The sequence below is a fragment of the Chryseobacterium elymi genome (genome assembly GCF_003385495.1).
Lineage (GTDB): Bacteria > Bacteroidota > Bacteroidia > Flavobacteriales > Weeksellaceae > Chryseobacterium > Chryseobacterium elymi.
Genome location: NZ_QNUH01000016.1, coordinates 1 through 82,054, shown reverse-complemented (window position 1 = coordinate 82,054; position 82,054 = coordinate 1). Strand labels below are relative to the sequence as shown.

Here is an 82,054-nt window from a genome sequence, read left to right as displayed (position 1 = left end):
AAAGAAATATAGGCAAATATAAAGCAAGAGCTAAGCCAATAGTCTCTAAAAATCAAAAGAATAGCTTGTGATAGTTTACTAACTTAATGACATTGGGCTAAAGCCCGCTTCTATTGATAAAAAATGCTCTAAATTCCATATAAAAACAGTGACAAAAATTGACCTATTCACCATTCACCATTCACTTTTTACCACTTCCTCCATTTATATTTCTGAAATTGAACTTTTTAATAGATATAAGCTAAATAAAACATATCTTATAAACCGACAAAAATCACTAAATTTGCAGACTTAATTAATCAACGATATTGAGATATTTACAATGAGCCAATTTAAAGAATACAAAAACCTCAACCTTATTGACGTAGCCGAGAATGTAGCGGAATTTTGGAAACAGAATAAAACGTTCAGTAAAAGTGTTGAGATTCGCGAGGGTAATGCCGAGTTTGTTTTTTATGAAGGTCCGCCTTCAGCAAACGGTATGCCCGGAATTCACCACGTTATGGCCAGAGCATTAAAGGATATTTTCTGTCGTTTCCAGACGCAGAACGGGAAACAGGTTTTCCGTAAAGCGGGCTGGGATACACACGGACTTCCTGTGGAACTGGGCGTAGAGAAAGAATTAGGAATTACGAAAGAGGATATTGGCAAAAAAATCTCTATTGAAGACTACAACAAAGCCTGCCGTGAAGCGGTAATGCGATATACAGACGTATGGAATGACCTTACGGAAAAAATCGGATACTGGGTAGACCTTGAGGATCCGTATATCACGTATAAATCCAAATATATGGAGACGGTTTGGTGGTTACTGAAGCAATTGTATGATAAAGAATTATTGTACAAAGGTTACACGATTCAGCCTTATTCTCCGAAAGCCGGAACAGGACTATCTTCCCACGAGCTGAATCAGCCGGGAACGTACCGTGATGTTTCTGACACAACGGTTGTGGCACAGTTCAAAGCGAAGAAAGAAACTTCTGAACTGTTCAGTGATGTGGATGGAGATGTACATGTTTTAGCATGGACAACTACTCCATGGACTTTACCTTCCAATACAGCACTTGCAGTAGGGAGAGATATTGAATATGTTTTGGTTAAAACATTCAACCAATATACCTTTGAACCTATCACCATTATATTGGCAAGGGTTCTTTTACCTAAAGTATTCGGTAAGAAATATACAGAAGGTACAGATGAAGATTTTGCCGGTTATACTGCAGAAAGCAAAGTGATTCCTTTCAAAGTGGTCAAAGAATTCACCGGAGAAAAACTGGCCGGAACCCAATACGAGCAGCTTATCCCTTGGTTTACACCTAATGACTCCCCTGAAAAAGCTTTCAGAGTGATCATCGGAGATTTTGTAACCACTGAGGACGGTACCGGTATCGTTCACATTGCCCCTACATTTGGTGCTGATGATGCGAGAGTAGCTAAAGAGGCAGGAATTCCTCCCATGTTGGTAAAAGACGGAAACGACAATCTGGTTCCGTTGGTTGACCTGCAGGGTAGATTCATCAAAGGAGAAAATGTACCTGAAGTATTTTCAGGAAAATATATCAAGAACGAATATTATGACGACGGAACCGCTCCTGAGAAATCATGGGATGTGGAACTGGCGATCGTTCTGAAGACAGAAAACAAAGCCTTCAAAGTAGAAAAATACGTTCACAGTTACCCACACTGCTGGAGAACTGACAAGCCGGTATTGTATTATCCGCTTGATTCATGGTTTGTGAAAATGACCGCTGTAAAAGACAGACTGGTTAATTTAAACAAGGAAATCAACTGGAAGCCGAAAGCTACCGGAGAAGGACGTTTCGCGAACTGGCTTGAAAATGTGAACGACTGGAATTTATCCCGTTCAAGATATTGGGGTATTCCGTTGCCAATCTGGAGAACGGAAGATCTTAAAGAAGAAAAGATTATAGGATCTGTAGAGGAATTATACAATGAAATAGAAAAATCTGTTGAGGCAGGATACATGAAAGAGAATCCGTTCAAAGGTTTTGTAATAGGAAATATGTCCGAGCAGAACTATGAATTGGTTGATCTTCATAAAAATGTGGTGGACAAAGTAATTTTGGTTTCGGATTCAGGAAAAGCAATGAACCGCGAGAGTGATCTTATCGACGTTTGGTTTGATTCAGGGTCTATGCCTTATGCACAACTGCATTATCCTTTTGAAAATAAGGAAATGATCGACAACAATAAAGCATTCCCTGCTGATTTCATTGCAGAAGGTGTTGACCAGACGAGAGGTTGGTTCTATACCCTTCATGCCATCGGTACTGCTGTTTTTGATTCGGTTGCTTATAAAAATGTGATGAGTAACGGTCTTGTTCTGGATAAGAACGGGCAGAAAATGTCAAAACGTTTAGGAAATGCTGTAGATCCTTTCGAAACACTTTCCGTATACGGTCCGGATGCTACCAGATGGTACATGATCTCGAATGCAAACCCTTGGGAAAACCTGAAATTCGACATCGAAGGAATTGACGAAGTGAGAAGAAAGTTCTTCGGAACCCTTTATAATACGTACTCGTTCTTTGCATTGTATGCCAATGTGGATGGCTTCAATTATGCAGAAAAAGAAGTGGAAAACCGTCCTGAAATCGACAGATGGATCCTTTCTGAGCTTAATCTTTTAATCAAAGAAGTAAAAGCATTCTACGAAGATTACGAACCTACCAGAGTAGCCAGATCCATCAGCACATTTGTGAATGATAATCTGAGTAACTGGTACGTAAGACTGTGCAGAAGACGTTTTTGGAAAGGAGATTATTCTGATGATAAGGTTTCGGCTTACCAGACTTTATATACATGTCTTGAAACAGTGGCGAAATTATCCGCGCCTATTGCTCCGTTCTTTATGGATCAATTATATCAGGATTTAAATAAGGTAACAGGAAAAGAAAACTGTGAATCTGTACACTTAACGGATTTCCCTGTAGCTAATGAAAGTCTGATCGATCAGGATCTGGTAGAAAAAACACATTTGGCTCAGAACATCACGAGCATGGTTTTCTCCCTGAGAAAGAAAGAGAACGTTAAAGTTCGCCAGCCCTTACAGAAAGTATTGGTTCCGGTTCTGGATGCGAAAACTGAGGAGCAGATTTTAGCCGTTGCGGACCTGATCAAGCAGGAAGTGAACGTGAAAGAATTACAGTTGATTAATGCAGAAGAAGCATCGCATTTAATTGTAAAGCAAATCAAGCCGAATTTCAAAGCTTTAGGTCCTAAATTAGGAAAAGATATGAAAACGGTAGGCGGAGAAATTGCGAATCTTAATACGGAACAGATTGCCAGCCTTGAAAAAGAAGGAAAAATAGATATTCAGGGGTATGAGATCACCCTTGATGATGTGGAAATCTCTACAAAAGATATCCCGGGATGGACAGTAACTTCAGACGGGAAAACAACTGTGGCATTAGATTTGACGTTAACAGAAGAATTAAAATCTGAGGGTATTGCAAGGGAGTTCATCAACAGAATTCAGAACCTGCGAAAAGAGAAGGACTTTGAACTGACGGACAGAATTAAAATCTCCATTGAAGAAAACTCACCTTTCATTGAAGATGTTAAGAAAAATGAGGAATATATTTCATCTGAGGTCTTGTCAAATAAAATAGAAATTGTATCTTCACTTTCAAATTTTAACGAAATCGAAATAGATGAGGTTAATTTTAAGATAAATGTCGAAAAAAATTAACATATAGTTATTGTATTTCAAATTCCATTTCATAATTTTATTAAAAAAGAGAAAAGAATATGTCAGACGAAAGAGTAAGATACAGCGATGCTGATTTACAGGAATTTAAAGCTATCATAAGAGAAAAAATAGAAAAAGCAGAAAGAGATCTTCAGCTGATCAGAGAAAGCTTCATCAATGACCAGAATAATGGTACAGACGATACTTCCCCTACATTCAAAGCTTTTGAAGAAGGAGCAGAAACGCTGAGCAAGGAGCAGAACTCTATATTAGCAGGACGCCAGGAAAAATTTGTGCGTGATCTTAAGAATGCTTTGATCCGAATCGAAAATAAAACCTATGGTGTATGCAGAGTGACAGGAAAGCTGATCCCTAAGGAAAGACTTTTAGCCGTTCCTCATGCTACGCTGAGCATTGAAGCGAAAAATATGCAGAAATAAACCGTTAAGGTTTGTAAAAATATTATTGGGTTTATATCGTATTCACGGATACTTTATAAACCTAATTTTTAATGTATACCCATGAGCGAAGTATTAATTTTAGCAATTATTGTTGCTGCAGTTTTACTGTTTTTCAATAGAGAATGGATCAAAAACAGATTCTTTCCTGACCGGCAGAAGAACTACACCATTGATGATCAGTTTAATTCTGATAAACGTGAAAGGGAAAAAGAAATTGACAGAATTTTGAGTAAAATGGGCAAAAACGGCGTTAATGACCTGTCTGCAAAAGACCGGAAAAGACTCGATGAGCTGTCCAAAATGTAACATTTAAAAAGAAAAGAAAATGGAATCTATCATAGTACATCCTAAAAACCCTATGGAACTGAGTGCACTGAAAAGTGTTTTAAAAGATATGAACATCAGATACGAGCGTGCTCAGACCAAAAACACGTTCCATACAGAAAAGGTAGCCAAGAAAATCTTCGACAAGAAAAATTCTGAGAAACCTTCTAAACCAAAAGGACAGTAATGAAAAAGATCTTAGCTATAACATTTTTAGTATTGTTAATTGATCAGGCTTCAAAAATTTACATCAAAACCCACTTCAATCTGGATGACAGTGTTACTGTTTTCCCAGGCTTTAAACTGACTTTCGTAGAAAACCCGGGAATGGCTTACGGGCTTCATTTCGGAGGCATTATCGGTAAATATTTTCTGGTGATCCTTAGACTTTTCTTAATTGGAGGAATGGTTTACATGTTCAAGAAATGGCTGAAACAGGGAGCTTCCAACTATCTTCTGATTCCGATGGCTATTATTTTTGCCGGCGCTATCGGAAATATCATTGACGGAATGTTTTACGGACTTATCTTCGACAGCGGAACAGTTTACGACCCAAGCATCGACCGCTGGATAGGCTACGGAGGAGTTTCAAAGTTTGTCCCTTTCGGACAGGGTTACTCTGCTTTTATGAAAGGCTGCGTAGTGGATATGCTTCACTTTCCTTTGGTCGATTGGTATGTTCCTGATAATATCCCTTTGATTGGTGGTAAACACCTTGAATTCTTCAAGTATATTTTCAATGTGGCCGATTCTGCTATTACGGTAGGAGCTGCTTTATTATTAATATTCAGAAAAAAAGCTTTTCCTAACGGGCTTGAGTTTTAAAAACAGTATTCCGGATGAAAAAAGTAATTAAAAATATTTTTAAAATTTTCCTGCTGCTTTTTGTAGCGGGAATTATTTTTATAGCCTGGGCTAACTACAGCATCAGAAAAGAAAGCAGTGCTTTTGTTTCTTATAAGATCTCTGATGTCCCTGAAACGAAAGTGGCTTTGCTACTGGGAACCGGTAAAACATTAAGCAGCGGATTGCCTAACGCCTATTTTTACAACAGGATTCAGGCTGCTATAGATCTGTATAAAAGTGGCAAAATCAAGTACATCATCGTAAGCGGAGACAACAGCACTAAAGATTATAATGAACCGGAAGATATGCAGCTTAGTCTAATGCAGTACGGTATTCCGAAGGATAGGATTATCATGGACCATGCCGGATTCAGAACCCTGGATTCTGTAGTCAGGGCTAAAGATATTTTCGGACAGCATAAACTTGTGATCATTTCACAGAAATTCCACAATGAAAGAGCTGTTTTTCTGGCTAAAAAAAACGGAATAGAAGCTTTCGGGTATAATGCTAATGATGTAAATAAATACGCCGGCTTAAAGACCAACCTCAGAGAGTATCTTGCCAAAACAAAAGTTTACTGGGATCTTCTTTTCGGGGTTCAGCCGAAATTCGGAGGAGAAAAGATCATGATTCCCTGATCTTATCATTCCCCGGCCAGATGTGCTATGATCTTCAAAATGACCTGCCAACACTGTGACCTTTTTACTGAAAGCTTTTCCGGATTTTAATTTTACACAAACATCTGTTCAAACCTATGTAATCTGCGGGAGAATTAGTTAAATTTGCAGTTCATTAATTTTTTAAACAATTTAAACAAATGTCAAGAATTCTTACCGGCATTCAAGCCACCGGAACACCCCATCTTGGAAATCTCCTTGGGGCGATTATTCCTGCTATTGAACTTTCCAAGCAGGAAGGAAATGAATCATTTTTATTCATTGCGAATCTTCATTCTCTTACCCAGATTAAAGATGCGCAGGTTTTAAAACAGAATACCTACGAGATCGCTGCGGCTTGGCTTGCTTGTGGGCTGGATACAGAAAAAACATATTTTTACAGGCAAAGTGACATCCCTGAAACCTGTGAACTTTCTTGGCATTTATCATGTTTTTTTCCTTACCAGAGATTAACGCTTGCTCATTCATTTAAGGATAAGGCAGACAGACTTCAGGATGTTAACGCCGGGCTCTTCACCTATCCTATCCTGATGGCTGCGGATATTTTACTGTATGACGCGGAGGTTGTACCCGTAGGAAAAGATCAGCTTCAGCATCTTGAAATTGCCCGTGATGTAGCATCAAGGTTCAACAATCAGATGGGTGAAGTTTTGGTTTTACCTCAAGCTGAGCTTCAGGAAGACACAAAATATGTTCCCGGAACGGATGGCCGTAAAATGTCTAAATCTATGGGAAATATCATTAATATTTTCCTTCCTGAAAAGGAGCTGAAAAAGCAGGTAATGAGCATAGAAACCGATTCTAAAGCTCTGGAAGAGCCAAAAGATCCTGCAACAGATAAGGTTTTTGCGATTTATGAACTGATCGCCACTCCTGAGCAGACGGAAGAGTTAAGAGCTAAATATCTTGCCGGAAACTTCGGTTACGGGCATGCTAAATTAGAGCTGTTGAATCTGATCTTAACCCGTTTTGCAAAAGAAAGAGAAATGTTTGCTTATTATATGGACAATCTGGATGAGCTGGAAGCTAAACTTCAGGAAGGCGCAGCAAAAACAAGAGTCATTGCAACAGAAACCATTAAAAAAGTAAGAACAAGCTTAGGAATTTAAGCATTAAGATACCAAAGCATTATTTTTAGAAAGAATAAAGCAATGCAATCCATCTTCAAACTCATAAGAGGCCGTTTTACACCTAGTGAAAACGGCCTTTTTTATGAAATTTTCCTGTACCCTTATGAAAAAGATTTTTGTCTAAATGATTCCCAATCCACATCATTGGGTTGTGATACACTTTCTACTGCCATCTTTGTCAAGGCTTAAAACATTGACAAAGGTATTTTTTGGAGACTTTGCCTTGAGGTAATCTAAGCTGGCCTTTATAAATATTCTTTGATCTGAAGAAGATGGGTAATACTTTTTAGACCTTCATTCTGCTTATTTTCTTTATAAACATCAAAGAAGATTACATCAATTCCATAATTCTGTGAACCGACAACATCCGCAATCCAGTCATCCCCGATCAGGATACTCTCCTCTTTATTGGCTTCTGCAAGACTGAGAGAATATTCAAAGATCTTTGGATTGGGTTTTCTCACTCCTACAGAATCGGCACTGGTAATGGTTTTAAAATATGTATCTATTCCGGATAAGATGCATTTCCTTTCTGTTACTTCCTGGAAGCCGTTGGAAATAACGTGCAATGTATAATGCTTGGATTTCAGATATTTCAAAATATATTCTGTCCCTTCTACCAGCTCATTATGGTTAAGAATCTTATCCAGAAAATGTTCCTCAAAGTATTGGGCAAGCTCCTCATCATCCACACCGAAATGTTTAAAGGTATCATAGAAACGGTGCTTTCTCAGGTATTCTTTACCAATGATGCCATCTCTGATCTTCTCCCAAAGTCTTTCGTTAATTTCATGATAAACAGAATGAAAGCTTTCAAAGTCAATATTATAGTGTAGAGTGATTTCCTGTTTTTCAAAAAGATCTTTGATGGTAAGGTAAGCGTTCTTACGGTGATCCCAGAGCGTGTTGTCCAGGTCAAAAAAAATGTGCTGAATGTTCATACAGCACAAAAATACTCAATTTAATTTTTAGAAATCGGAAAATTTTTGCTTTTGGACTGCACCAATTCAACGCTTTTTGAGTAACTCAATAAAAAATCAATGGTTTGTTTCTTAGGTTTCAAAGTTTTCACTTTTAAAGAATCATTTTTTTTCATAGGCGAAAAGTATGTTTTCCTTTAAACGTGAATTTTATGAAATTATTATTCTATCGTGTCAATACAATATTATTTTCGTCCATGATTTTTCTCAGGTTAATGAGCGCATAACGAACCCGGCCCAATGTTGTATTGATACTCATATTGGTATGATCTGCAATTTCTTTGAAGCTTAGCCCATCGAAAAATCTTAATTTAATGACTTCCTGCTGGTTTTGTGGCAGAAACTGAAGCATTCTTAACAAATCCTCCTGGATCTGCAGTGTTACAAGCTGATCTTCAATATTTTCCGAAGGCTCCCGGATCATATCAAAAATAGAATACTCGTCTGTTTCAAAAGTAGTCTCTGAAACTTTAACGTTTTTCGCTTTCAGCCTGAAATGATCAATAATAAGGTTGTATGCGATTCTTTTTGCCCAAAGAATAAATTTTCCTTCTTCGTTATACCGTCCTTCTTTCAGCATCAGGATGATTTTCATGAATGTATCCTGAAAAACATCATTGGCCAGGTCTTCATCATTAATTTTGTAAAAAATGAATGTAAACAGTTCTCTCTGATGACGATGAATAAGGGCTGATAGGGCTTCTTCATCTCCTTTCTGGTAAAGGGAAATTAGTAGGCTGTCCGTTTTTGATTTCATAACTCTTCTCAATAATAAAAAATTTGCAGACCAGCAATTCTCCAGATATTTTATCTGGCCCTAGCTGTAAATACAAAACAGTTTTTTAGAGTAAAGTAAGATCAATAGGCAGTACAATTATTATATGGTGTAAATATAATAATTTTTTAATAACCGTTAACCTATTATTAAATTTTTACGAGAAAATTTAAAAAAAATCACTTAAACATATCATGAATAAAGACAGTAGGAATATTTAATGTTAAATTAACATTTAAACCTTTTAGTTCTTTTCCATTCAAACGTGCATCTGCAATCGGGAAAGCATAGCCACCAGCAAGATCTAAAATCCCGAAGAGGGTAACTCCTATTTTCGGTGCAATATATTTATTGGTTCCCTCTGCTCCTATTAACAGATAGTAAGAATGGTAGAAATCTACATTTTTCTCAAAATTAAGAAGCACATCGGCCTGCAGTTTCGGCATGATCGCAAATTTAGAACCTGCAGAACCCATCAGAGCAGAGCCACCCAGTCGGTATATCACATCATCATGTTTCAGAAAGAGCAGCTTGCCTCCCAATTCCCCAAAGCTTTGATTCTGATAGGCATACCCCACGCTGACCATTTTATGCATGGTGTACTGCGCTCTTGCCATTACGCTCAGGGAAAATATAAAAAGTACAGTAACTGCTGATCTAAAATTCATCATCTCTAATTATTTAAGGTGTAAAATTAAAAAAAACTGCCTTACCCAAAGATAAAGCAGTCCTATTTATTATTTCTGAAGACCAATTAAATACCGAAAGCGGCTTTAATTTCGTCTACTTTGTCAAGTTTTTCCCAGGTAAAGAACTCAAGCCCTGTAAGGGTCAATTCATTTTTCTGCCCCTTATTGAATGTTTTGTCAGCTATATAATGTTCTTTCCCCATATGTCCGTAAGAAGCCGTTTCCTGGTAGATAGGGTTTCTTAATTTTAAGTTCTGCTCAATGGCATAAGGTCTTAAATCAAAGATTGATGTCACTTTTTTAGCAATATCACCGTCATGAAGATCTACTTTTGCAGTTCCATACGTGTTGATGTATAAACCGCAAGGCTCAGCAACACCAATTGCATAAGAAACCTGTACCAAAACTTCATCAGCCACTCCTGCAGCCACCAAGTTCTTAGCAATGTGTCTTGTAGCGTACGCAGCACTTCTGTCTACTTTTGATGGGTCTTTTCCAGAGAAAGCACCACCACCGTGAGCTCCTTTTCCTCCGTAGGTATCTACGATAATTTTTCTTCCCGTAAGACCTGTATCCCCGTGGGGACCTCCGATCACAAACTTCCCTGTTGGGTTGATGTGATATTTGATCTGATCGTTGAACAATGCCTTAATCTCTTCAGTCTGCTGAGCTACTACTCTTGGAACCAAGATGCTTTTGATGTCTTCACGGATCTTATTCAGCATTTCTTCTTCAGTTCCGAAATCGTCATGCTGTGTAGAAACCACAATAGAATCAATTCTTACCGGCTTGTGATCGTCAGAATACTCAATAGTTACCTGGCTTTTTGCATCCGGACGAAGGTAAGCGATTTCGTTTCCTTCTCTTCTCAATACAGAAAGTTCTTTAAGAATAGTGTGGGCAAGATCAAGAGCAAGCGGCATATAATTCGCCGTTTCGTTGGTTGCATAACCAAACATCATCCCCTGATCACCAGCTCCCTGTGCATTAGCTTTAGCTTCAAAAGATTCGTCGTTTACTGCTCTGTCTACTCCCTGATTAATATCCGGAGATTGTTCATGGATTGCTGAAATCACACCGCACGAATCTCCATTGAACATATATTCTCCTTTAGTATATCCAATTCCGTTAATAACATCTCTTGCAATAGTTTGAACATCAAGATATGCATCGGACTTCACTTCTCCGGCCAGCACAACCTGCCCTGTCGTTACAAGGGTTTCACATGCTACCTTAGAGCTTTTATCATAAGCTAAAAAGTGATCGATTAATGCATCGGAGATCTGATCGGCAATTTTATCCGGATGTCCTTCTGAAACTGATTCAGATGTAAATAGATAAGACATATTATTCTTTGTTTTTTAGATTAAAAATATGTGAAGAAAAATAAGAATAAATTGCCTAGAAAGAATACTGTTTTAGCATATTTTTAGAGAGGTTGCAATCAGGTCAAATTTTTCCTCGTTTATAAACGTCTGCAAATTTAAGTACTATTTTTTTAATACTAAAGGATTTTGCTTACTAATTATAATTTTCTTAGAATTAATGATTTATATCATTTTGCTGCCTTTTTAGTTCATTGCGGCTTGATGCTTACAAATTCCTTCGGGTTTACATGATAATTCAATTTAAGTTCAAGAGAATTTTTGATAAAGAGTGAAAGCTCATCAATGATTTTCTGCTTAAAGGTCGGCTTATAATAAATAATACTGATCTCTCTGTAAGGGAAAGGTTTTTTGAACCTGAAAACATTCTCCTTCTGCTCTTCTGAAAGCTGGCTTAATGCTAATTCCGGCAGAATGCTGATTCCTCCTACTTTATCCACCATATGGACTAAAGTCTGAATATTGGATGCTAAGAAATCTAAATTCTTAGGTTTCAATGTGTTTTCTTTTAAATGGCAAATATTCTCAAACTGGTTTCTCAAACAGTTTCCTTCCTCTAAAAGCCAGACTTTTTCAACATTCAGCTCCTCGGGTATGATATAAGTATTCTTTTTATTCGCTTCCGTATTGGAACTGTAGATCATCAGTTCTTCATTGAAAAGAAAGTCCTGATAAAATTCATCAGCAGAATCATAAGGTGTAGAAATAATTCCGGCATCCAGTTCACCTGCTTTTAAAGCTTTGACAATATTATCAGTGGTCATTTCTTTTACATTCATCTGGATTTTCGGGTTGTCTTCCAAAAATTTAAAGATCTCTGTCGGCAAAATGAAGGAAGAAACGGTAGGAATGATTCCTAAATTGATCGTTCCGCCCAAAATATTATTCAAAAGATTAGCTTTATTTTTCAGCTCATTGACAGATTCTATAATTACCTTTGCCTGATCAATGATTTGGAGCCCTACATCGGTAGTACGAATCGGGTGTGTTGTTCTGTCGAACACCTTCACATCCAGTTCATCCTCAAATTTTTGTATCATCGCACTTAATGTAGGCTGCGTAATAAAGCATGCCTGGGCTGCTTTACCAAAATGTTTGTACTTATCTACAGCGATAAGATACTCCAGTTGCTGAATGTTCATCTGATTAATATTATCTATTACAAAGATAAAATGTTTTTGCTATTTGTAATCAAAAATTCAAGTAAATTTGATATTTAATACGTCTGCATAAGACAGTTTACAAGGGAAATCAACCATACAAATCATAACTATATGGATTCTAAAAAATTAACGCTAAGCAACGGCGCACCTTATTTTGAACACCAGGACTCACAGACCGTAGGACCCAGAGGGCCTGTACTGCTGCAGGATTTCATTCTTCAGGAAAACCTTGCACACTTTGTAAGGGAAAGAATCCCTGAAAGAATTGTCCATGCTAAGGGAAGTGGTGCTTACGGAACATTTACTGTAACGCATGATATCAGCCAATATACAAAAGCCAAATTATTTTCAAAAATCGGAAACTCATGCAGAATGTTTGCCCGCTTTTCTACCGTAGGCGGTGAAAAAGGAAGTGCAGATACGGCAAGAGACCCCAGAGGTTTTGCTTTAAAATTTTATACGGAAGACGGAAACTGGGATCTGGTAGGAAATAATACGCCTGTATTCTTTATTAAGGATGCTAAAAAATTTCCGGACTTCATCCATACTCAGAAAAGAGTTCCGAAAACCAATTTAAAAAGTGCTACAATGATGTGGGATTTCTGGAGCCATAATCCGGAATCTCTTCACCAGGTTCTTATTTTAATGTCAGACAGAGGAACACCTTATGGCTATAGACATATGCACGGATTCGGATCACATACTTTTTCGATGATCAACGCTCAAAATGAAAGAGTTTGGGTGAAATTCCATTTTATAACAAAACAGGGAATCAAAAACTTCACTGATGCTGAAGCGGTAAAGATGGCTGGAGAAAACCCGGATTTCGCGCAGGAAGATCTTTGCAACGCTATTGAAAATGGAGATTTTCCGAAATGGACCATGTATATCCAGGTGATGACGGAAGAGCAGGCTAAGGACTTCAGATGGAATCCTTTTGATGTTACTAAAGTATGGTTTCACGATGACTTCCCGATGATCGAAGTGGGTGAAATGGAACTAAATGAGGTTCCGGTCAATTATTTCGCCCATGTGGAACAATCTGCATTTTCGCCAAGCAGTCTTATTAATGGAATCAGTTTTTCTCCGGACAAAATGCTTCAGGGAAGACTATTCTCTTATCCTGATGCCCACAGATACAGAGTGGGAGTAAATGCCCACCAGCTGGAAGTGAATCGTTGTCCTTTTGCAGTCAACAACTACCAGAGAGACGGCTTTATGGCAGATTCGAGCCAGTATCAGGACAAACCGAATTATTTCCCCAACAGCTTTGATGACATTAAGCCGGATTCCGCTTATAAAAATTATGAATATGAACTGGACAGTGCCCATGTTGCCAACTATAACAGGAATGAAAATGATGATGATCATTATACTCAACCCGGATTACTGTATACAAAATCTATGACGGCTGAAGATAGAGAACACTTAATCAGCAATATCGTAGGAAGTATGAAAGGAATTACGGGACCGAAAAAAGATGAAATTATCAACCGTCAATTATGTCACTTTTTCAGGACTAATATAGAACTTGGCATGAAAGTGGCATCTCAGCTTAACATCAATATTGATGCAAATATGATGAATCATTCGAAATAGTATTTTGAAGGATTCATCAAGTAAAAGGAAAAAAAACTAATATTTTTTCCTTTTTTTTGTAAAAAATTCATAATTTGCAAAAAATAATATTTTATAGTGGAAAAATGAGTTACGAAAATATATTATTAGAAAAGGAAGGAAAATTAGCTGTTGTAACCATAAACAGACCTCAAAGCTTAAATGCTTTAAACGCAAAAACGATTCAAGAGATAAGTTCAGCTATGGATGATCTTAATGCTGACCAGTCCTGTAGGGTAATCATCATTACAGGAAGCGGTGAAAAGTCATTTGTAGCGGGAGCAGATATAAAAGAATTCAGTGATTTTGGACAGGAAAAAGCCGAAGAACTGGCCAGAAACGGGCATAATACCCTGTTCAATAAAATTGAAAACACATCTAAACCTGTTATTGCTGCCGTGAACGGTTTTGCATTGGGAGGAGGTTTAGAGCTAGCAATGGCATGCCACATCAGATATGCATCAGAGAATGCAAGACTGGGACTTCCGGAGGTTACGCTGGGATTAATTCCGGGTTACGGAGGAACTCAAAGACTTCCGAAGCTGGTAGGAAAAGGTATCGCCAACGAAATGATCTTCTCTGCCAAAATGATTCCCGCCCAAAAAGCAAAGGAAATCGGATTGGTGAATGAAGTATACCCTATTGAAGAATTATTAACCAAAACAAAAGAATTAGCGAGTATTATAGCCAATAACTCACCAATGGCTATATCAAAGGCCATCCAAGCCGTAAACTTGTCTGATACGGATAAAGGTTTTGAATCTGAAATCAGGTATTTCGGGGAACTTTTTGAAATGAACGACAAGAAAGAAGGAGTTACCGCTTTTTTAGAGAAAAGAAAGCCTAACTTCTAAGATTTTTAATCCAAATTATTTCGAAAAAACTAATGCTGTGGTATGAATAAGTTTGATAAAGCTTATCTAAAAATGGCCCAAGAGTGGGCAAAATTATCCTACTGTAAGAGAAAACAGGTAGGAGCTCTTATCGTAAAAGATAGGATGATTATTTCAGATGGTTACAACGGAACTCCTTCGGGATTTGAAAACTGCTGTGAAGATGGAGAGGGAAAAACACACTGGTATGTACTTCATGCGGAAGCCAACGCTATATTAAAGCTGGCCGCTTCCACTCAGTCTGCAAAAGGTGCTACGTTATATTTAACGCTGTCGCCATGCAAAGAATGCAGTAAGCTGATTCTACAGGCTGGAATTACAAGACTTGTGTATATTAATGAGTATTCAGACGACGATGGAATAGCGTTCTTGAGAAATCATGGTATTGAAATAGAACAAATATCGGACTGTGAACTAAAAAAATAAAGCACAAATATGACTTGGGATGAAAAGATCAAAGATTTTGAAATATTTCTTCGTTTCGAACGAAATTTTTCAGAAAATACTCTCGATGCGTATATTCGAGACATCAAAAAATTAAAAGATTATGCCGAAGTGGATCTGGAAAACGTCGGTCCAGACTCTATCGGTTACGAAAACTTACAGGAATATATCTTCAATCTTTCCAAACAGAAGTTCAGCGAAAGATCACAAGCAAGATGGATTTCTTCGATAAAAGCTTTCTTCAAGTTTCTGCTTGAGGACGAGTCCAGAGAAGACAATCCTGCGTCACTGCTTGAAGGTCCAAAACTGGGATTGTATCTTCCTGACACCTTAAGTCTGCCTGATATCAATAAGATTATTGCAGCCATTGAGTCGCATTCTGACCTCGGAAAGAGAAATCATTGTATCATTGAAGTTCTTTACGGATGCGGATTACGCGTCTCGGAACTTATTGACCTTAAGATTTCGAACATCAATTTCAAAGAACAGTACATTAAAGTAAACGGAAAAGGCAACAAAACACGTTTCGTTCCTTTGGCCGATTACACTGCTGAACTTTTGGAAACTTACATTAAAGAAGTACGTTCGAAAAGCAAGATCAATAAAAAGTATGAGGATACGCTGTTTCTTAACAGCCGTGGAACATCTATGTCCAGAGTGATCGTTTTTCTGATCATTAAAGAACTTACAGATAAAGCTGGGGTAAGCAAAAAAATATCTCCGCACACTTTCAGACATTCTTTTGCAACACACCTTTTACAGAATGGGGCAGACCTTCGTTATATCCAGGAAATGCTGGGACATTCCAGTATTACCACTACGGAGATCTACACTCATCTGAAAACAGAAGAACTTCGGGATGTGATTTTAACTTATCACCCGAGAAATATTAATATTGCTCAATAAAAACGAAGTTCCATCTGGCTTTTGAAAAAATATTGTTAACAGATGAAATTATTGAAATACTGCCCAAGCTGTGGCAAAGAAACCCTGCATTGGGATGGCGAAAAGAAATGGAGCTGTCCCGAATGCGGTTTTACCCTCTACAATAACGTTGCCGGCGCGGTAGCTGTTGTTATCCGATGTGGTGATGAAGTCTACCTTACCAGAAGAAACAGGGACCCTAAAAAAGGAAAACTTGATCTGGCCGGAGGTTTTGTAGATCCAAGGGAAAGCGCAGAGGAAACGTGCAAAAGAGAGCTTTTTGAAGAGCTTCAGCTTGATGTGGATATTTCAAAACTAAAGTATCTTACCAGCCTCCCGAACGTCTATCAGTATAAAGAAATTGATTACAATACAATCGATCTTTTTTATGAGTACCGTGTTCAGGAAAAGTTTGAGGTGAATCTTGAGCTTTCAGAAATATCCGAAGCGATCTGGATTCCTCTGAATGCTTTGGACCTTGATGATATTGCTTTTGAGTCTCAACAGAGTTTTTTTGAGGAATATCTGAAGAATAACCGGTAAGTTATTATAAAGAAATTTACTCCCGCAGATTACCATGTGTGGGAGTTATTTTATTTGATATCAATAAGATTTTGATTTCAGCATATCTTCAAAATACTGAACAAGTAATGTTCTTTCAGCGTCTGTAAGATTAGCTTCTTTGTGGTAGACGATATATCCCGGCATAGGCATCGCTTTGCTTTGGATTGTCTGAATGGATTTGCTCAGCATGCTTTCCTTCAGCTCCTTGTTATATGTACCCCAAACAGAAAAATTGAGATGTTCCCGGCCTTCATTCACATGGCTTTTTACAGACCATGAAACAGGTGCAACATAAGCATATTTGGGATATACTGTTTCATTGGAGTGACAGTCATAACAGGCTCCTTTTATCAAGCTCCTGATCTTTTCCGGTGTCTTTTTTGCATCAACGAAGTTAGCTGCTGAATTTACAGGTTTATTTACTCTATCAATGGGAATAAACTGGATTAATGCAAAAGCAACAAGTGTCCAGAATAATACTTTCTTTACTGTACCCATACCTTTATTTTACCGGCGTCAGGACTGCATTTCCGGAATCTGACTTCACTTCTTTGGTTACTTCTTTCTGCACGGCTGCATCAGTAGTTTCTTCTGCAGGAATATCTGTAGGTTTAGGGATATTTCCTTTAGGATTATCGAGCGTTCTGGTATCTTTCAGGTCCCAGTCTTCCTTGGTCTCCCATAATGGACGTACAACAGCTTTTTTGTAGAAGACATACGAATCTTCAGCAAAAGTTTCTTTTTCAAAATCTGCTTCGTCCCAGAATTTATTTCCGTTGTTATCTACCAATATCCTTACGATATATTCATTAGGTTTCAGGATGTCGAATTTCACGCTGTTACCTTTGGTATATCTTGAATAAATGACTTTATCCGAACCATCCAGAAGCTGAATCCAGTAACTGGCCTCCGGTGCATTCTGAATGTTAAATGCAAGGCTTCCAAACTGATCTACTTTTTCTACTTCAAAGTCAAAACGTTTTGATTGTACATTTTTAGCGTAATAAGACGATACTGTTTCTTTTGGAATCGTAAGCTGATATTTTTTTCCATTCACAAAATCTGAATGAATCTGAATCTGGTAAGGATCTGTTTCAGAGATTTTGGCAGTAAATTCCTGGGTGGTTAAGCTGTCACCTTTCAGAGTCCACTTTTCAGGACTTATTTTATCTATGATATAGCCGGATCTGATATTAAAGTCAGAATTCGGAGCCAATAGAGGACCTCCGCTGTCGTTTTCAAGATCCATTGCATTTTTCTTGTTGTACTTATAGAATACGGAAACGGTATCCTGCTTGCTGCCGATATCGTAGCTGAATTTAAGATTTTCAGTAACCGTCTGCCCTACATCGCTTTTTACAGCATCAAACCAGATCTTTACCGTATCAGATTTCGGGCGGTGAGTCACTTTAATATCCTTAAGCTTTTCGTTTACAGAAGCTACTTTCACATTCTCCGGGTTTCCTTCAAATGTCATGATAGCTCCCCCAGGACTTTCTTTCATTTCAACGTATTTCAAAGGCTTCTTGGAAGGATATATTTTTAAATTCAATCCTGAAACAGACTTTTCAACATTTACAGCTTCTTTTTGGAATCCTATTTTCTCTTTTCCCGGATCATAAATAGAATTGCTATTCTCATCCTCAAAAGCTATAATCTTATATTTTCCCGGTGTAAGATAGTTGAGTTCATAATAACCGTCTTCATCCACTTTTGTAATGTAATAAGGCTTCTGCCTGTAATTCATGGTATCTTTTACCTGGTAAAGTCCCACCACAAGTTTATTTTCACCCTCTTTCTTTTTAATAGCTACCGCATCCGAAATTTCACCGCTGATATAAAGGTCATCCAGTTTATCTCCTGTAGAAAAAGCAAAATTGAAATACCTAAGAATATTAGACTCATTATTATCAGCAATTGAGTTTCCAAAGTTGAAGTTATAAGTTGTATTAGCCTGAAGGGTATCTTCCCACTGGATCATCACGAACTTATTGGCAATATTGGAAGGAAGAATCCGCTTTATATTTTTGATAGGCGGAGAAATGATCAGGTTTTTATTGATATCCTTTAAGGTAATATATTCGTCGAAATCCAGCCTGAGCTCGTGGATGTCTCTTTTTACATTGACTCTTGTCGTGTCAATATTAGAGCTTAAAAACTTTGGAGCCAGGGTATCCTTCGGTCCTCCCACTGGAGACCCTACTCTTGCACATGAGTGTACAAGAAAACAGATAACGAATAATAGAAGAAGTCTTTTCATATATGTTTAAGCAAAATTAAACATTATTCTCCAAAAACTTCATGTCCGTCATTCAAAGTATCTTTATTGTCGTTCATTATACTGTGCAGCTTATCCTTCTGAGCCGGAAAATCCTCAAATAATCCTGATAAAGCCAGTGCTGTATATACTTTACCGGAATACTTGTTTCCAATAGCCACGATCGTTACTTTTGATTTCAGCAGATGGGCAAAGACAGAATTGGTTCCGTGCCACCATCCATTATGATAGGTAAGTTTCTCGCCATTATCGAAAATCTTCATCCTGAAACCGAGTCCGTAATTATTCATTCCTGCTTTTTCGTTACTGTATGGCGTGAAAACCATCTGCATCAGATCAGGCTTTAAGAAGTCTTTTGAAAACATGGCTTTGGAGAAGTTATAAAGATCTCTTGGTGTTGTATATACATTTTTATCACCGTAAATAAGATCAAGCCTGTCCAAAGGATAGAGTCTGTTTCCGCCGTAATAAAAGGATTGTGCTGCCGTAGGAATATCCTTTTCCTGAAAAATATAAGTGTGTTCCATTTTCAAAGGCTGAAACACCATTTCTTTCATGGCCTGCGGGAATGGAGTTTTAGTGATCTTCTCTATTAATAAGGCAAGCATCGCAAAATTGGTATTACAATACATAAAACCCGTATCCGTATCTCTTGCCAGATCAGGTTTGTACCTGATGATCATATTCAGAACATCCTGATTGGTAATAAACGGTTTTGAGAGTTCTGCCGGAGCCGGCTGTATTTTGGCAATAAAATATTCGTATTTCGGAAGACCGCTTCTCTGATCCAGCAGAGTCTGTACAGTAACATCCGGATAAGGAAATCCCGGAAAATATTGGGTAAGACGATCGGTGAGCTTAATTTTTCCGGCTTCTACCAATTTCAGCATAGCCATAGCCGTCAATGTTTTTGAGACGGAAGCTACATGCAGCGGTGTGTTTTTATCAATTGGCATCTGGTTTCCTTCTCTACCGAAACCTCTGTAGTTTTCAAACAGAATATCATCTCCTTTAGCGACGAGTATCCCCCCACTCAGGTCTCCCCCTTCCCAGATCTTTTTATAATAATGGTCGATGTATCCTGTGAGTATTCCTTTATCTCCAAGCTGATTGTCTTCTTTGGTGAAAACATTCGCCAGATCTACATTTCCGTAGTTTGGAAGATTGGTCGTATTTTCAGCTGAAGTCTGTTTGGATTCAGAATTTTTTTTGCAGGAAATAAAAGATAAAAAAACAGCTACAATAAGTAAAAAATTACGCTTCGTCATGAGTATCAAAAAATGAGCAGCAATTTAATAAAACTCAAAATAAATTCTCAATTCGCAGCGTATATTATGAATTATTTAACATAAAAGATGAAACTTGCGAAAGGGATAAAGACACAGGCAATGAGTAATTTTATCTTTTGCCTTAGATTTTTCCTAACAGTAGGAAGCAATTATCTTGTCCACGATCACTTGTGCCAGCTTTTCTTTACTTTGGTAAGTCCATCCGGCGATGTGTGGTGTTACGATTGTTTTTCCAGATTCCAGGAGGTATTTCAGGTCTTCATTTTCAGTTTCCAGGTTTTCAAAGGATGCTTTTTCATATTCGAGGACATCAAGACAGGCACCTTTTACTTTGCCTGATTTTAAAGCCCCAACTAAATATTTAGTTTCTACATTTTTTCCTCTTGCCGTATTGATAAGGTAAAAGTCTTTTTTCATTTCCGAAATAAACTTTTCATCAATAAGATATTGAGTTTCAGAAGTCAGCGGAATATGTAGACTCAGGATATCCGCAGACAGCTTTAATTCGTCTAAACTGACCTGTGAAGCATATTCATCAGAAAGCCCGGAAAGGATGTCATGAAAAATAACTTTACAGCCAAATCCTGAGAATCTTTTTGCTGTCGCTTTCCCCATGTTTCCATATCCTATAAGCCCTACCGTTTTCCCTAGAAGCTCATCCCCCCTGTTTTCTTCACGAAGCCATATTCCGTTTTTAACTTCCTGGGAGGCAATAAAAAGTCGGTTCATTAAAATCAACAGCATTCCCACAACATGCTCTGCTACTGAATCTCTGTTACCTTCCGGAGAATTAATCAACTGAATTCCCAGTTTCTCTGCAACTGGAATATCAATATTTTCCATTCCGGCTCCTACTCTGGCAATGAATTTCAGGTTTCTCCCCTTTTCCAGAAAGTTTTTATCCAGAGGAATTCTGCTTCTGATGATAACTCCGTCATAGTTTTCAATTTTATGACAAACCTCATCATAGGAAGATGTGAAATCTTCTTCTAATACAAAATTCTTAGCCAAAAGCTGTTCTGTGATGAGAGGATGGTTTTTATCTAAAAGAAGAATTTTCATTTTTAACACGAATAATTTAAACACTAATTACACTAATTATTCTCACAAATGACACAAATGTGAATTTCATAGCGTACCACTGATTACTCTTTTTACCCCGTTTTTAAATTGAAGGCTATTAAAATTAATCAGCATTACAAGCTTGCAATTGCTTAAACGGAGATAAGTAAGAATTTGAGCAAGATGTATGTCATTTAAAGATTCCACAGACTTAATTTCTAAAACAAATTTACTTCGATAAGGAAATCCAGTCTATAGCCCACATTCAGCTTTACTTCATCATAAACCAAAGGCATTGGTTTTTGTTTCCCTACCAATAGATTATGCTTACTCTTTATGAACAAGATATCCTGCTTCATAAACCACTTTTGATATATCATTTTCTGAAATACCTGATGTTATCATTTTTTCCATTTACTCCGTACAAATCATTTGTGAAAATTTGTGCAGACATTTGTGTTATTTATGTTTAGGTCTTACAACGAAAGATTTTATTTCTTATCCTTCTTTGAATCCTTTGTTTCTTCCGGTTCCTGGAATAATTTCTTAAGTTCTACAGATTCCAGAGGCTTCATTCTTCCGGAAAGGATCAATGACAGCTCCTTTCTTCTGATGGCTGCTGCATGTCTTAACTTTTCTTCCTCTGTTTCGGGAATCATATCCGGGATAGGAATAGGACGATTGAATTCATCTACTGCAACAAAAGTATAAATTCCTTCATTGGTGTGAATTTTCTTCTGATTGATTGGGTCATCCAACCAAACATCCACATACACTTCCATTGAAGTAGAGAAAGCTCTTGAAACTTTAGATTCCAGAACAACCACTCCACCTTCAGGGATAGGATGATTGAAAGAAACGTGATTTACAGATGCTGTTACGACTCTTCTTTCACAGTGTCTGGCTGCAGAAATGGAGGCACAACGGTCCATTTTTGCAAGAAGCTCACCTCCGAAAAGGTTTCTTAAAGAGTTGGTTTCGTTCGGAAGAACAATATTAGTCATGATCGTCAGAGATTCTGACGCTTTTTTTACTTTTGCCATTGAGTCTTAGTGTTGTTTTGAGTTGCCGGAACTGGATTTACGCCTTTTCCTACCGGATTTGCTAATGAATCTTTTTTCAGGGAATCTGAAACAGCCGCTTCCGGACCAGGCACTATTTCTTTTACAGTGTCTTTTACAATTCTGTGTGTAGAAGTCTGGACAGAAACTTTATCAAAAGATTCTTTTCCGAAAAGAAGTTCCCTTTGCGTAAACGCCAGATACAAGATCCCTAAAACAGGAATCACAAGCAGAAAAATCCAAAGAATAGATTTTTTGAATGTATAATCTTTCTCCTTACTTTCTTTAGTACTGATCTTTTCACCGTTGTTGATATCCGATAATCTAATCTCTTCAAGCCCGTAAAAGTCCGGATGTCCCGCTTCTATTCTTTTCCCCTTGAAATGAGTCTTATCATCTTCAATATGGATAACCCCGAGGTTCTGAATTTCCAGAAACTGATCTGCCTGAAGTTTTTTCTTCCAAAAATCGGTCTGGATCTTCAGGTCGCTTTTGGATGCTTCCAGAGACATCTGTTTCTGTGCCGCAATGAAAGCCGCCAGTTCATCAGACTGTATCTCATAATCCATCGCGAAAACGATCTCACTGGCGGGCGGAAGGATGCTTCCGTTCTCAGAATTAATAATTGCCTTGGAGTTTTTAAGCGAAAACGCACCGAATCCCGGAACCGTCACAGTTCCAAATTGTTTCAGATATTCTAAAATGTAAGCTGAAATATTCATTTGGCAGCAAATTTATAATTTTTTCGTGACTTTCTGAAGAGATTTATAGGATATAAAAAAAGACTGCCGAAACAGTCTTTTGATAAATAGGTATAAAATTGAATGTATTAAACCCTGTTCAGTAAATTATCCTCCGTATTATTGAATTTTCCAACTGATCCCGAACATAAAATTAGTTCCGGCCTGTGAAAAATAGTATGGATCTCCACTGTAAACAGCTCCATTGTTAACATACTTTCTATTAAACAGATTATTGACCAGTAATTTTAAAGCAATATCATTATGAGCAATGGTAAACTGATACTGCGCATTGAAATCGGTCAGGAAATAATCTTTCAGCTGCAGGTTTTTATCTCCTGTATTATCCAGATACTGCTTTCCGACATATTGATTCATTAAAGCAAACAGGAAACTCTTGGAAGGATTGAACTTCAGTCCAAGATTGGCAATAATATTTGGAGAAAATGAAATATCCGTATCTCCCAGATTTTGAAGAGTTCCGTTGTTTTTAATCTTAAAATCAATATTTCTGTTCTGACTAAGGCTGACATTTCCCGTCAACTCCCATTGCTTGGAAAGCTTAGCCAATGCTCCGATCTCAATACCTCTTCTGTAGCTTTTCCCTGAATTGGTTCTGATAAATGCTCCTACATTATTCAGTTGTCCGTTCAACACTAATTGATTGACATAATACATATAATATAAATTAGCCGTTACAGATAAAATTCCAAACTGTTTTTCAATACCTGCTTCAAAATCATGGAGCTTTTCGGCTTTTACTTCATTATCACTCATCAGGTCATCCCTGTTCGGTTCACGGTGAGCATGTGCGTATGAAAGGAAAACTTTTCCGTTTCCGATTTTATAATTCACTCCCGCCTTTGGGTTAAAGAAAAGCCAGTTTTTATCAAGATTCCCACCTTCTCCGTCTCCTGCAGTCAGGATCTTGGTGTCATAATCAATATTTCTGATCTGTAGATCTCCGAACAATTCAAAATGATCCCCGGTTCTCCATAAAGCTTTTGCAAACCCTGCCAATTCAGTTTTTACAGAACGATTCCTGTAATATTCATACTCATTGATCTGTGGAAAATAAACTCCGGTAACATTTCCAAAATGTCTTCCATAATATTGATTCGCAACCACACCGAAGTTAAGATCTACATGATCCAGCTTTCCGTAAAGCGTGGAAACCGCCCCGTAGAAATCATTATCCAGCCACTTTTTCCGGATAAAATCTGTTATTTCCACCGGAGATCCATTTACTACCGGTATGGACAGGTTGTAATGAGAATAGTGTGTAGCCTCTACGTCTGTTTCATCAACCCTTTTATAGTTTTCATAATATCCTCTTCCTTTGGTGTAATGAAGCGTTGTTTCCAAATGCCAGTTATCATTGAATTTCTGTTCCCACAAAAGCTGATAATGGTTCTGTCTGTAATTATCCGTCTCGTTATCATAGAATTTCTCTTCTCCGGTAAACAGATCTGTATATTGTCCTGAATAATTGAACTTTGGATTGGTCTCCCAGGTTGGTCGGTCAATTCCGTTCCATGCCTGATAGGTTTTTTCTTTCCCCCCGAAAGCCATCAGCCGAAGCCTTGTTTTACCTTCTTCAAATAATGCGGTGAAATTGTAAGAATCCAGTTTTGAAGAAGCTCTGTCAATGTATCCGTCAGAGTGAATACGCGTGTACCTTCCCATCACCGAAAGTCTGTTTTTCCAGAATTTCCCGGAACCTGCCTCCGCTGAATATTTATAGGTATTAAATGAGCCATAGCTATCATCGGTCTTGAAATACATCTTCTCATCCGGCTCCTTAGAGATCACATTGATACTCGCACCAAACGCAGAAACCCCATTATTGGAAGTCCCCACCCCTCTCTGAATCACAATCTGGGAGGCAGAACTGGTAAGATCCGGAACATTGACGAAAAATGTTCCCTGGCTTTCAGAATCGTTATAGGGAACGCCGTTCATCATCACGTTTATTCCTTTTCCCTCTACTCCACGAATTCTGAATCCCGTGTATCCAACACCGTTTCCGGCATCAGAAGTTGAGATAATAGAAGTTTGATTTTTTAAAAGGATCGGAAGATCCTGCCCCAGATTCCTGCTGTCTACATCTTTCTGTACGTTGATGATTTCTTTAGCAACAGGCAGTCTTTTGGTAAAGTTGACAGCTTCAATTTCCCTGATCTTCAGGGAATCCCTATTTTGTGCCTGGATAAAGGCCACAGAGGCTACAGTAAGCCCTAAAAAAAATAATCCTTTCATTCTATAAATTTTTAAAATTTAATGAATAAAAGGGGCGGATTAAATAATGTAGCAATTGACTAATTTAACAGTCTAGCAATGATTGGTATGTTGTTATACTGCTCCATTGATACATTTTCAAAATTCCCTAAACAGCATTATCTGTTCCAGGTTCATTGGGTGTAATCTCAGCTTGTTAAAGCACCCCTTTATTTCTGCCGCGAAATTACAAAAAAAATATGAGATACGTGCTGTGAGATTCCTGTCAGGATGGAAATGTGACATTTTGACTGTGGTAAGAACAAAAGGCTCAATTAGTAAGTCTTATTTCTTACATCAATATAATAATAGTTCTTTCCGTCCTTTGTTACTTCGAACATCTTGCCGAGTTTCCAGCTGAAATTTCTTTTTATATTGGAATATTCGAAAGGAACAATCACTTTATTGTTCACATCAATTACTCCAAACCTGTCGTTGTGGGAAGCTACGATCATGGGATCTGCGGTATCATCACCTTCCATAATGTATAAATACTGATATTGAGGATAAATCTGGTAATCCCTGTAATCTGCTGCATTCACAAATCGGGACTTTTCAATGATACCGTAAAATCCGTTTAAAACATATGCTTGATAAAGCTGCTGCTTATAATCCTCCAGCTTACATTTACCCAGATCTGAATCCTTGAACTGATAGACTCTTTTTCCTGCTTTATTCACCCGGTAAGAAATCATATCCTTTTCTACGGTAGCATATTCATTTGTTCCGAATTTTCTCACTTTTGGGTTGGGAGAGTTCAAAAGATTACAATCTTCATAAAAAAAGACGGCAATATGATATTCAGGCTTGATGATAAATTTCCCGTTCTGGTTAATGTAACCAAATTTTCCATCCTCTTTTTTAGGGATCAGAACCGGAAGATCCTGGTTAATGATCACCAGATCCGGGTTCGGCTTAGCCACTACAGGCCCCTCCTTTGCTACAGTTTTCGTTACATTTTTAACCGGCAGTTTTTTAACTGATTTTGTCTGTGAAAAAACGAAAATCGAAATAAACACACACCAGAAATTCAAGATATTTTTCATGTTCATCATTTGTCTGCAAAATTACGGCCAAAAATAGAAATTATCAAATTCATATTTATAAAGAATCTAAATAATTTCATTTCGATAAAATACTAAAAAATTCGTAAATTTGGAAGCATTTTTTAAGTGTTTGATAATTTAAAACGTTTTGGAAATATAATTTTTGATAGTAATGCTATTAAAAAAGTGAATAAATCTTACCCAAAGAGAGTTTTCAACAGAACAAATCGCAGGTAATTATTGTACACTCTCTAACGTAAATTATTTTACATTTTTAAAGAAGTAGGTGATGTTGTTTTATGACTACCTGTTAACAAATGAAGAACAGTACTGACAGCTGCTTTCATCTACGTTTAAAATTTAAAAGACTTCTATTATTATGAATATGTATCAGGATTACATCCAAGAGATTGAAGAAAGAAAAAACCAGGGGCTACATCCAAAGCCAATTGACGGTGCCGGATTATTAAGCGAAATCATTGCACAAATTAAAGACCCAGGTAACGAATATCGATCGGATTCTCTTAAATTTTTCATTTACAACACCTTACCTGGAACAACAAGTGCCGCAGGCGTAAAAGCTAAGTTTTTAAAAGAGATCATTTTGGGTGAATCCATAGTAGAAGAAATATCTCCCGCCTTTGCTTTTGAATTATTATCTCACATGAAGGGAGGACCTTCTATTGAGGTACTGCTTGATCTGGCTCTGGGTAATAATATCTCTATTGCCAAGGAAGCAGCAGACGTTCTTAAGACACAGGTTTTCCTTTATGAGGCAGATACCAACCGTCTGAAGGAAGCATTCAATAGCGGTAACGAAATCGCCAAAGAAATTATTGAAAGCTATGCAAAAGCAGAGTTTTTCACTAAACTTCCGGAAGTTGCCGAAGAAATAAAAGTAGTAACTTTTATCGCTGGTGAAGGTGATATCTCAACAGATTTACTTTCTCCGGGGAATCAGGCGCACTCAAGATCAGACCGTGAACTTCATGGTAAATGTATGATCACTCCTCAGGCGCAGGAAGAAATTAAAGCATTGCAGGCACAACATCCTGACAAGAGCGTTATGCTGATCGCTGAAAAAGGAACAATGGGTGTAGGTTCATCCAGAATGTCCGGAGTGAACAACGTAGCTTTATGGACAGGTAAACAGGCAAGCCCATACATCCCATTCGTAAATATTGCTCCTATTGTTGGAGGAACAAATGGGATTTCCCCAATTTTCCTTACCACTGTTGACGTTACAGGAGGTATTGGTCTTGACCTTAAAAACTGGGTTAAAAAACTGGATGAGAATGGAGAGCCAATCCGTAACGAAGCTGGAGAACCAATTCTTGAAGAAGCGTACTCCGTTGCCACAGGAACCGTTCTTACCATCAATACAAAAACAAAAAAATTATACAACGGCGATCAGGAACTGATTGACATTTCCAAGGCATTCACTCCTCAGAAGATGGAATTCATCAAGGCTGGCGGATCATATGCAATTGTATTCGGTAAAAAGCTGCAGACATTTGCTGCAAAACTTTTAGGAATAGAAACTCCTCTTGTTTTTGCTCCGTCAAAAGAAATTTCCCACGAAGGACAAGGTTTAACCGCAGTTGAGAAAATCTTCAACAGAAATGCAGTTGGAACAACTCCGGGGAAAATTTTACATGCTGGCTCAGACGTTCGTGTAGAGGTTAACATTGTTGGCTCTCAGGATACAACAGGTTTGATGACCGCCCAGGAACTTGAATCAATGGCTGCTACCGTGATTTCTCCAATTGTTGACGGTGCTTACCAATCCGGATGTCACACTGCTTCTGTTTGGGATAAAAAAGCGCAGGCCAACATTCCGAAACTAATGAAATTCATGAACGAATTCGGTTTGATCACAGCCCGTGACCCGAAAGGTGAATACCACGCTATGACAGACGTTATTCATAAGGTTCTTAATGATATAACGATAGACGAGTGGGCGATCATCATTGGTGGTGACTCCCACACAAGAATGTCTAAAGGGGTTGCTTTTGGAGCAGACTCAGGAACAGTTGCCCTTGCACTGGCTACAGGTGAAGCATCTATGCCAATCCCTGAATCCGTAAAAGTAACTTTCAAAGGAAATATGAAAGAGCACATGGATTTCCGTGATGTTGTTCATGCTACTCAGGCTCAGATGCTTAAACAGTTTGGTGGGGAAAATGTATTCCAGGGCAGAATTATTGAGGTTCACATCGGAACACTTCCTGCTGACCAGGCATTTACCTTTACAGATTGGACTGCTGAAATGAAAGCAAAAGCTTCTATTAATATTTCTGAAGACAGCACTTTGATTGAATCATTAGAAATTGCAAAAGGCAGAATCCAGATCATGATCGACAAAGGAATGGATAACCATAACCAAGTTCTTCAAGGATTAATTAATAAAGCTGACAAGAGAATCGCTGAAATCAGATCAGGTGAGAAACCAGCTCTGACACCAGATGCGAATGCTAAGTATTACGCCGAAGTCGTTGTTGATCTTGATGCCATCGTTGAACCGATGATTGCTGACCCGGATGTAAACAACGAAGATGTTTCTAAAAGATATACTCATGATACCATCAGAGACCTTTCTTATTACGGAGGCGAGAAAAAAGTGGATCTTGGATTTGTTGGATCTTGTATGGTTCACAAAGGCGATTTGAAAATTGTTTCTCAAATGCTTAAAAACATCGAAAAACAAAAAGGTAAAGTTGAATTTAATGCTCCTCTTGTTGTAGCTGCTCCAACGTATAACATCATCGATGAATTAAAAGCAGAAGGAGACTGGGAATTTTTAGAAAAATATTCCGGTTTTGAATTTGATGATAATGCTCCTAAAGGCGAAGCACGTGTTGAATACAAAAACATGATGTATCTTGAGCGTCCAGGCTGTAACCTTTGTATGGGTAATCAGGAAAAAGCGGCTAAAGGAGATACGGTACTGGCAACTTCTACCCGCCTTTTCCAAGGAAGAGTAGTTGAAGATTCCGAACGTAAAAAAGGAGAATCTTTATTGGCTTCAACTCCGGTAGTTGTTCTTTCTGCTATCATTGGAAGAATTCCTAATATTGATGAATATAAAGCTGCTGTTGAAGGTATTGACCTGACTAAATTTGCTCCACCTATTAAAGAGCTGGTTCAGGTCGGTCATTAATAGAGCTTAACGATAAGTAGTCGCAGGACTGTTTTAAAAATTATACAATTGAAAGATTTTAGTCCTGTGGGAATTAAAATCTTTCAATTTTTGTTTAGAATCTTTCTATTTAAGACCGTCTTAGCATTATTTAAAATAAAAGTATAGAAAGAAATTCCATTTTTTCTTAACTTGATAGAAATAAAACATCCTGATTATTTATCATAATTATCCCTTTTATGAATGGAAGGAATAGAATTTGTTGAATTGAGTAACGAAAGATATTTTCCGCTTTTAAATAAATAATGACGGAAAAGCTTTATTAAAAAGAAAAATTAAAATTAAGATATGACTTTTGATATTGATATGATCAAAAAAGTATATGAGCGCTATCCTGAAAGAATTGCTGCGGCAAGACAAATCGTGGGAAAGCCTCTTACACTTTCAGAAAAAATCCTTTACACCCATCTTTGGGAAGGTAATGCTACATCAGCACATGAAAGAGGAAACTCCTATGTAGATTTTGCACCGGACAGAGTAGCTATGCAGGATGCAACTGCGCAGATGGCGCTTTTACAATTTATGCAGGCAGGAAAAGCTAAAGTAGCTGTTCCTTCAACCGCTCATGCCGATCACCTGATCCAGGCAAGGGTAGGTGCTGAGTCAGATTTACAGGAAGGAATTAACAAAAACTCTGAGGTTTTCAACTTCCTGAGTTCTGTTTGTGATAAATACGGAATCGGTTTCTGGAAACCGGGAGCAGGTATCATTCACCAGGTTGTACTGGAGAATTACGCGTTCCCCGGAGGGATGATGATTGGTACTGACTCACACACGGTAAATGCAGGAGGTTTAGGAATGGTGGCTATTGGTGTAGGAGGTGCTGATGCAGTAGATGTAATGGCCGGAATGGCGTGGGAGCTTAAAATGCCAAAACTTATCGGGGTGAAATTAACCGGTAGAATGAGTGGCTGGACGTCTGCAAAAGACGTTATCCTGAAAGTGGCAGGAATCCTTACCGTAAAAGGTGGAACAGGATGTATCGTAGAATATTTCGGAGAAGGGGCAGAATCTCTTTCAGCAACAGGTAAAGGAACCATCTGTAACATGGGTGCTGAAGTAGGAGCAACAACCTCTACTTTCGGATACGATGATTCCATGAGAAGATATTTGGCAGCAACAGGAAGACAGGATGTGGTAGATGCCGCTGATAAAATAGCAGAACACTTAACGGGTGATGCTGAAGTGTATGCCAACCCTGAACAGTATTTTGATCAGGTAATTGAAATCGACCTTTCTGAGCTTACCCCACACTTAAATGGACCTTTTACTCCGGATTTGGCTACCCCTGTAGCAGAATTCAGGGCTAAAGCTGAAGCAAACGGATGGCCAATAGAAGTGGAATGGGCTCTTATCGGTTCTTGTACCAACTCTTCTTATGAAGACCTATCAAGAGCGGCTTCTATTGTGGAAGATGCAGTATCAAAAGGAGTTAAGCCTAAGGCGATCCTTGGGATTAACCCCGGTTCTGAGCAGGTAAAATTCACAGCAGAAAGAGACGGATTTTTAGATTCATTCAGAAAATTCGAAAACGCAAGAATCTTTACTAATGCCTGTGGACCTTGTATCGGGCAATGGGACAGAGAAGGAGCTGATAAAGGAGAGAAAAACTCTATCATTCACTCTTTCAACAGAAACTTTGCCAAAAGAGCTGACGGTAACCCGAACACGCACGCCTTCGTAGCTTCTCCTGAAATGGTAGCTGCTGTTGCCATCTCCGGAAGATTAGACTTTAACCCGATTACAGATACTTTAACTGCAGAAAACGGTGAGCAGGTAAAACTTGATGAGCCTAAGGGTTCTGAATTACCAGCCAGAGGATTTGCTGTTGATGATAATGGATACCAGGCACCATCTGAAGACGGTTCTTCTGTTGTCGTGAAGGTAAGCCCTACTTCGGACAGACTTCAGTTACTGGAAGAATTCCCGGCTTGGGACGGTAAAAACATTGAAGCAGCCAGAGTATTGATCAAAGCTTTCGGAAAATGTACTACTGACCATATTTCTATGGCTGGACCATGGCTGAAATACAGAGGCCATCTGGACAATATATCCAATAACATGCTGATTGGGGCTGTAAATGCCTATAACATGGAAACCAACCGTGTCAAAAATGAATTGACGGGTGAATATGGTGAAGTTCCGGCTGTACAGAGAGCTTACAAAGCTGCAGGAATCCCTACCATTGTTGTTGGAGACCAAAACTACGGTGAAGGTTCTTCAAGAGAGCACGCAGCTATGGAACCAAGACATCTTGGTGTAAAAGCAGTATTGGTAAAATCATTTGCGAGAATCCATGAAACCAACCTTAAAAAACAAGGAATGCTTGGAATAACTTTCGCTAATGAGGCTGATTATGACAAAATCCAGGAAGATGATGTGGTTAATTTCTTAGATCTTGATCAATTTGCTCCAGGAAAGCAGTTGACTTTAGAATTCATTCATACGGACGGAACCAAAGATATCATCATGGCTAACCATACGTATAACGATCAGCAAATCGACTGGTTTAAAGCTGGCTCTGCTCTTAACCTGATTAAAAAACAAGAAAATTAATTGTTAGATTAATTAATCATAGAAGAATCCGTCTCACAGCCAGTGAGGCGGATTCTTTGTTTTATCCTTCTATCTATTTTAAAACTTAAATTCTACTCTCGCGAAAACGAAGCGTCCACCAATACCATATTGTGAAACCTGTCTTGAATAGACAAACTGGTTATCAGCCGTTAACGAACTGATATTTGGGCTTTTGGAAGGCAATATATTGAATATATTATTAGTTCCTATCGTTGCTGAAATATTCTTGTTAAAATCATAACCTAAGGACAGGTCTGTCACAAAGCGGTCATCCAAAACAAAATGTTCTCTGCTTTCGGTAACGCCATCAAAGTTAGCATCCAAAACATCCGCATCGGTCACTTTTCCAAAGTAAGAATTCCTAAGAGCAACAGTAAGTGCAGAGAATTTCAGTGTATTGGCAAGAGTTGCTTTGATACGCGGTACAGCTTCTTCAAAATAAACTCTGTTTGGCTCAGAAAAATAATTATTAATCTGACTTACCAGTTTCGGCGAGGTATGAATATCACCAACTCTCTTGGTCTGATTAAAGTTAAGTCCCAAATTATTCTCCAAAGATATCCCCTCAGAAATTCTTGTATTCTGAGAAATCGTGATGTCCAATCCTTTTGTTTGGGAATCTACGGCATTAGCAAAAAAATTCGCGGCACTGGCTCTCGCCAGATCGAAAGCCCCTTGAAGCACAGCTTGATCCGAACCCGGTGCAAAACTGCCTTCCGGACGGTAGAATAAGTCCGTAAGAACCACTCTATCTTTAATCTTTATAAGATAGACATCTGCTGTAAATACCAGACTTAAAGCCGGAATCTTCCATGTAATTCCTGTACTGTACGATTGCGAAGTTTCCTGCTTCAACTTCGGAATTCCTAAAGCCTGGGCTGCTTCAGAATTATTTCTAAAAGTTCCGACCTGCGTTGTCTGACCCTGCTGAATCAGTGTAGAGGTGGAACTGTAGTAGATCTGCGCTAAAGAAGGTGCTCTGAATCCTGTAGAAACAGCTCCTCTCCAGTTGAAATTTTTAGCCAGTTTTACATTGGTCGCCAATTTATAATTAAAGGTAGAACCAAAGTCTGAATAATTTTCAAAACGCACAGCTCCCTCCAGCAACCACCAATCCGTTGGCTCTATCTCAACATCTGCATAAGCGGCAACACTGTTTCGGCTTCCGGAAACGGCGTTATCCGGGCTGAATCCAGGGAAAACCTGTGATCCGGCAGGTCTTACAGCTCCAAAAAAGTCGGTTACCTTCTCATTGTCAGGGGTAGCAGCGTTTACTACCCGCCCATATATATCATAGGAAACATAAGAGTTTTCATTTCCTGCATTCACCTTATAATTTTCATAACGATACTCTCCTCCGAAAGCCACATTTAAGCCATGAAGTACGTCATATTTTTTTGAGAAATCCAGATTGAGGGTATTCTGTGAAAATTCTGACCCTCCTGCTTTAAAAGTTCTTGGAGAATTGTCACCCAGAGAGGCATTAAATGTATTAACTACCCCGAAATTAAAAGCATTTTTTCCGAAAGAATTACTCAGATCTACATTCCAGCCATTCCATTTTCCTTTGATTCCTCCGGCTAAGGAGTAATCATTCACATTGGCTTCAATCTGCGGTAAATATCCATTGGGGGTTACTGCATTGATATTTCTTTCCGTATTCGGCAGACGGTAAAATCCTCCGGCATTTCCCAAACGGTAGCTGTAGCCTCCAAAAGAATAAACCTTCCAGTCTTCATTGACCGGAATTTCAGAATTGAAAAAAAGCTGTGCCGACTGCAGCTTAGATTGCCCAGCTCTTAAGCTGAAATCTTTTCTTTCCAAGCCTCTATAGTTGAGTTCCTGATCGGTAAAATCTTTTCCTAGCAGTCCTTGTAATGCTGCAATGGTGTTGGCTCCTGATATCTGATTTTTAAAATCCTGTGAAAAATAGCCAACCTGTGATGCATACTGCTTTACTGTATTAATGATCTGCTGAGTGTTGGAAGTATTGGTAATGTTTTTATATAATCCATCGATATTCACTCCGTTCTGCAATGCTCTGTAATTAATGGCATTATAAGCATTAAAGATGGGTCCCTGACGTTCTCCTGCTCTTGAATATGGATCACGGTATTGCACGGATCCAGTTACATTAATGAATCCCTTTTCACCTATTCTCGCTCCATAGTTGAGGTCTGCAGATATGGTCTGCCCATCTATTCCTCCAGAAAAATTATTGGCAACTGGTGAAGCATATCCTCCCAGGAAAACCTGTCCCGATAATCCTAGCCGTCTTTTAAGTCCTAAATTCACAACTCCGGCAATGGCATCAGAACCGTATTGGGCAGAAGCACCGTCTCTCAGTACTTCAATCTTATCCAGAGCAAAGGCAGGGATTGCATTAAGATCTGTTCCTACCGAGCCTCTTCCCGGTGTCAATGTAACATTAATCAACGAAGACTGGTATCTTCTTTTTCCATTAAGCAATACCAGAACCTGATCCGGACCCAGTCCTCTGAGAAGAGCGGGATCTACAAAATCGGTTCCGTCGTTCACCGTATGTGAAGTAGAAGAGAAAGAGGGCACCACGTAATTAAGGGCCTGACTTATATTATTAACAGGACTTTGTCTTAAGATCTTTGAGATATTGATAATATCTACCGGAACCGGAGTTTCTGTAAGGGATCTTCCGGCCCCTCTCGATCCAAGGATCACTACATCATCGATCTTTTTGGATGAGGTGGAATCTGACTGTCCAAAGTAAAATACTGAAATAAATACTGCTGAAGCTATGATTGTTTTTTTGTTGAAAGTATGCATGTGTTTTTCTATTTTTTATTACTGATTGTTTGTTTGATTTCAGGCCATAGTTTTCCTGCAACCTGTATTTCAGGTCGCTGTAAAAAGCCGGAATGTTTAAATTATTTTTTAAAGAAGTCTAGAAACAACAACACATGCACATGTGAGTATGGCATGAAAACAGGTCAGAATAACGAAGTGATACTTCATGATCTGAGAAACGAAAATTTAAATTGGTTTTGTGGTTTCCCTTGTCTTTAAACATTGATTTTATTTTTAAAACAAAAATGTCAAGATGGGAGAAAATAGAGAATAAACATTTTTTCCGGACATACCGGCTTATCTATTTCAGCACCTTGCTTGTTTTTGCAGGTTGCTATCCCATCTATGAGATTCTTGATAATTACGTGGCAAAGATATAATTATTTCGGAAATAAAAAAATAATTGCCCAAAAATTTAACTTTTCGCAAATTTCATCGTAACAAATCGTCCTTTTTTACGTCTAACTGAACAGTAGTAAAAAAACATTATGAAAAAAACTATATTAGCTTTATCCCTGCTGGGATCTTTTTTCGCCTATTCTCAGGAGAAAAGCAGCAATAATACAGAAAAGGAAAAGCAAATTGAAGGCGTAATTATTACGAAAACTAAAAAAGCCGTTGAACAGAAAGCAGACCGTACTATTTTTGACTTTTCTGAACAACCTCAGCTTAACAACGGTAATGTTCTGGAAGGCATTAAAAAACTTCCCGGATTGGTGTCTACCGATATTGCGGGAATGATGTATCAGGGCAAGATCCTGGATGTTTATCTGAACGGCAGACCTCTTAATATTACTTCGAATGAATTAAATTCTTTCCTTGAAGGAATGCCGGCCAATTCGGTAGACAGAATTGAAGTGATCACGCAGCCAGGAGCAGAATTTCCTGCCACTTCAGGAGGTGCCATCATGAATATCATTACAAATAAAAATGCCAATAAATATTTAACGGCAACTTATTCAGGAAATTACTCGTTTACCAATTACGATAAATTCAGAAGCAGAACTACCAATTCATTAAACTTAAATGCCAGAAACAAGTATTTCGGATGGCAGCTGAATGTTGGTCAAAACTATCGCGAAAGTATGCTGAATGGCGATCAGGATGTGCTTCTGCATAACAATACGGACAGAATAGGACGCGGATATTTTGCAAAATCAGGGCTGACTTTTGACCTTGGACAGGACAGATTATTGCTGAACTACGATATTTATCACAATAATAATGATAACTATACTGCGAGCAGAGGACTTGCCGATATCCCTGTAAGTCTTAGTCCTATCACATACCGGGAAGCTGATTATGAAGCATCGGATGTTGCTCACACCAATAACTTAAGACAGGAAGCTGTTGTAACGTATCAGAAGCGTTTCAGCGACAAATCTCAAAAGCTGGATTTCCAGTTCGGATATACTAAAGCTACTTCTAAATTCTCCCAGGACAATTTCTTCCAAAGAGGATTTTACACTGATACGAACCCGCTAGAACCTTTTCTTTTTTATCGTGGAGAAAATGTGCTCGATAATAAATCGGATATGCGGGTCGCGAATTTTAAGATAGACTATTCACAGCCGATTAAGCTTCTGGATGGTGGAAAGGTGAGTTTGGGCGGTTTGTATGAAAGACAGGATTATGATACGGAAAGTAAAGGCCTTACCAATCTGGAATATCAGAGACAGACGGCTTCTACCTACCTTGAATTTCAGGCTAAACTGAAAAAGTTTGACTTTACTTTAGGGGCAAGAGCAGAAAATTATGATATTTCCGGGATTACAAGAACCATAAAGGATAATGTTGTTTTGGAAAGAGATTTAACACCTTTCAATAAATTCAAGCTTTTTCCGAATGCAAGCGTACAATATAGTCTGATGAATCAGGTCTATATTGCAGCGAACTACAACAAAAAGATTACTCTGCCAAGTATTTCTGCCCTGAACCCGAACAACGTCATCTTTGCCGGCCCGAATACGGAAGTTACCGGTAACCCGGATCTTCAGCCCACGATCTTTGATAATTATGAATTGAAAGTTTCAGCGTTTGATTATGCCTTCATTGGGTACAGTGTAAGTTCTGCAAAAGATCAGGTAGCACAGATCATTATGAAAAACGGCAAGAACCTTTACAATAAACAGGTGAATATTTCGAATATGAAAATTCATAACTTTAATGTAGGTCTTCCCATACCGTTTATGATTTTCAGCAAGCCGATGAGCGAGATCATGAAGTTTAATTTTAACCCTGACAAAATTAACTTTATGTATCTGTATGCAGGTTATCAGAAACATGATATTGATAATTTAAACAATAAAGGCTTCTGGATCTTTAATATCATGACCCAGCTGCTTTTACCGAAAGACATAAAACTGACGGCTAATTATAGCTATCTTACTCCAAAAGCGGGATATTTCTACTTTACGGCGGATAAACCTTTCAACAATAACATGGATATTACACTGACGAAAAAGTTCATGAACAACCGTCTTACTGTTTCCGTTTTCGCGAATGATATTTTCAACGGGCAGGTGATGCAGGTGTATTCCAATCCGCCCGAAGGCCAGGCTGTAATGATCAGAAGTAAGTATGACACCAGAAATTTCGGAATTTCAATTAACTACAAAATTCCTACCAAGAATAAACTGGCTAAGGAAGATCCAAATATTCTGAATCAGACTAAAAAAGAAGACACAGGCGTTATGCAGCAGGCACAGTAATTTTTTAGAATTAAAAATCATAAAATGAGGCAGTAAAATTTCTTTACTGCCTCATTTATTTAAAAACAATATAATTTAACCTGAGTCCGGATAGGATATTCCTTTTTTAAGAATGTCAGGAAGTTTGAAGCCGGAAGAGGGAAGACATTGTCCTTAAAACAGAACTACAGTAAGCTATTAATCTTTTATGCCTTCATCAAATTTTTAATAAGTGTCAACTATTAACTTCCAGCCTCCCTCTTCCAGCTTCCTGCCCCTTAACCCCAACCCAGTTTAATTTAAAAATCTATGGTCTGGAATCTCCAGTTCAGAGCATCAATAAGGGTAAGTTGATTTGCTTGCACAGAAAGTTCGGTGATGATCTTTAAAACCTGCATAGCCATCATACTCCCTACAATGCCTGGTAATGCGCCCAAAACTCCGAGACTGTCACAATCCGGTAAATTTTCGTCAAAAGGTGGTTCCGGAAAGAGGTCTCTAAGGTTTTTACTTTCTTTATAGTTGAATACGGCGGTTTGTCCTGAAAAACCCAGAATACTTCCGTAAACCAAAGGCTTCCCAAGCTTCACACAAGTATCATTGATTAGGTATCTGGATGTAAAATTATCGGATCCGTCTACAATAATATCGTACTGAGAAAGGATTTCTTCTGCATTTGAGTCATCAATTCTTTTATCAATCCCTTCAAATTTCACCTGATGGTTAAGATTTTCAACAAAGACTTCAGCACTTTTCACTTTTAAGGCTCCAACGGTATTTTCATTGTGAATGATCTGGCGGTTCAGGTTATGAAGTTCTACCTCATCAAAATCTGCCACACCTAAAGTTCCGACTCCGGCAGCGGCAAGGTACTGAATGACCGGACTTCCTAAACCTCCGGCCCCAATGACAAGGACTTTGGAAGCCATTATTCTTCGTTGCCCATCCAGACCAACTTCTTCGATAAATATCTGCCGGCTGTATCTTGTAAAAATATCTTTGCTTTTCATTCCAAAATTGTTTTGAACCATTAAGATTTTTTAAGCTGTTAACAAATATTAAGATAAGCTCCGTTTTAAGATTAAAAAAAATCTATTGATTTTTCTTAATTAGACTTAATGATTTCAATGTTCTTAATGGTTTAATTTTTTAAATTCCGCTGTAGGCAGGATCCCAATCTTTCATCACCGGATCATATCCGGCTTTTCTGATGCTGTTTTTCACTTCTTCCATGCTGCGTTCGTCACTGGTTTCAAACTGTTCCAGAGATTCTACATCTACGGCGTAGCCTCCGGGATTTGTTTTTGAGGCTGCACTCATGGCCGTAGCTCCAAGTGATATGATATTGTCTCTGAACTTTTCATTTTCCCTTGTGGATATTGAAATTTCCAGGTCTTCATTCCATATTCTGTAGGCACAGATCAGTTGTAACAGGTCTTTATCTTCCATGATAAAATTAGGTTCAATAATTCCTTCTGCAGGTCTGAGTCTTGGAAAGGAAACTGAAAAACGACTTTTCCAGTATTGTTTCTGCAGGTAATCAATGTGAAGAGCATTGAAAAAACTGTCTACACGCCAGTCTTCAAGCCCAAGCAACACACCAAGTCCGATCTTATGAATTCCGGCACGTCCAATTCTATCAGGTGTATCCAATCGGAAGTTAAAATTAGATTTCTTTCCTTTAGGGTGGTATTCCTTATAGACTTCCTGATGATAAGTTTCCTGATAGACCAAAACGGAATAAACGCCTTCCTTATGCAGCTGGAGATATTCTTCTTCTGATAAAGGCTGTACCTCGATCGAGATATTAGCAAAATTAGGTTTCAATAAGCGGACGGCATTTTGAAAGTAAGAAATTCCGACTGTATTATTGGCTTCTCCACTTACTAACAGGACGTGATTCACTCCCATAGATTTTAGAACAGAGGCTTCTATCATCAGTTCCGTATCGGAAAGTGTTTTCCTTTTTACATTATTATCCAGGCTGAAACCACAGTAGGTACAGATATTCTGACATTCATTGCTGAGATACATGGGAGCATACAGCTGAATCGTCTTTCCAAAGCGTTTTTGGGTAAGGTGACGGGTCATTTTGGCCATCAATTCCAGTTCCTGTGCAGCGGCAGGGGAAAGAAGGTTGAGAAAATCATCCATCGTTTTTTGTTTCTTCTGAAGGCTGTTCAGTACTTCTGAGTGGGTTACTTTTCCAAGTCTTTCTTTTACCTCATCCCATTGATAGCGTTCAAAAATATCTTTAAAGCTGTTCATTGTTTGCTGATATTATTCAAATAAAAAAGAGGTCAGAGGGCTTGATGCTTCGGCATGATCTGCGATTGCACCCAAACCTGATTCAAAGGCTCTTCTTCCGGCAATAACGCCTTCTTTAAAGGCCAGAGCCATATTGACAGGGTTTCTTGCTACGGCTATTGCGGTATTGACAAGAACGGCATCAGCTCCCATTTCCATCGCTTTTGCGGCATCCGAAGGCGCCCCGATTCCGGCATCTACCACAACAGGAACATTGCTCTGACTGATAATGATCTCGAGGAAATCCAATGTTCTCAGTCCTTTATTGGTCCCGATTGGAGCTCCTAAAGGCATTACCACAGCAGTTCCGGCACCTTCCAGACGTTTGCATAAAACCGGATCAGCATGGATATAAGGCATTACGATAAATCCCAGTTTGGCCAGCTCTTCTGTTGCATAAAGGGTTTCAATAGGATCAGGAAGGAGGTATTTAGGATCAGGATGAATCTCTAATTTTACCCAGTTGGTTTCCAATGCCTCTCTTGCGAGCTGTGCTGCCAATACTGCTTCTTTTGCAGTCCTGGCTCCTGAAGTATTGGGGAGGAGATGAGCATTGGTTTCTTTTAATGAGTCCAGTAACCCGTCTTCTGCTGCACCAGAATCTATTCTTTTCAGAGCCATGGTGACCATATCTGTTCCTGAAGCGATCACAGAGGCAGCCATTTCCTGAAGGTTTCCGAATTTTCCTGTTCCTAAGAACAATCTTGACTCAAATATTCTGTCTGCTATTATTAATTTCTGATTATTCATATCATTTCTTTTTTAAATTCACTGATCACATATGGCTGGCTGGTAATCTCTCCGGAAACTGCGGCACCATATATCCCGATCTGCTGAAGAGGTTTTATATCCGCAAGCACAACTCCCCCAATCGCATAAATCTTCGGAATGGCTATCGATTTGTCTTTTACATTTTTAATAATATCCTGATAGCCTTCAAACCCCAGGATAGGGCTCAGTTTTTCTTTTGTAGCCGTAAATCTCAAAGGTCCTAAACCTATATAATCACATGGCTCGTTAATTCTCTGAAGGACATCTGAAAGAGTATTAGCCGTTCCTCCGATGATTTTATTTTTACCTAAAACATGTCTTGCAATTTCAATGGACATATCTTTTAAACCCAAATGAACACCGTCTGCATCAATTTCTTTTGCCATTTGAACATGGTCATTAATGATACAGACCGCCTGGTATTCTGAACAAAGTTTCTTTGACGTTTCACAGAGTTGGAAAAATTCGTTTTCATGAGCATTTTTCCAGCGTATCTGCAGCCATTTTATACCATTATCTAAAGCGTTCCGGATATTAAGCTCCTGCTCTTCTCTTGTTGATCCTTGTGATATGTATTGTAATTTTTCCATGATTAAACTGAATGAAAACCCAATAAAGAGGGGTTGCTTTTTAAAAATTTCTCGATATATAATTTTCCTTTTCTGCAGGCACCTTCCAGACTTTCTCCTTTTGCCAACCAACCTGCAATTGCTGAAGACAGCACACAACCCGAACCATGTTTTGGATAAAATTTATAGAATTCATCTGTATTTGGTTTCAATGAAATTTCTTTTCCGTCCCAGATCAGGATATCTGTACCTACTTTATCATTTCTGTGGCCACCTTTGACCAGTACAGCACAAGAATTCCGGTTTTGATTTAAAAGATTGTGTTCCTGTAAAACACTGTATTCATTATAATTGGGTGTGATAAGGTCAATTTTTTTTAAAACATCCGTCAAAAGAGATAAGGTTTCCAGGTCAAAAAAAGAAAACTCTGAAGTACTTTTTAATACAGGATCCCAGATGATTTTTACCCCGTCACTATGGTACTGTACAGTTTCTATAATTTTTTCCAGAAACACAGCATCTTTTACTATCCCGATTTTTACAGCCTGAACCGGATTATCTTTCATCAAAACCGTTACCGATGACATTATTTCGTCTAATGGACACCATTCTATATTTAAACATGTAGAGGCTGTCTGAACGGTCATTGCAGTGCATACGCCTAATCCCATTACACCAAGCTGCTCAAATGTCTTTATATCTGATAAGAGACCTGCTCCTCCTGAGGGATCAAATCCTGCGATACTCATTGTGAAAGGGCGTTCTTTCTGCATCTTTTGAATGTATTTAATGGCTGATCACTTTCCCAAACCGCACCTAATAGTGCTGCTCCATCTGCTCCGTTTTCAAACACTTTACAGATATTACTTTCGTTAATTCCTCCCAGTGCAATTAATTTTACGTTCTGATTAGCTCTGTATTTTATCTGTCCCATGACTGTTAATTCTTCACCGTAACCTTTTTTAGAAATACTTGGAAAAACGGGACTGAAAAATGAATACTCCCATTCTTTTCCCAACGCATTATAGGTCTCCATACCGTGAACCGAAGTGGAAAGAATGTTTTTCCCGACATGAGATTTATAAATCCCAGCATTCCGGTCTGTTTCTCTGAAATGAAACCGGGAAATATGATGATCCTTCCCCAAATCATCATATCCGTGTAATACCAACTGGGAATAAAATTCCTCATCAATACCATACAGGAAATTTTTCATTTCTTCCCGGCTTATCATTGGTTTTCTTATATGAAGCAGGTCCAATCCTTCCTGAAACAGCTGATTGATAATATCCGTCTCATTTTGAACCATTGTTTCGGGAGTGATAACCAGGATCATATATAAATTTCTTTTCCTTTTTCAATAAATTCCTGGGATTTGTCCAACATGCCTTTTTCTGCAGAATCCCTGATCTCCTGGGTAATCTTCATGGAACAGAATTTCGGACCGCACATAGAACAGAAGTGAGCTATTTTAGCTCCTTCTGCCGGCAGCGTTTCGTCATGATAAGCTCTTGCCGTATCCGGATCCAGTGAAAGATTGAACTGGTCTTCCCATCTGAATTCAAATCTTGCCTTACTTAAAGCGTTGTCTCTGTATTGTGCTCCAGGATGACCTTTCGCCAAATCTGCCGCGTGTGCCGCTAATTTGTAAGTGATTACTCCAACTTTTACATCTTCTTTGTTGGGAAGACCCAAATGTTCTTTCGGGGTTACATAACACAGCATCGCACATCCGAACCAACCAATCATAGCTGCTCCGATTCCCGAAGTGATATGGTCGTAACCCGGTGCAATATCTGTCGTTAAAGGTCCTAAAGTATAAAATGGAGCTTCATGGCATTCTTTCAATTGCTTCTCCATATTTTCTTTGATCATGTGCATGGGTACATGGCCCGGCCCTTCCACCATCACTTGTACGTTGTGTTTCCATGCGATCTTGGTCAGTTCACCTAAAGTTTCAAGTTCTGCAAACTGGGCAGCATCATTAGCATCCGCAATAGATCCCGGACGGAGACCATCCCCAAGAGAAAAAGCCACATCATATTTCTTCATGATCTCGCAAATCTCTTCAAAGTGGGTATACAAAAAGTTTTCTTTATGATGGTAGAGACACCATTTCGCCATGATGGACCCCCCTCTTGAAACAATTCCTGTAACTCTTTTTGCGGTAAGATGGATATATCTCAATAAAACCCCGGCATGAATAGTAAAGTATGAAACACCCTGTTCTGCCTGTTCAATTAAAGTATCTTTGAAAACCTCCCATGTCAGATCTTCGGGAACTCCTTTTACTTTTTCCAAAGCCTGATAAATTGGAACGGTACCAATAGGCACCGGACTATTTCTAATGATCCATTCTCTTGTTTCGTGGATATTTTTCCCTGTAGAAAGGTCCATAATGGTATCTGCACCCCAACGGCAGGCCCACACCGCTTTCTCTACTTCCTCTTCAATACTTGATGAAACAGCACTGTTTCCGATATTGGCATTAATTTTAACCAAAAAATTACGTCCAATGATCATTGGCTCGCTCTCCGGGTGATTGATATTATTTGGGATGATTGCTCTTCCTGCAGCAATTTCATCTCTTACAAATTCAGGACTTATCCTGCTTTTCGGAGTGTTGGCACCGAAACTGTTTCCGGGATGCTGAAATGACATTTCTTTAGATACTGTTTCCAGCTGCTCGATCCGTTGATTTTCCCTGATCGCTACATATTCCATTTCAGGGGTAATGATTCCCTGTTTTGCATAATAAAGCTGGGTGAGTTCGGATCCTTCTTTAGCTACCTTTGGTTTGTGATCATATGCAAAACGCAGTTCGTCAAGGCGGGAATCTGCAAGACGAGCTTTCCCGTATTCCGAAGTGATTCCGCTCAGAATGTCCACATCTTTTCTTCCCAGTATCCATTGCTCCCTGATTCGTGGAAGTCCTTTTGTGATATCAATGGATGCATTTTCATCGGTATAGGGCCCCGAAGTATCATAAATAGTAACCGGCGGGTTATCTTCCAAAGTTCCGCTGCTAAGTTTTGTGGGACTTAGGTAAATTTCGCGCATTGCTACGCTGATAGGATGTATTTTTCCTTCAACATAAATTTTCCTGGCGTTCGGAAATGGTGAACAGGTGATTGAATGAGCCATAAGTTTTTTGTATTATTAAGTGAATTAACCGCCCTGAGTGGCAGTAATGATTAAAACTGAATCTTTGTCTTTAAGGATTGTTTCTGTCCAGGCGGACAATGGAATAATACGGTTGTTGAGAGCCACAGCTATCCCTTTTTTCTTTCCGGGGATTTCCATAGCCATCAGCGCTTCCAGATTATCCGGAAGTACTTCAAATGTTTTCGTAGTGTGGTTGATTGTAATTTCCATTCCTAATTATTTTATATATACTTTAGGAATGGCCGTTATTGCACAATAGAATGTACAGTAAAGTCATTTACTTTTCCCTACGCTGGTATAATCCAGATCAGGTTCAAAGGGTAAAGTCTCAGTCTGTATGTTTACAGACACCCCTAAAGTTATGACGAAGGTAGGTATTTTTTCAGAACAGGCAAAATCTAAGTCTCAAAAACAAAAATCCGGAGCTGTTTAAAACTCCGGGCTTTTAATTTTTTACTTAAAAATTTATTTCTTAATCGCTTTTACGTGAGCAATATTTCCGTCTTTCATAGTCAGATTTAGAATGTATAATCCTGATTTCAATTCCCCTAAATAGATTTCTTGAGATGGATTATCAATAATTTTTATCATTCTTCCTGCACTGTCAAAAACCTGAATAGATTTTACTTTTTCAATATCAGTAATGGTTATGATATCTTTAAATGGATTAGGATATACTTTCATCTGATTTCTAGCATTCACTTCGGATGTACTTAAACACATGCTGTCCACTGTTGCAGTAACGGTTGTTCTTGCGCTTTCGCATTTACTGCTGATCTGCCAGTCATAGAAATAATAATAAGATGCTGTAGCGCTATTTCCGGTAAGGTTCCCGGCTGTTATAGATAATGCTCCCGGCACCGTAAATGGATAGCTACCCCAGGTCCCCCCGGATTCTCTTACCAATCCGGACACACTGCCTGACCTTGTCAGCATCATTAATTTATAATTGCTTCCCGGTGGAATTGTAAAATTCAAAGGAACATAAGTCTTTACATAGGGAGCTGCAGAACCGTTCAGGTTTACCGTAATTGTCTGTAATGTCACAGCAGGGGAAACATTGCCATCCTGTAAAGCAATTTCTACAGTTCCTGCTCCCGTACCCATTGGATATACATACACCCCATTAATAGTAACAGTAGAATAAACATCGAAAAGCAGACCTGCATCCTGAGTATAACCTGATGTAGATATAGCATTCGCCATTCCGGTTGAAGACGTACCTCCTGTTGAAGCAGTTACATAATAAGGTGTTGTGCTGCTTAAGACAGGTGTTGTAAAGCTCGGTCCTGTGCCTACTGCATTTCCCGCCGTAGGAGCATCATACCAGGTTATAGATGCTCCGGTATCTGCTGTAGCTGACAATGTTGCAGTCTGATTAGGACAAACAGTAGCACCAGCAGTTGTAAGAATTGCCGGTGGCAGACATTGTGTTACAATCTGTATAGGCTGAAGCGACCATACACTTGTATCTCCTCCTCCGCAATTTGATCTGATCCAGATATAATATACTGTAGAAGGTGCCAGTGATCCTATGGAAGCAAACATCCCCGAAACATTTGGATTAGTAGGTGCTGTAGAAGATGTTGGTGGTGTATTGGAAGTACTGTAATAAATATCATATCCTGATGGAGCTGATGGAGAAGCGGTCCAGGATATGGAAGCACTGTTATTGGTGGTTGTGCCTGCTGTAAGTCCCAATGGAGCATAGCATGTTGGCGGTGTCCAGATATACATTAACCCTGCAGAAGGCATTCCCGGAATTGAGTTAGCTGTATTGAATGCCTGTGTGCTGTTATTTGCTGTTCCTGCGGTAGAGTTTATAAATTCCAGTGTTGTGGCATTAAGCCGGGTATTAAAATCAGCTGAGGAAGTGCCCCTCAGCCCAATCTGAGCTGTTCCTGAAACAGTTGTACTTCCTACTAAATAAGTCCCGCTGCTATAAACCATTTCAATAGTATTCGAGGTTTCCTTTAAACGGATCTGAAATGAAAAGGCATATGCCGCAGTTGTAGAGGTACTGCTGTTGGGCCTGAAGTTTTTCCATTGTATAACAGCTTCCCTGTTGGGGGCCGAGCCCATTATTTCCCAACTTATATTGCCTGTGGCTCCAGCTATATCAAAAAAACTGCTTATATCTCTTCCAAAAACAGAAACTGCCCCGTCATAGCCTGTAGTACTTGATATTGGGGTGGTGGTGGTTGTACCCGGAGCTGTTGTACCAAAAGTAATAAATCCGTTCGTTGACACATTCAATGCATTGTACGACGTTCCGTTAAATACAAAATCGAACGGCAGGGTTAAAGGATAAACACTACTGTTAAGATTGGTTGCCGAAGTATTGCCGGTGGCATCCGCCAATGCAGTCCCTACAATGGGAGTATAGGTTCCGGAAGACTGGGCAAAACTATAAGCACTTACCTGTGCTGATACTAAAGTGCTGCCCGTAAGCAAAGCGGTAAAACCGAATAAGGCAATTTTTAAATAGTTTATTTTTTCTCTTCCCTGAGAAAAAAAATTGTAAAAATGTTTCATATGGGATTGGATTAAATTCCCAACTAAGATATTGATTTTTACAAAAAATTAAATAAAAAACAGAATTCACTGAGTAATTTATATTAAATATAATTAAAATAGGTAAATTTGTCATATATTATAGAAGAACACCAAACTAATAAACATCGATAAATTCAGTATTTTAATCAGCAAAAGAAAAAATCCTGCAAATATGCAGGATCAGATTTTTATTCTTCGCAGGCTCTCCAGATGGCATCATTCTGCGGAACGGGAGCTGTAATTTCTATCTTTTCTTTGGTAACAGGATGAATAAATTCCAGTTTTCTTGCATGAAGATTAATTCCCCCATCCGGATTGGAGCGTGGTGCTCCATATTTCAGGTCCCCTTTTATAGGAACTCCGGTTTTTGACAGCTGAGCCCGGATCTGGTGATGCCTTCCGGTTTCCAGATCAATCTCAAGAAGCATGTAATTATCTAAAGTCTTGACCATATGATAAGTTAAAATTGCTTCTTTTGCCCCTTCAGTTACTTTTGGAAAAACAATGGCTTTATTATTCTTTTCATTCTTTTTTAAGTAATGAACAAGCCTCTGGCTCGGAGGGATCATTTCTTTGCCCACAACAGCCCAATATGTTTTTTTCACTTCCCTGTTTTTCACCATTTGGGTAAGGCGGGAAAGTGCTTTGGAAGTTTTAGCATAGATAACCAGACCCGAAGTCGGGCGGTCTATACGGTGAACCAAACCGAGAAAAACATTTCCCGGCTTAGCATCTCTTTTTTTGATAAAATTCTTAAGGGACTCCAGCAAAGATTCATCGCCGGTTTTATCGCCCTGAACAAGCTGTCCTACTTTTTTGTTAACCACCAGAAGATGGTTATCTTCATATACAATCTGCTCTTCCATACATTACGAACGCCTTGGTCTGTTAGTCAAAGAAATAACAATTCCTCCAAGAAGACCTATTGTTTTAAGCATTGAAAGTTTAGAATCTGCCGGTAAAAATGCCCCGATTACACAAAGTGCCGCCGCCGCATACATACCATACATGAAGTTTTTATTGGGAAGCGTAGGTGCCTGAACGAAGAAACTTGCTCCTATCAATACATAAAAGACTTTTCTGGAGAGAAGTTCGTTGATTTCCGGGGAGAATAAATTGAACCAGCCTACCGCCATACATATGATTGCTGCGATGGATAAGATTCCCTGAAGTGATTGTTGTTGATTCATCAATTAGTAGCTTTCATTTTCATTAGGGAATTCAACATTTTTCACATCTTTTACATATTGGGCAACCGCACCTGTAATTTCTGTATAGAGATCAAGATATCTTCTTAAAAACTTCGGACTGAAACCTTTGTTCATTCCCACCATATCGTGGTAGACAAGAACCTGTCCGTCACAGTCAGCTCCTGCTCCAATACCAATCGTCGGAATAGAAATACTTTCTGATACTTTTTTAGCTAAATCAGCAGGAATTTTTTCTAACACGATAGAAAAACACCCTAATTCTTCCAAAAGCTGTGCGTCACTGATCAGCTTTTCTGCTTCTGCTTCTTCTTTAGCTCTTACTTTATAGGTTCCGAATTTATAGATAGACTGCGGCGTCAATCCCAAATGCCCCATTACAGGAATTCCGGCATTGATAATTTTCTTTATAGATTTTGAAATTTCTTTTCCTCCTTCAATTTTTACGGCATGGGCCCCACCTTCCTTCATCATTCTTACTGCTGACTCCAATGCTTTCTCAGGATTACTCTGGTAGGTCCCGAACGGAAGATCTGCTACCACAAGAGCTCTGTCGACTCCACGAACAACACTTTGAGCATGATAAATCATCTGATCCAGAGTAATTGGCAAAGTCGTTTCAAAACCAGCCATCACATTAGCAGCAGAATCTCCTATCAAAATAGCATCAACACCTCCGGCATCTACCATTTTTGCAGTGGTAAAGTCGTAAGCAGTAAGCATTGTTATTTTTTCCTTGTCGAATTTCATTTTCCGCAAGGTTTCAGTCGTAACCTTTTTAATTTCAGAGTGAACAGACATAATGTATCTATTTTTAAAAGTTAAAAAGTCGGCTTTCGCCGACTTAAGTTTTTGTATGATTGTTATAAAACTACGTGACCTAGTTTCATCAGTTTGTCGTGGTTCAAAATTTTGATGTTTCTTCCGTCTACTTCTATGAGACTGTCCTGTTTGAATTCAGAGATCAAACGGATGGCACTTTCTGTAGCAGTACCGATGATGTTGGCAATTTCTTCTCTGGTGAGCGAAATTTTGATAAATCCTTCAGGATCTACTCCTAATTTCTGTTCCAGAAGAATCAGGATTTCTGCCAGTCTCTCTCTTACTGTCTTTTGTGCAAGGAAGGTAATGGTATTGGATGATTCTCCCAGTTCATAAGAGATTTTCTGAAGCATAGCAAAAGAAAGCTGTGGATCTACTTCCAGGAGATACATGAAAACATCTGCCGGAAGAAATATGCATTCAATATCCGTCATAGCCTCAGCCTTTGCCTGGAAATTTTCCCCGCAAAGCAATGAACGATAGCCGATAATATCCCCCTCTTTGATAAATCTTAAGATCTGGTCTTTTCCAAAAGCTCCGGACTTGGAAAGCTTGGCCGCTCCTTTTTCTAAAACGTACACTCCTTTTGGTATTTCCCCGTCCTCGAAAATGGTATCGTGCTTCTGAAAACTTAATTTTTTCTTGCTGTTAATATATTTTTCAAAATCAGTGCTAGAAAGTCTTTCCTTAAATGATTTATCATTAAAAACTCTGGCGAACCTCTCTTCAATTGCAATCTGTTGTTCCTGCGACATTTTATATGACATTTATCACAAAAATAGAACTTTTTAACGCGATAAACAAAAAAAATTGTTATAATTTTGTAGTTCAATATATTATGGTGGTGAGCGAGAACTGTTTTCATTGTGGTCAAGGTATAGAAAAGGAGCGAATTTTATTTGATGAAAAGACTTTCTGCTGCAATGGCTGCAAGTCTGTCTACGAAATTCTGAATCTCAATGATTTAACCAATTTCTATGAGCTTAACAAAAGAGCCGGAATCCGTCCCGATGAGAGCTCTTCTCAATTTGAATATCTTGATACTCCGGAAATTTTTGAAAAAATCACTGATTTCTCGGAAGGAAAAACAAGTCTTGTTACTTTTAAAATTCCTGTAATACACTGTTCTTCATGCATATGGCTTCTGGAAAGCCTACATACCCTGAATGAGCACATCAATTACTCTCAGGTAAATTTCACCAGAAAGACCTTACAGATTTCATTCAATCATAACGAGCTAAAATTAAGCGAACTAGCTAATTTCTTAACCAATCTTGGTTATAAACCCGTTATCAGCCTTGAAACCGCTGATAAAAACGTAGATCATCTTGACAAATCTCTTCTTATAAAATTTGCAATTGCCGGTTTTGCATTTGGAAACGGAATGTTCCTAGCTTTCCCTGAATATGTAGGTGGTGAGGATTACTGGATGGAGCATTACAAAGGACTCTTCAGAACACTGATGTTCCTTTTAGCATGTCCTGTTGTATTTTATTCTGCTTCAGATTATTACAAATCTGCCTGGTATGGGTTGAAAAATAAGATCGTCAACATCGATGTTCCGATTGTCCTGGGGATTTTTGTGCTTTTCGGACGAAGTATTTACGAAGTGGTTACAGATTATGGCCCTGGGTATTTTGACACCTTGTGTGGATTGCTTTTCTTTATGCTAATGGGGAAAATTTTCCAGAAAAGAACGTATAGTGCCTTATCCTACGACAGAGATTATAAATCATTCTACCCTATCGCAGTTACCAAAGTAGATTTTGAAGGAAAGCAGGACAACATTCTTCTTTCTGAAATTAAAGTAGGAGACAGGATTTTGGTTAGAAACCAGGAAATCATTCCCGTTGACGCTATCCTGATTAACGGTGAAGGAAATATAGACAACAGTTTTATCACCGGAGAAAGTGAAAGCATCAGCAAACAGCCGGGTGATAAAATCTTTGCGGGAGGTAAGCAAATCGGTTCTTCACTGGAACTTGAGGTGATTAAAGATGTTGATCAAAGTTACCTGACCCAACTCTGGAATAAGGAAGCATTCAAGAAGCACGAAACAGGCCTTGACACACTGACCAATAACGTCAGTAAATATTTTACATTCATCATTTTAGGTATTGCATTAATCTCAGGAATTTACTGGGCATTTATTGATCTTAAAATTATGTTCCAGGTTATCTCAGCCATTCTTATTATTGCCTGTCCTTGTGCATTGGCACTATCTGCACCATTTACTTTTGGCCATATTATGAGAATTTTGGGCCGTAATAAATTTTACGTAAAAGATACTCTAACCATTGAAAAAATTGCCAAACTTGACACTCTTGTTTTTGACAAAACAGGAACCATCACTCACAGAAAAAAATCAAATGTCAGATATGAAGGCTCTGAAATTAATGAATTTGACCGTCTGAATATCAAAACCTTATTAAAGAATTCTAACCATCCGCTTTCTAAATCTCTGTATGAATTTATTGAGGACAATGACGACTATTTCCCTGTTGAGAATTTCCGTGAGATTTCCGGAAAAGGATATGAAGCCAGTGTAAGGGGAAATGGTTATAAAATTGGTTCCGCCCGTTATAATAATCAAGAGCCTAAAAACCTTGAAACAGCCGTATACATTAGCAAAAACGGTGATTTTTTGGGTAAATTCATCTTTAAGAATGAGTACCGCCCGAAATTAAAGGAACTATTCACAAAGCTTACCAGCTATAAAATATTTATTCTGAGCGGTGATAACTCTTCCGAGGAAAACCAGCTTAAAGAACTTATCCCTACATACCAAGGAATGGCTTTCAACCAAAGCCCGGAAGACAAGCTTAATTACATCAAAAATCTTCAGGATCAGAACATGAAAGTGGCTATGCTGGGAGACGGACTGAATGATGCCGGAGCACTGAAGCAAAGTAATGTAGGAATCGCCATTGCAGATGACACGAACAGCTTTACACCTTCTTCTGATGTGATCATGAATGGTGATAAAGTAGTGGCATTAGATAATTACCTGAATGTCTGCAAAGGATCGATTACTATTGTAAAAATGACATTCATAATCAGTTTTCTATACAATATCGTTGGTTTAAGTTACGCAGTTACAGGCCAGATGCATCCGCTCTTCGCAGCAATCATCATGCCAATCAGTTCTATCACTGTGGTTGCATTCACCACTCTTTCCACCTGGATTTTGGGCCGGAAACATTTCAAAAAACAGGTGTAGAAGCCCTTATTTAGACTGATTTTAAATTAGCTGAAATCCGCATTTCGTGATGAATGTCATTATTTTTCACTAAATTTGAACCCCGAAAATAGGTTAATTTTGTTGTCCAATGGATATTCTATATTTAATGATCCTCTGCAGTGTTTCTTTAGCTGCGATTTTCTTGGTCGTATTTATAGTGTATGCCCGAAAAGGACAGTTTGAAGATGACGAATCTCCTGCTGTCAGGATCCTTTTTGATAATGGAGAAATCAAGGAAAAGGACGAAAAAGGCAACAAAGATAAAGACGAGAAAAAAATAGGAGAAAATAATAAAATTGAAGAAAAAAGTGAATAGTTGATATGGAAACACAAAAGTTTAGTTATGACAACAGTATTGTCCGTGCGTTCCTTTATGCGACCTTAGTTTTCGGTCTTATAGGATTTACGTTCGGGCTTACGGCGGCATTAATGCTTTTCTACCCGGAATTGCCGGAATTTTTATTCGGTACAGATGATACAACCATCAAAAGTCTTACATCAGGCAATATCCAAGGGTTAATAAACACTCAAGGTGCATTTGGTTTTGGTAGAATCAGAATGCTTCATACCAATACCGTGATCTTTGCATTTGTATGTAATATCGTTTATACCGGTATTTATTACTCATTACAGAGATTATTAAAAACAAGAATGTACAGTGATACATTATCTTGGCTACATTTCTGGACTTGGCAGTTTATGATCGTTGCTACGTTCATTACGTTCTTTATGGGGATCAATACTTCAAAAGAATATGCTGAACACGAATGGCCGATCGACATATTGATTGCATTCTCATGGATTATTTTCGGGATCAACATGTTCCTGACGATTGCAAAAAGAAGAGTAAGACACCTTTATGTAGCTATATGGTTCTATATCGGTACGTGGATTGCTGTGGCAATGCTTCACATCTTCAACAACCTTGAAGTTCCATTATCTTTCACTGGCTGGAAATCATATTCAGCATATGCAGGGGTAAAAGATGCAATTGTACAGTGGTGGTACGGTCACAATGCCGTTGCATTCGTACTGACGACTCCGGTTCTTGGTTTGATGTATTACTTCCTTCCGAAGGCAGCAGACAGACCGGTTTTCTCTTATAAACTGTCTATTATTCACTTCTGGTCATTAATTTTCGTATATATCTGGGCTGGTCCTCACCACCTTCAGTATACAGCTCTTCCCGCATGGGCTCAAGCTGTGGGAACAGGTTTCTCTATCATGCTTATTGCACCGTCTTGGGGAGGGATGCTAAATGGTCTTCTTACGCTGAGAGGAGCTTGGGATAAAGTAAGGGAAAACCCTATCCTTAAGTTCTTCGTTGTAGCTGTTACATGCTATGGTATGGCAACATTCGAAGGTCCGCTTTTGGCAACTAAAAACATCAACAAAATTGGTCACTTTACAGACTGGGTTATCGGTCACGTACACTTAGGAGCTCTTGGATGGAATGGTTTCATGGCATTCGGGGTTATCTACTATTTGGTACCTATTATGTGGAGAACAAAACTTTGGTCTGTAAAATTAGCTAACTGGCACTTCTGGTTAGGGACATTAGGAATTATTTTCTATGCAGTACCCATGTATATTTCAGGATTCACACAAGGTTTGATGTGGAAACAATTCAACCCGGACGGTACTTTGATGTACAAAAACTGGCTGGATACGGTAACTGCGATCATTCCTTACTTTAAAATGAGATTCTTAGGAGGTATATTCTATATTTCCGGATCCATCCTAATGATCGTTAACGTAATCGCTACAGTAAGAAAAGGTTCATTCCAGAAAGAAGTTCCTGCTGAAGCACCTGCATTGGCTAACATTGGAAACAAACGTAAAGAAGGTGAAGGGACTCACTTATGGCTTGAAAGAATGCCGTTATTATTAGGTATTTTATCTTTCATCACTATTTCCATAGGTAGTTCAATTGAAATTATCCCTACACTATCTCTTAAGAAAAGTGTACCTACAATTTCAGCTGTAAAACCATATTCACCGCTTGAGCTGGAAGGTAGAGATATTTATATCCGTGAAGGATGTAATGCCTGTCACTCTCAGATGATCAGACCATTCAGGGATGAGATTACAAGATTCAACGGTAAAAACGGACAGTATTCCAAAGCGGGAGAATTTGTATACGACAGACCATTCCTTTGGGGTTCTAAGAGAACAGGACCGGATTTACATAGAGAAGGAGGTAAAAACCCAAGTTCTTGGCACTACAAACACATGTATAATCCAAGATCTACATCAGCAGGGTCTATCATGCCTCGTTACCCTTGGCTAATTGCTAACAACCTGGACAGATCTAAGATGGTAGACAAAATGAAGCTGATGAAGAATACATTTGAAGTTCCTTATACGAAAGCTGAAATAGATTCTGCAAACAAATGGGCAGACAACCAGGCAACAAAGATCGTACAGGACATCTTCTCTGAAGCTAATGACCTTAAGTTAGCTTATGCTAAGAGACCTCAGGGAGAATTGGAGAAAAAAGAGATCGTAGCTCTTATTTCTTATCTTCAGAGATTAGGTACAGATATCAAGACTACAGAAATAAAAACAGCAAGTACTAACTAAACATTAAAAGGTTCACATGATTCCTCAGAACTTTAAAGATATATTATCCAATACAGAAAACGCTGGTCTCTACCAGACGCTGGCTCTGATTTTCTTTATGCTGTTCTTCATAGCTCTGGTAATCTATGTTTTTAGCAGGCCTAAAAAATATTACAAAGAGGAAGAAGAAGCTCCACTTGGGGATGACGAGGATGACGATTTTAATTTAAAAAATTAAACTATTTATTATGAAACAAAGAACACCTGTTGTTGTAAACATTTTAATAATAACTGGACTTTTAATAGTTTTTTATTATTTGTTTGTACAGAGCTACTCGTTCCTAGCTTCACCTTACTTCTGGGGAACTGTTGTGATCAGTGCTATTTTAGCATACATCCACAGTGCTATTGGAGATTTGATTGAAAATAATAAATTCAAAAAACTATCTCCGGAAGAAAGAGCAGCTTATCTGGCAGAAAAGAAAGTTCCTTTCTTAAGAAGAATGTACGACAGTGCATTCAAAAAACAGTCTGCTACAGAAGAAAAGGACATCCTTATCGACCATGGTTTTGATGGGATTATGGAATTGGATAACCAGCTTCCAAAATGGTGGGTAGGTTTATTCTATTTCGGGACTGCTTTTTGTATTGTATATATCGCGGCTTATTCCTTCACAGATTTCGCACACCCGTTGAGTGAATATGAGCAGGAATATAAAGAGCAGATGGCCAGCATTGCAAAATATGAAGCTGAACAGCCCCCTGTAACTATAGAAACAGCAAAATACTCTGCTGACAATATCGCAGAAGGAAAAGAACTATTCAAAACCAACTGTGCCTCTTGTCACAAAGAAGACGGAAGTGGTGGTATTGGTCCAAACCTTACGGACAATTACTGGATCAATCAGCCGGAGAAAACTCTATTTAAAAACGTTTTCCACATGGACTGGAATGGTTCTCCTACTAACCCTTCAATGAGAGCATTCGGTAAGAACGGAGAAGTTTCAGGTGCAGAGATCGAAAAGATTGCAGCGTATGTCTATCATATCAATCAGGAACAACCACCAGTGACGCAGGCTCAGGGAGGAGCAGCTCCTCAGGGAACCGAAGCGCATTGGGAAAAAGAATAATTTTAAAAAAATTAGAAACATATGAAAAAAACATAATTTGTTATTAGATTAAAATAGTAACGAATTATGTTTTTTCTTTTTTAAAACATATTACAAATGTCAGACATAGAAGAAATAGAAGTACGAGGTGGACAGGGCCAGGTTCTGGATCCTGAAACTTACAGAGATTCTATCGGGACAATGGAGCAATCCGGTAAGAGAAAATGGGTATTTCCGAGAAAACCAAAAGGGAAATATACCAATTATAGAAACATTGTAAGTTATGCTTTATTAATTATTTATTTTACAGTACCATTCCTCAAAATCAATGGCAACCCATTCTTTTTGTTTAATGTTATCGATAGGGAGTTTTTCATTTTCGGACAGCCTTTCTATCCACAGGACTTTTTTATCCTTACTTTAGGTGCTATCGCATCCTTAATATTTATCATCATTTTTACGATTGCATTCGGAAGAATTTTCTGCGGGTGGATATGTCCTCAGACAATTTTTATGGAATCTATCTTCCGTAAAATTGAATATCTTATTGAAGGTGACCGAAACAGGCAGATGAAGCTGGACAGACAGGAGTGGAACAGCGAGAAGATATGGAAAAGAAGTTTGAAATGGACAGTCTATGCTGTTATTTCCTTAATTATCACCCACTTTATGCTGATGTATATTGTAGGGTATGAGGAAATATTAAGAATTATATCTGAAGGCCCTTTTGCTCATCCTACCAATTTTATCGTCATGATATTGTTTACTTCTGCATTCTACTTTGTATTTGCATGGTTCAGAGAGCAGGTTTGTACACTGGTTTGCCCATACGGCAGACTTCAGGGGGTTTTAATTGATAAGGATACTATTAATGTTTTCTACGACTTTAAAAGAGGGGAAAACAGATCGAAATGGAGAAAAGGCGAAGACCGTAAGGCTGCGGGAAAAGGAGACTGTATCGACTGCCATCAGTGTGTGGTTGTTTGTCCTACAGGAATTGACATCAGGGACGGGCAGCAGCTGGAATGTGTAAACTGCACCGCATGTATTGACGCGTGTGATGAAGTAATGGAAAAGGTAGGTCTTCCAAAAGGACTGGTCCGATATGCATCGGAAAATGAAATTGAAAACCAGACTGAATTCAAATTTACAGGAAGGATGAAAGGGTTTGCGGTGGTTCTTGTTTTATTGGTTGGATTCCTTGGATTCCTTCTCTACAGCAGAGGAGAAATGGAGGCTAAATTCATTAAGCCGGCTGGAAGTACATTCTTTGTAAGAGACGGCAAGATTACCAATACTTACAATTATACATTCCTTAATAAAACCAATGACAAGAAAATTGTAACGATAAAAGTTCTTGAGCCTGCTCACGGTGAGATCACCTACAGTGCATCCAGCAAAATTCAGGTAGAGAGGGATAAAATTTCGAAAGGAACTATCAATATCAGTTTCCCGGAAGATGATATGAAGCTTTCAAAACAAAATATAACCATCGGCGTATATGATATGAAAGGTAATCTTGTAGATTCTTACCAGACGTATTTTGAGGGACCATTCAAACTTCAATTTTAATTAAAAAACCTCTATAAAAATCATGAGGTTCAAAACAGATAAAAAAACCGGAAGAAATGAAAAACTTTAGTTGGGGACACGGTGTAGTCATTGCATTATTTGCATTTATTGCTTTTATATTATCCATGCTGTTTCTTTTCCCGAACGGGCAGAAGAATTCTGAAATGGTAACCGATAATTATTACGAGGAGGAACTTAAGTACCAGGATGTAATTGATGCTAAGAAAAGAGCAGACGATTTACAGGAAAAGCCTGTTTACAGCCAGGAAAAGAACGGGATTAAGATTACTTTTCCAAAAGAAAATAATAATACCAATACTACGGTAAAATTTGTTTTAAACAGAACCGATGACCAGAATTTGGACATAAAAAAATCTGTACAGCTTGATGCCGCTCAATCTATATTTATACCGGGACAGGTATTAAAAGCAGGAAATTATACTCTAAGACTGATGTGGACGAAAGACAAAGCAGACTATAGAATGGATTATGATGTGATATGGAAATAGGACTCATTTTATCGGCAATTGCATTAGGATTTGCTTCCGGCTTTCACTGTATCGGAATGTGCGGACCTATTGCCTTATCGATGGGATTGACTAAGAAACAGGCTACCAATTTCTATCTTCAGAATTTAACCTATCAGTTTGGCAGGATCTTCACTTACTCTTTATTGGGGGCCGTTCTGGGAATTGTAGGAGAAGGTTTTGAAATGGCGGGCTTCCAGCAGTACCTTACGGTCATTGCGGGGATTCTTCTGATTATTATGGCTTTGTTTTCGTTTGGTGGAAAAGATTTTGCCTCCAAGATTCCTTTTCTTTCTAAATTTCTCTTTTCAGTAAAGTCGAATTTAGGAAGACTGCTGCAGAAAGCAGATTATCGCTCAAGGTTCACAACAGGGCTTCTTAACGGCTTTCTTCCGTGCGGAATGGTTTACATGGCTCTTACAGCAAGCCTTGCCGCCGGAGGAATATGGCAGGGAGCTTCATATATGGCTTTATTCGGACTTGGAACACTTCCATTCATGTTTGCGGTAGTTTTAGCCGGGAATCTCATGAATCAGGCTTTCAGAATTAAAATTTTGAAAGCAGTTCCTGTCATCATGATTATTTTAGGCGGATTATTCATTCTGAGGGGCCTTGAACTGGGAATTCCCTATATCTCACCAAGAGCTGAAGCCATGACGATTTCTAAAGATCACAACGGCAACTGCCATATCGAAGGACACGATCATAGTTCGGCTAACTGTCATTAATAAACTAATTTATTCCATGAAAAAAATATTTCTTTTACTCATTGCAGCTGCTTTTGTTCTGCAATCGTGTATTATCAACTCCGAAATTGTTTATCACAAAGATGCCTCCTCCACTTCTGTTACAGATATCGACATGAGAGAATTCATTTCAGAAATGAAGGCCATGACTCCTGACTCTCTGCAACAGAAGAAAGAATTTGGAGAAATGGATAAGCTTCCAACGGTCTGGACAAGCCTTCTTGATATTCAAAAGCAGGATGGAAAGCAGGAAACTAAAGATCCGGATTCTATCAGGCTCATGAAAAAGATCTTTATGAAGTCCAATAAAGAAAATAATGAGCCGGCTGGTCTTTCTTTAAAGCTGGAACACTTCACGCAGACAGATTATCAGATGCTCAGCAATTATAACAAAAAGGAAAAGCTTCCTTTGGATCAGAATATCTTCAATAATTGGGACGGAAAAACTCTGACCATCAATACAGAAAATTTCAATCTTAAAAATATTGAAGAGACTCTCAGAAGTAAAACTTCAAAAGATGAAGTTCAAAAGGTTGAAGGAATGATCACCATGTTCTTTAAGAGCATAGGAACAACCCTGAAGTTTGAAAACAAAATAAAATCCATCACAGGGAAACATGACTGGTTGAAGCAGATCGATAATCACACCATTAAAATAGATTACAATCTCAAAACCATGTACGATAAAGAAGCTAAATTTAAAAATTCCGATAAAAAAATTGTGATTGTTACAGAATAAAAAACAGGCTGAAAATTTCAGTCCGTTTTTTGGTTGGTATCTGTTTTGTAATACATTAGAAAACAGTAAAATTTTTAACAATGGCTAAACATATTAAGTTATTATGGGCAGTGATTCTTTTTATGCTATTACAGTCCTGCTCTATCAATACAGAAACTACTTATTATAAAGATGCCGCAACCAGTATGCAGTCTAATATCCTGATGGATAAAAGCGTAATGGGCATGATGAGCATGATAGGCACAGATTCAAAGAAACTGAATGATCTTGATAAGCTGCCTACCGACTGGACAAGTCTTTATAATGTCCAGAAGCACGGAAAAGTAACGCTTAATGAAGATTCGGCCAAAGTGCTGAAAAAAGTTTATATGAAAGTGGATAAAGATAAAAACGAGATCGTTGGTCTTTCTCTCAAATATGATAAGCTTATGCCCGCGGAAATCACCCAGTTTTTGGCTAGCGACAAACGCCTGAAAAAGATCCCTTTACAGGACATTGCAGTCTGGGATGGTAAATCTTTGATTATTAATACTGATAAATTCAATTCTGATGGTATTCTTAAAATGCTGGAGGAAAAAGAATCAGGAGAAAAAACAGTTCCTAAAACGAAAAGCGATTCTATTGAAGCATATGGAAAACAAATGGCTTCAGGAATGGCTGGAATGCTCAGAATGTTTAATCTTACATTCACCAATACCCTGAAGTTTCAGAAACCGATCAAAAACATTGAAGGAAAACATGACTTCGTAAAGCAGGTTGATAACAAAACAGTCGAGATTATCGTAAGATCCAATGATCTTGTGGACGGTAAAAATCTTGCCAATAAAGATAAAAAAGTGGTTATTACTACAGAATAATTCAATTTTTAACAATCAACAATAATCCCCTTCCAAAGCTGAAAGGGGATTATTAATTATATAGAAATATTATTCTAGTTGATCAGATCAAATCTTGCATATTCTGCAATCTTCTTAGGAATCCTGATTCCCTCTTCTGTCTGATTGTTTTCAAGCAACGCAGCCATAATTCTTGGAAGAGCCATTGCAGAACCGTTTAAGGTATGCACAAGTTGAGATTTTCCTTCTGTTTTGAAACGGCATTTCAAACGATTAGACTGGAAGGTTTCAAAGTTAGATACAGAGCTTACCTCAAGCCACATTTCCTGCGCAGCGCTCCACACTTCAAAATCATAGGTCATTGCGGCTGCAAAACCGGTATCTCCGCCACAAAGCCTCAACACCCTGAATGGAAGTTCAAGATCTGTAAGGATCTCTTTAATATGTTCTACCATTTCTTCCAGGGCAGCATAAGAGTTTTCGGGTTTTTCAAGTCTTACGATCTCCACTTTTTCGAACTGGTGAAGACGGTTCAAACCTCTTACATGAGCTCCGTAACTTCCTGCTTCTCTTCTATAACACTGAGAAAATGCTGTATTTTTAATCGGAAGATCTCTTTCTTCTAACAGAACATCACGATAAAGGTTGGTTACAGGAACTTCTGCCGTAGGAATCAAATACAGGTCATCCAGGCCAATATGATACATCTGCCCTTCTTTATCAGGAAGCTGCCCCGTTCCGTAGCCTGAAGCTTCATTCACAACGTGAGGAGGATTGACCTCCATATATCCTTTTTCAATGTTCTTATCTAAGAAATACTGAATCAGGGCTCGCTGAAGTCTTGCTCCTTTACCCAGGTAAACAGGGAATCCGGCACCGGCGATCTTCACCCCAAGCTCAAAATCGATCAGATTATATTTTTTGGCAAGCTCCCAGTGAGGGATCGCTCCTTCTCCAAGCCCTTCCACATCGTGAGACTGGAAAATATTCTCGTTGTCTTCTGCAGACGATCCGCTTTTTACTAGTTCAAACGGAACATTTGGAATCTGGTATAAAATATCCAGTAAAGCTTTTTCTGTTGCATCTAATTGGGACTGCAGTTCTTTACTCGACTCTTTGAATTGTGCTGTTTTAGATTTTGCAGACTCCGCTTCTTCTTTCTTTCCTTCTTTCATCAAAAGTCCAATTTCTTTGGAGATTTTGTTGATCTCGGAAAGCTGGGAATCTAATTCAAACTGGATTCTTTTTCTTTCGTCGTCAGTAGCAACAGCGTCGTCTACCAAACCAAGATTCTTGAATTGTCTTTTTTTAAGACCTTCTAAAACGCGTTCTTTATTGTCGCGCAAAAAATTGACTTGTAACATTTTATTTAGATGTTAAATATTAGATGTTAACTTAAAATACTAAGCTAACAGTTTTGCAAATTTAAATTATTTTATGATAGTAATGGTATTTATAGCATTGGGTGCATCTGCAGATTTTGTAAATACTACCTGATTATTGTAAAGAACCTCAGAAACCTGGAATACCGACGGTGTCCAGCGATATTTGATTTCCATTGAATCAATAGTAGTTATCACCGCATTGTTCTCTGTTCTGCTCAATGCGAATGCCAGTTTGGAATGATAAGTTCTGTTATCGGGACTTAATGAGTCCAGTGTTCTTCTTTTTGCACCCCGTAAATACTCAAAGTAATATATAGAATCTGTAGTCATTTTAAGGGGTACAGATACTGGAGCCACGTCCGCAACACCAAAAGCGTCATTAACCGCATAGGAAGAATAGGAACCTGTCTTTTTTGCGTTCAGCAGATCCTGCCCCGCACTGTTTTTTATATAGATGTTCAGAATCTGATCAATTCTCTGTAAAGAATCGTCATCGCTTCCGCATGAAACCGTTAAAAATAGGATAGCTATAAGTTTAAATATTAAAATATGATTCAGTTTGAATTTCATCTTCCGTTAATTTTCAATAATCTTTTTTATGCAAATGTATAATTATATATTTGTTCTCGTAATATTTTACCATGTTTTTAAACAAACTCAAAAGATTAAATAGCAGCCACATCACCACCATCTTTAAAGGAAATTTTATTTCCAAGTTTGTTTTGGTGATCGGAGGGCTTTTGCTGGCAAAATATTACGGTTCTTCGGAATATGGCATCTTCAGCATCTACTTGAGTATCATGAGTATATTCACTGTTGTTTTGAGCCTTGCACAGGAACATATGATTATGCTTGAAGGCAACGACGAGGATGTGAATAATAATTTCAGTGCAGCGGGTATAGTTTCAGCGGCAGTCATGTTCCTGGCTTTCCTTTTGGTATTTATTCCTTTTGACATCCCGAAAAACATTTTATTTCTTGGAATCTTCACAGGATTCATCTATTTATTTACGAATAATGCAAAGTTTTTGCTGGCCAAGAAGAAGCATTTCAAGCTGGTTTCTGTATTAACGATCGTGGATTCTTTGGTGAGCTTTCTGTTTCAGGTATTATTTGTATTTATTAAAGTTGAAAACGGACTTGTAATAGGTAGCCTTATTGGATATGTTGCTGCTTTTCTTGTTGCCCTCTATTATTCAAGGAAATATTTTGTAATGCCTGATGTGATTCGCTATATTGCCAATGCGAAGAAAAGGCCGGAGCTTTTTAAATATTCCTATCCTTCCACGTTGATTAATGCCTTAGGAAACAATATCATGCCGATCCTGATATCACTTTATTTTGCAGATTCGCTGCTTGGAGAATATTCTTTGGCTGTAAAAATAATGTCTGTTCCTCTTCTTTTGATTTCTTCATCTATTGCTACAGTCTACTATCCAAGAGCTACAGAGATCAATAACAAGGACAAAAGCAGAAATGAGTTGTTTGCATATACCAAGAAGATGAGTCTGATGAATTTTTACATCATTTTCGCACTTTATATTCTTATTAATTTGGTTGGGGTTCCCATTCTTAAAATGTTCTTCAATAAAAACTGGGAACATCTTGGACTTTTTATTTTCCTAATGTCCTTCGGATATCTTACCCGAAGTCTTATCAATCCCATTTCGGACATTCTAACCATCATAAAAAGGAACAATGTCGCGTTGGTTTTTAATATTTATCTTTTCTTGGCCAATATAGCTGCCATTTTTATCGGAAAGGAAATGGGAGTCAGTTATCTGGTGGGGATTTTTTCGGGATTTTTGTTTATCGGGTATGGATTTTTGTATTTTTACATCATGCTTATTTTGAAGAAAAATGAATCCTATTAAAAAATTTATTGAATACCAGATTTTCCATAGAATTAATAATTTTTTCTATCCTGAATATTATCGCCAAAAGTATGACTACCTGCTTCCTCACGTGCTTTTTTTCACTTATCTAATACCACAAAAAATATTGAGGATTAACGGAAAAGTACCTTGGCCTGTACATTTTACTTCGGAAATCAGGAGCTATCAGAAAATTAAAAAGGGAATTCTATGTGATCCGGGCGATAATCCCAATATTTATATCCAGGCCAATAATGGTATTATTATTGGGAATAACGTAGGTTTCGGGGCGGGAACCTCCCTGATATCTGCCAACCACAATCATAATGATCACAGTATTCATGATGAATGCGGACCGATCATTATTGGTAATAACGTTTTTGTAGGGACTAATTCCGTAATCCTTCCGGGGGTAAAAATAGGTGATAATGTAGTGATCGGCGCAGGCTCTATCGTGGTTAAAGATATCCCTTCCAATTCAATTGCAGTAGGAAATCCCTGTAAGGTTATTAAACAAAAAGAACCTTACATTGAAGACTTTACAAAGACTGTTTTCAACCGAAAACTGCCTGAAGGCCTCAATCTAAAGTTCTGATCAATTGTTTTTATATCCGTTTAAACAATACCTGCCGCCCAACTTTTTTCCAATGGCAGTAAAAAGTGGCTTAAAAAGTCCAGGTAGGTATTTTTAGAGAAGTCAAAAACCTGGATATCTTTCGGCAGTTCACCGCTTCTCAGTTGAGATTTAAAATCCTGAAGTTTCAATGTCTTTACCTGTCCGTCTTGTACAAAACTCGCTTTCATTCTGTCGAAAAGCCCAAGCTGGTATTCTTCATCAATCTCACGCATAATCTTTCCTAGGGCATCAATACTGCAGCCTGAAGCCATTTCTTTCTCTTCATCTACACATACCACAATAAACTGATTCTTCTCGATTTTAAAGGATGAATCAAGCGGTTTTCCATGTGCCGCCCAAGTCGCAAGGAAATCGAACAGTTTTTCAGTAATTGCTTTTGCTTCCTTTGTTTCAAAAGGTCTTGATGCGGGGTATATAATGACTCTGTAGTCGCTGGTTTCTACTATACTGGATTCTTCAATTTTCATATCCTTTCTATTTTAAAGTATAAAATTAAGAAATATTCCTGAGTTTATAATCAATAAAAACCCAGGCATGAGCCTGAGTTTTTCCTGGTCCTTTATGTAGTACTTACAGATCTTCAGCTTCTGCAAGAAGTTCTACAATATCTTTTACAGCTACTTCTGTATTTTTATTGAAATGTTTTACACCGTCTGTCATCATCGTATTACAGAAAGGGCATCCTGTAGCAATGACTTTTGGCTCGAAAGACAATGCTTCTTCCGTTCTTTCAATATTGATGTCTTTATTCCCCTTTTCAGGTTCTTTGAACATCTGTGCACCTCCTGCTCCACAACACAGACCGTTGGTTTTGCAACGCTTCATTTCCACAAGCTCTGCATCAAGCTTCTCAAGAAGAATTCTAGGAGCTTCATACTCATTATTGGCTCTTCCCAGGTAACAAGGATCATGGAAAGTAATCTTTTTTCCTTTAAATGCTCCTCCTTCGATCTTCAGCCTTCCTTCTTCCATTAAGGTTTTCAGGAACTGAGTATGGTGTACCACTTCATAATGCCCCCCCAGACTCGGGTATTCGTTTTTAAGGGTGTTGAAACAGTGAGGGCATGCCGTAACGATTTTTTTCACTTCGTAAGCATTTAAGACCTCGATATTGGTAAGGGCCATCATCTGGAAAACAAATTCGTTCCCGGCTCTTTTTGCGGGATCTCCGGTACAGCTTTCTTCCTGCCCCAGAACTGCAAATTCAACTCCTATTTTGTTTAATATCTTGCAAAATGCTTTTGTGATTTTCTTGGCGCGGTCGTCAAAACTTCCTGCACATCCCACCCAAAATAAAACTTCAGGGGATTTTCCTTCGGCAGCATATTCTGCCATTGTTTTTATATTGAAATCCATTTAATTGTAGAATGTATTTTGTATTAATGTAAAATGTACTTTAAAATTTTCAAGTTAAAATACTTTTGTACATGACTTGAACATTTTAATACAATAGATATTAATCTTTTGCCCAATTCAGACGGTCTGCCTGATTATACTGCCAAGGAGCAGCATTGTTTTCTACATTCGTCATCATCAGATTTAGCTCCTGAGGTGCAGCGGACTGTTCCATCACAAGGAATCTTCTCATTTCGAAAATAATAGAAAGCGGATCAAGCAATACCGGACATGCTTCAGTACATGCATTACAGGTAGTACACGCCCAAAGTTCTTCTTTGGTAATATAATCATTCAAAAGCTTCTTACCGTCGTCTTCGAATTTTCCGTTTTTGTCTATATTTCTACCTACTTCTTCGAGTCTGTCTCTTGTCTTCATAAGAATCAGTCTCGGCGAAAGTTTTTTACCGGTGATATTGGCAGGACATACAGAGGTACATCTTCCACATTCTGTACAGGAATAGGCATTAAGCAACTGTACCTGGTCAAGATCAAATATATCTTCTGCTCCAAATTTAGACGGAACATCTGCTGTTTCGCCTTCAGCGGGTGCGGCATAAGGATCTGCGTTAGGATCCATCATCAGTTTGATCTCTTTGGTTACAGAATCCAGGTTATTGAATTTTCCTTTTTTATCAAGGTTAGCAAACCACGTGCTTGGGAAAGCCAAAATGATATGAAGGTGTTTTGAGTAATAAAGATAATTCATAAAGAAAAGAATCCCCACAAAGTGGAACCACCACGCACTTCTTTCAACAAAAACCAAGAAACCATTGTCAAAACTAAATACTTCCAAGAATGGAACAAAAAGCATTTGACTAATCGGGAAAGAACCTATATGATGAAAACCTTCTGCATTTCTCGCCTGCAAAACAGATTCTGAAGCATTCATGCTGAAGAAGGCTACCATTAGAGCAAATTCTATGATTAAAATCCAGTTGGCATCGTTTTTAGGCCAGCCAAAAAGTTCTTTCATATTAAGCCTTTTAACTCCATAGAAATTTCTTCTGATAAAGAAAACAACAACTCCAATTATGACTAAAAGAGCCAGTATTTCTAATGTTGCTGTAAAGAAGTTGTAAAAACTAACTCCAAAAACGGAAGCCAAAAATCTGTGAGTTCCAAAGATCCCGTCAACAATAATTTCTATCAATTCAATATTGATAATAACAAACCCAACATATACAAAAAGGTGGAGAATACCGGCTACAGGACGTTTTACCATTTTGCTCTGGCCCATTGCCACTCTCGCCATGGTCTCCCAACGCTCAGCTTTCCTGTCGCTTCTGTTGATTTCTCTTCCTAATCTGATATTTCTGTAGATCTTTTGCAGGCTTTTGGCAAATAGCCCGAATCCTGCGATTAATAAGATCAGAAAAATGATGTTATCGATGTACTGCATAAGGTGATTAATCTTTATTATTCTTACCGAAAACCGAGAAATTGATGTATCTCTTAGGGTTTGCTTTCATATCTTCGATCAATGAATTCAGATTATTAGAGGCAGAGTTCAGATTATTATATAACTGCTCATCCTTCATTAGCTTTCCTAAGCTTCCCTGTCCGTTGTCAACTCCTGCTATTATCTGGTTCAGTTTTCCTACGGTAGCATCTAAACTGGCAATTGTTGCATTCAGTTTTTTAGTATCAATGCTTTCTGCAAGGTTACCGTATTTATCTAATGTCACCTTCCCACTCTGCATGGTAAGGCTTGCATCATCAAGTACTTTCTGAAGTTTAGGATCGTTATGTCCTACAAGAGTATTTACACTTCCAGCTGTAGTTTGTAAAGCACCTACCGTTTTATTAAGATTGGCAAGCAGTGCTCTGATCTCTTCTCTGTTTTGTGCATTGACTACCTGGTTTGCATTCGCCATCAAAGAGTCTACCCTGTACAGAACAGTCTGTAATTGGTCTTTAACAGGACCTACCTGAGAAGAAAGACTTCCCAAAGTTCCCAGTTTGAAAGTGCCTTGTAATGTATCTCCATCTTTTGCAGTCTGCCCGCCATACATAAGATTCACTCTCATTTCTTTTCCTGACATCAGGCCGGGCTCAAAGATTTCAAGGGTTGAATTTTTGGAAAACTCGAATTTGTCATCTACCGTAATTTTCACGACAAAACTGATCTTTCCATCTTTTGCCGTTCTAGGGATGATCTTATCGACCTGACCTACTTTCAGGCCATTAATGGAAACCGCAGATGACTGTGCCAGCCCTTCCACATTATCGTATTTTGCGTAAAATATATTATCGGTAGTAAAAAGACTTCTGCCTTTCATGAATTGAAACAACAACACAAAGCCTACAATAGCTAAAAGTGCAATCACACCAGCTTTTAATTCTTTACTGAACTTCACTTGCTAAATTTTTTCTAATGAGCAAATATAACACATTTTAAATTAATCTTTTTCTTTATTGTTCTGCGTTAAATACAAAAAAAGCGGCAGAAAATTCTGCCGCTTTATATCTGTAAAAATTAATTTCTTACTGTTGCTGATTTCCCAGCTTGTTCCAGATTTCGATTCTGTAATCTTCGATATCTGCATTATCCTGAAGACTCTTCATCCAAGCCTGTCCGAACATACTTGCACTTCTCTGGGTAATAGATTCTGTAAACTGCTTAAGGTCTCCCGGCTGCTTGTTCACTGTTTCTGATTTCTTGATCAGTACATAAACTCCCGTTCCACCTTCAATAGGGTTAGAAAGTTTGCCTTTTGTAACACCGAAAGCTGCCCCTGCAACTTTAGGCTCCATAGCACCGGCTACTGAAGGGTTAAGCATATTAACCTGAGCTGTCTGCTTTGTAGAGCCAAATAATTTAGCAATCTGATCTAAATTTGAAGCTTTAGCCCCTGTAATTTTATCAGAGATCTGTTTTGCTGCTAATTTATTTTTAACGATAACCTCGATCTGATCTCTTACAGATTCTGGATCCGCAAGACCCTCCTCCTGTTTTCCGTTAAGGTAAACTACAATTTTATCTCCTGTACCTTCTACTGTGAAGAATTCCGTATCTCCTTTAGATCTTTTCTTATTGAAAGCCCATGCTAAGATTTCTTCGTCCTTATCTGTACCAAGCCCTTGAAGCTGTCCGTCGAATCTTTTGGCTAATTTTGGATTGGAGAACTGATAATTTCCTTTTTTAGCAATATTCACAAAATCGTTGAAAGATTTCCCCTGAACCTGCTGAATGAATCTTCTTGCTTTTTTATCAGATTCAGCTTCCGTAGCATCTGAAGGTTTAACTTCTTTTACAAGGTTAGCCACTTTATAGCTCATTGCCCCTGCTTTTTTATCTTCAATATTAATGATATGATATCCAAACTGTGTTTCTACAACACCTGTAGCTCCTTTAGGATTATTAGCCAAGTAGGTAAGGAATTCCGGAACAAAAGGAGTTTCCGGAGTAGTCCATCCTAAGCTTCCTCCCTGTGCTGCAGAACTTGGGTCGTTAGACATTTTGATAAACTCTGTGAATTTCGCAGGTGTTGCTTTCACAATAGCTCCGATAGAGTCTGCTAGTTTCTTAGCCTGCTCTTTAGATCTTGTTACACCTTCTCCTGCGGGGCTTCCTTTGAAAGCGATAAGGATATGTCTTGACAATGTAGAATCTGAAGTCTTTTTATCCAAAAGTTTTGAAACCACATAGAAATTCTGCTCTTTGTAAGGCCCGAAAGTCTGTCCGATAGCTGCAGTTGAAATCTGTCCCTGGATTGTCTGAGGCAATTGGGCAGGTGCTGAATACTGGTTGTTGAAAGGCATATCAGAATTGGCCATTATGAACATTGAGTCGTTCTTCGTATTCTGGAAGTTCTCTGTTCCTCCACTTGCATCCGTACCTCCTGAGAAAAGCTTATTGATTTCCTTCTGAGTTGCTGCATCATCGGCTGGGCTAGGTTTAGAAGGGAAATAAACAATTCCGATGTTTCTGCTAGGCTCAGCTTTAAACATTACAGGGTGCTGCTTGATATAGTTTTCAAGGTCTGCCGTAGTAACATTGATCTTTGTTTTCTGAAGGTAAGCAGCATAGTCGATCTTTACAAAATCGATGTCAGCCAATTGATCTCTCTGCTTCATAAGCTCTTCAGCTTCTTTTTTACCAGTAGTGATCCCTGCAGAAATATTAGTAAACACCTGTCTTGCCATTAGCCTGTATTCCACAGTTTTTCTGGTTTTAAGCCACTGGTTGTAGCCTTCAGGATTGGTGTTTTTTAATGTTTCAATCTCTTTTTTAAGCTCTTGAGTTTTAAAATTACCTTTCTCATCAAAGAACTGCTGTTGTTGGGCGAACATCTGATCGTACTGGATCTGGTTCCAGAAATAATCATCAGTCATTTCAAAACCCAATTTCTCAAACTGCTGCTTGATAAGTTTAGATTGTACAAGTAACTGCCAAGCCTGCTCTTCAAGTCCCGTTTTTGGACGGCCCTGTTGCTCAGCCTGCTGTTGCAGTACGAAAAGCTGATCATTGAACTCTTCGCGGGTGACTTTCTCACCGTTTACTTTTCCTAAAACATCAGGATTTTTTCCAAAAACCTTGTCGATACTTTCGGGGTTTACCAGAAACGCTAAAAGCGCCAATGCGATCACTCCCATCAAAAGCCAAGGCTTACTCCTAATCTGTCCTAAAATTGCCATTTTATATATTATAGTTTTTTATCAGTTTGCGAAAATACACATTTTTAAGAAATTAGAGAAGCAGAACTCCTTTATTTTAATTTTTAAAATGAAAGATTACTAAAAAAAGGAAATTTTGACCATATTTTTTAGCAAAAAACAAATGGCATAGGTATTGTGCAATTTATATAACTATAATACGCTGCACGTTTTCAGCGCATATTGTAAAATATCATTTTAACGATTTAAAACGAAGATGACAATTTGTCATTTGATTAACTATGACAGAATTTGAAGATATTAGTTTAGAGGAAATGATCAGCGATGGGTTTGACATTGTAGCTGAAGAGATCAATCTTTCAGACTTTTCGGAAACTGATAAGAATTCCGAACAGAGAACATTCCCTATACTTCCCGTAAGAAATATGGTCATGTTTCCAAATGTGGTAATTCCTATTACTGCAGGAAGAAAAACATCGATACAGCTTCTTGATGAAGCACAGAAAAATGGTGAGTTCATTGGAATTGTGAGCCAGAAAAACTCAGATCTGGAACAGCCTGGCGAAAAAGATATGTACCAGACCGGCACCCTGGCAAAGATTATTAAGATCATTAAGCTTCCCGAAGGCAATATTACAGCTATCACAAAAGGTTTCCACAGATTTAAAATAAAAAAGATTGTAGAAAACCAACCTTATTTCAAAGCAGAAATCACAAAACTGAAAGATTCCCAGCCGAAAAATAAGGAAGAATATGAGGCTTTACTTGAAAACATCAAAGATTTAGCCTTAAAGATCATTGAACTGGATCCTAATATTCCCAATGCGGCTAATTTCGCTATAAAAAACATCAACAATAATGATGATCTCCTGAATTTTATCTGTACCAATGCAAGTTTTCCTTCTACGGAAAAACAAAAGCTGCTTGAGGAAAAAAGCCTTATGGAAAGGGCTAATAAGTGCTATGAAATGATGCATGAGGATTTCAGGAAACTGGAATTAAGAAGCCAAATCCACCAGAAAACATCAAAGGATCTTGACAAGCAGCAGAGAGAATATTTCCTTAATCAGCAGATCAGAACTATTCAGGATGAGCTGGGAGGTGGTCCGGAAAGTGACGTCGAGGATCTCATCAATAAAGCAAGAAGAAAAAAATGGAGCCAGGAAGTAGAAGATCATTTTCAAAAAGAGATCAGTAGACTGCAACGCCAGAACCCGAATTCTCCGGATTATAACGTTCAGAGAAATTATCTTGATTTCTTTACGGATCTTCCGTGGGAAACCTATACAAAAGATGTTTTTGATATTGCTAAAGCTGAAAAAACTTTAGATAAAGCTCACTTTGGGCTGGAAGATATAAAGAAAAGAATTCTGGAACATATGGCTGTTTTAAAGCTCAAAAACAACATGAAATCTCCTATTCTTTTACTTGTAGGACCTCCGGGAGTAGGAAAAACGTCTTTAGGAAAATCCGTTGCCGATGCTTTGGGAAGAAAATATGTACGGTTATCTCTCGGAGGACTTCACGACGAAAGTGAAATCCGCGGACATAGAAAAACATATATCGGAGCTATGGCAGGAAGAATCCTGCAATCTATCAAAAAAGCAGGCACTTCCAACCCGGTAATCGTTCTTGATGAAATTGACAAAATAGCTCAGGGGCTTCATGGTGATCCGAGTTCGGCTCTTTTAGAAGTCCTTGATCCTGAACAAAATAAATCTTTCTATGACAATTTCCTTGAAATGGGATATGATTTATCTAAAGTGATGTTTATCGCCACAGCAAATTCACTTTCCACAATTCAAACACCATTGTTAGACAGAACGGAGATCATTCAGATTGCCGGCTATACTATGGAGGAAAAAACAGAGATTGCGAAGAGACATTTGATCAAAAAACAACAGGAAGAAAATGGCTTAGATGGAAAATCATTCAAACTTGGAAATCCTGAACTTAAACATATTATTGAAGCACACACTTCAGAAAGCGGTGTAAGAACCCTGGAAAAAAGGATTGCATCTATTGCAAGATGGGTTGCACTTCAGACTGCCCTGATGAAAGAATATGATCCAAAGATCACTATTGAAAAAATAGATGAGATCCTTGGCGTTCCAAGACCGAAAAGCCTGTCTGAAATCACCGGAGTACCTGGCGTAGTAACTGGCTTAGCCTGGACAAGTGTAGGTGGAGATATTTTATACATTGAAAGTATTTTAAGTAATGGAAAAGGAGGTCTTACCATGACCGGAAACCTGGGTACCGTTATGAAAGAATCTGCAACCATTGCCTTGGAATATATCAAAGCCAAACATGACGAACTCGGAATAGCGCAGGAAGAGCTGGACAAAAAAAACATTCACGTTCACGTTCCGGAAGGGGCAACGCCGAAAGACGGGCCGTCTGCAGGTATTGCTATGCTAACGTCAATAGTTTCTTCATTCAAAAATAAGAAAGTAAAACCTCATCTTGCGATGACAGGTGAAATTACGTTAAGAGGAAAAGTACTTCCTGTAGGCGGAATCAAAGAAAAACTTCTTGCAGCCACGAGAGCAGGAATAAAAGAGGTCATTCTTTGTGAAGCCAACAGAAAAGATGTGGAAGAGATCAAAAAAGATTATCTAAAAAACCTGACTGTACATTATGTGAACAGAATGGAGGAAGTAGTCGACTTTGCGATCGAAAAATAATTCAGAACATATCAACTCTCAATAAGGAAACGCATCTCAGATTATATTTGAGGTGCGTTTTTTGTCATTAAGTTCAGCTGCAAAAGCACAAAAAAATAATTGAGATTAATTTAAAAAAAAACACGTACCACACGACACTGTCCTATGGCTTCTCTTTCAAAAAGAATTATGTTAATTAAACCAAAACACGTCTTTAATTAGACGGGTTTTCTTATTTTTATGCAACAGATCTGAAAAATTATGAATTTTCTTCGACTTCCTTTTCTTGTTAACCTTACGCTTGTAGTTATTTCCATCATTGGCTTGGGTTACCTGCTGGCACTCGGGCAGAGCATATTAGCCCCTTTCTTCTTAGCTTTTTTAATGGCTATGCTCTTTCTTCCCGCCGCCACTTTCATGGAAAGAAAATTAAGATTTCCAAGATCTATATCAACAATGACTTCGGTTTTTGTGATGCTGGCTATCTTATCCGGGCTTATTTATTTTTTCGGATCACAACTTTCTGATTTCAGCAAAGACATTCCCCACCTAAGGGATCAGGTGACGACTGTTTTCAGTAATCTGCAGCACTGGATTTCAAAAACCTTCAATGTAAAGATAGATGAGCAGCTGGATTATATTAACCAGGGCTTGAATAAGCTCCTTTCTTCCTCGGGAGTGATCCTTGGTTTTACTTTCGGGATATTTTCAAGCGGTTTTGGCTTTATCGTATTTTTCACCTTGTTCTTTATCTTTATTTTAAATTACAGAAGGGTTCTTAATAATTTCATTGTAACCGTTTTTAACGAAAAACATAAAGCAAGTGTACAGGAAGTGGTTAACGAGATCAGAGTCATGACTAAAAAATATATTTTCGGACTTTGTCTGCAGGTTTTAATTGTTTCAATGCTCTGCACCATCCTTCTTACTGTTTTAGGAATAAAATATGCCATACTTCTGGCTATTTTGACAGGCTTATTAAATGTAATTCCTTATCTGGGAATATGTATTTCCCTCTTAATATCATGTTTTATTGCCTTTGCAACCGGCGCCCCTTCTACCTGTGTATACGTAGCAATCGGGTATATTGCCATACATATCATTGACGGAAATATTGTCCTTCCGTTTGTTGTAGGTTCAAAAGTAAAGATCAATGCTCTGTTTTCCTTCATCGGAATTATTTTAGGCGAACATCTTTGGGGGATCGCAGGAATGTTCCTCTGCATTCCGGCTATTGCAATCATTAAAATTATTTTTGAAAGAGTAGACGGCTTAAAGCCATGGGGCAAGCTGCTCGGGGAAGAAGAAAAGCCGAATAAAAAGAAAAAGAGCTACAAGATTTCTAAGAATATCACATTGAAGGAAATGGATTGATCATTGACAATGAGTAATGAGTAATGAGTAATGAATGATAATGTTTTAGTCATCATTTATTACTTACTGACTGTTATTACTAATAAAAAAAGCTGCCTCCATTGAGACAGCTCCTATAGTTGATCTTATAGTGCACACAATGGGCTCATTCCGCTTGGACAGGTCTGGTTACACGGAATATATGTATGGCTATCAGGGCAATATCCCAAATCTTCGCCACCACCACCTCCGCCTCCTAAGCAAGGATCTCCCGGTGGAATGATACACGGACAGCCTTCCGGTCCAATATCACAGATAGGAGGTTTTCCTCCGCCATGAACTTTCTTTAAATTCTCACGATTTAATTTTTGAAGATTTTTCAGCATAATACGATTGTTTAGTTTTGATTTGTAGAACAAATATATTAAATGAAATTAGAAATTATTCCAAACATGGGGATAAATCTAAAATATTAACAAATTTTAATAAAAACAGACTTACGAATAGCATTTTTGTTTTACATTTGAGATAAAATCAACAATTATGAAAATCGTAAAATTTATCTTTGCCCTTCTTTTCGGGCTTATGTTTATCAATGCCGGATTAAACAAATTCTTTAATTATATGCCAATGGAAAAGCCAACGCCTGAGCAAATGAAACTTTTCGCCGCATTTGGAGAAATTCACTGGCTGATGCCTCTGGTGGGAATTGTAGAAGTTGTTGGCGGGCTATTATTTATTTTCCCAAAAACAAGAGCATTAGGAGCCATTGTCATTTTACCCGTAATGGTGGGAATTGTGGTTCACGTATTCACAATAGACAAATCTACCATGGTAATGTCCATCGCAGGAGCTCTGTTCCTGATTAATCTTTGGATGATTATTGATAACAGGGAGAAATATAAGGCTTTGATTAGCTAGGAAGTTATTGATGAATGGTGAATTATCAATTAGCTTCGCTGTCAATTTTACATCCTGCGATACTCAGTAATGACAATTCACCATTCACATTAAGAATCTATACAAATGCACTGAATCCTGTAATTGATCTTCCTACAATCAGTGAATTGATTTCTTTTGTTCCTTCGTAAGAATAAATGGCTTCGGCATCTGCCACAAATCTTGCCACGTCATACTCAAGAAGAATACCGTTTCCACCCATCACTTCTCTCGCCCTGGAAACAATATCTCTGGTTCTCAAAGTACAGAAAACTTTGGCCAGGGACGCATGTTCATCCTTTAAAATTCCTTCATCCTGCATCTCCGAAAGCCGGAAGACCATCGTCTGCATGGCGGTAAGATTGGAAAGCATTTCCACCAAATGCCCCTGAATCATCTGGAATGAAGCAATAGGCTTCCCGAACTGTTCTCTGGTTCTGGTATATTGCAATGCACTTTCGTATGCCCCTCTTGCACAGCCCGTAGCCATCCAGGCTACACCTGCCCTGGTCATACGCAGGACTTTTCCGGTATCTTTAAATGAATTGGCATTTGGCAGGCGGTTTTCTTCGGTTACCAGACAATCGGTTAAGGTGATTAATCCGTTTTGCACAATTCTCAGTGCCATTTTACCTTTTATTTTCTCAACGGAATATCCCGGATTGTCTTTTTCAACAATGAAACCTTTTACTTCACCGCTGTCAAGATCTCTTGCCCAGATAATGATCAGATCTGCAAATGTTGCATTTCCGATCCATTTTTTCTGGCCATTAAGGATCCAGCCTTCTTCTGTTTTTTTGCAGGTAACGGTAAGACCGCCTGCTGCTCCGGAACCCACTTCAGGTTCTGTAAGACCAAAAGCTCCTATTTTTTCGAATTTCTGCATCTGTGGAAGCCACTTCTGCTTCTGCTCTTCTGATCCGCAGATGTAAATAGATCCCATCGCAAGACCCGACTGTACTCCAAAGAATGTGGCAATAGAGGCATCAATTCTAGCCATTTCCATAGCAATGACACCTTCCATCAGAAAAGGCATTCCCGGACAGCCGTATCCTTCATAGGTAACACCGCAAATATTCAGTTTCTGAAACTTCGGAATGAGTTCAAAAGGAAATTCATCCCTCAGCCAATAATGATTGACCAAAGGTTTCACTTCTTTTTCCATAAACGCTCTTACTTTAAGCTGAATCTCCCGTTGTTCCGGAGTAAGCGTATGGTAGATGTCGTAAAAATCACCATCAATGGGAGGAAGTTCCCGTTTTTTCTTATTGGGATCAAGCATTTTCATCATTCCCTTCAGCTGTTTATCATCCAGCTTGGAGAAATTCTGCATCAGCTTAGGCAGATCAACTTTTTGAGAAATAGCACTCAGCTGGTCAAAATCTATGGATCTGAATAATTCTATAGCATTTCTGATTTTGGAAAAAGTATTTGACATAGTAATGTTTTGTGGGATTGATTTGTAAAAGTTAAGCAAAAACTGCTCCGAAAACAAGTCATTCTATGAGGTCTTATTTTACAAAACACTCATTCACAGTAAATTAAAACTGAATATTTCTTTACAAACTTTTTGCGATTGATTTTCAAATATTACAATAGATCCTGCCTGAACTTTGACCTAAGAAAACCCACAAAAATCAACGCTATGAAAACGACTTACATTAAATTATCTCTGTCAGCAATTCTTTTATCAGGAATCTATTCATGTAAAAAAGGAGAAGCGGTCTCCACTGAAAGCTATGCTACAGATTCTGCTGTTGCCGTAGTTACAGACAGCGTTTCCTCTGTAGCCACTATGACGGTAAAGGACAAACAGTTCATTAAAACAGCTGACGTAAATATGGAAGTCAAGGATGTCTATGAAGCAACCGTTTCCATTGAAAAGACAGTTCAGGATCTCGGAGGATTTGTAGCCCACAGCAATCTTCAGAGCAATGTGATCTCACAGGAGACCTATAATACTTCCGATAATGACGCGATGCTGATCAAAAAGTACCAGACAGAAAATACGATGCAGGTACGCGTTCCGACGGAAAAACTTGGTGAATTGCTTGTAAAAATTAATGATAAAAAACTTTTCCTGAATTCAAGGACCATCAATGCTGAAGATGTAACATCAGGCATTAAGTACGCAGAAATGGAAGGCAAAAGAATTAAAAAGACAGGTGAAAACATTGAACAACTGAAAACCAATAAAGACAAAGTAAAGCTGGACAACGATAATATGGCGGAAGGAAATCTCCAGCAGCTTACGAATATGGATGTTTCGGATAACATAAAATACAGCACCATAGATATTTACATTAAAGAACCGAAGCTGCGCATCGCTGAAATTGCTATAACCAACACCAGCAGCCTTGATAACAGATACAAATTCAATTTTATATACGATGCTAAAAATGCTTTTGTAGAAGGATTTTACCTGATTCAAAAGATCGCAGTGGGACTTATCACCATATGGCCGCTTTTATTAATCTTAGTCACCGTTGTATACTTTTTAAGAAAAAGAAAACTTACAAAACCGGAACGTACAAAAATTCAGGAATAACAAAAGCAATCCTAACCAGCTGGTTATCATCATAATTTTAGATTTTACAGACCTCCTTCACGGGAGGTTTTTTATTTTTTTCAAAAAAAACTGTAACGATCATTATCCTGCCCTTACCTACTGTTTAAAGAATGAATAATAAAAAAACTTTAATCATATGAAAAATTTAGTAAAACTTGGGTTCGCAACGTTATTATCGGCAACCGTTATGACAGTAAAAGCTCAAAATACCAACGCGGAAAGCAGTACACTTTGGGAAGTTTCTGGAAACGGTCTTACCCAACCTTCTTATATTGCAGGAACCTGCCATATCATGTGCATCCAGGATTTTGAGATCAAACCGAAAGTGATGAAAGCCCTTGAAAAATCTGATAATCTTGTGATGGAGATCAATTATACAGATCCCGCTGAAATAGCAGCGATGCAGAAAATGTATCAGACAGATAAAAAACTATCAGATCAGCTTACTCCCGAAGAGGCAAAAGAACTGGATAAGATCCTTGCTGGCTACGGAACAGATTTAAAGAAAATGGATCATTCCAGTTCACAGGGATTATATACACTTATTTCACTGAAGGCCTTACCGTGTCCGCAAACTGAAATGAAATTATATGAAATAGAGCTTCTTCAAAATGCCCTTAAAAGCAAAAAGAAAGTTTATGGCCTTGAAAAGGCTGAAGATCAGATGACCTCCATTAATGAAGCCTATGACCTGAAAGCAGTGATCGGGCAGTTAAAAATGGGAAAAGAATAATGAAATGTTACTCAAAGAAATGGTTACTGCATTTAAAAAGGAAGATGTAAAATCTGTCTACACTTTATTTAAAGATGATAAAATAATGAATGCCAAACAGGAAAAAGCCATGCTTACAGACAGAAATAAAAACTGGGCAGAAAAAATGCCTGAAATAATGCAAAAAGAAAGTTCTTTCTTTGCAGTAGGAGGTGCTCATCTGATGGGAGAAAACGGAATTATCCAACTTTTAAGATCCAAAGGATATACTGTAAAACCGGTATTAAGTCTATAACGTATAATCAAACCATGAAATTATTGTGAGCAGTCAGACTGAAATCGCTTTTTTAAAGCTCGTCAACCAACACAAAGGCATTTTATATAAAGCCTCCCGGATCTATGCTGACTCTTTGGAAGACCGGGAAGATCTCCAGCAGGAAATTCTTATCCAGCTCTGGAAATCTTACCAGAACTTCAAAGGCAACAGTGAATTCTCTACATGGATGTACCGGGTCGCGATTAATACTGCCATTACTTACTTAAAAAAGGAAAAAAAACGGACGGATAACCACACAGATGTACCCCATCATTTTGAAGTTCAGCACGAAGATTACAATCCCGCAAAAGACAGACAGCTGGAAGTTTTCTACAGTGCGGTCCAGGAGCTTAAGGCTCTGGAAAAAGCCGTCATATTCTATTTCATGGAAGGTATGTCCCATAAAGAAATCGGAGACAATCTGGGATTAAGCGAGGGCAATGCCCGTGTAAAACTCAACAGAACCAAAGAAAAAATACAGCAAATCATAAAAAAATCAGGCTATGAATTTTGATCAATTAAAAGAACAGTGGAATAATGAGGACGGCGAAAACGTCAATATTCCCAACACCATAGAACAGCTAAAGAAAAGCAAACATCCTATCGAAAAGATCCAGAAAAGTATGAAAGCGGAATTTCCAATGCAGATCATTGCCGTTATTCTTATTGCATTCTTTCCGCAACAACTACATTTCCCTGAATCCCAGTATATTATTTACTATACTTCTTACGCCATGTTAGTCGTGATATCATCTTATTATCTGTTCGGATTCTATAAATTTTATAAGCAAACCGAACTGTATACCGGAAATACAAAAAACAGCCTCTGGAAAATATATCATGAACTGAAGCTGAATATGGAACGATATCAGTCTTTCGGATTTCTCCTTCTTCCACACTTCATGATCACTTTAGGATTGGAGTTTTACAATATATTTCAGAAAAAAGGAATGTCTTTAGACAGTTTTGCAGATTCTTACCAGCAGGCTTTTATTCTGATTGTACTTCTTGGAACCTTAGCAATTGTAATCAGCATTGTTCTATGGACTAAATACTTTTACGGACGCCACGCAAAACGTTTGGAAAATATACTTAACGAAACGGACGAATAATTTTTCTGATTCATCTTTTACAAAACAATAACTATGAAACCTCAGACCTGCTCTGAGGTTTCATGGTTAAAAAATTGTTATTTATCGCGTTCAAATTTATCTGAGGTTTTATTTTTCCTTAAATTTGCAAATCAGAAATAAAATGATAAGGATTTTAAGTATTTGATCCTGGCTTCTACTTTCTGATCCTATATAATTTCTAAAATATGCTATCAACAATAAACCCTATACAAACCACCAGCTGGAAAGCTCTTGACGAACATTTTGCAGGAAATGACTTTGATTTGAGAAGCCTTTTCCAATACAATCCTGACCGTTTTAAAGAATTCTCTTTACAGAAAGATAATTTCCTTTTTGATTATTCTAAAAACCTGATCGATACAAGAACGAAGGAGCTTTTGCTTCAATTGGCCAACGAATGTCAGCTGAAAGATGCCATTTTCAAACTGTTTTCTGGTGACAAGATCAATGAAACAGAAGGAAGAGCAGTTCTGCATACAGCATTAAGGGATTTCTCAGATAAAGAAATCATTGTAGACGGTGAAAATATCAAACCTCAGATCAGAAGAGTTCTTGATCACATGAAAGCTTTCTCTGAAAAAATTATTTCAGGGGAACACAAAGGCTTCAACGGAAAAGAAATTACCGATGTGGTCAATATCGGAATCGGAGGTTCAGATCTTGGACCGGTAATGGTTTGTTCAGCTTTAAAACATTTTAAAACAAGATTAAACGTTCATTTCGTTTCCAATGTTGATGGTAATCACATCGCTGAAACCGTTAAAACCCTGAATCCTGAAACCACATTGTTCATTATTGCTTCCAAGACTTTTACTACTCAGGAAACAATGACCAATGCCAATTCTGCAAAAGACTGGTTCCTGAAAGCAGGAAAAGAAGAAGATGTTGCCAAACATTTTGTGGCTTTATCGACTAATGTTGAAGCCGTTAAAAAATTCGGGATTGCAGAAGAAAACATCTTCGAATTCTGGGACTGGGTAGGCGGAAGATATTCTCTTTGGAGCGCTATCGGTCTGAGTATTGTTCTGGCAGTTGGTTATGACAATTTCGAGCAGCTTTTAAAAGGTGCAAATGATACCGATCAGCATTTCCAGACTGCAGATTTCTCTGAAAACATTCCGGTATTAATGGGACTTTTAGGTATATGGTACCGTAATTTTTATGCGGCAACAAGCTACGCAATACTTCCTTACTCTCAATACCTGGACAGATTTGCAGCTTATCTTCAGCAGGGAGATATGGAAAGTAACGGAAAATGTGTAGACAGAAACGGAGAATTCGTAGAATATGAAACAGGGCCTATTATTTGGGGCGAACCGGGTACGAACGGCCAACATGCTTTCTACCAGCTAATTCACCAGGGAACTGAACTTATTCCTGCAGATTTTATCGCTTATGTGAAAAGCAGCAATGTAGTTTCTGATCATCAGCCTAAGCTTTTGGCTAACTTTTTTGCACAGACTGAAGCACTTGCCTTCGGAAAATCTGAAGAGGAAGTAGAAGAAGAATTAAGAAACGCAGGAAAATCCGATGAAGAAATTGATAAGTTATTAAACTACAAAGTCTTCCACGGAAACACACCTACTAACTCTATATTATTCAAGGAATTAACTCCTTTTTCATTAGGCCAGTTAATTGCCATGTATGAGCATAAGATCTTTGTTCAGGGGGTGATCTGGAACATTTTCAGCTTCGATCAGTTCGGGGTGGAATTAGGAAAAGTTTTAGCTAATAAGATCCTTCCTGAACTTGAAAACAATGAGGCAATCAGCTCTCACGACAGTTCTACGAATGGATTGATTAATTATTATAAAGGAAACAAATAGCATATGTCTGCATTACGGTCATATTATTATAAACTTCCTCCTCGTCTCAGGCTTTTGGGGCGGAAAATTTATTATTTTCCGATCGATCTTTATGAAGGAATTACCGGAAAAAGATCGAAAAATGAACCTAAAAAAGGAGACATTTATGTAGGCGGCAGCGACTTTATTCCTCACGGAATCCGTCAGGTAAATGCACTTAAAAAATATATTGGCTTACAAAATACAGATCATGTTCTGGATGTGGGATGCGGTATCGGAAGAACAGCAGTAGCC

General features: G+C 38.3%; 74 protein-coding genes, 1 pseudogene and 2 riboswitches. Of the genes and pseudogenes, 37 read left to right on the top strand and 38 right to left on the bottom strand.

Annotated features, from left to right (window positions below):
* Positions 1 to 322: 322 nt before the first annotated feature.
* The 7 genes from ileS (at position 323) to trpS (ending at position 7,129) form a co-directional block, all read left to right on the top strand.
* On the top strand, positions 323 to 3,712 hold the full coding sequence (ileS, locus tag DRF60_RS16345; RefSeq protein ID WP_116013121.1) for an isoleucine--tRNA ligase: 3,390 nt from the start codon (positions 323 to 325) through the stop codon (positions 3,710 to 3,712).
* 59 nt (positions 3,713 to 3,771) lie between these two features.
* The gene (locus DRF60_RS16340; RefSeq protein WP_048505480.1) at positions 3,772 to 4,152 is read left to right on the top strand and encodes a TraR/DksA family transcriptional regulator; all 381 of its coding nucleotides are present in this window, start codon (positions 3,772 to 3,774) and stop codon (positions 4,150 to 4,152) included.
* A gap of 81 nt (positions 4,153 to 4,233) precedes the next feature.
* A complete protein-coding gene (locus DRF60_RS16335; protein ID WP_116013118.1) occupies positions 4,234 to 4,479 on the top strand; it encodes a DUF6576 domain-containing protein in 246 nt (81 codons plus the stop codon).
* Between the two features lie 19 nt (positions 4,480 to 4,498).
* Positions 4,499 to 4,684, top strand: coding sequence for a DUF2683 family protein (locus tag DRF60_RS16330; protein WP_111958618.1), 186 nt, complete (start codon positions 4,499 to 4,501; stop codon positions 4,682 to 4,684).
* Positions 4,684 to 5,322, top strand: a complete 639-nt coding sequence (locus DRF60_RS16325) for a lipoprotein signal peptidase (protein WP_116013115.1) — start codon at positions 4,684 to 4,686, stop codon at positions 5,320 to 5,322. Before DRF60_RS16330 ends, DRF60_RS16325 begins: the two co-directional genes overlap by 1 nt.
* Positions 5,323 to 5,336: 14 nt before the next feature.
* Complete coding sequence (locus tag DRF60_RS16320) at positions 5,337 to 5,981, top strand: SanA/YdcF family protein (RefSeq protein ID WP_116013112.1); 645 nt, start codon at positions 5,337 to 5,339, stop codon at positions 5,979 to 5,981.
* A gap of 179 nt (positions 5,982 to 6,160) precedes the next feature.
* Positions 6,161 to 7,129 carry a tryptophan--tRNA ligase gene (gene trpS / locus DRF60_RS16315; protein WP_116013109.1) on the top strand — a complete coding sequence of 323 codons (969 nt, stop codon included), beginning with the start codon at positions 6,161 to 6,163 and terminating at the stop codon, positions 7,127 to 7,129.
* Between the two features lie 266 nt (positions 7,130 to 7,395).
* Here trpS and DRF60_RS16310 read toward each other — a convergent pair whose 3' ends face one another.
* From DRF60_RS16310 to DRF60_RS16290, 5 genes are all read right to left on the bottom strand, one after another.
* Positions 7,396 to 8,091 (bottom strand): YjjG family noncanonical pyrimidine nucleotidase, encoded by a 696-nt coding sequence (locus DRF60_RS16310; RefSeq protein WP_116013107.1) that lies wholly within the window; start codon positions 8,089 to 8,091, stop codon positions 7,396 to 7,398.
* A 205-nt stretch (positions 8,092 to 8,296) separates the two neighbouring features.
* Positions 8,297 to 8,887 carry an RNA polymerase sigma factor gene (locus tag DRF60_RS16305; protein ID WP_116013104.1) on the bottom strand — a complete coding sequence of 197 codons (591 nt, stop codon included), beginning with the start codon at positions 8,885 to 8,887 and terminating at the stop codon, positions 8,297 to 8,299.
* 197 nt (positions 8,888 to 9,084) lie between these two features.
* Entirely contained in the window at positions 9,085 to 9,576 is a 492-nt protein-coding gene (locus DRF60_RS16300) for a hypothetical protein (protein WP_116013101.1), read from the bottom strand.
* An 83-nt stretch (positions 9,577 to 9,659) separates the two neighbouring features.
* A complete protein-coding gene (gene metK, locus DRF60_RS16295) occupies positions 9,660 to 10,940 on the bottom strand; it encodes a methionine adenosyltransferase (protein WP_116013098.1) in 1,281 nt (426 codons plus the stop codon).
* 230 nt (positions 10,941 to 11,170) lie between these two features.
* Positions 11,171 to 12,121, bottom strand: a complete 951-nt coding sequence (locus tag DRF60_RS16290; protein ID WP_116013095.1) for a LysR substrate-binding domain-containing protein — start codon at positions 12,119 to 12,121, stop codon at positions 11,171 to 11,173.
* 132 nt (positions 12,122 to 12,253) lie between these two features.
* On the opposite strand from DRF60_RS16290, the gene DRF60_RS16285 reads away from it, so the two are divergent.
* The 5 genes from DRF60_RS16285 (at position 12,254) to DRF60_RS16265 (ending at position 16,563) form a co-directional block, all read left to right on the top strand.
* Positions 12,254 to 13,741, top strand: coding sequence for a catalase (locus DRF60_RS16285; RefSeq protein WP_116013092.1), 1,488 nt, complete (start codon positions 12,254 to 12,256; stop codon positions 13,739 to 13,741).
* Between the two features lie 104 nt (positions 13,742 to 13,845).
* The gene (locus tag DRF60_RS16280; RefSeq protein WP_116013089.1) at positions 13,846 to 14,613 is read left to right on the top strand and encodes an enoyl-CoA hydratase/isomerase family protein; all 768 of its coding nucleotides are present in this window, start codon (positions 13,846 to 13,848) and stop codon (positions 14,611 to 14,613) included.
* Between the two features lie 42 nt (positions 14,614 to 14,655).
* The gene (locus tag DRF60_RS16275; protein WP_116013087.1) at positions 14,656 to 15,078 is read left to right on the top strand and encodes a deoxycytidylate deaminase; all 423 of its coding nucleotides are present in this window, start codon (positions 14,656 to 14,658) and stop codon (positions 15,076 to 15,078) included.
* Positions 15,079 to 15,087: 9 nt separating this feature from the next.
* Entirely contained in the window at positions 15,088 to 16,002 is a 915-nt protein-coding gene (gene xerD / locus DRF60_RS16270; protein ID WP_116013085.1) for a site-specific tyrosine recombinase XerD, read from the top strand.
* Between the two features lie 42 nt (positions 16,003 to 16,044).
* Positions 16,045 to 16,563: an NUDIX hydrolase gene (locus tag DRF60_RS16265; RefSeq protein ID WP_116013083.1), complete on the top strand. Its 519-nt coding sequence runs from the start codon at positions 16,045 to 16,047 to the stop codon at positions 16,561 to 16,563.
* A gap of 60 nt (positions 16,564 to 16,623) precedes the next feature.
* Here DRF60_RS16265 and DRF60_RS16260 read toward each other — a convergent pair whose 3' ends face one another.
* The 10 genes from DRF60_RS16260 to DRF60_RS16220 form a co-directional block, all read right to left on the bottom strand.
* The gene (locus DRF60_RS16260; RefSeq protein ID WP_116013080.1) at positions 16,624 to 17,082 is read right to left on the bottom strand and encodes a heme-binding domain-containing protein; all 459 of its coding nucleotides are present in this window, start codon (positions 17,080 to 17,082) and stop codon (positions 16,624 to 16,626) included.
* 4 nt (positions 17,083 to 17,086) lie between these two features.
* Positions 17,087 to 18,844 carry an Ig-like domain-containing protein gene (locus tag DRF60_RS16255; protein ID WP_116013078.1) on the bottom strand — a complete coding sequence of 586 codons (1,758 nt, stop codon included), beginning with the start codon at positions 18,842 to 18,844 and terminating at the stop codon, positions 17,087 to 17,089.
* 23 nt (positions 18,845 to 18,867) lie between these two features.
* Positions 18,868 to 20,130, bottom strand: coding sequence for a serine hydrolase domain-containing protein (locus tag DRF60_RS16250; protein ID WP_116013075.1), 1,263 nt, complete (start codon positions 20,128 to 20,130; stop codon positions 18,868 to 18,870).
* Between the two features lie 153 nt (positions 20,131 to 20,283).
* Entirely contained in the window at positions 20,284 to 21,213 is a 930-nt protein-coding gene (locus tag DRF60_RS16245) for a 2-hydroxyacid dehydrogenase (protein WP_116013072.1), read from the bottom strand.
* A 66-nt stretch (positions 21,214 to 21,279) separates the two neighbouring features.
* Positions 21,280 to 21,420 (bottom strand): GxxExxY protein, encoded by a 141-nt coding sequence (locus tag DRF60_RS21840; protein WP_317125832.1) that lies wholly within the window; start codon positions 21,418 to 21,420, stop codon positions 21,280 to 21,282.
* A gap of 11 nt (positions 21,421 to 21,431) precedes the next feature.
* Positions 21,432 to 21,572, bottom strand: a complete 141-nt coding sequence (locus DRF60_RS21835) for a GxxExxY protein (protein WP_317125831.1) — start codon at positions 21,570 to 21,572, stop codon at positions 21,432 to 21,434.
* A gap of 132 nt (positions 21,573 to 21,704) precedes the next feature.
* The gene (locus DRF60_RS16235; RefSeq protein WP_116013069.1) at positions 21,705 to 22,256 is read right to left on the bottom strand and encodes an acyl-CoA thioesterase; all 552 of its coding nucleotides are present in this window, start codon (positions 22,254 to 22,256) and stop codon (positions 21,705 to 21,707) included.
* On the bottom strand, positions 22,244 to 22,996 hold the full coding sequence (locus tag DRF60_RS16230; RefSeq protein ID WP_116013066.1) for an HU domain-containing protein: 753 nt from the start codon (positions 22,994 to 22,996) through the stop codon (positions 22,244 to 22,246). Before DRF60_RS16230 ends, DRF60_RS16235 begins: the two co-directional genes overlap by 13 nt.
* Before the next feature lie 138 nt (positions 22,997 to 23,134).
* Complete coding sequence (locus DRF60_RS16225) at positions 23,135 to 25,273, bottom strand: TonB-dependent receptor (protein ID WP_116013063.1); 2,139 nt, start codon at positions 25,271 to 25,273, stop codon at positions 23,135 to 23,137.
* 293 nt (positions 25,274 to 25,566) lie between these two features.
* Positions 25,567 to 26,337 carry a WG repeat-containing protein gene (locus DRF60_RS16220; RefSeq protein ID WP_238640226.1) on the bottom strand — a complete coding sequence of 257 codons (771 nt, stop codon included), beginning with the start codon at positions 26,335 to 26,337 and terminating at the stop codon, positions 25,567 to 25,569.
* Between the two features lie 379 nt (positions 26,338 to 26,716).
* On the opposite strand from DRF60_RS16220, the gene DRF60_RS16215 reads away from it, so the two are divergent.
* A complete protein-coding gene (locus DRF60_RS16215; RefSeq protein ID WP_116013057.1) occupies positions 26,717 to 29,497 on the top strand; it encodes a bifunctional aconitate hydratase 2/2-methylisocitrate dehydratase in 2,781 nt (926 codons plus the stop codon).
* Positions 29,498 to 29,824: 327 nt separating this feature from the next.
* Complete coding sequence (locus DRF60_RS16210) at positions 29,825 to 32,092, top strand: aconitate hydratase (RefSeq protein WP_116013054.1); 2,268 nt, start codon at positions 29,825 to 29,827, stop codon at positions 32,090 to 32,092.
* 78 nt (positions 32,093 to 32,170) lie between these two features.
* Here the strand turns inward: DRF60_RS16210 and DRF60_RS16205 are convergent, their stop codons facing one another.
* Positions 32,171 to 34,915: a TonB-dependent receptor plug domain-containing protein gene (locus DRF60_RS16205; RefSeq protein WP_116013051.1), complete on the bottom strand. Its 2,745-nt coding sequence runs from the start codon at positions 34,913 to 34,915 to the stop codon at positions 32,171 to 32,173.
* 288 nt (positions 34,916 to 35,203) lie between these two features.
* Positions 35,204 to 35,302, bottom strand: a riboswitch (SAM-I-IV-variant riboswitch).
* A gap of 122 nt (positions 35,303 to 35,424) precedes the next feature.
* On the opposite strand from DRF60_RS16205, the gene DRF60_RS16200 reads away from it, so the two are divergent.
* Positions 35,425 to 37,647, top strand: coding sequence for an outer membrane beta-barrel family protein (locus tag DRF60_RS16200; RefSeq protein ID WP_116013049.1), 2,223 nt, complete (start codon positions 35,425 to 35,427; stop codon positions 37,645 to 37,647).
* A gap of 278 nt (positions 37,648 to 37,925) precedes the next feature.
* Here the strand turns inward: DRF60_RS16200 and DRF60_RS16195 are convergent, their stop codons facing one another.
* From DRF60_RS16195 to DRF60_RS16135, 13 genes are all read right to left on the bottom strand, one after another.
* Positions 37,926 to 38,636, bottom strand: a complete 711-nt coding sequence (locus DRF60_RS16195) for a HesA/MoeB/ThiF family protein (RefSeq protein ID WP_116013132.1) — start codon at positions 38,634 to 38,636, stop codon at positions 37,926 to 37,928.
* A 139-nt stretch (positions 38,637 to 38,775) separates the two neighbouring features.
* On the bottom strand, positions 38,776 to 39,894 hold the full coding sequence (thiH, locus tag DRF60_RS16190) for a 2-iminoacetate synthase ThiH (RefSeq protein ID WP_116013046.1): 1,119 nt from the start codon (positions 39,892 to 39,894) through the stop codon (positions 38,776 to 38,778).
* 12 nt (positions 39,895 to 39,906) lie between these two features.
* Positions 39,907 to 40,683 (bottom strand): thiazole synthase, encoded by a 777-nt coding sequence (locus DRF60_RS16185; protein ID WP_116013043.1) that lies wholly within the window; start codon positions 40,681 to 40,683, stop codon positions 39,907 to 39,909.
* Positions 40,680 to 41,294, bottom strand: a complete 615-nt coding sequence (locus DRF60_RS16180) for a thiamine phosphate synthase (protein WP_116013036.1) — start codon at positions 41,292 to 41,294, stop codon at positions 40,680 to 40,682. Before DRF60_RS16180 ends, DRF60_RS16185 begins: the two co-directional genes overlap by 4 nt.
* Positions 41,295 to 41,296: 2 nt before the next feature.
* On the bottom strand, positions 41,297 to 42,046 hold the full coding sequence (locus DRF60_RS16175; protein WP_116013035.1) for a hydroxymethylpyrimidine/phosphomethylpyrimidine kinase: 750 nt from the start codon (positions 42,044 to 42,046) through the stop codon (positions 41,297 to 41,299).
* A complete protein-coding gene (locus tag DRF60_RS16170; RefSeq protein WP_116013034.1) occupies positions 42,019 to 42,609 on the bottom strand; it encodes a thiamine phosphate synthase in 591 nt (196 codons plus the stop codon). The genes DRF60_RS16175 and DRF60_RS16170 overlap by 28 nt, the downstream gene beginning before the upstream one ends.
* Complete coding sequence (gene thiC / locus DRF60_RS16165; protein WP_116013033.1) at positions 42,606 to 44,417, bottom strand: phosphomethylpyrimidine synthase ThiC; 1,812 nt, start codon at positions 44,415 to 44,417, stop codon at positions 42,606 to 42,608. Before thiC ends, DRF60_RS16170 begins: the two co-directional genes overlap by 4 nt.
* A 24-nt stretch (positions 44,418 to 44,441) precedes the next feature.
* Positions 44,442 to 44,648, bottom strand: coding sequence for a sulfur carrier protein ThiS (gene thiS / locus DRF60_RS16160; protein ID WP_116013032.1), 207 nt, complete (start codon positions 44,646 to 44,648; stop codon positions 44,442 to 44,444).
* A gap of 57 nt (positions 44,649 to 44,705) precedes the next feature.
* Positions 44,706 to 44,803, bottom strand: a riboswitch (TPP riboswitch).
* A 100-nt stretch (positions 44,804 to 44,903) separates the two neighbouring features.
* A complete protein-coding gene (locus tag DRF60_RS16155; RefSeq protein WP_116013031.1) occupies positions 44,904 to 46,973 on the bottom strand; it encodes an Ig-like domain-containing protein in 2,070 nt (689 codons plus the stop codon).
* Between the two features lie 209 nt (positions 46,974 to 47,182).
* Positions 47,183 to 47,860, bottom strand: a complete 678-nt coding sequence (locus DRF60_RS16150) for an RluA family pseudouridine synthase (protein ID WP_116013030.1) — start codon at positions 47,858 to 47,860, stop codon at positions 47,183 to 47,185.
* Between the two features lie 3 nt (positions 47,861 to 47,863).
* Entirely contained in the window at positions 47,864 to 48,184 is a 321-nt protein-coding gene (locus DRF60_RS16145; protein WP_116013029.1) for a hypothetical protein, read from the bottom strand.
* Between the two features lie 3 nt (positions 48,185 to 48,187).
* A complete protein-coding gene (gene panB / locus DRF60_RS16140; protein WP_116013028.1) occupies positions 48,188 to 49,003 on the bottom strand; it encodes a 3-methyl-2-oxobutanoate hydroxymethyltransferase in 816 nt (271 codons plus the stop codon).
* A 62-nt stretch (positions 49,004 to 49,065) separates the two neighbouring features.
* The gene (locus tag DRF60_RS16135) at positions 49,066 to 49,779 is read right to left on the bottom strand and encodes a Crp/Fnr family transcriptional regulator (protein WP_116013130.1); all 714 of its coding nucleotides are present in this window, start codon (positions 49,777 to 49,779) and stop codon (positions 49,066 to 49,068) included.
* 89 nt (positions 49,780 to 49,868) lie between these two features.
* On the opposite strand from DRF60_RS16135, the gene DRF60_RS16130 reads away from it, so the two are divergent.
* The 10 genes from DRF60_RS16130 to DRF60_RS16085 all read left to right on the top strand — a co-directional run bounded on the left by DRF60_RS16130 (position 49,869) and on the right by DRF60_RS16085 (position 60,377).
* Positions 49,869 to 52,244, top strand: coding sequence for a heavy metal translocating P-type ATPase (locus tag DRF60_RS16130; RefSeq protein WP_116013127.1), 2,376 nt, complete (start codon positions 49,869 to 49,871; stop codon positions 52,242 to 52,244).
* 109 nt (positions 52,245 to 52,353) lie between these two features.
* Entirely contained in the window at positions 52,354 to 52,581 is a 228-nt protein-coding gene (gene ccoS, locus DRF60_RS16125) for a cbb3-type cytochrome oxidase assembly protein CcoS (protein WP_116013027.1), read from the top strand.
* Positions 52,582 to 52,586: 5 nt separating this feature from the next.
* Positions 52,587 to 54,848 (top strand): cytochrome-c oxidase, cbb3-type subunit I, encoded by a 2,262-nt coding sequence (gene ccoN / locus DRF60_RS16120; protein WP_116013026.1) that lies wholly within the window; start codon positions 52,587 to 52,589, stop codon positions 54,846 to 54,848.
* Between the two features lie 16 nt (positions 54,849 to 54,864).
* Positions 54,865 to 55,065, top strand: a complete 201-nt coding sequence (locus DRF60_RS16115; protein ID WP_111958529.1) for a cbb3-type cytochrome oxidase subunit 3 — start codon at positions 54,865 to 54,867, stop codon at positions 55,063 to 55,065.
* 10 nt (positions 55,066 to 55,075) lie between these two features.
* Positions 55,076 to 55,957 carry a cbb3-type cytochrome c oxidase N-terminal domain-containing protein gene (locus tag DRF60_RS16110; protein ID WP_116013025.1) on the top strand — a complete coding sequence of 294 codons (882 nt, stop codon included), beginning with the start codon at positions 55,076 to 55,078 and terminating at the stop codon, positions 55,955 to 55,957.
* Between the two features lie 96 nt (positions 55,958 to 56,053).
* On the top strand, positions 56,054 to 57,508 hold the full coding sequence (ccoG, locus tag DRF60_RS16105) for a cytochrome c oxidase accessory protein CcoG (RefSeq protein WP_116013024.1): 1,455 nt from the start codon (positions 56,054 to 56,056) through the stop codon (positions 57,506 to 57,508).
* Positions 57,509 to 57,564: 56 nt separating this feature from the next.
* Positions 57,565 to 58,017, top strand: coding sequence for a FixH family protein (locus tag DRF60_RS16100; protein WP_116013023.1), 453 nt, complete (start codon positions 57,565 to 57,567; stop codon positions 58,015 to 58,017).
* Entirely contained in the window at positions 58,008 to 58,763 is a 756-nt protein-coding gene (locus DRF60_RS16095; RefSeq protein ID WP_116013022.1) for a sulfite exporter TauE/SafE family protein, read from the top strand. The genes DRF60_RS16100 and DRF60_RS16095 overlap by 10 nt, the downstream gene beginning before the upstream one ends.
* Positions 58,764 to 58,779: 16 nt before the next feature.
* Positions 58,780 to 59,520: a hypothetical protein gene (locus tag DRF60_RS16090; RefSeq protein ID WP_116013021.1), complete on the top strand. Its 741-nt coding sequence runs from the start codon at positions 58,780 to 58,782 to the stop codon at positions 59,518 to 59,520.
* Between the two features lie 80 nt (positions 59,521 to 59,600).
* Positions 59,601 to 60,377 (top strand): hypothetical protein, encoded by a 777-nt coding sequence (locus DRF60_RS16085; RefSeq protein ID WP_116013020.1) that lies wholly within the window; start codon positions 59,601 to 59,603, stop codon positions 60,375 to 60,377.
* A 74-nt stretch (positions 60,378 to 60,451) separates the two neighbouring features.
* Here DRF60_RS16085 and serS read toward each other — a convergent pair whose 3' ends face one another.
* Complete coding sequence (gene serS, locus DRF60_RS16080; protein WP_116013019.1) at positions 60,452 to 61,720, bottom strand: serine--tRNA ligase; 1,269 nt, start codon at positions 61,718 to 61,720, stop codon at positions 60,452 to 60,454.
* Positions 61,721 to 61,786: 66 nt separating this feature from the next.
* Positions 61,787 to 62,311 (bottom strand): hypothetical protein, encoded by a 525-nt coding sequence (locus tag DRF60_RS16075; protein ID WP_116013018.1) that lies wholly within the window; start codon positions 62,309 to 62,311, stop codon positions 61,787 to 61,789.
* Between the two features lie 71 nt (positions 62,312 to 62,382).
* Here DRF60_RS16075 and DRF60_RS16070 point away from each other — a divergent pair, with 71 nt between their 5' ends.
* Together DRF60_RS16070 and DRF60_RS16065 are read left to right on the top strand one after the other, a co-directional pair.
* Positions 62,383 to 63,615 carry an oligosaccharide flippase family protein gene (locus tag DRF60_RS16070; RefSeq protein WP_116013017.1) on the top strand — a complete coding sequence of 411 codons (1,233 nt, stop codon included), beginning with the start codon at positions 62,383 to 62,385 and terminating at the stop codon, positions 63,613 to 63,615.
* A complete protein-coding gene (locus DRF60_RS16065; RefSeq protein ID WP_116013016.1) occupies positions 63,602 to 64,210 on the top strand; it encodes an acyltransferase in 609 nt (202 codons plus the stop codon). Before DRF60_RS16070 ends, DRF60_RS16065 begins: the two co-directional genes overlap by 14 nt.
* Positions 64,211 to 64,230: 20 nt before the next feature.
* Here the strand turns inward: DRF60_RS16065 and DRF60_RS16060 are convergent, their stop codons facing one another.
* The 5 genes from DRF60_RS16060 to DRF60_RS16040 all read right to left on the bottom strand — a co-directional run bounded on the left by DRF60_RS16060 (position 64,231) and on the right by DRF60_RS16040 (position 70,288).
* Positions 64,231 to 64,719: a hypothetical protein gene (locus DRF60_RS16060; protein WP_116013015.1), complete on the bottom strand. Its 489-nt coding sequence runs from the start codon at positions 64,717 to 64,719 to the stop codon at positions 64,231 to 64,233.
* A 103-nt stretch (positions 64,720 to 64,822) separates the two neighbouring features.
* Positions 64,823 to 65,608: a (Fe-S)-binding protein gene (locus tag DRF60_RS16055; protein WP_116013014.1), complete on the bottom strand. Its 786-nt coding sequence runs from the start codon at positions 65,606 to 65,608 to the stop codon at positions 64,823 to 64,825.
* Between the two features lie 100 nt (positions 65,609 to 65,708).
* Positions 65,709 to 67,049 (bottom strand): 4Fe-4S dicluster domain-containing protein, encoded by a 1,341-nt coding sequence (locus DRF60_RS16050; RefSeq protein ID WP_116013013.1) that lies wholly within the window; start codon positions 67,047 to 67,049, stop codon positions 65,709 to 65,711.
* Between the two features lie 7 nt (positions 67,050 to 67,056).
* Positions 67,057 to 68,007, bottom strand: coding sequence for an MlaD family protein (locus DRF60_RS16045; RefSeq protein WP_116013012.1), 951 nt, complete (start codon positions 68,005 to 68,007; stop codon positions 67,057 to 67,059).
* A 127-nt stretch (positions 68,008 to 68,134) separates the two neighbouring features.
* Complete coding sequence (locus DRF60_RS16040; RefSeq protein WP_116013011.1) at positions 68,135 to 70,288, bottom strand: peptidylprolyl isomerase; 2,154 nt, start codon at positions 70,286 to 70,288, stop codon at positions 68,135 to 68,137.
* A 260-nt stretch (positions 70,289 to 70,548) separates the two neighbouring features.
* Here DRF60_RS16040 and lon point away from each other — a divergent pair, with 260 nt between their 5' ends.
* Both lon and DRF60_RS16030 read left to right on the top strand, forming a co-directional pair.
* Positions 70,549 to 72,954, top strand: coding sequence for an endopeptidase La (gene lon / locus DRF60_RS16035; protein WP_116013010.1), 2,406 nt, complete (start codon positions 70,549 to 70,551; stop codon positions 72,952 to 72,954).
* Between the two features lie 240 nt (positions 72,955 to 73,194).
* Positions 73,195 to 74,307 (top strand): AI-2E family transporter, encoded by a 1,113-nt coding sequence (locus tag DRF60_RS16030; RefSeq protein ID WP_111958497.1) that lies wholly within the window; start codon positions 73,195 to 73,197, stop codon positions 74,305 to 74,307.
* Positions 74,308 to 74,432: 125 nt separating this feature from the next.
* Here DRF60_RS16030 and DRF60_RS16025 read toward each other — a convergent pair whose 3' ends face one another.
* The gene (locus DRF60_RS16025) at positions 74,433 to 74,672 is read right to left on the bottom strand and encodes a bacteriocin-like protein (protein ID WP_238640225.1); all 240 of its coding nucleotides are present in this window, start codon (positions 74,670 to 74,672) and stop codon (positions 74,433 to 74,435) included.
* A gap of 157 nt (positions 74,673 to 74,829) precedes the next feature.
* On the opposite strand from DRF60_RS16025, the gene DRF60_RS16020 reads away from it, so the two are divergent.
* Positions 74,830 to 75,207 (top strand): DoxX family protein, encoded by a 378-nt coding sequence (locus DRF60_RS16020; protein WP_116013009.1) that lies wholly within the window; start codon positions 74,830 to 74,832, stop codon positions 75,205 to 75,207.
* Positions 75,208 to 75,304: 97 nt separating this feature from the next.
* Here the strand turns inward: DRF60_RS16020 and DRF60_RS16015 are convergent, their stop codons facing one another.
* Entirely contained in the window at positions 75,305 to 76,663 is a 1,359-nt protein-coding gene (locus DRF60_RS16015) for an acyl-CoA dehydrogenase family protein (RefSeq protein ID WP_116013008.1), read from the bottom strand.
* Between the two features lie 207 nt (positions 76,664 to 76,870).
* On the opposite strand from DRF60_RS16015, the gene DRF60_RS16010 reads away from it, so the two are divergent.
* From DRF60_RS16010 to DRF60_RS15980, 7 genes and pseudogenes are all read left to right on the top strand, one after another.
* Entirely contained in the window at positions 76,871 to 77,773 is a 903-nt protein-coding gene (locus tag DRF60_RS16010; protein ID WP_116013007.1) for a DUF4349 domain-containing protein, read from the top strand.
* 157 nt (positions 77,774 to 77,930) lie between these two features.
* Positions 77,931 to 78,527 (top strand): TraB/GumN family protein, encoded by a 597-nt coding sequence (locus tag DRF60_RS21810; RefSeq protein WP_116013006.1) that lies wholly within the window; start codon positions 77,931 to 77,933, stop codon positions 78,525 to 78,527.
* Positions 78,528 to 78,531: 4 nt separating this feature from the next.
* Entirely contained in the window at positions 78,532 to 78,801 is a 270-nt protein-coding gene (locus tag DRF60_RS21805; protein ID WP_116013005.1) for a TraB/GumN family protein, read from the top strand.
* Between the two features lie 25 nt (positions 78,802 to 78,826).
* Positions 78,827 to 79,336: an RNA polymerase sigma factor gene (locus tag DRF60_RS15995; protein ID WP_116013004.1), complete on the top strand. Its 510-nt coding sequence runs from the start codon at positions 78,827 to 78,829 to the stop codon at positions 79,334 to 79,336.
* A complete protein-coding gene (locus tag DRF60_RS15990; protein WP_116013003.1) occupies positions 79,326 to 79,934 on the top strand; it encodes a hypothetical protein in 609 nt (202 codons plus the stop codon). The genes DRF60_RS15995 and DRF60_RS15990 overlap by 11 nt, the downstream gene beginning before the upstream one ends.
* Positions 79,935 to 80,140: 206 nt before the next feature.
* On the top strand, positions 80,141 to 81,781 hold the full coding sequence (pgi, locus tag DRF60_RS15985) for a glucose-6-phosphate isomerase (protein WP_116013002.1): 1,641 nt from the start codon (positions 80,141 to 80,143) through the stop codon (positions 81,779 to 81,781).
* Positions 81,782 to 81,784: 3 nt separating this feature from the next.
* A pseudogene (locus DRF60_RS15980) lies at positions 81,785 to 82,054 on the top strand (class I SAM-dependent methyltransferase); the annotation flags it as partial.

Excerpts from the sequence above, each read along its gene's own strand:
- ileS (WP_116013121.1), top strand. The coding sequence starts at position 323 with ATGAGCCAATTTAAAGAATACAAAAACCTCAACCTTATTGACGTAGCC.
- DRF60_RS16340 (WP_048505480.1), top strand. The coding sequence starts at position 3,772 with ATGTCAGACGAAAGAGTAAGATACAGCGATGCTGATTTACAGGAATTT.
- DRF60_RS16335 (WP_116013118.1), top strand. The coding sequence starts at position 4,234 with ATGAGCGAAGTATTAATTTTAGCAATTATTGTTGCTGCAGTTTTACTG.
- DRF60_RS16330 (WP_111958618.1), top strand. The coding sequence starts at position 4,499 with ATGGAATCTATCATAGTACATCCTAAAAACCCTATGGAACTGAGTGCA.
- DRF60_RS16325 (WP_116013115.1), top strand. The coding sequence starts at position 4,684 with ATGAAAAAGATCTTAGCTATAACATTTTTAGTATTGTTAATTGATCAG.
- DRF60_RS16320 (WP_116013112.1), top strand. The coding sequence starts at position 5,337 with ATGAAAAAAGTAATTAAAAATATTTTTAAAATTTTCCTGCTGCTTTTT.
- trpS (WP_116013109.1), top strand. The coding sequence starts at position 6,161 with ATGTCAAGAATTCTTACCGGCATTCAAGCCACCGGAACACCCCATCTT.
- DRF60_RS16310 (WP_116013107.1), bottom strand. The coding sequence starts at position 8,091 with ATGAACATTCAGCACATTTTTTTTGACCTGGACAACACGCTCTGGGAT.
- DRF60_RS16305 (WP_116013104.1), bottom strand. The coding sequence starts at position 8,887 with ATGAAATCAAAAACGGACAGCCTACTAATTTCCCTTTACCAGAAAGGA.
- DRF60_RS16300 (WP_116013101.1), bottom strand. The coding sequence starts at position 9,576 with ATGATGAATTTTAGATCAGCAGTTACTGTACTTTTTATATTTTCCCTG.
- metK (WP_116013098.1), bottom strand. The coding sequence starts at position 10,940 with ATGTCTTATCTATTTACATCTGAATCAGTTTCAGAAGGACATCCGGAT.
- DRF60_RS16290 (WP_116013095.1), bottom strand. The coding sequence starts at position 12,121 with ATGAACATTCAGCAACTGGAGTATCTTATCGCTGTAGATAAGTACAAA.
- DRF60_RS16285 (WP_116013092.1), top strand. The coding sequence starts at position 12,254 with ATGGATTCTAAAAAATTAACGCTAAGCAACGGCGCACCTTATTTTGAA.
- DRF60_RS16280 (WP_116013089.1), top strand. The coding sequence starts at position 13,846 with ATGAGTTACGAAAATATATTATTAGAAAAGGAAGGAAAATTAGCTGTT.
- DRF60_RS16275 (WP_116013087.1), top strand. The coding sequence starts at position 14,656 with ATGAATAAGTTTGATAAAGCTTATCTAAAAATGGCCCAAGAGTGGGCA.
- xerD (WP_116013085.1), top strand. The coding sequence starts at position 15,088 with ATGACTTGGGATGAAAAGATCAAAGATTTTGAAATATTTCTTCGTTTC.
- DRF60_RS16265 (WP_116013083.1), top strand. The coding sequence starts at position 16,045 with ATGAAATTATTGAAATACTGCCCAAGCTGTGGCAAAGAAACCCTGCAT.
- DRF60_RS16260 (WP_116013080.1), bottom strand. The coding sequence starts at position 17,082 with ATGGGTACAGTAAAGAAAGTATTATTCTGGACACTTGTTGCTTTTGCA.
- DRF60_RS16255 (WP_116013078.1), bottom strand. The coding sequence starts at position 18,844 with ATGAAAAGACTTCTTCTATTATTCGTTATCTGTTTTCTTGTACACTCA.
- DRF60_RS16250 (WP_116013075.1), bottom strand. The coding sequence starts at position 20,130 with ATGACGAAGCGTAATTTTTTACTTATTGTAGCTGTTTTTTTATCTTTT.
- DRF60_RS16245 (WP_116013072.1), bottom strand. The coding sequence starts at position 21,213 with ATGAAAATTCTTCTTTTAGATAAAAACCATCCTCTCATCACAGAACAG.
- DRF60_RS21835 (WP_317125831.1), bottom strand. The coding sequence starts at position 21,572 with ATGAAGCAGGATATCTTGTTCATAAAGAGTAAGCATAATCTATTGGTA.
- DRF60_RS16235 (WP_116013069.1), bottom strand. The coding sequence starts at position 22,256 with ATGGCAAAAGTAAAAAAAGCGTCAGAATCTCTGACGATCATGACTAAT.
- DRF60_RS16230 (WP_116013066.1), bottom strand. The coding sequence starts at position 22,996 with ATGAATATTTCAGCTTACATTTTAGAATATCTGAAACAATTTGGAACT.
- DRF60_RS16225 (WP_116013063.1), bottom strand. The coding sequence starts at position 25,273 with ATGAAAGGATTATTTTTTTTAGGGCTTACTGTAGCCTCTGTGGCCTTT.
- DRF60_RS16220 (WP_238640226.1), bottom strand. The coding sequence starts at position 26,337 with ATGAAAAATATCTTGAATTTCTGGTGTGTGTTTATTTCGATTTTCGTT.
- DRF60_RS16215 (WP_116013057.1), top strand. The coding sequence starts at position 26,717 with ATGAATATGTATCAGGATTACATCCAAGAGATTGAAGAAAGAAAAAAC.
- DRF60_RS16210 (WP_116013054.1), top strand. The coding sequence starts at position 29,825 with ATGACTTTTGATATTGATATGATCAAAAAAGTATATGAGCGCTATCCT.
- DRF60_RS16205 (WP_116013051.1), bottom strand. The coding sequence starts at position 34,915 with ATGCATACTTTCAACAAAAAAACAATCATAGCTTCAGCAGTATTTATT.
- DRF60_RS16200 (WP_116013049.1), top strand. The coding sequence starts at position 35,425 with ATGAAAAAAACTATATTAGCTTTATCCCTGCTGGGATCTTTTTTCGCC.
- DRF60_RS16195 (WP_116013132.1), bottom strand. The coding sequence starts at position 38,636 with ATGAAAAGCAAAGATATTTTTACAAGATACAGCCGGCAGATATTTATC.
- thiH (WP_116013046.1), bottom strand. The coding sequence starts at position 39,894 with ATGAACAGCTTTAAAGATATTTTTGAACGCTATCAATGGGATGAGGTA.
- DRF60_RS16185 (WP_116013043.1), bottom strand. The coding sequence starts at position 40,683 with ATGAATAATCAGAAATTAATAATAGCAGACAGAATATTTGAGTCAAGA.
- DRF60_RS16180 (WP_116013036.1), bottom strand. The coding sequence starts at position 41,294 with ATGGAAAAATTACAATACATATCACAAGGATCAACAAGAGAAGAGCAG.
- DRF60_RS16175 (WP_116013035.1), bottom strand. The coding sequence starts at position 42,046 with ATGCAGAAAGAACGCCCTTTCACAATGAGTATCGCAGGATTTGATCCC.
- DRF60_RS16170 (WP_116013034.1), bottom strand. The coding sequence starts at position 42,609 with ATGATCCTGGTTATCACTCCCGAAACAATGGTTCAAAATGAGACGGAT.
- thiC (WP_116013033.1), bottom strand. The coding sequence starts at position 44,417 with ATGGCTCATTCAATCACCTGTTCACCATTTCCGAACGCCAGGAAAATT.
- thiS (WP_116013032.1), bottom strand. The coding sequence starts at position 44,648 with ATGGAAATTACAATCAACCACACTACGAAAACATTTGAAGTACTTCCG.
- DRF60_RS16155 (WP_116013031.1), bottom strand. The coding sequence starts at position 46,973 with ATGAAACATTTTTACAATTTTTTTTCTCAGGGAAGAGAAAAAATAAAC.
- DRF60_RS16150 (WP_116013030.1), bottom strand. The coding sequence starts at position 47,860 with ATGGAAGAGCAGATTGTATATGAAGATAACCATCTTCTGGTGGTTAAC.
- DRF60_RS16145 (WP_116013029.1), bottom strand. The coding sequence starts at position 48,184 with ATGAATCAACAACAATCACTTCAGGGAATCTTATCCATCGCAGCAATC.
- panB (WP_116013028.1), bottom strand. The coding sequence starts at position 49,003 with ATGTCTGTTCACTCTGAAATTAAAAAGGTTACGACTGAAACCTTGCGG.
- DRF60_RS16135 (WP_116013130.1), bottom strand. The coding sequence starts at position 49,779 with ATGTCGCAGGAACAACAGATTGCAATTGAAGAGAGGTTCGCCAGAGTT.
- ccoS (WP_116013027.1), top strand. The coding sequence starts at position 52,354 with ATGGATATTCTATATTTAATGATCCTCTGCAGTGTTTCTTTAGCTGCG.
- ccoN (WP_116013026.1), top strand. The coding sequence starts at position 52,587 with ATGGAAACACAAAAGTTTAGTTATGACAACAGTATTGTCCGTGCGTTC.
- DRF60_RS16115 (WP_111958529.1), top strand. The coding sequence starts at position 54,865 with ATGATTCCTCAGAACTTTAAAGATATATTATCCAATACAGAAAACGCT.
- DRF60_RS16110 (WP_116013025.1), top strand. The coding sequence starts at position 55,076 with ATGAAACAAAGAACACCTGTTGTTGTAAACATTTTAATAATAACTGGA.
- ccoG (WP_116013024.1), top strand. The coding sequence starts at position 56,054 with ATGTCAGACATAGAAGAAATAGAAGTACGAGGTGGACAGGGCCAGGTT.
- DRF60_RS16100 (WP_116013023.1), top strand. The coding sequence starts at position 57,565 with ATGAAAAACTTTAGTTGGGGACACGGTGTAGTCATTGCATTATTTGCA.
- DRF60_RS16095 (WP_116013022.1), top strand. The coding sequence starts at position 58,008 with ATGGAAATAGGACTCATTTTATCGGCAATTGCATTAGGATTTGCTTCC.
- DRF60_RS16090 (WP_116013021.1), top strand. The coding sequence starts at position 58,780 with ATGAAAAAAATATTTCTTTTACTCATTGCAGCTGCTTTTGTTCTGCAA.
- DRF60_RS16085 (WP_116013020.1), top strand. The coding sequence starts at position 59,601 with ATGGCTAAACATATTAAGTTATTATGGGCAGTGATTCTTTTTATGCTA.
- serS (WP_116013019.1), bottom strand. The coding sequence starts at position 61,720 with ATGTTACAAGTCAATTTTTTGCGCGACAATAAAGAACGCGTTTTAGAA.
- DRF60_RS16075 (WP_116013018.1), bottom strand. The coding sequence starts at position 62,311 with ATGAAATTCAAACTGAATCATATTTTAATATTTAAACTTATAGCTATC.
- DRF60_RS16070 (WP_116013017.1), top strand. The coding sequence starts at position 62,383 with ATGTTTTTAAACAAACTCAAAAGATTAAATAGCAGCCACATCACCACC.
- DRF60_RS16065 (WP_116013016.1), top strand. The coding sequence starts at position 63,602 with ATGAATCCTATTAAAAAATTTATTGAATACCAGATTTTCCATAGAATT.
- DRF60_RS16060 (WP_116013015.1), bottom strand. The coding sequence starts at position 64,719 with ATGAAAATTGAAGAATCCAGTATAGTAGAAACCAGCGACTACAGAGTC.
- DRF60_RS16055 (WP_116013014.1), bottom strand. The coding sequence starts at position 65,608 with ATGGATTTCAATATAAAAACAATGGCAGAATATGCTGCCGAAGGAAAA.
- DRF60_RS16050 (WP_116013013.1), bottom strand. The coding sequence starts at position 67,049 with ATGCAGTACATCGATAACATCATTTTTCTGATCTTATTAATCGCAGGA.
- DRF60_RS16040 (WP_116013011.1), bottom strand. The coding sequence starts at position 70,288 with ATGGCAATTTTAGGACAGATTAGGAGTAAGCCTTGGCTTTTGATGGGA.
- lon (WP_116013010.1), top strand. The coding sequence starts at position 70,549 with ATGACAGAATTTGAAGATATTAGTTTAGAGGAAATGATCAGCGATGGG.
- DRF60_RS16030 (WP_111958497.1), top strand. The coding sequence starts at position 73,195 with ATGAATTTTCTTCGACTTCCTTTTCTTGTTAACCTTACGCTTGTAGTT.
- DRF60_RS16025 (WP_238640225.1), bottom strand. The coding sequence starts at position 74,672 with ATGCTGAAAAATCTTCAAAAATTAAATCGTGAGAATTTAAAGAAAGTT.
- DRF60_RS16020 (WP_116013009.1), top strand. The coding sequence starts at position 74,830 with ATGAAAATCGTAAAATTTATCTTTGCCCTTCTTTTCGGGCTTATGTTT.
- DRF60_RS16015 (WP_116013008.1), bottom strand. The coding sequence starts at position 76,663 with ATGTCAAATACTTTTTCCAAAATCAGAAATGCTATAGAATTATTCAGA.
- DRF60_RS16010 (WP_116013007.1), top strand. The coding sequence starts at position 76,871 with ATGAAAACGACTTACATTAAATTATCTCTGTCAGCAATTCTTTTATCA.
- DRF60_RS21810 (WP_116013006.1), top strand. The coding sequence starts at position 77,931 with ATGAAAAATTTAGTAAAACTTGGGTTCGCAACGTTATTATCGGCAACC.
- DRF60_RS21805 (WP_116013005.1), top strand. The coding sequence starts at position 78,532 with ATGTTACTCAAAGAAATGGTTACTGCATTTAAAAAGGAAGATGTAAAA.
- DRF60_RS15990 (WP_116013003.1), top strand. The coding sequence starts at position 79,326 with ATGAATTTTGATCAATTAAAAGAACAGTGGAATAATGAGGACGGCGAA.
- pgi (WP_116013002.1), top strand. The coding sequence starts at position 80,141 with ATGCTATCAACAATAAACCCTATACAAACCACCAGCTGGAAAGCTCTT.